Below are 102,577 nucleotides of genomic sequence, written 5' to 3'. Positions count from 1 at the left end.
ATGATTTATTCCATCCAAAGATGAAAAAACCTTCCTCTGATACTTCGTGTGAGACTCTTGATTACTTTTGCTATTGCCGATTCCGAAGAACCAGCCGCACTCGCCATCAAGCGCCCACACTTATCGGCTGTTAGTTTTTAAAGAGCACATCGCAAGAGCTTTACTACCCTTCCGTCTTGCGTCGCTGCATCAGCAGCAGAGAAACGAGATTATGAAGAACGTTTCTTTATCTGTCAACAAGAATTTGAAGCTTTCTTTTCTTGTCGACCGACTCACTTAAAGCAAACGGCTCGTGCGAATGTCGCACGAGCCGTCGGCGTAAGTCTTGGTGCCGGCTGCAGGACTCGAACCCGCCACCTGATGATTACAAATCAACTGCTCTACCAGATGAGCTAAGCCGGCGAAGGACGAGATTCTACTTCATTTAACGACTTTGAGGTGGGATCTCGCGGGCGATTTCGAAGCGTCGTCATCGGCACCTGTTTGCGGCTCGTGCTGCGACGATGCCGCCGTCGAATCCGCGCGCTCGCGCGCCGGCTCCTCGATCTGCCGCGTTTCACGCTCGGCGGGTCGCGACGCAATGGAAGCGCCGGCTGAATCCGCGCCGGAATGCGAAGGCTCGACCGGAAACGCCATGCCCTGCCCGTTCTCTCGCGCGTAGATAGCCAGCACGTTGGCAACCTGCACTTCGATCTTGTGCGATTTGCCCGAGAACCGCGCGCTGAACTCGATCCACTCGTTGCCCATCTGCAGCTGGCTCGTCGCCTCGAAACTGATGTTCAACACGATCTCGTCGTTGCGCACGAACTGACGCGGCACGCGCGTGGCGGCATCGACCCGCACGGCGATGTGAGGCGTAAAACCATTGTCCGTGCACCACTCATACAGCGCACGCAACAAATAAGGCTTGGTGGAAATCTCTTGCATCAACTTTCCTCTGCTGGAATGCGGCCGCGCGAAGTCCGCGCCGCCGCGTCCCAACGCACTCAAACTATCGACGCATCACCTTTTCGGAAGGCGTCAGCGCTTCAATATAGGCCGGACGGCTGAAAATCCGCTCGGCGTACTTCATCAACGGTGCGGCGTTCTTCGACAGTTCGATGCCGTAGTGATCCAGGCGCCACAGCAGCGGCGCGATCGCGACGTCGAGCATCGAGAACTCTTCGCCCAGCATGTACTTGTTCTTCAGGAAGATCGGTGCGAGCTGCGTGAGGCGATCGCGGATCGCGCTGCGCGCTCTTTCGTGATTCTTCTCGGCGGCCTTGCCCTTCTCGTTCTCGAGCGTGCCGACGTGAACGAACAGTTCCTTCTCGAAGTTCAGCAGGAAGAGGCGCGCGCGGGCGCGCTGCACAGGATCCGCCGGCATGAGTTGCGGGTGCGGGAAACGCTCGTCGATATATTCGTTAATGATATTCGACTCGTACAGAATCAGGTCGCGCTCGACGAGAATCGGAACCTGTCCGTAAGGGTTCATCACCGCGATGTCTTCCGGCTTGTTGAACAGATCGACGTCGCGGATCTCGAAATCCATGCCCTTTTCGAACAACACCAGCCGGCAGCGCTGGGAGAACGGGCAAGTAGTGCCGGAATACAGAACCATCATGTTTTTAAAGTTCCTTCAGTAAACTCGAAGGGCCGGCCGCGGCGTTCTCCTACCGGAAAACGCCGTCGCGCCGACCCACGCCCTCGAAGGCGCGCTATTTGATATCTTTCCAGTATGCCGCGTTCAGGCGCCACGCGAGGAAACTCAACAACGCCAGGAACAGCAGAACCCAGACGCCGAGCCGCTTGCGCGTCTGCTGCGCGGGTTCCGACATCCACGACATATACGAAACGAGATCGGCCACAGTTGAATCATAATCCACGGACGACATGGCACCAGGTGTAACCTGAGTGTAACCCACGAATCTTCTTACCTTTTCACCGGTCTTTTCGTCCGTATCGGTCTCGAACTTCGCATCCCGGATGCCCTGGAGCGTCCACAGCACGTGCGGCATACCCACATTCTCGTACACGCGATTATTCCACCCGGTGGGCCGCGTCGGATCTCGGTAGAAACTTCGCAAGTACGTATAGAGCCAGTCCTTGCCGCGCGCCCGCGCCTCCACCGACAAATCCGGCGGCGACGCGCCGAACCACGCTTTCGCGTCTTCCGGGCGCATCGCGATGGACATCGTATTGCCGACCTTGTCGGTCGAGAACAGCAGATTCTCCTGAATCTGCTTTTCACTGATGCCGAGATCGGTCAGCCGGTTGTAACGCATCAGGTTCGCGCTGTGGCAGTTCAGACAGTAGTTTACAAAAACTTGGGCGCCGTGCTGCAAGGACGCGAGATTGTCCGAGCTGTCCGGGGCGCGGTCGAGCACCGCTTCTTCCTCGGCATGCACGGGCGCCGCGGCAAACGCGAACAGCATCGCGCCGATCATCGATATTGCAGAGAGCCATTTTTTCATCGTATTCGTCTCCGGACGGGCGCTCAGTGAGGTTTGTAGTGCACTCGCTCAGGCGGCACTTTGAACCTGCCGCGCGGCGTCCAGAAAGGCATGCCCAGGAAGAAGGCGAAGTAGATCAGCGCGCAGATCTGCGCGATCAGCGTTGCTGCCGGCGATGGCGGTCGCGTGCCCAAGAAGCCCAGCATGAGGAACGCGAACACGAAGATCGCGTAGAAGACCTTGTGGAAGAGCGGCCGGTAGCGGATCGATTTCACCGGGCTGCGGTCCAGCCACGGCAGGAAAAAGAGCGACACCACCGCCGTGCCCATCACGACCACGCCCCAGAACTTCGATTCCGTCAGCGCCATGAAGATGAGCACGAGCACCGCCAGCACCGGCAGCCCGATACGCCACTTGCCGCGCGCGCGCAGCAGCGCGAGCAGGGCGAGCGCCGCGATCACGATCATCAGCACGATCTTGAACGGGTCGGTGGTGGCGCGAAGCATGGCGTAGAACGCGGTGAAGTACCACACCGGCGCGATTTCCGGCGGAGTCTGCAGCGGATTGGCGGGCACGAAGTTGTTCGCTTCGAGGAAGTAACCGCCCATTTCCGGCGCGAAGAAGATGATCGCCGCGAAAATCAGCAGGAACACGCACACGCCCATGAAGTCGTGCACCGAGTAGTACGGATGGAACGGAATGCCGTCGAGCGGGATGCCGTTCGCATCCTTCTTCGCCTTGATCTCGATGCCGTCCGGATTATTCGATCCGACTTCATGCAGCGCGACCAGGTGCGCGATCACGAGTCCGATCAGCACCAGCGGAATCGCGATCACGTGAAACGCGAAGAAGCGGTTCAGCGTGACGTCGGACACGACGTAATCGCCGCGAATCCACAGCGACAGATCCGGCCCGATGAACGGAATCGCCGAGAACAGGTTCACGATCACCTGCGCGCCCCAGAATGACATCTGTCCCCACGGCAGCAGGTAGCCGAAGAATGCCTCGGCCATGAGGCAAAGGAAGATGGCGCAGCCGAAAATCCACACGAGCTCGCGCGGCTTTCGATACGAGCCGTACATCAGTCCGCGGAACATATGCAGATACACGACGACGAAGAACATCGACGCGCCCGTGGAATGCATGTAGCGAATCAGCCAGCCCCACGGCACCTCGCGCATGATGTACTCGACCGATGCGAAAGCGAGCGTCGCGTCGGGCTTGTAGTTCATCGTGAGGAAAATGCCGGTGACGATCTGGTTGACCAGCACCAGCAAGGCGAGCGAGCCGAAGAAGTACCAGAAGTTGAAGTTCTTCGGCGCGTAGTACTCGGAAACGTGCTTCTTCCAGGTCGAGGTCATCGGGAACCGGCGGTCGATCCAGCCGGTCAGGCCCGTGGTCTCCACTTCCTTGTCTGCGGTCGCCATTTATGCCTCTCCCTTTTCGTCCTTGCCGATCACGAGTTGCGTCGCTGAAGTAAACATGAACGGTGGAATGTCCAGGTTCTGCGGCGCGGGCTTGTTCTTGAAGACGCGGCCGGCCATGTCGTAGGTCGAGCCGTGGCACGGGCAAAGAAAGCCGCCCGGCCAGTTATCGGGGAGATTGGGTTGCGGTCCTTCAGTGAAACGCGGCGTCGGCGTGCAGCCCAGATGCGTGCACACGGCAACCGCCACGAAGATGTTCTTGTGATCGGCGCGCGAACGATACTCGTTGTTGCAGTACTCCGGCAACGGCATCGAGAACTCCATCTTGGACGTCGGGTCGGCCACTTCGTTGTCGGCCTTCTTGACGTCCGCGAGCATTTCATCGGTGCGATTCACGATCCACACCGGCTTGCCGCGCCAGGCGACGGTCATCATCTCGCCTGGCTTGAGTCCGCTGATATCGACCTCGACGGGCGCGCCCGCCGCCTTGGCCTTCTCCGACGGAGCAAACGAACCTACGAAAGGAACTACGGTTGCCACAGCTCCGAAACCACCTGCTGCGGTCGTCGCAATCAGCCAGGTACGGCGGCCGCCGTCGACGCGTTTTTCATCCTTGTCTCGCATCACACGCCCCACTTCTGAGTTGGATTTATACCGTCACATCAGTTGTTCCGCCGCTAGTGTGCGCGAATGGAGTTAGCATTTACAAGGGCCGAATAGCAAAAATCACTCGAAGTGATTGATGCTTCAGGGTTTTCCCCACGTTTTTCGCGCAATCTCGTGAAGCGTTCATTTAAGGCGACTGCAAGTCCCAATAATCGGCTCAGCGGCTTAATGACGTATTAAACCGGATTATCGATATCGATAAAAAGATGTTCGATGTCGAATTGCTCGGACAAATACGCGCCCACTGCCTGCACACCGTAGCGCTCGGTCGCGTGATGGCCGGCGCCGATGTAAGCCACGCCCGACTCCGCCGCGATATGCATGGTCTGTTCGGAGACTTCGCCGCTCAGATACACGTCCGCGCCGGCCGCGATGGCCTCTTCGAAATAGCCTTGCGCGCCGCCCGTGCACCACGCCACGCGCCGCAGTTCCTTGTCCGTGTCGCCGAATACGAGCGGCTTCCTGCCGAGCGCGTTCTCGACCATCGCGCTGAAATGCTCGAGCGAGAGCGGCATGGCGAGCGTCGCGATCCAGCCGAGATCCTGGTCGGCGAAACGGCTGTCCGCGATCAACCCGAGCCGCGCGCCGATCTGCGCATTGTTGCCGAGCTCCGGATGCGAATCGAGCGGTAGATGGTAGGCGAAGAGATTGATGTCGTTGGCGATCAGCGTGTGCAGCCGGCGATGCTTCCGGCCCGTGATCTGCGGCGCCTCGTTGCGCCAGAAGTAGCCGTGATGCACGAGCACGGTGTCCGCACCCCACTCCAGCGCGGCGTCGAGAAAGGCCTGCGAGGCGGTCACGCCGGTCGCGATCTTCCGCACGCGGCGGCGGCCTTCAACCTGCAGACCGTTCGGGCAATAGTCCTTGAAGCGGCCGATTTCCAGCAGATTGTTCAGATACAATTCGAGTTCGATCCGATCCATGAAATCCTCTATCCCTTCAAATGCTTAGACGCTTCTGGCTATTTTTTGCCCAAGCGGTCACCGTGCTTTTGGCCCTGATGTTCATCATCGCGACCCTGAAACCGCAGTGGCTTCAACGTCAAGGCCAATTCGGCAAGCAGCTTGCCGAGCCGATCGTCGCGTTGCGAGAGGTCGCGCCGAGCATCGGCTCGCGCCCGATCCAGTCGTCCTTTTCGGACGGCGCGCAAAAGGCGATGCCGGCCGTCGTGAACGTGTTCTCCAGCAAGGACGGCAATCTGCCGCCCGACCCGCGTGCGAAAGACCCGCTGTTCCGCTATTTCTTCGGTGACAAGAACAAGCGCAAGAGCGACGAGCCGCCTGCATCGAATCTCGGCTCCGGCGTCATCGTCAGCTCGGAAGGTTACATTCTAACGAACCAGCATGTCGTCGACGGTGCGGATCAAATCGAAGTCGCGCTTGCCGATGGTCGCACGTCGAGCGCGAAAGTGATCGGCGTCGATCCGGAAACCGACCTCGCCGTACTGAAGATCAACATGACCAACCTGCCGACCATCACGCTCGGCCGGATGGATCAGACGCGTGTCGGCGATGTCGTGCTCGCGATCGGCAATCCGTTCGGCGTCGGACAGACGGTCACCATGGGCATCGTGAGCGCGCTCGGGCGCAATCACCTCGGCATCAACACGTTCGAGAACTTCATCCAGACCGATGCCGCGATCAACCCCGGCAATTCGGGCGGTGCACTCGTGGACGTGAACGGCAATCTGCTCGGCATCAACACGGCGATCTATTCGCGCAGCGGCGGCTCGCTGGGCATCGGCTTTGCCATTCCCGTGTCGACGGCGCGCAGCGTGCTGGAAAGCATCATCACGACCGGCAGCGTGACGCGCGGCTGGATCGGCGTCGAACCGCAAGACGTGACGCCGGAGATCGCCGAATCGTTCGGGCTGGATCAGAAATCCGGCGCGATCGTCGCGGGCGTGCTGCAGGGCGGGCCGGCGGACAAGGCCGGCATCAAACCGGGCGATATCCTCGTGTCGATCAACGACGACACGATCACCGACACCACGCGCCTGCTGAACGTCGTCGCGCAGATCAAGCCGGGCACGTCGGTCAAGGTTCACCTGATGCGCAAGAACAGGGAACTGGACGTCAACGTGATGATTGGCAAACGCCCCGCGCCGCCGCGCGTACCGCAGATGCCGGACGACGAAGGTGATCAGGGCGACCAGGGCGACGAATGAACCGGTCTGGCCGTGAAAGTAAAAAGGCAGCTTCGACGAATCGAAGCTGCCTTTTTTGTTGGTCCGACAACGCGACAATAAGCCGCACCTCTGCGACTACTCCGCCGCCGCTTCCTCGCTCTTGACCTGTTCCTTGCCGACCACCAGCCGCGCCGCGATGATGCCCGCCTCATAAAGAATGACGAGCGGAATCGCGAGAATCAGCTGCGAGAAAACATCGGGCGGCGTGACGACCGCCGAGATGACGAACGCTCCGACGATCACATAGGGACGGATCTGCTTGAGCTTCTGGATCGACACGACGCCCATGCGCGCGAGCAGCACGACGACGATCGGCACCTCGAACGTCACGCCGAACGCGAGGAACATCGTCAGCACGAAGCTCAGGTAATTGTCGATATCTGTCGTCATTTCCGCACCGAGCGGCGCGTTGTAGTGCGCCATCACGCGGAAGATGGTCGGGAACACGACAAAGTAGGCGAACGCCATGCCGCACAGAAAGAGCGAGTAGCTGCTGAACACGAGCGGCGCGACGAGTTTCTTCTCGTGCTGATACAAGCCCGGCGCGACGAACGCCCAGATCTGGTACAGCACGAACGGCAGCGCGATGACGAAGGCGACGAGCATCGTCACCTTCATCGGCACGAAGAACGAGCCGGTGACGTCGGTGACGATCATCTTGCCGTCGGCCGGCAGGTTCTGCATCAGCGGACGCGCGAGCAGCTTGAAGATGTCCGGCGCCCAGTACACCAGCGCGATGAATACGACGATGACCGAAGCACCCGCGCGGATGATGCGGTCGCGCAATTCGACCAGATGCGAAATGAACGTCTCTTCGACGGGCTCTTCTTTAGTGTGTTGCGGGTCGCTCACGCCGGCCCTCGGTAGGAATCATCGATGGAAGGGAATCGCGGCTCGCTCAGAAGAACTTCGTCTGCCGGCGCAGGGTGGCGGGCGTATGGCGAGCGACGCGCGCGGCGCCCGATTGGACTCGCGTGCGGCGCGCGGTCGTGCGCTTGTACCAGTTGGGGATCGCGCTCTGCTTGACGCGCCAGTTCTTGCGCTTGGCCGGCGTCGATGACGACGTGCTGGCCCACGGCTTGTCCGACGCGGCGCCGTCCGCCGATTCCGTCGCGCCGCCCGCGATGCTCGGCGCGACCGACGTACCCTCTTTCCATGCGTCGTTCAGATCGGATTCATGCCGCTTCAGCGTGTCGTGAATCGTCGATTCGACGTTCGACGCCGCGGTCTCGAACTCGGTGCGCATTTTCTTCAGCTCATCGAGTTCCATTTCGCGCGCGACTTCCGACTTGACGTCGTTGATGTAGCGCTGCGCGCGCCCGAACAGCGCGCCCGCGGTGCGCGCGACACCGGGCAAGCGCTCCGGCCCGAGGACCACCAGCGCCACGACGCCGATGACCGCCATTTTGGTCAGACCGAGATCGAGCATTGAACGAGAAGTGGATGGTTGCGGACTGCGGCGGGATTAGCGGTAGTCGCCCGAGCGGGACTTGTCCTTCGCTTCGACATCCACGGCGCCGTTGCGCGGCAGTTCACGCTGGTCGGCCGAATTCGCCGGCGCATCGCCTTCGCGCATGCCTTCCTTGAAGCCCTTGACCGCGCCACCCAGATCGCCGCCGATATTGCGCAGCTTCTTCGTGCCGAACACGAGCGCCACGATCAGCAGAACGATCAACCAATGCCAAATGCTTAACGAACCCATGAATGAAAACTCTCCTTGATTCCGACCGATTTGGATACCGGCACGGAAAAGCGGCCTTTCGGCCTGCGCCGAGGCAAGTCGCCTCGGCTTCAACTATTGATTTTGCTCGCCCAATATTTCCTTGGAAAGGAGAACGCCGACAAAGATTGCGGCTTTATCCCATTCGGCGCCACGGGCGCTCGCCGGCTAACAAATGCGCGTGGATGTGATACACCTCCTGCCCGCCGCCTGGCCCGGTATTTATTACCGTACGAAAGCCGGTGTTCCCTCCCGTGTATGAGACACCCAGATCTTTCGCCAACCTTCCGACGAGACTCACCATTCTACCAAGGAGCGGACTGTCACTTTCTGTGCAATGGGAAAGTGTTTCAATATGCTTGCGTGGGATAACCAGCACATGCACCGGCGCCGCCGGATTGATGTCGTTGAAGGCAACGAATTCATCGTCCTCGTAGACTTTCGTGCTCGGAAGCTGCCCAGAGGCGATCTTGCAAAAAATGCAGTTGTCTTGACTCATGGAGTTGCCGGATTTCGTTATCGGTTGTGATCAGAACCACGCGCGCGGTTCGAGCCTCTTGTTTTCGTACAGGAAAAGCCAGCCCTTGATGATGCGATAGAGCGTCCAGATCCAGGCCGCGCCGATGATCAGGAAGCCGAGCCCCAGGACCCAGATCAGGGCGAAGCCGACGATGTGCCCCAGCAGGGACCACCAGAATGTGCGGATCTGCCAGGTGAAATGGTCCTCGTATGGCGTTCCGGCAGCATCGCTGCGCTTGACGTAGTTGAGGATGATCGCGACCAACCCTGTCAAGCCGCCGGAAAGCCAATACAACGCGTAGAGCGCGTACAGGATATGCGTGAACGTGCGCATGTTGCGCAGGCGCTCGGGATCGGTTGAATCTTGAACGACAGGCGGATACGGTTCATACGGCCGGTTCATACATGCCCTCCTTCGCTCGAAAGCGACACGCTCGTCAGCCGCCGTTATCTTCGCGCTCGCGCGATTTGCGCAGCGCCTTCTCCTCGATCCCCGACAGGCCTTCGCGCCGCTCCAGTTCCGCGACCACGTCGGCGGGGCTCAAGTCGAAATGCGACAGCATCACGAGACAATGAAACCACAAATCGGCGACTTCGCTGACGAGCGCCTTCGGGGCGCCGCCGTGGCGCGCGTCCTTCGCGGCGAGCACGACTTCCGTCGCTTCCTCGCCGATCTTCTTCAGGACCGCGTCGTCACCTTTGTGAAAGAGTCGGGAAACGTAGGATTGTTCCGGATCGCCGCCCTTGCGGCTGTCGATGACGGAGGCGAGGCGCAACAGCGTGTCCAGCGTGGTGGCTTGCGTCATTTGTAGATACTTTCTGGGTCTTTCAGGACGGGCTCGACGGCGACCCACTCGCCGTTCTCCGCCGTGCCTTCGAATTTCTGGAAAAAACAGGAATGGCGGCCGGTGTGGCACGCGATGCCCGACACCTGCTCGACCTTGAGCAGCACGACGTCTTCGTCGCAGTCGAGGCGCACGTCATGAACGTGCTGCACGTGCCCCGATTCCTCGCCCTTGAACCAAAGGCGCTGTCGCGAGCGCGAGAAGTACACCGCGCGCATTAGCTCGATGGTCTTCGCGAGCGCCTCGCGGTTCATCCATGCGAACATCAGGACGTCGTTGGTCGAGGCTTCCTGTGCAATCACCGGCACGAGCCCGTTCGCGTCCCAGTTCACCTTGTCGAGCCAGGTCATTTGATCGGTCATGACTCAGGTCCTCACAGAAATGCCGTGGTCCGCCATAAAGCGCTTCGCTTCGCCGACCGTGTGCTCGCCGTAATGGAAGATGCTCGCGGCGAGCACCGCGTCCGCGTGACCTTCGACGATGCCATCGGCCAGATGCTGAAGCGAGCCGACGCCGCCCGACGCGATCACCGGCACCGGCACCGCGTCCGACACGGCGCGCGTCAATGCGAGATCGAAGCCGGCCTTGGTGCCGTCACGATCCATGCTTGTGAGCAGGATTTCGCCCGCGCCATACTCGGCCATCTTGCGCGCCCATTCGATCGCGTCGATGCCGGTCGCCTTGCGGCCGCCGTGCGTGAACACTTCCCAGCGCGGTGGTTCGCCTTCGGCCGACACGCGCTTCGCGTCGATCGCGACGACGATGCACTGCGAGCCGTGCTTGTCCGATGCGTCGCGCACGAGCTGCGGATTCGCCACCGCCGACGAGTTCATGCTGATCTTGTCCGCGCCCGCATTGAGCAGACGCCGCACGTCTTCGACCGCGCGCACGCCGCCGCCGACTGTCAGCGGGATGAACACCTGCGACGCCACCGACTCGATGATCGGCAGGATCAGATCGCGTTGGTCGGAGGTCGCGGTGATGTCGAGGAACGTGAGTTCGTCGGCGCCCTGATCGTCGTAACGCCGCGCGATTTCGACGGGGTCGCCCGCGTCGCGCAGCTCGACGAAGTTGACGCCCTTCACGACGCGGCCCGCGGTCACGTCGAGACAGGGAATGATGCGTTTTGCGAGAGCCATGTTCTTGCCACTTACGAAATAAGGGCGGCGTTGTGGCCGCCCGGAGTACTGCTCAGATGTGCTCGCGCGCTGGCGTTTTCAAGCGCCGTCGGCTTCGCGCAGCGCGTCGGCGCGCGTTTGGGCAGCCGTGAAATCGAGGTCGCCGGAGTAGATCGCGCGTCCGCAGATCACGCCTTCGATGCCTTCGTCCTCGACTTCGCAGAGCGATTCGATATCCGCGATGCTCGACAGCCCGCCGCTCGCGATCACCGGAATCTTCACCGCCCGCGCGAGGCGCACGGTCGCGTCGATGTTGACGCCCTGAAGCATGCCGTCGCGGCCGATGTCGGTGTAGATGATCGATTCGCAGCCGTAGTCCTCGAACTTGAGGGCGAGGTCCACGACTTCGTGGCCCGTGAGCTTGCTCCAGCCGTCCGTGGCGACCTTGCCGTCCTTCGCGTCCAGCCCGACGATGATGTGCCCGCCGAACGCGCTGCACGCGTCCTGCAGAAAGCCCGGATTCTTCACCGCTGCGGTGCCGATGATGATGTACGACAGGCCGTCGTCCAGATAGCGCTCGATGGTTTCCAGATCGCGGACGCCGCCGCCCAACTGCACGGGAATCTCGTTGCCCACTTCGTCGAGGATTGCGCGGATCGCGTCGCCGTTTCGCGGCTTGCCGGCGAACGCGCCGTTCAGATCGACCAGATGCAGCCGTCGCGCGCCGCGATCGACCCAATGTCGGGCCATTGCAGCTGGATCTTCTGAAAAAATGGTCGCTTGGTCCATATCGCCCTGCTTGAGGCGCACGCACTGACCGTCCTTAAGATCGATGGCCGGAATGAGCAGCATAGGTATCGCGTATTTTCTGGGTGGAGTTGATCAAAACGTCGCGCGTGCGGTCTTTTGTGCCTGCGCCGCGGGCCGTCTCGCTAGTGTAGTACAAGTCTTGCAACGGTCACGCGCCCGTAGTAATAGGCGAAAACGCTAGCGGGCGCGCCATCTCACGGGTTCCAGTGCACGAAATTGCGGTACAGGCGCAATCCGGCGTCCGCGCTTTTTTCGGGGTGAAATTGGGTCGCGAAGATATTCTCCCGCGCCACCGCCGATGTAAATGCGCTGCCGTACACCGTTTCGCCCGATGTGTGCGCCGGGTTCTCCGGCACCACGTAATAGCTGTGGACGAAGTAGAAGAACGCGCCGTCCGCGACGCCGTCCCAGATCGGATGCGCTTGCGTCTGACGCACGCGGTTCCAGCCCATCTGCGGGACCTTGAAGCGCGAGCCGTCGTCCTGCAGAAGACCGTCGAGCTGGAAGCGCACCACTTTGCCCGGCAACAGGCCGAGCCCTTTGGTGTCACCTTCCTCGCTCCAGTCGAAGAGCATCTGCTCGCCGACGCAGATGCCGAGCATCGGCTTTTGGCGCGCCGCCTGCATCACCGCGTCCTGAAGACCGGACTCGGCCAGATGCCCCATGCAGTCGCGCATTGCGCCTTGGCCCGGCAAGACCACGCGGTCCGCCGCGCGGATGCCTTCGGGCTGAGCGACGATCGCCACGTTCGCCTCGGGCGCAGCCTTTTTCAGCGCCTGATAGACAGAGCGCAGGTTGCCCATTCCGTAATCAACAATCGCAATCGAAGTATTCATTTCAAAGATGGCATCAAGGCCTTCAACCCGTCGACGATGAACTCCACCGCCAACGCGGACAACATCAAACCCATGAGACGCGTGCCGATATTGATTCCAGTGCGCCCGACGACGCGCGCGATCGGCTCCGCGAGATTCAGCGCGCCGAAGCACAGCCCCGCGATGATCGCGCCCAGCACGACCAGTCCGAAACGGTCATACCAGTGCTGCGCATTGGCAGCATAGACGATCACCGTGCTGATCGAGCCGGGGCCGGTGAGCAGCGGGATCGCGAGCGGCACGACCGCGATGCTGTTGCGCTCCTCGGCTTCCATGCGTTCTTCCGGCGTCGAGCGCGCGTTGCCGACTTGCGCGTTCAACATGCTGATCGCCATGAGCAGCATGATGATGCCGCCGCCCACTTCGAACGATCCGACCGAAATGCCGAAGAACGCGATGATCTGCTGGCCGAGCAGCGCCGTCACCGCGATCACGCAGAACACCGAAATCGACGCGACGCGAATCGTGTTGCGTCGTTCGGTATCGGATTGCTGCGAGGTCAGGCTCAGAAAAAACGGTATCGCGCCGATCGGATTGATCAGCGCGAGCAACGATATGAACGACTTGAACAGATCCATCGTGTTCTCGACGCACGCGCGCCGAAGCGGCGTGAGTCGATCAGAGACTGCCCTTGGTCGACGGAATCTGCCCCGCCGCGCGCTCATCCACCTCGACGGCCATGCGCAACGCGCGGCCGAACGCCTTGAATACGGTCTCGACCTGATGATGCGCGTTGATGCCGCGCAGGTTGTCGATATGCAGCGTGACGCCCGCGTGATTCACGAATCCGCGGAAGAATTCGATGGTGAGATCGACGTCGAACGTGCCGATGCGCGCGCGCGTGAACGGCACATGAAATTCGAGCCCCGGACGGCCGGAAAAATCGATCACGACGCGCGACAGCGCTTCGTCGAGCGGCACGTACGAATGCCCGTAGCGGCGAATGCCCTTGCGATCGCCGATGGCCTTCGCCACCGCCTGCCCGAGCGTAATGCCCGTATCTTCGACGGTATGATGATCGTCGATATGGAGGTCGCCATGCGCTTCGATGTCGAGATCGATGAGCCCATGACGGGCGATCTGGTCGAGCATGTGATCGAGAAACGGGACGCCGGTGGCGAGCTTCTGCTTGCCGGTGCCGTCCAGATCGAGCTTCACACGGATCTGCGTTTCGCTGGTGTTGCGAACGACTTCCGCAATGCGCATGGTAATTCCTTGAGACTTTCGAAAAGTGGGGTTCAGTTCGGCGCGAGCTTCCTGAGCGCCGCGACCATTTGCGCGTTTTCTTCGGCTGTTCCGACCGTCAAACGCACGCAATTGGCCAGCAATGGATGCATTTTACTCACGTTTTTTATCAAAACCCGCGAAGTCAAAAGGGTTTCGAAAGCAACGGCCGCATCCGGCACGCGCACGAGCAGAAAATTGCCCGCGCTGGGAAACACGATCACGCCCGGCAGCGCAGCGACTTCACGTGCGAGTTTCGCGCGCTGAGCGCGCAGATCGGAGGCCTGCGCGTCGAGCACGTCGAGGTGATCGAGCAGGAAGTCCGCGGTCGCTTGCGTCAGCACATTGATGTTGTACGGCGGGCGCACCTTGTCGAACTGCATGATCCACGAAGGCCGGCCCGCCATGTAGCCGAGGCGGATGCCCGCGAGCCCGAGCTTCGAGACGGTGCGCATCACGACGACATTGTCGAAGTCCGCGGCGCGCGGCATCCAGCTCTTCTCGGCGAACGGCTGATAGGCTTCGTCGATCACGACGAGGCTCTTTTTCGCCGCCGCGATCACGCGCTCCATGTCGGCGTCGTCGAAGAGCGTGCCGGTGGGGTTGTTCGGATACGCGAGATAGACGAGAGCGGGCGCATGTTCGTCGATGGCCGCAATCATCGCGTCGGCGTCGAGCGTGAAGTCCGCCTTCAGCGGCACGCCGATGAACTCGAGATGCGCGAATTTCGCCGACATTTCGTACATCACGAAGCCCGGCACCGGCGCCACGACCTTCGCGCCCGGCTTCGAGCACGCGACCGACATCATGCTGATCAATTCGTCCGAGCCGTTGCCGAGCAGCACGTCGCAGGCGGCGGGCACGTGCATCGCGCGCTTGAGCTTCGCGAGCAGTTCGGCGGGACGCGGCGCCGGATAGCGGTTCAGCGCCACACCCGCGAGATGCGCGCCGAGACGTTCGGCGAGATCGGCAGGCAGCGTGTGGGGATTTTCCATCGCGTCGAGCTTGATCAGGCCCGTTGCGTCGGGCACGGGATAGCTCGTCATCGCGAGGATGTCGGGACGAATGATGTCTTGTGCTGTGGTCATGATTTCCCGGCGTCTCTCTCGCCGGACAGGCGGCGGCTCTGAGGCCGCCTCGTTCACTCGGGCCGGCTCGATTCAGCCGACGTTTTTCATCCGGTACTCGGCGCTGCGCGCGTGCGCCTGCAAGCCTTCGCCATACGCCAGTTCCGCCGCGATCTCGCCGAGCGTCTGCGCGCCGTCCGCGCTCACTTCGATCACGCTCGAACGCTTCATGAAGTCGTACACGCCGAGCGGCGACGAAAAGCGCGCGGTGCGGGAAGTCGGCAGCACGTGATTCGGACCGGCGCAGTAGTCGCCGAGACTTTCGCTCGTGTAGCGGCCGAGGAACATCGCGCCCGCGTTGTGAATCTGCGCGGCCCACTGATGCGGATCGAGCGCGGAAATCTCGAGGTGCTCGGGCGCGATGTCGTTCGCGATCGCGCACGCTTCGGCCATGTCCTTCACCTTGATAAGCGCGCCTCGGTCTTCGAGCGAACGTTGAATGACGTCGCGGCGCGGCATCGCGGGCAGCAGTTCGACGATCGCATCTTCCACGCGCTGGATGAAGTCATCGTCCGGGCACAGCAGGATGGACTGCGCGAGTTCGTCGTGCTCGGCTTGCGAGAAGAGGTCCATCGCGACCCAGCGCGGATCCGTGGTGGCATCGCAAATAACGAGAATCTCAGACGGCCCCGCGATCATGTCGATGCCCACGGTGCCGAACACGCGACGCTTCGCCGACGCGACATACGCATTGCCCGGGCCGCAGATCTTGTCGACGGCCGGCACGCTTTGCGTGCCGTACGCGAGCGCGCCGACCGCCTGCGCGCCGCCGATCGTGAACACGCGGTCCACGCCGCCGAGCAGCGCCGCCGCGAGCACGAGCGGATTCTTCACGCCGTCGGGCGTCGGCACCACCATCACGATTTCCTTGACGCCCGCAACGCGCGCCGGGATCGCGTTCATCAGCACCGACGACGGATACGCCGCCTTGCCGCCCGGCACGTAGATGCCCGCGCGATCGAGCGGCGTCACTTTCTGGCCGAGCACGGTGCCGTCGGCTTCCGTGTACTGCCAGCTATGGCTGCCGCATTCTATGCGCTGCTTCTCGTGATAACCGCGCACGCGCGCGGCCGCCGCTTCGAGCGCCGCGCGACGCTTCGGCTCGAGTCCTTCGAGCGCGGCTTCCATTTCCGACAGCGGCAATTCGAGCGCCGCGACGCTCTCTGCCTTCAGCCGGTCGAACTTGTTGGTGTATTCGAGCACGGCTTCATCGCCGCGCGCCTTCACATCCGCGAGAATCTGAGCGACCGAGCGCTCGATCGCTTCATCCTCGCTCGCTTCGAATGCGAGGACCGCACGCAGAGCCTTTTGAAAACCATCGGTGCTGGAATCGAGTTTGCGAATCTTGATAGACATGCTGGTTTTCCGTTGTGCTTGTGGCGCGCCGCCGCGTGCGGCTCGCCTAATTTCCTGTACTTGCCGTGGCGCGCTCGAAGGCATCGAGGTACGGCTTGAGCGCCGCGCGCTTCAATTTGAGCGCCGCCTGATTGACCACGAGGCGCGATGAAATCTGCATGATCTCTTCGACTTCGACGAGGTTGTTCGCCCGCAGCGTGCCGCCCGAGCTGACCAGATCGACGATCGCGTCCGCGAGGCCGACGAGCGGCGCAAGCTCCATCGAGCCGTACAGCTTGATCAGATCGACGTGCACGCCCTTCGACGCAAAATGCTCGCGCGCCGTTTCCGTGTACTTCGTCGCGACGCGCAGGCGCGCGCCCTGGCGCACCGCGTTCGCGTAGTCGAAACCGGCCTTGACGGCCACCGACATCCGGCAACGCGCGATGTCGAGATCGACCGGCTGATACAGGCCGCTGCCGCCATGCTCGATCAGCACGTCCTTACCCGCGACGCCGAAGTCCGCCGCGCCGTATTCGACGTACGTCGGCACATCGGTCGCGCGCACGATGATCACGCGCAGGTTCGGGTTCGTGGTCGGCAGAATCAGCTTGCGCGAGCTTTCCGGATCTTCCGCCACCTGCACGCCGGCGGCCGCGAGCAGCGGAAGCGTTTCCTCGAAGATACGCCCTTTCGACAGCGCGAGCGTGAGGGGCGCGCTCGGCTCGACCGATGACGACGTCTGCGGCAGCGAACTCATTGCTCGCTCCCGCTGCCCTTGATGCGGCGAACGTTCGCGCCCACGGCCGTCAGCTTCGACTCCATGCGGTCGTAGCCGCGATCCAGATGGTAGATGCGGTCGACCAGCGTCTCGCCGTCCGCGCACATCGCCGCGATCACGAGGCTCGCCGATGCGCGCAGGTCGGTCGCCATGACCTTCGCACCGGAAAGCTTCTCGACGCCGGCGACGAGCGCCGTGTTGCCGTCGATGGTGATATGCGCGCCAAGACGGTTCAACTCCTGCACGTGCATGAAGCGGTTCTCGAAGATCGTCTCGACGACTTGCGACGTGCCGTTCGCGATCGTATTGAGCGCCATGAATTGCGCCTGCATGTCCGTCGGGAACGCAGGATATTCGGAGGTGCGGATGTTCACCGTGTCGGGGCGCTTCGCCATGCGCACGCGCATCCAGTCGTCGCCTTCCTCGATGCTCACGCCCGCTTCGCGCAGTTTGGCCGTCACGGCATCGAGCAGATGCGAACTGACTTTGCGCAGCGTGACATCGCCGCCCGCGGCCGCAACCGCGCACAGGAACGTGCCCGCCTCGATGCGATCCGGCACGACGTCGTGCTTCGCGCCATGCAGCTTGTCGACGCCCTGAATGACGAGCCTATCCGTGCCGATGCCGTCGATCTTCGCGCCCATCTTCACGAGCAGATGCGCGAGATCGCTCACTTCCGGCTCGCGCGCCGCGTTCTCGATGACGGTCTCGCCTTCGGCCAGCACCGCTGCCATCAACAGGTTTTCCGTGCCGGTGACGGTGATCATGTCGGTGATGACGCGCGCGCCCTTCAGACGCTTCGCGCGCGCCTCGATGAAGCCGTGCTCGATGTTGATCTCGGCGCCCATCGCCTGCAGGCCCTTGATGTGCTGATCGACCGGACGCGCGCCGATAGCGCAGCCGCCGGGCAACGACACCTTCGCCTCGCCGAAGCGCGCGACGAGCGGGCCGAGCACGAGAATCGACGCGCGCATCGTCTTCACCATTTCGTACGGCGCGACCAGCTTGTCGACCTTCGATGCATTGAGGTTCACGCGCCCGTCGCCTGACACTTCGGACTGCACGCCCATCTGGCGCAGCAGCTTGACCATCGTGCGCACGTCCTGAAGATTCGGCACGTTCGACAGATGGACGTCGTCGGCGGTGAGAAGGCTCGCGCACAGAATCGGCAAAGCCGCGTTCTTCGCGCCCGAGACGGTGATTTCGCCGGAGAGCTTCGCGCCCCCCGTGATGACCAGTTTATCCATGCTTGCTTGTCCTTCGACCGAGCTTCCTGCTGCAGAGCCGTTCTCGGCGCCGCGGTTGTCTTGAATGAATCGCACTCTCTACTGCCTTAGTCTTTCCGGTGATGCCGGTGATGCTTGGGTTAGTCTTGTGACCTGATTGGCTTCGCCGGGTGGACTCAGGCCGCTTTCCACTCGTCGGGGGTGAGGGTCTTCATGCTGAGCGCATGAATCTCCTCGCGCATGCGCTCGCCGAGCGCCGCATAAACCAGTTGATGACGCGCGATCAGCCGCTTGCCGACGAACGCATCGCTCACGATGGTCGCGAAAAAGTGCTGGCCGTCGCCTTCCACTTCGAGATGCTGGCAAGGCAGGCCGCCAGCGATGTAATCCTTCACCTGCTCCGGAGTCGGCAACATGGAAGTCTCCTTGAATTAGTGACGCAGCTTGTAGCCGCTCGCAAGCAGTCGCGCGGCGATCAACGCCAGCACGGCCAGGAACCCGCCGACGATGCCGAGGCTCATCAGCGGATCGACGTCGGACAGGCCGAAAAAGCCGTAACGAAAGCCGTCGATCATGTAGAAGAACGGATTCAGATGCGACACCGCGCGCCACACGGGCGGCAGCGTATGAGTCGAGTAGAACACGCCGGAAAGAAACGTGAGCGGCATGATCAGGAAGTTCTGGAACGCGGCCAACTGATCGAACTTGTCGGCCCAGATGCCCGCGATCAAACCGAGCGTGCCGAGAATGCCCGAACCGAGGATCGCGAAAGCAATGATGTAAAACGGCGCCGAAAAAGACATCGGGATGAACCAAATCGTCACGATGAACACCCCGAGCCCGACACACAAGCCGCGCACGACCGATGCCAGCACATACGCGAAGAACATCTCCCAATGCGCGATCGGCGGCAGCAGCACGAACACCAGATTACCGGTGATCTTCGACTGGATCAGCGACGACGAGCTATTCGCGAACGCGTTCTGCAGCACGCTCATCATCACGAGGCCGGGCACGAGAAAGCTCGTGTAGCCGACGCCCGAATACACCTGCACATGTCCCGACAGCGCGTGACCGAAGATGGTCAGATACAGCAGCGCCGTGACGACCGGCGCGAGCACGGTCTGAAACGAGACCTTCCAGAAGCGCAGGAGCTCCTTGTAGAACAACGTCTGGAAACCGCTCATGAAAGTCCCTCGACTACTTCCGGCTCGTTCATCACCTGCACGAACACGTCTTCCAGATCCGCCTTGCGCACTTCGATTTCATCAAACGTGCAGCCGGCCGCGCGGCATTTCGCGAGAATCGGCTCGACGTCGTCGTAGCTCGACAGGCGCAGCAGGTGCTGCGTGCCGGACACCGCGTGCGGATCGACTTCGAGCGCGCGCAGATCGGCGGGCAACGGGCCGTTCGCGAGCCGCAGAAACAGTTGCATGCCCGAGAAACGCTGCAGCAGCGCGCTCGTGCGCTCCAGCGCGACGACTTCCCCGCGACGAAGCATCGCGAGCCGGTCGCACAGCGATTCGGCTTCTTCGAGATAGTGCGTCGTCAGCACGATCGTGTGGCCCTCGCGATTCAGGCGCGAGATGAACTTCCACAGCGTCTGGCGCAGTTCGACATCGACGCCGGCGGTGGGCTCGTCGAGCACGATCACCGGAGGCCGGTGTACGAGCGCCTGCGCGACGAGCACGCGGCGCTTCATCCCGCCGGAGAGCGCACGCGTGTTGACGTCGGCTTTCTCGGTGAGATCGAGATTGGCCATCACTTCGTCGATCCAGTCGTCGTTGTTGCGCAAGCCGAAATAGCCCGACTGAATCCGGAGCGATTCGCGCACGGTGAAGAACGGATCGAACACCAGTTCCTGCGGCACGATGCCGAGCGCGCGGCGCGCCGCCCGGAAGTCGCTGACGACGTCGTGGCCGCGCACGGAGATCGTGCCGCTATCGGCGCGCGCCAGGCCGGCCAGAATGCTGATCAACGTGGTTTTACCCGCGCCGTTCGGGCCGAGCAAGCCGAAGAACTCGCCCTCTTCCACCGTAAGGCTGACGCCTTTGAGCGCCTGAAGCTCCTTGTAGCGCTTCCTGACGTTTCGGATTTCTATGGCTGACATGGACAGTGCGCGCGCCTCGCGCGGCCGCGCCTCGATTGTGCGGATTTCGCCTTGACGGACCCGTGCTCAGACAAAAAGGGCCGGGTGTAGGGCCGAAAAAAACGTTTGATTATAGGGCAAAGCGGCTGGAGCCGACTTCAGAGCGATCCTGATTGCGGCGGCGAAGCACGCCGCCGCCTTCTGCGCAGAGTCAGAACAGGATCAATGTCGGAACGAGAGGAGCGTATCGACGCCGTAGGCTCGCGCGAGACTCACGAGCCCGGAAGGAAGGTTGACGACGCCCAACGCGGCGCCGCGCGCGGACGCGGCGCGCTGCCACGCGAGCAGCACGGCGAGCGCGGAGGAATCGAACTGCGTGAGCGGCGCGCAATCGACTTCGGTCGCGCCTGCAGCGATGCGCGACAGACCCGCGTCGAGCGCGGCCTTCGCGCTCTCGTGGGTCAAGGTTGCGGCCGTCTGGAAACGGCCGCCCGTGGCTTGCGTGCTCACGATGCCTTGCCGCTCGCGAGCTGCTGATTACGCTGCGTCAGGAACTGCAGCAGACCGCTCACACCGTTCTGCGAAATCTGCTCGTTGAACTGCTGCTGGTACGCCTGGATCAGCCATGCGCCAAGTACGTTGATGTCGTACACGCGCCAGCCTTGCGCCGTCTTGTACAGGCGATAGTCGAGCTCGACCGGCTGGCCGTTGTTCATGACGACCGAGCGGACGACGACATCGGTGTCATCCGGATTCGCGCGGAACGGCTTGTACTGGACCGTCTGGTTGCGCACCTGCGCGAGCGCGCCCGAGTACGTGCGGATCAGGAGCATCTTGAACTGCTCGACGATCTGCTTCTGCTGCTCAGGCGTCGCCGAGTTCCAGTTGCGGCCCATCACGAGACGCGTCGTGCGCGTGAAGTCCGTGTACGGCAGGATCTTCTGGTTGACGAGCTCGGTGATCTTGCTGATGTCGCCCGACTGGATCTTCGAGTCCGACTTGATCTCGTCGAGGACTTGCTGCGTGACCGTCTTGATCATCACGTCAGGCGCGCTCGTATCGACGCTCTGCGCCGACGCGACGCCGCACATCGCCATGAACGCCGCAAAAAGGGGAAGAAGCAAAAGTTTTTTCATCACAGACCCTGCAAAAGTAGAGGCTTCGGTTTGAGCGCACCGCCTGAACCGAGTTCAGGCGGTGCTGCTATCAAAGCGTAATAAAAGTCGTTAGATATGTTACCGCGCGTTAGCGAAGGCTCGCTCAACGCAAGCGGAATGAAGGGAAGCCCGACGGCGGAACGTACTGGTTGCCCGGCACCGTGTTGCCGGTTCCGCTCGCCGGCGCTGGCGCGGCAGCGCCGGACGCAGGCTCGCCCGCGGCCGCCGATGCCCCCGTCGCGGGAACTGCCACAGCCGCGCCCTCGTCGCCATAGTTCGGCAGCGGGGCCTCGCCGTAATCCGGCATGCCGCCATCGCCGCCCGAGATCAGGTACTGACGGCGCTGCAGATACGCGTTGCGCACGAACGAATATTTGTCGAGCGCGGCGTCGGCGAGCACGTCCGTTGCGCCGAGCAGATTCGCACGCACGTTGACGAGATTCACGCCGTAGAGTGCCCAGCTCACCGAACCCGGGCTCACGTACGTGAGCGGGTTGCCGAAATAATCGACGACGAGGCCAGTCGAATCCCGCACGGTGCTCGGCCCGAGCAGCGGCAGCACGACATACGGGCCGGGCGGCATGCCATAGTGGCCGAGCGTCAGGCCGAAATCCCCGGCGTGCTTCGGCAGCTTGGCGATGGTCGCGACGTCGAACAGGCCGCCGACGCCGAACACCGTGTTGATCGCGACGCGCATGATGTCCGACACGCCATCCGCAACCTTCAACTGCAGCAGATTGTTCGCGGCGATATACACGTCGCCGATATTCGAGAAGAAGTTGGTCACGCTGTTGCGCACCGGCTCCGGCACGGCCCACACATAACCCTTCGCTATCGGCTTCAACGCGTACTGATCGACCTTGTCGTTGATCGTGAACATCGTCCGGTTGTAGCTCTCGAGCGGGTCCCCTTTGGTCGGCGTCGTCACCGTCGCGCAACCGGCGAGCGCCATGACGCCCGCCAGGATGATCGCGCGCCGCATCCCCATCGCCTGCATGCTTTTCTCCTTATTGAGACGCGCCCGACGCGGCGTTCGCGCCCGAAGCGCCCATCGCGCTTGCCGCGCCCGGGAAAGCGGGTGCGGGCGCGGCCGGCGCTGCCTGCGATTTCGAGGCGCCGGAATCCGCCGCCTTGTTATAGAGGAACTGGCCGATCAGGTTCTCGAGCACCACGGCGGACTGCGTCATCGTGATGGTGTCGCCGTTCTTCAGCATCTGATCGTCGCCGCCCGGCTCGAGGCCGATGTACTGCTCGCCGAGCAGACCCGAAGTGAGAATCTTCGCGGACGAATCCTTCGGAAACTGATATTGCTTGTCGATATCGATCGTCACGACGGCCTGATACGTGTTCGAATCGAAGCCGATGCCGCCGACGCGTCCGACCGTCACGCCCGCGCTCTTCACGGGCGCGCGCGCCTTCAGCCCGCCGATATTGTCGAACTTGAGTTTTACCGCGTAGGTTTGCTGGAACGACAGGGAACTCATGTTGCCCGCCTTCAGCGCGAGGAACAGCAGCGCCACGAAACCGAGCACCACGAAGAGGCCGACCCAAAAGTCGAGAGCAGTCTTTTTCATCGTTTTCCCAAAGAGAATCTTTTCGCAGATGGCGCGTGAGGGTCTGTGCCCTTCACAACGCCTGCACCCTTTTGCCGGGCGCCTGCGCTTGGTCCATTAGCTGAACATCAGTGCGGTCAGCAGGAAATCGAGCCCGAGCACGGCGAGCGATGCGTACACGACAGTTTTCGTCGTCGCGCGCGACACGCCTTCCGGCGTCGGTCTCGCCTCGTAGCCCTGGAACAGCGCGATGAACGTCACCGCGAAGCCGAACACGATGCTCTTGATGACGCCGTTGCCGACATCGCGCCATACGTCCACGCCGCCTTGCATCTGCGACCAGAACGCGCCCGGATCGACGCCGATCAGCATCACGCCGACGACATAGCCGCCGATGATGCCGACCGCGCTGAAGATAGCGGCCAGCACCGGCATCGCGACGATACCCGCCCACATGCGCGGCGCGACGACCACCTTGAGCGGATCGACGGCCATCATTTCCATCGCCGTGAGTTGCTCGCCGGCCTTCATCAGGCCGATTTCGGCGGTCAGCGACGTGCCCGCGCGCCCCGCGAAGAGCAGCGCCGTCACGACCGGGCCGAGTTCGCGCACGAGCGACAGCGCGACCAGCAGGCCGAGCGCCTGTTCCGAGCCGTAACGGCTCAGCGTGTAGTAGCCCTGCAAGCCGAGCACGAAGCCGACGAACAAGCCCGACACCGCGATGATCACGAGCGAATAGTTGCCGACGAAGTGGATCTGTTTCGTGACGAGGCGCGGGCGCCGCAACAGCGGAAAGAATTCGAACACGAGGCGCAGGAACATGCGCGTCGCGTAGCCCGCGGTGCCGAAACCGTCGAGCACCCAGCGTCCGAGTGCGCTGATCATGCCTGCCCTCCGATGCCGAAGTCCGCCGCGAGCGGCGTGCTCGCATAGTGGAACTTGAAGGGGCCGTCCGGCGTGCCGTCGATGAACTGGCGCACGGTCGGGTCCTGCGACGCGCGCAGTTGTGCCGGCGTGCCCTCGGCGTGAATGCCGCCGTTCGCGATGAAGTACACGTAGTCCGCGATCGCGAACGACTCGGGCACGTCATGCGTGACGAGGATGGAAGTCGCGCCGAGCGCGTCGTTGATCGTGCGGATGAGTTGCGCGGTGATGCCGAGCGAAATGGGATCGAGGCCGGCGAAGGGCTCGTCGTACATCATCAGCTGGGGATCGAGCGCGATGGCGCGGGCGAGCGCGACGCGGCGCGCCATGCCGCCCGAAATCTCGGACGGCGCGAGATCGCGCGCGCCGCGCAATCCGACCGCGTTCAGCTTCATCAGCACGAGGTCGCGGATCAGGTCTTCCGGCAGATCGGTGTGCTCGCGCAGCGGAAACGCCACGTTCTCGAACACGGTCTGGTCGGTGAACAGCGCGCCGAACTGGAACAGCATGCCCATCTTGCGGCGCAGCGCGTAAAGGCCCTCGCGCGTCTGCGCGCCGACGTCCTGTCCGTCGAACAGCACCTGGCCGCGGTTCGCCTTGACGAGTCCGCCGACGAGGCGCAGGGTCGTGGTCTTGCCGCAGCCGGAGCCACCCATGACCGCGACCACCTGCCCACGCGTGAAGCGCATGTTCAGGTTCGACAGAATGAGTCGGTCGCCGTAGCCGAAATCGAGGTCGCGTAGCTCCAGCAGAGTCTGGGAGGAAGCAGGCACTGGGTAAGAGGTCCCGTTGACGCAAAACGCCGAATTATAGGGCCTGCGCGCAATCGGTGCTTTGCCTAATCCCGCCCCCTTTTGTTTTTGGGACTCTTTACCGTTGCCTTGCAAACATCTGTTGCAACGATGACACCGCTGCCGCCGCGTCCACCGCCTCGGTCACCGCGCGCACGACCGCCGCGCTGCCGACGCCCGTCGCGAGGACATCGGGCATGACCTTGGCGTCGATCCCGCCGATCGCGACGAGCGGCACGCGCCCCGACAGCAATTGCACGTAGCGGCCGAGCCGCGCGAGCCCTTGCGGCTTGGTCGGCATGACTTTCGTCGTCGTCGGGAAGACGGCGCCGAGCGCGAGATAGCTCGGTCTGAAATGCAGCGCGCGCAGCATCTCGTAGTAGCCGTGCGTCGACAATCCGAGGCGCAGGCCCGCTTTCGCGATCGCGTTCAGATCGGCGGTCTGCACGTCCTCCTGACCGAGATGCACGCCATACGCGCCCGCCGCGATCGCCTCGCGCCAGTGATCGTTGATGAAAAGCTGCGCGTCATGGCGACGCCCCGCTTCGACCGAGCGCGCGATTTCGCGTTGCAGATCGGAGGCGTCCGTCGACTTGCGACGCAATTGCGCGGTGCGAACGCCGAGATCGAGCACGCGCTCGACCCATTCGGCGTCCGGCAGCACCGGATAAAGGCCGAGGCGGTCCGTGCACGGAGCAAAGCCGCCCTCGGGCGCGGCGGGCAAATCGGCGACGCGGGGAAAAGTCGCGAAATCGACGGGCCACGCGTCGTCCTTTTTCTCGTCGCCGGCGCGCCAGGCAAGCGCGAGCGTGAGCGCATCGTGCGGCTCGAAATTGCAGTCGAGGAAGGCGGCGAGCGCGGCCAGCCAGTCATCCGACCATTCGCCTTCCAGCGCGAAACGCTCCTCGCCGCGACGCAACGTGACGCGGCCGCCGTGCGCTTCGACGAGCGCCGCGCCGCTTTTCGCGAGCCGGTCGATGTCCGCGTCATGCGGCTCGGTGAATACGATCAGATCGTCCGCTTTAGGCGATTCGGGCGCGGTCAGGCAGATGCGCCAGCGCGTTTCGGCCGCGGGCCAGTCGCCCAGACGCGCGCGAATCCGCTCGGCGACTTCGATCAGCTCGTCCGCCGGGGGCCAGAAGACTTCGCGATTCAGCAAGCTCATGCCGCGCCTCCGTCCTGATGCCAGAACGGCATGCCGACGACCGGCGTGCTCGCCTGCGCGCTGTCGCGCTCGGCCATCGGACCGGCGAGGAACGCGGTGCGCCCCGCTTCGACGCCGAGCGCGAACGCGCGCGCCATCTGCGGCGGAAACGTCGCCTGCGAGACGGCGGTGTTGAGCAGCACGCCGTCGAAGCCCCACTCCATTACCTGACACGCGTGCGACGGCACGCCGAGACCCGCATCGACGATCAGCGGCGTGTCCGGCAGGCGCTCACGCAGCGTGCGCAGCCCGTACGGATTGGTCACGCCCTTGCCGGTGCCGATCGGCGCGCCCCACGGCATCAGCGCTTCGCAGCCGACATCGAGCAGGCGCCGCCCGATCACGAGATCCTCCGTGCAGTACGGCAGCACCTTGAAGCCCTCGCGGATCAGCTTGCCCGCCGCTTCGACGAGCCCGATCGGATCGGGCTGCAGCGTGTAGTCGTCGCCGATCAGCTCGAGCTTGATCCACGGCGTGTCGAACACTTCGCGCGCCATGTGCGCGGTCGTCAGCACTTCGTCGACGCTCTGGCACCCGGCCGTGTTCGGCAAAAGCGCGACGCCGTGGCGCTTCAATACGTCGAAGAAGCCGGCTTCGCCCGTCTCCGACTGGCGGCGCAGCGCGACCGTGACCATGCCCGGCCGCGCGGCGTCGATGGAGTCGGAAAGCGATTGCAGCGACGGATAACGCGACGTGCCGAGCAGCACGCGGCTCGGAAACGCCTCGCCGTAGAGCATGAGGACGTCGGCGGTCTGTGTGGTCATGGTTCGATCCTTCGGTTTCGGAATTCAGCCGCCCGCGACGGGCGACACGACATCGAGCTTGTCGCCGGCGGCGAGCGTCTTCGTCGCGTGCTCGCCGCGCGCGACGAACTGGCCGTTCAGCGCGACCGCGAACGGCGGCTTCGCGCCGAATGCGGTGAGCGCTTCGGTGACGGTCGCGGCATCGTGCAAGTCGAAGACGCGTTGATTGATGTGGATGTTCATGCTTTTTCCTGTTGACTAGAGCGCGGCGACCGCGGTTTCGTCGTGAAGCAGTTCGGGCCAGCGCGCGGCTTGGCGGAACTGCGCGAATGCATCGTGATCGGCGACATCGCCGGACATGAGCGCTTCGGCCATGCCGCACGCGGCATCGGCGACTTCCGGCGCGATCATGAAGCCGTGCCGGTAGAGGCCGTTCACGCGCAAGGTCCGCGCCCCGTCCCAGACGATCGCCGGGCGATGATCCGGCAAGGTCGGCCGGCAATGTGAATTGAGTTCGAGGATGCGCGCCTCGCCGAAGCCCGGATGCACGGCGAACGCGGCGCTCAGCAGTTCGAGCGCCGAGCGCACGCTCACGGGCGACATGTCCTCGCCCTCCACTTCCGTTGCGCCGATCACATACAGATCGTTTTCCTTCGGCGCGATGTAGAGCGGATAGCGCGGATGCAGCAGCCGCACCGGCCGCGAAAGCCCGATGCCCGGCGCATGCACGCGGGCGACTTCGCCGCGAATGCCGCGCAGCGCGGGCCACGCGGGCTTGCCGCCCAGGCCGCGGCAATCGACGATCCAGCGCGCATCCGGCATCGCATCGACGGGCGTGTTCCAGTGCGTACGCACGCCGCGCGCGGCGAGACCCGCCGCGAGCGCGCTCAACGCCTGACGGTTGTCCAGTTGCCCTTCGTTCGGCAGCAGCCAGCCCTGCGCGAAGCGCGTCCCGAGCGCGGGTTCAGCTTGGGCAACCTGCGCGCCCGCGAGCTTGACGAATCCGCCATCGAGCAGAACGGCGGGCGAGTTGGCGCGCAAGCGGCGCTCGAAGAGCGGCGCCTCGGCGCGATCGGCGCCATGCCAGACGACCAGCGTGCCGTGGCGCTGGAAGAACACCGGTTCGGGCAGTTGCGCGATGAGACGCGGCCAGCGCCCGAGCGACGCCGCCCCGAGCCCGACGACGAGCGGCTCGGCGCTCGCCGCCTCCGCGAGCGGCGCGAGCATCGCCGCGGCGACCCACGCCGCCGATTGCGTGCCCGCTGCATCGCCGCGTTCGTAGAGCGCGACATCATGGCCCGCGCCCGCGAGCTGCCACGCAACGAGCCGCCCCACGAGCCCGCCGCCGACGACGGCGAAATCCGGCCGGCGCGCGGCGCCCTGTTCGATCCTGTTCAATTCGATGTCTCCCATAGCCGTGGCGCGGCACTGCACGGGGGAGACGAAGTACGCGATCTCGACCATGCCGGCGCGGCGCCACATCACAAGGACGAAATCAGGGGAGAGACCGGCCCGGCTTCGGATGATACGCGCCGGGCGGAATGAAGATACGGAAGAGACTGGAGGGGCGCCAGGTGTCGCGCGATCTCCGGAAACTTCCCTCGCCGGTATTACCCGGATCGGGTGCAAAGGGTCTCTCTCAGCCTCGCCGCGCTGGTGACCGATCCGGCCGCGGATGCGCGCGAAGCACCCCTGTTTCGTCGAGGATCATTAAAACATGAAAGCCGAACCCGCTGCAAACGGGGATTGCCCGGCTTTTATCCCGTGCGGCGGCACTCTGGCACAATGCCGCGAGCATGGTTCACCGAACGATCGCGCGAAATTAAGTGAGCGTTAAGAGAACCCCGGAAGAATTTACGGACTCAAAAAGCCGCGCGCAGCCCGGCCGCGGGCGTCGCCTTCGGGCGCGTCGAGGCGCATCAGCAGGAAGCTCATGACCAACACTCGCATCGAAAATACGCAGCAGAAGGCCGACGAAGTTTCGGCGTGGAGCCTCATCAAGCCCTACTGGGTGTCGGAGGAACGCCGCGTCGCGTGGGGGCTGCTCGTCGCGATCATCGCGATCAACATGACGGTCGTGTGGATCAACGTCCGCCTCAACAGCTGGAACGCCGACTTCTACAACGCGCTGCAGAACAAGAACGTCAAGGACTTTCCGCATCTGCTGCTGATCTTCACGGGCCTCGCGTTCGCGTACATCCTGCTCGCGGTGTACGGGCGCTATCTGCGGCAGATGCTCGCGTTCCGCTGGCGGCAGTGGCTCACCAACCGGTTTCTGGAGCAGTGGCTCGGCGACAAGGCGTTCTACCGCATCGAGCGCGACCGCCTCGCCGACAACCCCGACCAGCGTATCTCGGACGACCTGCAGTCCTTCGCCACGACGACCCTATCGCTGTCCCTCGATCTGCTCTCGACGCTCGTCACGCTCGTCACCTTCATCACGATTCTGTGGACCATCGCGGGCGCGCTGACGCTCACGCTCGGCGGCACGCCGATCACCATTCCGGGCTATATGGTGTGGGCCGCCGCGCTGTATGCGATTCTCGGCTCGCTCATCATCCAGAAGGTCGGGCATCCGCTCGTGTCGATCAACTATCAGCAGCAGAAGGTGGAGGCGGATTTCCGCTTCGGCCTGATCCGCGTGCGCGAGAACGCCGAGCAGATCGCGTTCTACGACGGCATCGCCACCGAGACGGCGAATGCGAAGACCATCTTCCAGCGCATCCGCGACAACTGGTGGATGATCATGAAGTACACGAAGCGCATGACCTTCGTGCTGAGCTTCTACGGGCAGATCGCGATCATCTTCCCGATCATGGTCGCGGCGCCGCGCTACTTCGCCGGCGCGTTTTCATTCGGCGTGCTGATGCAGATTTCATCGGCGTTCGGCACGGTCAGCGATTCCTTTTCCTGGTTCATCAACAGTTATTCGACGCTGGTCGAATGGCGCGCCACCGTCAACCGTCTGCGCGAATTCAAGCGCGTGATGCGCTCGACGCATATCCGCGAGGAAACGTCGCCGGCGACGGAGCGCGGCGGCATCAACCTGCATTACACGAGCACGCCTTCGCTCACGACCAGAGGCCTCATGCTCGCGCTGCCGAACGGCACACCGCTTTCGCGCGTGACAGATGTTTCCATCGAGCCGGGATCGCGCTGGCTCGTCGTCGGGCCGTCGGGGTCGGGCAAGAGCACGCTGATGCGCGCGCTCGCAGGCTTGTGGCCGTTCGGCGACGGCACCATCGACGCGCCCGTCGACGCGAAGATGATGTTCATCCCGCAGATGAGCTATCTGCCGATCGGCACGTTGCGCGCGGCGCTATCGTATCCGTCGCCGGGCGGCACGTTCAGCGACGACGAATCGCGCGACGCGCTGCGTGTGTGCAATCTCGAGGCTTATGCGGACCGGCTGGATGAGAGCGCGCATTGGGCGCGCAGTCTGTCGCCTGGCGAGCAGCAACGGCTGGCCGCGGCGCGCGTGCTCCTGCACAAGCCCGACTTCCTCTTCCTCGATGAAGCCACCAGCGCGCTCGATGCCGAGAATGAACTGCATATCTACAACACGCTCACCGAGCGTCTGCCGAAGGCGGCTATCTTGAGCGTCGCGCATCGCGAGTCGGTGGCGATGTTCCATGACTACAAGATCGAGATCGAGCGGGCGATGGCCGAAGCCTGAACGCGCTCGCGCAGCGTAGAAAGCAAAAAGGCCACGCAATCGCGTGGCCTTTCTACATCGAGCGTCGAAGCCTGTTTAACGCGGCAACTCGCTGGAACCCATCAGATACGCATCGACGGAACGCGCGCACTGACGTCCTTCGCGAATCGCCCACACGACCAGCGACTGTCCGCGACGCATATCGCCCGCCGTGAACACCTTGTCCACCGACGTGTAATACGCCTTGTCGCCTTCGGTCGCGGCACGCACGTTGCCGCGCGCATCCTTCTCGACGCCGAACGCGTCCAGCACCGGCGACACCGGCTGCGTGAAGCCCATCGCGAGCAGCACGAGATCGGCCTTCAGTTCGAACTCGGAGTTCGGCACTTCGACCATCTTGCCGCCCTTCCATTCGACGCGAACCGCAATCAGCTTTTCAACCTTGCCGTTCTTGCCCTCGAAACGCTTCGTCGCGACCGACCAGTCGCGCTCGCAACCTTCTTCGTGCGAAGAAGACGTGCGCAGCTTGATCGGCCAGTACGGCCACACGAGCGGCTTGTTCTCTTCCTCGGGCGGCTGCGCGAGCAGTTCGAACTGCGTGACGCCCTTCGCGCCATGACGATTCGACGTGCCGACGCAATCCGAACCCGTATCGCCGCCGCCGATCACGACGACATGCTTGCCCTTCGCGAGCAGTTGATCCGTGAGCTTGTCGCCCGCGTTGACCTTGTTCTGCTGCGGCAGGAATTCCATCGCGTAATAGATGCCTTCCAGTTCGCGCCCCGGCACCGGCAGATCGCGCGGCATTTCCGAGCCGCCCGCGATCACGACCGCGTCGAACTGTTCCTTCAGTTCGTCCGGCGTGATGGTTTCCTTCGCCGTATTCGCGATGTACTCCGGCAGCGCATCCTTGCCGATGAACACGTTCGTGCGGAACGACACGCCTTCCGCTTCCATCTGGCGCATGCGGCGGTCGATCAGCCACTTCTCCAGCTTGAAGTCGGGGATGCCGTAACGCAGCAGACCGCCGATGCGATCGTTCTTCTCGAACACGACGACATCGTGCCCGGCGCGCCCCAGTTGTTGCGCGGCAGCCAGACCCGCGGGCCCGGAACCGACGACGGCCACTTTCTTGCCCGTCTTGTGCTTCGGCGGTTGCGGCACGACCCAGCCTTCGGCGAAAGCCTTGTCGATGATCGCGTGCTCGATCGACTTGATGCCGACCGGATCGTCGTTGATGCCGAGCGTGCAAGCCGCTTCGCACGGCGCCGGACAGATGCGGCCCGTGAACTCCGGGAAGTTGTTCGTCGAATGCAGCACATTGATCGCGCTCTTCCAGTCCTGCTGGAACACGAGATCGTTGAAGTCCGGAATGATGTTGTTGACCGGGCAGCCGTTGTTGCAGAACGGGATGCCGCAATCCATGCAGCGCGCGCCTTGAACCTTCGCGTCTTCATCGGTCAGCGCAGCGACGAATTCCTTGTAGTGCTTGACGCGGGTCAGCGGTGCTTCGTACGCCTCGTGGCGGCGTTCGAACTCGAGAAAACCGGTTGCCTTGCCCATTTCTTTCTCTATGTACAGTGAGGGACCTGCTTCCCGACGCACTCGCATCGGGAAGGCCTTCTATCGTTAAAAACCGCTTCAGGCCGCGATGGCGTCCTTCGACTTCTTCGCGCCCATCTCGGTGAGCGCGCGCTTGTACTCGGTCGGGAACACCTTCACGAACTGACGGCGCGCCGAATCCCAGTTTTCGAGCAGGGACTTCGCGCGCGGCGAGCCGGTGAACTGGAAGTGACGCTCGATCAGGCCCTTGAGCAGCGCTTCGTCGGTCTTGCCGGTGTGCCACAGCGCGCGATCGATCGTGCGCTCCTGTTCCGCCTGTTGCAGAACCGGATCGAGCGCGACCATCGACTTGTTGCACTTACCGGCGAACGTGCCGTCCGGGTCGTACACGAACGCGATGCCGCCCGACATGCCCGCCGCGAAGTTGCGGCCCGTCTCGCCGAGCACGACCACCGTGCCGCCCGTCATGTATTCGCAGCCGTGATCGCCCGTGCCTTCGACGACCGCCGTCGCGCCCGAGTTACGCACGCAGAAGCGCTCGCCCGCGACGCCGCGGAAATACGATTCGCCTTCGATCGCGCCGTACATCACCGTGTTGCCGCAGATGATGTTTTCCTCGGACTTGCCGCGGAAGTCGTTGGTCGGGCGAATGATGATGCGTCCGCCCGACAGACCCTTGCCGACGTAGTCGTTGCCGTCGCCGACGAGATCGAGCGTCACGCCCTTCGCGAGGAACGCGCCGAAGCTCTGGCCCGCCGTGCCCTTCAGCTGAATATGGATCGCGTCATCCGGCAAACCGTCGTGGCCGTGCTTCTTCGCGATCAGGCCGGACAGCATCGCGCCGACCGTGCGGTTCACGTTGCGCACCGGCTGGATGAACGACACATGCTCGCCCTTCTCGATCGCCGCCTTCGACTTCTCGATCAGCGTGTGATCGAGTGCCTTGTCGAGACCGTGATCCTGCACATCGACGTGCTTGCGCGCGACGTCTTCGGCAACCGGCACCTGATAGAAGATGCGCGAGAAGTCGAGACCCTTCGCCTTCCAGTGCTCGATGCCCTTCTTCATGTCGAGCAGATCGACGCGGCCGATCAGGTCATCGAACTTGCGGATGCCGAACTGCGCCATGATTTCGCGCACTTCTTCCGCGACGAAGAAGAAGTAATTGACGACGTGTTCCGGCTGGCCCGTGAACTTCGCGCGCAGCACCGGATCCTGCGTCGCGACGCCGACCGGGCACGTGTTCAGATGGCACTTGCGCATCATGATGCAGCCTTCGACGACGAGCGGCGCCGTCGCGAAGCCGAACTCGTCCGCGCCGAGCAGCGCGCCGATCACGACGTCGCGGCCGGTCTTCATCTGGCCGTCGGCCTGCACGCGGATGCGGCCGCGCAGGCGGTTCAGCACGAGCGTCTGCTGCGTTTCGGCGAGGCCGAGTTCCCACGGCGTGCCCGCGTGCTTGAGCGACGACAGCGGCGATGCGCCCGTGCCGCCGTCATGACCCGCGATCACAACGTGATCCGCCTTGGCCTTCGCGACGCCCGCGGCAACCGTGCCGACGCCCACTTCCGAGACCAGCTTCACCGAAATGCTCGACGACGAATTCACGTTCTTCAGATCGTGAATGAGCTGCGCCAGGTCTTCGATCGAATAGATGTCGTGGTGCGGCGGCGGCGAAATGAGGCCCACGCCCGGCACCGAGTAACGCAGCTTGCCGATGTAATCCGAGACCTTGTGGCCCGGCAGCTGACCGCCTTCGCCCGGCTTCGCGCCCTGCGCCATCTTGATCTGGATCTGATCCGCCGACGACAGATACTCCGCCGTCACGCCGAAGCGGCCCGACGCGACCTGCTTGATCTTCGAGCGCAGCGAATCGCCGTCCTTCAGCGGGATGTCGGTGATGACTTCCTTGCCGATGATCGATTGCAACGAATCGCCGTTCTTGATCGGAATGCCGCGCAGTTCGTTGCGATAACGCGTTTCGTCCTCGCCGCCTTCGCCGGTGTTCGACTTGCCGCCGATGCGGTTCATCGCCACAGCCAGCGTGGCGTGCGCTTCGGTCGAAATCGAGCCGAGCGACATCGCGCCGGTCGCGAAGCGCTTGACGATGTCCTTCGCCGATTCCACTTCGTCGAGCGGGATCGCCTTCGTCGGTTCGACCTTGAACTCGAACAGACCGCGGAACGTCATGTGACGCTTCGTCTGGTCGTTGATGATGTGCGCGTATTCCTTGTACGTCTGATACGAGTTGCTGCGCGCCGAGTGCTGCAGCTTGGCGATCGCGTCCGGCGTCCACATGTGCTCTTCGCCGCGCACGCGATACGCGTATTCACCGCCCGCGTCGAGCATGTTCGCGAGAACCGGGTTGTCGCCGAAGGCGTCGCGATGCAGGCGAATCGCTTCTTCCGCCACTTCGAAGATGCCGATGCCGCCGACCTTCGACGCCGTGCCCTTGAAGTACTTCTCGACGAGTTCCGCCGACAGGCCGACGCCTTCGAAAATCTGCGCGCCGGTGTAGGACATGTACGTCGAAATGCCCATCTTCGACATGACCTTCAGGAGGCCCTTGCCGACTGCCTTCGTGAAGTTGTAGATCACCTTCTCGGCCGACAGGTCGCCCTTCAGGCCTTCGGCCAGGTTGGCGAGCGTTTCCAGCGCGAGGTAAGGGTGAACGGCTTCCGCGCCGTAGCCCGCGAGCAGCGCGAAGTGATGCGTCTCACGCGCGGAGCCCGTTTCCACGACGAGACCCGTGCTCGTGCGCAGACCGTGCGCGACGAGATGCGAGTGAATCGCGGACGTGGCGAGCAGCGCGGGAATCGCGACGTTGTCGCGGTCCATCTTGCGATCGGACACGATCAGGATGTTGTAGCCGGAACGCACGGCATCGACGGCCTCCGCGCACAACGACGCGATGCGCGCCTCGATGCCTTCCTTGCCCCACGCCGACGGATAGCAGATGTTCAGTTCGTACGAGCCGAACTTGCCGCCGGTGTACTTGTCGATCGCGCGGATCTTCGCGATGTCCTTGAAGTCGAGCACGGGCTGCGACACTTCGAGGCGCATCGTCGGGTTGATGTTGGTCGTGTCGAGCAGATTCGGCTTCGGACCGATGAACGAGACGAGCGACATCACCAGGTTTTCGCGGATCGGGTCGATCGGCGGGTTCGTCACCTGGGCGAACAACTGCTTGAAGTAGTTGTAGAGCGTCTTGTTCTTGTTGGACATGACCGCGAGCGGCGAGTCGTTGCCCATCGAACCGACGGCTTCCTCGCCCGCTTGCGCCATCGGCGCCATCAGGAACTTGAGATCTTCCTGCGTATAGCCGAACGCCTGCTGACGATCGAGCAGCGCGGCGGCTTCGCGACGCTGCGTTTCGACGTCTTCCGCCTTCGGCTCGATTTCGTCGAGCTTGATGCGCACGGCTTCGATCCAGCTCTTGTACGGCTTGGCGTTGGACAGGTTGTCCTTCAGTTCCTTGTCCTGGATGATGCGGCCCTGCTCCATGTCGATCAGGAACATCTTGCCCGGCTGCAGACGCCACTTCTGAACGATCTTCGATTCGGGAATGGGCAGCACGCCGGATTCCGACGCGAGGATCACCAGGTCGTCATCGGTGACGAGGTAGCGCGCCGGACGCAGGCCGTTACGATCGAGCGTGGCGCCGATCTGGCGGCCGTCCGTGAACGCGATCGCGGCGGGGCCGTCCCACGGCTCCATCATCGCGGCGTGATACTCGTAGAACGCGCGGCGGTTGTCATCCATCAGCGTGTGCTGTTCCCACGCTTCGGGGATCATCATCATCATCGCGTGGACGAGCGGATAGCCGGCCATCACGAGCAGTTCGAGACAGTTGTCGAACGAAGCGGTATCCGACTGGCCCGGATAGATCAGCGGCCAGAGCTTCGGGAGATCGTCGCCGAGCACGTACGACGCGATCGCGCCGGTGCGCGCGTTCAGCCAGTTGACGTTGCCCTTCACGGTGTTGATTTCACCGTTGTGGGCGATCATGCGGTACGGGTGCGCGAGTTCCCACGCCGGGAACGTGTTCGTCGAGAACCGCTGGTGCACGAGCGCGAGCGCCGACACGACGCGCTCGTCCTGCAGGTCGCGGTAATACACGCCAACCTGCCCCGCGAGCAGCAGCCCCTTGTAGACGACCGTGCGCGACGACATCGACGGCACGAAGTATTCCTTGCCGTGCTTGAGCTTCAGCGCCTGAATGCGGTGGCTCGCCGTCTTGCGGATGATGTACAGCTTGCGCTCGAGCGCGTCCGTCACGACGATGTCCTTGCCGCGGCCGATGAAGATCTGACGGATCAGCGGCTCGCTCGCCTTCACGGTCGGCGAAATGGGCATGTTGGAATCCACCGGCACATCGCGCCAGCCGAGCACGACCTGACCTTCGGCCTTCACCGTGCGCTCCAGCTCCTGCTCGCACGCGAGACGCGATGCGTGCTCCTTCGGCAGGAAGATCATGCCGACGCCGTATTCGCCAGCCGGCGGCAACGTCACGCCCTGCTTGGCCATTTCCTCGCGATAGAAGCCGTCCGGCACCTGGATCAGGATGCCCGCGCCGTCGCCCATCAGCGGATCGGCGCCGACCGCGCCGCGGTGGTCGAGATTTTCGAGAATCTTGAGACCCTGCTGAATGATCTCGTGGCTCTTTTTCCCCTTGATATGGGCGACGAAGCCGACGCCGCAGGCGTCGTGTTCGTTCGCAGGGTCGTACATGCCCTGCGCGGCGGGAAGCGAACCGACTGCCGGTTGCTGATGATCGTTCATGGGGACACCGTCTCTACTGTGAGGGGCCGACTCGGCCGTTGAACCATTTTCTTGTCGCTTGCGACGGTCTTTTTTCAACTTGATGTGTCACGAAGCACGGTCGTGCGCGGCACGCTGCACCGCGGCAATCGCCGGAAAACGAAATATACGCGACGAATCAAAAAGATGGCAAATAAAACTTGATGATATGGCACCAATTATCAATATGGTGCAAAGCCATTCAAATATATTGGGGACACAACATCGAGCATCAAAAAGAAACGGCGAACCTCGAAAATTCGAGACGCCGTTTCATTTTCTGCTTCAGCTTTGGCGCTTCGGGCCGTTATTGGGGCTGTGGGGTTTCGCGGACCTTGCGCGGACGTCCGCGCGGCAGCGGCGAGACCCGGCGGTTGGCCGCATGCGACGCCCATTCGCGATAGGCATCGCTGCCAAGCACCCAGCCCTTGAGCGTCGCCTGCAGGAGACGGTTGGCCTCGCGCTCGTCGAGCGGCTGTTCACACAGCTCCTTGTAGGCGTGCTGGCGTTCGAACGGCGTGTTGCCGAGCGACCAGAAGAGCGGATGGTCGGTGATGAGGCCATCGAGCGTGAGACCGGTGTGATGACGGTAGCTGGACCACTTGTAGTCTTGCGGCGCCGCGACGAGCTGCGCGCGCACGGGCGCCATCTCGACGACGCGCGTGGCGAGCAAGAAGTAGCGCTCGCCCTCGATGACCGTGGCACGATAGCGGCCTTCCCAGAGCGTGCCGCGCCGCATGTAGCGGCGATTGAAGTGGGCCACGTAACGGCGTCCCACGGCCTGCATCGCTTTGGGCAGGCTGGATTCGTCGCGCGGCGTGACGAGCAGATGCACCGCTTGCGGCATCAGTGCATAGGCATGGATGGAGAGGTGATGATCACGTGAAGCAGTCCTCAAGCAGTCGATGAAGAGCTCGTAGTCCTGGTCGTCGACGAAGGCGGGTTGCTGGTCGAGACCACGCAGGATGACATGCTGCGGCTGTTCGGGAACGTAGAGTCGTGCAAGCCGTGCCATTCTGGATATTCCGTTGGTCGCGTTTGTGTTACCCCGTTCGGGGGCCTTTCGGAGCCGTTTCGGCAGCGTGAACGATCACATGCAAGTGCCGTGCAACGAGGCTCCGAAGCCGCTCTTTGCCCTAGGGAAAATGCTCTACGGCACCGCTATGGTTAATGTGAAATGTTGTGTTCATAATGAGCGTGCTTTTTCGGAGGAGCACAAATTGAAAATAAAACAAGTCATCACAGGGATCGCGGCATTAGCGTGTGTATCCACCGCGGCACATGCGCAATCTGCCGGATCCATCTATGTGACCGGAGGCTGGTTTCACTTTGCCCCGCAAGACAGCAGCGGTCCGCTCAAAGAAACAAGTGTAGGCGGATCTCCGGTCAATATCGATGTTCCTGGCACAGGCGCGGGTATCTCGAGCGCTGACACCGCCGGCTTCACAGTCGGCTACTTCGCCACCGACCATATCGCCGCCGAACTCGAGATGGGCATTCCGCCGACCTTCGATCTGAAAGGCACCGGCACCCTCTCACATTACGGCACGCTCGGCAGCGCGAAGCAATGGAGCCCCACCCTGCTGTTCAAATACTTCTTCAATGCTCCTGCGGCGAAGTTCCGCCCGTACATCGGCCTTGGCGTGACGCACACCTGGTACACCGACGCGCAGATCACCAATCAGCAATTCGAGGGCTCGGTTCTGCATGGTCCGACAACGGTCGACACGGATAGTTCGTGGGCGCCCGTCTTTAATGTCGGCGCAACTTACAATTTCACGGAACACTGGTTCGCCGGATTTTCCGTGTCGTTCATTCCTTTGAAGGCCACGGCGAAGCTGAATACGCAGGCGCAAACGCCTGTCGGCACCCTCAACGTTCAGTCCCAGGCGAAAATCACGATCAACCCGATCGTCACGTATTTGCGAGTAGGCTATCGCTTTTAAAGACAAGCTGCAGAGAAGCACGTAACGACGAAATAAGCGTCATCGAAAAAGAAAGAAAACGCCGGCATGATTCACCCATGCCGGCGTTTTCTTTTTCAACAGCGCTTGTAAATGTGACCTTGACGAGAAGGAATCGCTTGCAGTTCTTACGTGCATGCGCGCGTGTAAAAGGTGTCGCGGTCGCGCTTACCGAAGTTTGCGCATGATCGCGGCATCGGCACCGAATTTGCTGCATGATGAGTTTCCCGCCACCCCGGCGGACCATATCCACGACTCATCCATCGACGGAGCGATCTATGAACGCACTGCCTAACACGCGAGACGCCATCGGAGATTCATGGACCACGACGAGCCGCCGCGCGCGTCGCATGGCGCGGCATGGCCGCGAAGCAGCCGAGGATATCGGCGCCGAACTGCGCACGCTTCTGGGCGAACTCGAAAGCGCGCTGGCCGAAGGCACCTCGGCCGATGCCGCGGCGTTGCGCGCCCAGATCAGCGAGCGCCTCGACAGCGCCCGCGCACGTCTGAACGATACGCACGCGGCGTTGCGACAGCGCGCGGGCGCCGTGTTCGAGGACGCCGACGCCTACATTCACGAAAGGCCCTGGCAAACTATTGTTCTCGTCGGCGGCCTGGCGCTCATCGCGGGTGTGTTGCTCGCCCGCGTGCGCTGAGGTCTTCAGCCGGAAGCGCCTTCCAGAAAATCCGCGCCAATGAGGTCGATGCGATCCGTGCAGATCGCATCGACGCCCCATTGCGCGAGCAGACGCGCGCGCGCAGGATCGTTCACGGTATAGGCGAGAATGCGCAAACCGGCATCCTTGATCTGCGCGACGAGCGCTTCGTCGAGCGCGCGATGGTTCGCGTGCAACGATACGCACGATAGCGCCGCGGTCCGCGCGCGCCAGTTCTCTGGAATGCGCTCGTACAGCATGCCGCGCGGAAGATTCGGCGCGACATCGCGCGCGGCCGCAAGCGCCGCATATGAAAACGATGACAACAGCGGCGCGGGCTCGGCATCCGCCCACAAATGCGCCGCCTCGCGTGCGACGAGCACGCCCGTTTCCGCGTCGCGTCCCTGGCTCGGCTTGATCTCGATATTCGCCGCGAGCCCGTGCTTCATGCATCGCTCGTACACTTGCGCGAGCGTCGGCATGCGCGCGTGCGCAAATTCGGCGCTGAACCACGTGCCGGCGTCGAGCGCGCTCAACTGGGCGTAGGTCATCGCTTTCGCCGCGCCGCGCGCATTCGACGTGCGGTCTACCGCGTCGTCATGCAGCAGGAAAACGATGTCGTCGGCGGAGAGTTTCGCGTCGAACTCGATCATCTTGTGGCCGAAGCGCGCGCCCACGTCGATGGCCTCGAGCGTGTTCTCCGGCGCGAGCTTGCCGCCGCCCCGATGCGCGACGATCGCGGGATAAGGCCAGGTTCTCATCGCATGTGCTCCATTCAGTTCGCGCGCCGTCCCGTCGCCGGATCGAAGAAATGCAGATGCTTCGCGGGCAACGATACGGCGAGCCGCTCGCCGCGCTGCGGCCGATGCTCATGCGGCAAACGCGCTGCCACATCGTGCTTGCCCCACTTGCCATGCGCGAGATTGTCCGCGCCGAGCAGTTCGGCCGAATCGACATCGAGCGTCGCGCCCGGTGCGCTGCCATTGCCCGGCGTCATGTGTTCGGGCCGAATGCCGACGATCCACTCGCGCCCGTGCATCGCGCTCGTCACGCCGTTCGCACCCGCGACCGGCAGCCTCGGTCCGTCGCCCGCGACATCGAATGTCGATCCGTCTTCGGACAGACGGCCTTCGAGCAGATTCATCGCAGGCGAGCCGATGAAGCTCGCGACGAACACCGTCGCCGGACGTTCGTACACTTCGGTCGGTGCGCCGATCTGCTCCGCGTGGCCCTTGTTCATCACGATGACGCGTTGCGCCAGCGTCATCGCTTCGATCTGATCGTGCGTGACGTAAAGGCTCGTCGTGGCCAGACGCGCGTGCAGGCGCTGAATTTCGAGGCGCATCTGCACGCGCAGCTTCGCATCGAGATTCGACAGTGGCTCATCGAACAGGAACACCGCCGGCTCGCGCACGATCGCGCGGCCCATCGCGACGCGCTGCCGCTGCCCGCCCGACAGTTCGCGCGGCTTGCGCGCGAGCAGATGCTCGAGTTCAAGGATACGCGCGGCGTTCGCCACGCGCGCGTCGATCGTCGCGCGATCCGCGCCGCCGATCTTCAGCGCATACGCCATGTTCTGCGCGACGCTCATGTGCGGATAAAGCGCGTAGTTCTGAAACACCATCGCGATGTCGCGATCCTTCGGTTCCAGCTTGTTCACGACCTTTCCGCCGATCTCGATCGCGCCTTCCGACACGCTTTCGAGACCCGCAACCATGCGCAGCAACGTGGATTTGCCGCAGCCCGAAGGCCCGACCATCACGACGAACTCGCCGTCTTCGATCGCCACATCGATGCCGTGAAGCACGTACTGCGAGCCGTCATAGGTTTTCTTCACGCCTTTGAGATTCAGCGCAGCCATCTATCCAAGGTCTCCGTTATTTTTCAGCATCGACGAGTCCGCGCACGAACCAGCGCTGCATCGTCAGGACGACGGCCAGCGGCGGCAGCATCGCGAGCAGCGTCGCCGCCATCACGTAGTGCCATTCGGTCGCGGTATCGCCCGACGCGATCATGCTCTTGATGCCGACCACCGCCGTCTGCAGCGACACCTCGTTGGTGATGAGAATCGGCCAGAGATACTGATTCCAGCCGTAGATGAACGTGATGACGAAGAGCGCCGCGATGTTCGTCTTCGAGAGCGGCAGCACGACGTCCCAGAAGAAGCGCAACGGGCCCGCGCCGTCGATGCGCGCCGCTTCCATCAGCTCGTCGGGCAGCGTCATGAAGAACTGGCGAAAGAGGAACGTGGCCGTTGCCGATGCGATCAGCGGCAGCGTCAGGCCGGCATACGTGTTCGACAGATGCATCGACGAGACGACCTGCACCGTCGGAAAAATACGCACTTCGACGGGCAGCATCAGCGTGATGAAGATCAGCCAGAACGCGAGGTTCTTCAACGGAAAGCGGAAGAACACGATCGCGTACGCGGAGACGATCGACACGGCGATCTTGCCGATCGAAATCACGAGCGCCATCACGAGACTGTTGAGCAGCATCCGGCCGAAGGGCGCGGCCGCATTGCCGCTGCCGCGCGTCCAGATATGCGCGATGTTCTCGAAGAGATGCGAGCTCGGCACGAGCGAGAGCGGCACGCTGAACACTTCCTTCGAGTTCATCGAGGCCGCGCAGAACGCGACATACACCGGAAACACGATCAGCGCGACGCCGAGTATCAGCACCGCGTGACAGAAGATATCGAAGCCGCGACGGTTTTCGATCATGAGTATTGCACCCTGCGTTCGACGAAGCGGAACTGGATCACCGTCAACGCGACGACGATCACCATCAGCACGACCGACTGCGCGCCCGAACTGCCGATATCGAGCCCCTGAAAGCCTTCTGCGAAGATCTTGTAGATGAGCGTCTTGGTCGATTGCGCGGGACCGCCGCCGGTGGCGGCATCGATGACGGGGAAGGTATCGAAGAACGCGTAGACCAGGTTCACGACGAGCAGGAAGAAAGACGTCGGCGACAGGAGCGGCAGCGCGATGCCGAAGAAGCGCCGCACGGGACCGGCGCCATCGATGGCGGCTGCTTCGATCAGCGATTGCGGAATGGCTTGCAAGCCCGCGTAGAAGAACAGGAAGTTGTAGCTGACCTGCTTCCACACCGACGCGAGCACGACGAGGAACATCGCCTGCGTGCCGTTGAGCGCGTGATTCCAGACGACGCCCTGCTTCGCGAGCGCATACGTCACGAGCCCGATGCTCGGGTTGAACAGGAACGACCACAGCACGGCGGCGATCGCGGGCGCGACCGCATACGGCCAGATGAGCAGCGTCTGATACGCTTTCGCGCCGCGCGTGACGCGATCGGCGCATGCGGCGAGCAGCAGCGAGATCACGAGACCCGACACGGTGACGAGCGCGCAGAAGATCATCGTCGTGCTGAACGACGAGAGATAGAGCGGATCGGCGAACAACTGTTTGAAGTTCGCCAGCCCGACGAATTCGCTCGACGTGCCGAACGCGTCCTGGCTTTGCGTGGCTTGCCAGAGCGCTTCGCCCGCGGGCCAGAGAAAGAACAGCGCGGTGATCGCGAGCTGCGGCGCGACGAGCAGATACGGCAGGACGCTCGTATCGAAACGAGACCGTTTTTCCATTCGATATGTCCTGAACGGCGCCCGCGCGACGAACGAAAACGCGCGGGCGCGGGCCTTTAATTGCCGGTTTTCTCGAAGCGGCGCAGCAGTTCGTCGCCGCGTTGCACCGATGCGTCGAGTGCCTGTTGCGGCGTCTTCTTGTCGGCCCAGACCTGCTCGAGCTCTTCATCGACGATCGTGCGGATCTGCGGCATGTTGCCGAGACGCAGGCCCTTCGTGTACGGCAGCGGCGGCTTGTTCATCATCTGCTTGATCGCGATGTCCGCGCCGGGGTTCTTGTCGTAGAAGCCCTGCTTCTGCGTGAGCTCGTACGCGGCCTGCGTGACCGGCAGATAGCCCGTGTCCTGATGCCACTTCGCCGCGACTTCCGGCGTCGACAAATAGGCGAGGAACTTCGCGACGCCCTTGTACGCGGCCGCATCCTTGCCCGACAGCACCCACAGACTGGCGCCGCCGATGATCGCGTTCTGCGGCGCGCCCTTCACGCTCGCGTCGTAGGGCATCATGCCGACGCCGTAGTCGAACTTCGCATACTTCGCGATCGTCGCGCGCGAGCCCGACGAGTTGGTGATGATGCCGCAATCGCCGCTATAGAACTTCGACACCGGCTCGTCCTTGCGGCCGACGTACGTGAACGTGCCTTCCTTCGCCATCTTCTGCAGGAACTGGATGTGCGCGACCTGCAGCGGCTTGTTGAATTCGAGCTTGGCGTCGAGTCCGTCGAAGCCGTTGTTCTTCGTCGCGAACGGCGCGGCATGCCACGCGCTGTAGTTTTCGAGCTGAATCCAGCTCTGCCAGCCCGACGAATAACCGCACGTGTAACCCGCGGCCTTCAGCTTCTTCGCGTCGGCTTCGACATCGGCCCAGGTTTTCGGCGGCTGATTCGGATCGAGACCGGCCTTCTTGAACGCGTCCTTGTTGTAGTAGAGAACGGGCGTCGAACTGTTGAACGGCATCGAGATCAGATGACCGGTCTTCGCGTCGCTGTAGTAGCCGGAAATGGTCGGCACGAAGGCCTTTTCATCGAGCGGCACGCCGGCCTGCTTGAACACATCGTAGACCGGGACGACGGCCTTCTTCGCCTGCATCATCGTCGCGGTGCCGACTTCGTAAACCTGCAGGATCGCGGGCGCATTGCCGCTGCGATAGGCCGCGATGCCCGCTGCGAGCGTCTGGTCATAGGTGCCCTTGAACACCGGGACGATCTTGTAATCGCTCTGCGTCTTGTTGAAGTCGTTGGCGATGTCGTTCACGCGCTCGCCGAGCGCGGCTTCCATCGCGTGCCAGAACTGGATTTCCGTCGCGGCGTGCGCCGCGGTGCTGGCGCCGAAGGCCAGAACGGCCGCGGCCGAGATCGAACGGAACAAGGGCTTGCAGCTCATCGATGAGTCTCCTTTTTGATGATTCGCGCCTGAAACGCGCGATCTTAGTTGTTGTCGATGACAAACAGGCGTTGATACTCCTTCAATGCATAGCGATCGGTCATGCCCGCGATGTAATGCGCGATGAGCCGCGCCTGCGAGCTGCCGTGGCTCGACGCGGGCGCGTCGTTCGCGGATTCCTCCGCCACCGGCAAGCGCGCCTGATAGGCGGGCGGCAAGAGACGCGGATCGTCGGTGAAGGCTTCAAAGAGGCCCGTCACGACACGCTTCGCCTTGTTCGCCATGCGCATCACGCGATAGTGCCGGTAGAGGTTCTTGAACAGAAAGCGCTTGAGTTGCGCCGCCTGGGCCGCGACTTCATCGCTGTGCGCGACGAGCGGCGGCGCATTGCGCACATCGTCGAGCGATTGCGGCGCGGCGCGTTCGAGATTGCGGCTCGTCGCTTCGATCAGATCGACGATCAGCGTATTGATGATGCGACGGATCGTCTCGTGAATCAGCCTGCGCCCTTCGATATTCGGATACTCGCCGCGCGCCGCATCGAAGTGCGTGTGCCAGACGCTCACTTCGGACAGCTGTTCGAGCGTGATGAGACCGGAGCGCAGACCGTCATCGACATCGTGATTGTTGTACGCGATTTCATCGGCGACATTCGCGATCTGCGCTTCGAGCGATGGCTGCTTGCCCGTGAGAAAGCGCTCGCCGAGATCGCCGAGCTTGCGCGCATTCTCGCGCGAGCAATGTTTGAGAATGCCCTCGCGTGTCTCGAAGCACAGGTTCAGCCCGTTGAACGCGCCGTAGTGCTCTTCCAGTTGGTCGACCACCGCGAGACTTTGCAGATTGTGTTCGAAGCCGCCGTGATCGCGCATGCATTCGTGCAGCGCGTCCTGCCCGGCGTGGCCGAAGGGCGTGTGACCGAGATCGTGCGCGAGCGAGATGGCCTCGACGAGATCTTCGTTCAGCCGCAGATTGCGCGCGACCGAACGCGCGATCTGCGCGACTTCGAGACTGTGCGTGAGGCGCGTGCGAAAGAGATCGCCTTCGTGATTGACGAAGACCTGCGTCTTGTATTCGAGCCGGCGAAACGCAGTCGAATGAACGATGCGATCGCGGTCGCGCTGGAACTCGGTGCGCGCGGCGGGCGGTGCTTCGGCATAGCGGCGGCCGCGCGATTGCGACGAGCGCGCGGCGTACGGCGCGAGATGCGCTTCGAGCGCAAGCGTCGACGGCGCGCCCGGCGGAAGTTGCTGTTCTTTTTCGCTCACCGGCTGCTCCGAATCGTCGTGGTTCTCGCCGCCGCTCGCGCGGATCAGACGCTGGCTGCGAGGGTCGCGCGCACTGCGTGATCGGGCGCGCTCGTGATCTCGGTCGCGCCGAAGCGGGTCAGCAGAATGAACTTGATCTCGCCGGCCTCGGCCTTCTTGTCGACCTTCATCAGATCGACGTAGCGGTCGTCGCCGAGCTTGGGCGCCGTGACCGGCAGCCTGGCCGCTTCGATCACGCGCACGAGGCGTTGGCGCGCGGCTTCGTCGAGCCTGCCGAGGCGCACGGAAAGATCCGCCGCCATCACCATGCCGCAGCCGACCGCCTCGCCGTGCAGCCATTCGCCGTAGCCGAGCCCGGCTTCGATCGCATGGCCGAAGGTGTGGCCGAAATTGAGAATCGCGCGCTGCCCGCCTTCGCGCTCGTCCGATGCGACGACCGACGCCTTGATCTCGCACGAACGCTTCACCGCGTGGGCGAGGGCGGCGTCGTCACGGCTGTTGAGCTCGTCGATCCTGGCTTCGATCCAGTCGAAGAATTCGGCGTCCTTGATCGCCGCCGTCTTGATGACTTCCGCGATGCCCGCTGCCAGCTCGCGCTCCGGCAGCGTGTGCAGCGCGCCGATATCCGCGATGACCGCCTGCGGCTGATAAAACGCGCCGATCATGTTCTTGCCGAGCGGATGATTGATGCCCGTCTTTCCGCCCACCGATGAATCGACTTGCGAGAGCAGCGTCGTCGGAACCTGGATGAAGGGCACGCCGCGCATGTAGCACGCCGCCGCGAAACCGGTCATGTCGCCGACGACACCGCCGCCGAGCGCGATCAGCGTGGTCTTGCGATCCGCGCGCCCGGTGAGGAGCGCATCGAAGATCTCGTTGAGCGTTTCCCAGTTCTTGTGCGCTTCCCCGTCCGGCAGCACGACGGTGGTCACCTTCTTGCCGAGCGGCTCCAGTGCCGCGCGCAGTTGATCGCCGTAGAGCGGATCGACGGTGGAATTCGTGACGATCGCCACCGACGCGCCCTTGATATGCGGCGCGAAGAGTTCGGTGCGGCCGATCAGCCCAGCGCCGATATGGATGGGATAGGCGCGCTCGCCGAGTTCGACATCGACGGTGATCGTTGGGGTAGTCATGACGATTCAGGCCGAACGACGCCGGCCACCTCTAGTTGCATTAAGACCATGTTGACGAGCGCGTTCACCGTCGGCCGCCCGGTCTCGACGACGAAATGTGCGGTCTCGTGATAAAGCGGATCGCGCGCCTGAAACAGCGCTTCGAGCTTGCCGCGCGGATCCTCGGTCTGCAGCAGCGGGCGATTCTTGTCGCGCCGCGTGCGTTGCCAGAGATCGTGCGGGTTCGCGCGCAGATAGATGACGATGCCGCGATTCCTCAGATGTTCGCGATTCTCGGGCCGCAGCACCGCGCCGCCGCCCGTTGCGAGCACGATGCCGCTGCGCTGCGACAGCTCGTCGATGATGCTCGCCTCGCGCTGACGAAAACCCGCCTCGCCCTCAAGCTCCCAGATCACCGGGATGCGTGCGCCCGTGCGCGCCTCGATCTCGTGATCCGAATCGATGAACGAGCGCTGCAGACGGCGCGCAACCGCACGGCCCACGGTGGTTTTACCCGCCCCCATGAGTCCGACGAAAAATATGTTCGCGTTCGCGTGCCCTTCCTGCAACTCGGTTTCCTTCCAGTTCGATGCAATTTGTTCGTGCGGCAGCTTAAGGGCAAACCGCCCGCTTTGTCGAGTCGCGCCGCCCTTCCGGCGGCGCTCAGCCGCCCGACGCGATCACATGCGGCGTAATCAATATGACGAGCTCGCTCTTCGAGCTGCGCCGCGCGTCATGACGGAACAGCCAGCCGATCAGCGGCAGTTTCGACAGTGCCGGTACGCCCGTGGTGTCCTGCCGCTCGTCGTCCGAGTAGATTCCGCCGATCGCGACGGTCCCGCCGTTTTCCACTTCCACACGCGTCTGGACGTGCTTGGTATGGATGGCCGGCCCGTTCGCCGTCTGCTCGCCGAGACTGTCCTTCGTGATGTCGAGATCGAGAATGACGTGCCCGTGCGGCGTGATCTGCGGCTCAACCTCCAGTTTGAGCGTTGCGCGTCGAAACTGCACGCCCGACATGCCGTTGCCGACCTTCGCCTGATACGGCACCTCCATGCCCTGCTCGACGACGGACTTCACGCGGTCCGCCGTCACCACGCGCGGACGCGAGACGATCTGCCCGCGCCCTTCGGCCTCCAGCGCGCTCAGCTCGATGTTGAGCAGACGCGTCGCCTGCGCGACGAACAAGGTGAGCCCGGCCGTCGCGGCGTCGAAACCGTTGATCGGCCCCGCCGACAGATCGTATACCACACCGTCCTTGCCGCCCGAGAACCCGGTCGACGGATCGTTTTGCGGCGCGACGCCCAGCTTGACGCCGAGATTGCGCGACAGCCCCGCCTCGCCTTCGACGATCCTCGCCTCGATCATCACCTGCGGCGTCGGCTTGTCGATCAGTGCGACCAGCTCCGCGATCTGCTGGACGCGCGCATCGAGATCGGTGACGAAGAGCAGGTTCGTGCGCGCATCGGCGATGGCCGAGCCGCGCTTCGACAGCACGCGCTGGCTGCCCGTGCCCGTCAGCGTCTTGCGAAGGTCTTCGGCGCGCGAATAGCGCAGCACGAACGTACGGCTCGCGAGCGGCTCGAGATCCGCGGCGCGCGCATGCGCTTCGAAACGAAGCTTCTCGCGCGCGGCAAGCTCGGCGAGCGGCGCGACCCAGATCACGTTGCCGTGTTGCTCCATCGCGAGACCGTTCACTTCGAGCAGAGTGTCGAAGGCGCGCCGCCACGGCACGGCGACGAGATTCATCGACACCTGCCCGCGCACCTTGTCGCTCGCGACGATGTTCAGGCCGCTGAAGCGCGCTAACGCCTGCAGTGCGGTGCTCAGGTCGGCGTTCTTCAGGTCGAGCGTGATCGGCTTGCCGCTGTCCGTTTCGTGCGCTGCGCTGCTCAGCCGTTCGAGCTTCGGCAAGGGCACCGGCGGGCCTTCCAGCGCCTCGGGCGCATCAGGCGGATCGGCTGCGGGCTTTGCGGCAGGCGTGGCGTCCGCGTTTTGAGCGACGGGCGGCGGAGTCGTGTCGAGCGCGAGCCGACCCGCCGGTTGTCCGTCGAACGATGCCGGCAGCGGAGGCAGTGGCGCGATGATCGCATCGGCATTTTCGGCGGCGAGCGCCGCGTGCGCGCACAACAGAAGCGCCGCGCCCGGCCCCGCGAATCTGCGTGGAAGCTGCGCGATGAAGCTCATGGGCGATCCTCCGCGAACGTCAGCTTGCGCGAATAGCCGTCGTTGCGAGCGAACTCGACCACGCGCGGCATGACGCGTCCGAGCCGTTCGTCGCCGATCTTCTGTCCCGGCGTGAAGGCATCGACATCGCGGCCGCTCTGCAGGAGCGCCATCGCACGGTGGCGGCCCACGAAGGTGCCGACCAGCAGCATGTCGCCGCCCTGCGCAGCGGCGTCCGGACTGCCGAACGGATCGACGATGAACGCGTTCGCGCGCGGCGCCGCGGCGGGCGCGACCGCCGGCAGGGTTTCGAAGATGCGCAGCGTCGCCTCGATGGCAAGCCCGCCCGCCTGCCGTTTGATCTGCACGTTTTCGGGCACGACGAGCCGCGGCAGACCGGCGAGCGCCGCGAGGAAGCGTTGCATCTCCGCGAACGTGCCGTCCGCGCGCAGCTTGAGCGCGCGTTCCGGAATCGGCTCGCGCGTCTTCGGATCGCCGCCTTTGGCCGCGACGGGTTCGATGCCCGCGACGCGCAGCCCGTTCTGAGCGGCGAGATCCGCGACGGCGCGCAACGCGTCGGCGGCGCTCCAGCGCTCGGGGGACAGGCGGCCCGACGCCGCCCGCGCCCGCAGATCGGGCAACTCGGCAATCATGCGGCCGGCCTGTAGCGATTTCGCCTGCGTCGCCGCCATGCCGCGCGGCTGGCGTCGAGCTGGCTCGCATCCGACATCCGCCAGGCGCGCAGACCGGCCGTGAACACGAGCAGGCCCACTGCAAGCGCGACGCAAACGGTTCGACGCCGCGACCATTCGTCGAGCGGCCGAAAGACGAACGGCAAACCGCGCGCGTGCCGCTTCGCGGCGAAGTTCATCGGAAGCGTGCTCATGGGCGTTTCCCCTGCGCTGCCGGGCGATTGGCCGTCAATATCGGATGCGGCCGGCGCGACGCCGCATCATCGTGCGCATGATCCGGCGCATAACGCACGAGCGCGACGAACTCGAAACGCGCCGGACGCTCTCCTGCCAGCGCCGGTGCGCCGCGCTTGCCGGACGTGAAGGTATCCGCGCGCCGCTTCATTTCGATCACTTCCACCGCCTGCACGCCAGGCAGTCGCTCCAGCCGCTTGAGCCATTGCGCGGCAGCCTGCGAATCGGGCGCGAGCGCCGCGAGCTCGACCTCGCTCGTCCGCTGCGAAACGTGTTGAAGCGCGACACCGGGTTGCGGCGGCGCATCCGCGAGCGCCTCGAGAAGCGCGACGAAGCGCTCGCGCGGCAAGGCCAGCGGCTGCGCGACCTCACGCGCGCGCCGCCGGTCGGCTTCCGCGCGAACGAGCCGCGCATGTTCGTCGATCCCCGCACTGGACGCGCGCAGCGATACTTCCAGCGCCATGCGCCGCTCGTCCAGCCGGGCGCGCTCGAACGCATCCCAGCCGGCCACGGCGCCGACGGCCGCGCAGCCGGCAAGACTCACCGCGCCGATCAGCGCGAGCCGCTGCCGCCGCACTTCGCGGCGTCGTCGCGCGCGATACGGAAGCAGGTTGAATCCATCGAGCATGGCGGCGTTCATTGCATCACCTCGCGCAATGCCAGTCCGAACGCGGCGGCGAATCGCGGCGAATGCCTGTGCGCGGCATGGATATCGGAAGCGCCGTTGCAGTAAGGCGCGGCCTCGAACGGCAGCGCCGCGCAGCCGAAGGTCTGGCCGAGCAACGGAAGCGGGAGGCTCGCGTGCCCCAGCAGTTCGATCTGGCCGCCCACGTAGATGCAGTCGAGCGGCGCGTCCTGCCCCGCGAGATCGTGCAGCGCGTCCGCGATGCTCCGATGCTCCGGCGCGGGATATCGCACCTCGTTCTCGATGCCGCGCGAGCCGACGAGCCAGCCGTGCAGGCCGCTGTTTTCCAGCCAGCAGACCAGATAACGCGCGTCGGCATCCAGTTCGACCGAGCCGGCATGGCGCATCGCGCGCAACGCCGCAGCCGGCTCTCCGTCGATGGCCGATAGCGCGATGCCCGCTTCCGCCGCCGTCTCGACGCGCGCCTCGACATGCCGCCGCGCCGTGGCCGCGATCGCGACCCGCGCCTGACCGTCCTCGCGCGCTTGCACGGACCAGTCCACCGCCAGCGCGCCGCACTCGATGCCCGATGCGCGCTCGGCTTCGGCCAGCACAGCCGGTTCGAGCATGCCGCGCGGATCGCCGCCGATGTCGGCCGCAAAGCGTTCGTTCGATTCCATCAGACGCGAGAGCGGGATCTGCATCGTGAGCGTCGCCGATGCAGGCAAGCCCATCGCGCAGCGCAGCGCCCGCCATGCGCCGTTTTCGGGCAAGCGCCCAAAAGCTTCGCGCAATGCCGCGACGATGGCCGCGCGATCGACGAAATCGCCGTCGATCACGGTGCCCGACGGCAGTGCCACCGACTCCAGATGTTCGACGCACACCGCCGCATTCGCCCTCAATCGTCTGCTCACAACCGCGAGCCGCAGCGCGTCCTCACCTACGTCGATGCCCGCCGCGTAGCGCCGCGTGACGGTCAGCATCGTGCCGCGCAACGCGTTTTCCTTGCTCATGACCCACTCCTTCCATTCGATCGCGCACCGAACCATTCGGGCGCCTGATGTGGAAGGATTTTCGCGAGCGTCGACGGAGACGAACACTCGGCCGAACGGCCAACGCGCGCGTTGCAAGGATGCTTCCGCGCCCGATCGCGCGTATCTTGAAGACAGCGGCAAGTGAGCGTGACGGCCGCGCGCTGTAAGCGTCCAGAAAAGTCCTAAACCCCGGGCGGCTATAATCGCGAGACTGTTTTTGGTGGTGCTATGCAATCTTCTTCTCCGAACAACTCGCCGTCCACGCCGCCCGAAGGGCAAAAGAAAGCCAAGCGCCCGTGGTGGGCGCGGCTTCTGCTCGGATTTTTCGTCAGCATGTTTGCGCTCGTCGTGTGCGCGGGCCTCGTGTTCGGTTACGCGCTCGTCGTCGCGATGCCGAACCTGCCTTCGCTCGAAGCGTTGACCGACTACAAGCCGAAGGTGCCGCTGCGCATCTACACGGCCGATCACGTGCTGATCGGCGAGTTCGGCGAAGAGCGCCGCAGCGTCGTGCGCATTGGGGACGTGCCCGATCATCTGAAAAAAGCGGTGCTCGCGATCGAGGACGCGCGCTTCTACGACCACGGCGGCGTCGATCTCACCGGCATTTTGCGCGCGGGCTCGGTCGCGCTGACCAACGGGCATGCGTCGCAGGGCGCGAGCACGATCACGATGCAGGTCGCGCGCAATTTCTTCCTGTCGAGCGAGAAGACCTACACGCGCAAGATCTACGAGATGCTGCTCGCCTACAAGATCGAGCGCGCGCTCACCAAGGATCAGATTCTCGAGGTCTATATGAATCAGATCTATCTTGGCCAGCGCGCATATGGCTTCGCGAGCGCGGCGCGCGTCTATTTCGGCAAGGATCTGAAGGATGTCTCGCTCGCCGAGGCCGCCATGCTCGCGGGCCTGCCGAAGGCGCCGTCCGCGTATAACCCGGTCGTCAATCCCAAGCGCGCGAAGGTGCGGCAGGAGTACATCCTGCAACGCATGCGCGAGTTGAATTTCATCACGCAGGATCAGTACGAGCAGGCGGTGAAGCAGCCGATCGTCGTGAAGGGGCAAGGACGCGAATTCAGCGTGCACGCCGAATATGTCGCGGAAATGGTGCGCCAGATGATGTACGCGCAGTACCGCGAGGAAGCGTACACGCGCGGCCTGAATGTCGTGACGACGATCGATTCAGGCGACCAGGACGCCGCCTATCGCGCGGTGCGCAAGGGCCTGATGGACTACGAGCATCGGCATGGATATCGCGGGCCGGAGGGTTATATCGACCTGCCGTCGAACCCGGATGATCGCGAGCAGGCCATCGACGATGCGCTCGCCGAGCATCCGGACAACGGCGAGATCGTCGCGGCGGTCGTGACATCCGCGAGCCCGAAGGAAGTGAAGGCGAGCTTCCTCGACGGCAACACGGCGACGATCAGCGGCAACGATCTGCGCTTCGTGCAGTTCGCGCTGAGCGCAAAGGCCCAGCCGAACGCGCGCATTCGTCCGGGCGCGATCGTGCGTCTCATGAAAGATGACAACGGCGACTGGGTCATCACGCAACTGCCGCAAGTGGAAGGCGCGCTGATATCGATGGTGCCGCAGGATGGCGCGATCCGCGCGCTCGTCGGCGGCTTCGACTTCAACAAGAACAAGTTCAATCACGTGACGCAGGCGTGGCGTCAGCCAGGTTCGAGCTTCAAGCCGTTTATTTACTCGGCATCGCTGGAGAAGGGTCTTTCGCCTGCGACCATCATCAACGACGGCCCGCTCTTCTTCAGCGCGGCCGAGACCGGCGGCCAGGCGTGGGAGCCGAAGAACTACGGCGGCGGCTTCGACGGCCCGATGACCATGCGCTCGGCGCTGCAGCGCTCGAAGAACATGGTGTCGATCCGCATCCTGAGCCATATCGGCACGAAGTACGCACAGCAATACATCACGCGCTTCGGCTTCGACGCGGACCGTCATCCCGCCTACTTGCCGATGGCGCTCGGCGCGGGTCTCGTCACGCCGCTGCAGATGGCGGCGGGCTATGCGGTGTTCGCGAACGGCGGGTATCGCGTGAATCCGTATCTGATCGCCGACATCACCGATCCTTACGGCCGCGTCGTCTCGCATCCGCAGCCGCTCGTCGCGCAGCAAAGCGCGCCGCTCGCGATCACGCCGCGCAACGCGTTCGTGATGAACAGCCTGCTGCAGAGCGTCGCGCAGCACGGCACGGGCGCGAAGACGAATCAGCTGAAGCGCGGCGATCTCGCCGGCAAGACGGGTACGACGAACGATTCGCGCGATGCATGGTTCGCCGGCTATCAGCGCTCGCTCGTGGCGATTGCGTGGATCGGCTACGACAATCCGCGCAGCCTCGGCGACAAGGAAACGGGCGGCGGTCTCGCGCTGCCGGTCTGGATGGATTACATGGGCAAGGCGCTCAAGGGCGTGCCCGAGTACAAGCCGTTGATACCGCCCGACATCACATCGCTCGGCAACGAGCTGTACTTCGACGATATGACGCCGGGTCACGGCTTCGTCGCGACGATCGGCGTCAGTCAGGCGCCGCCGCAGGAAGGCGTGTCCGGTGTGACCGCGCCCACGCCTGAAGTCGGCGCCCAGGAAAGGCAGGACATCATGAATCTGTTCAAGGGCCAATAGCAGCCGAGCCCTTGCGATGCCCGAAGCGAGCGGATCACGCGGTCCGCTCGCTTTTTTTATGCCTTGAAGTTGATCGGCTCGCCGGCCTGCTCCGTCGAATATTTGCTCAACGTCGCGAAGAATTCGCTGTTGTCGCGCGTGTCCCGCCATGCGCCGTCGACGTACTTGTAGTGGAATCCGCCCGCCTTCGCCGCGAGCCAGATTTCGTGTTTCGGCGGCTGCAGGTTCACGATCACCTTCGTGCGATTCTCGAATTCCAAGGTCAGCACATTGCCGCTGCGCTCGAATTCGATATCGGCCTCGGCCTGGTCCACCGAGCGCTCGATGGCTGTCAGTGCGGCCTCCGCCAGCGTCAGGTATTCCTGGTCTGTCATGCTAAACTCCATCGATTAAACGTTTAGGGACGGTCATGCGAGTCGTTTTCAGGATGAGCGCGATTGTAGCGGCTTTGAGCATCGGCGCCGCGGCAACACTCTCGCTCAGTGGTTGTGGTCAACGCGGTCCGCTTTATCTGCCTACGGTGCCGCCGCTGCCGCAACGTCCCAACGATCTCCAGAATACGCCGCCTTCGAATGCCGCTCAGGGTAGCGTTCCGAACACATCGGGCCAGCCATTGACGCTTGCGCCTGAGACCACTCTGAACTCGGCGCCCAAGCCCGCTTCGTCCGCTGACTGATCTTCCGCCTCGCGCGCTCACCCGCGCATTTTCGATTCCACGCATGAGTGATTCCGCATTCCACTATGTCGACGGCGTTCTGCATGCCGAAGGCGTCTCAGCCGCGTCGCTCGCGGAGCAGTTCGGCACGCCGCTCTACGTCTATTCGCGCGATGCGCTGACGCGCGCCTATCATGCCTACGCCGATGCCTGCGCGGGCCGCCGCGCGACCGTGCACGTCGCGGTGAAGGCGAACAGCAATCTCGCGGTGCTCAACGTGTTCGCGCGCATGGGCGCGGGCTTCGACATCGTGTCGTCGGGTGAACTCGCGCGCGTGCTCGCGGGGGGCGGCAAGGCGGAAAACACCGTGTTCTCGGGCGTCGGCAAATCGGCGGCGGAAATGCGCGAGGCGCTCGAAGCCGGCGTGAAGTGCTTCAACGTCGAATCGATTCCCGAGCTGCACGCGCTGAACGAAGTCGCGAAGTCGCTCGGCAAGAAGGCGCCCGTTTCGCTGCGCGTGAATCCCGATGTCGATGCGAAGACGCATCCGTATATTTCCACCGGTCTCAAGTCGAACAAGTTCGGCGTCGCGTTCAGCGATGCGCGCGCGACTTACGCGCAAGCGCATGCAATGCCGAACCTCGATGTCGTCGGCATCGACTGCCATATCGGCTCGCAGATCACCGAAATCAGCCCGTATCTCGATGCGGTCGACAAGTTGCTCGAGCTCGTCGCGCAGATCGAATCGGACGGCATGAGCATTCGTCACGTCGATGTCGGCGGCGGTCTGGGCATCACCTATGACGACGAAACGCCGCCCGATATCGGCGTGTTCGTGAAGACGGTCCTCGATCACATCGAGACGAGTGGCCATGGTCAGCGCGAAGTGTATTTCGAGCCGGGACGCTCGCTCGTCGGCAATGCGGGCGTGTTGCTCACGCGCGTCGAGTTTCTGAAGCCGGGCGAGGAAAAGAACTTCGCAATCGTCGATGCCGCGATGAACGACCTCGCGCGCCCGGCGATGTACGAGGCGTTTCATCGCATCGTGCCGGTCGTGAAGCGTGATGCGAAAGCGCACAAGTACGATGTCGTCGGTCCGGTGTGCGAAAGCGGCGACTGGCTCGGTCGTGACCGCGAACTGGCCGTCGAGCCCGGCGATCTGCTCGCGATCTGCTCGGCGGGCGCGTATGGCTTCGTGATGAGCTCGAACTACAACACGCGTCCGCGCGCCGCCGAAATCATGGTCGATGGCGAACGCGCGCGTCTCGTGCGCGAGCGCGAAGAGGTGAAGCAGTTGTTCGCCGGGGAATCGATTCTGCCGGACTGAAGCGCAAGCGCTTCCATAGAAAAGCGATGCCGAGGCATCGCTTTTTTTATGCGCGTCGCCGTGCCGCGCGCGTTCGACACCACGCGATCACGCGCCAGCCGAGCAACGCGATCACGATCGCGCCGTAAATCTTTGGCTGCTCGAAGTCGTGCTTGCCCGCCTTCATCCACCAGAAATGCAGGATCGCGAGCGCGGCGATCAGGTAGATCGCGCGATGCAAGGTCTGCCAGCGGCGGCCGAGCTTGCGCACCATCGCTTTCGGCGACGTCACGGCGAGCGGAATCAGCAGCACGAACGCCGCGAAACCCACCGTGATGAACGGCCGCTTGCCGATGTCCTTCAGCATCTCCGCGACATCGAACCATTTGTCGAACCAGATGTAGGTAGTGAAGTGCAGCACGGCGAAGAAGAACGCGTACAGGCCGATCATCCGCCGAAAGCGCGCGAGCGCCGTGATGCCGGTCATGCGACGCACCGGCGTGATCGCCAGCGTGATGCACAGATAGACGAGCGTCCAGCGGCCGGTCGAGCGCGTGATGAACTCGATCGGATTCGCGCTCAGGCCACCGTTCACGCCGGTCATGCCGAGCACGATGAGGCGCGCGAGCGGATACAGCATCAGGACGAACACGGCCACCTTCGCCGGCACGACCCAGCGCGGCCCCGACTGAACGCTGACCGTCGCGCGCGTTCCTTTGATTTGGGAAGCAGACGGCATCGCTCAGAAATTCTTCTTCAGGTCCATGCCCTGATACAGCGACGCGACCTGATCGCCGTAGCCGTTGAACATGAGCGTCTTGCGCTTCGGCTGGAAGAAACCGTCCTCACCGATACGCCGCTCCGTCGCCTGACTCCAGCGCGGATGATCGACGTTCGGGTTCACGTTCGAATAGAAGCCGTATTCGTTCGGCGCGTAGAGGTTCCAGCTCGTCGGCGGCTGCTTTTCGACGAAGCGGATCTTCACGAGCGATTTCGCGCTCTTGAAGCCGTACTTCCACGGCACCACGACGCGCACCGGCGCGCCGTTCTGGTTCGGCAGCACTTCGCCGTACAGGCCGACGGTCAGTAGCGTGAGCGGATTCATCGCCTCGTCCATGCGCAGGCCTTCGGAGTATGGCCATTCGAGGATCGGCGTCGAGAGACCGGGCATTTGCGACGGATCGGCGAGCGTGATGAACTGCACGTACTTCGCGTTGCCTTGCGGTTCGGCGCGCTTGATCAGCTCGGAAAGCGACACGCCGATCCACGGAATCACCATCGACCAGCCTTCGACGCAGCGCAGCCGGTACACGCGTTCTTCGAGCGGCGCGAGCTTCAGGATATCGTCGATGTCATAGACCTTCGGGTTTTTGATCGCGCCTTCGACCGACACTTTCCACGGCCGAGGGCGCAGCGTGCCTGCGTGTTCGGCGGGATCGCCCTTGTCGGTGCCGAACTCGTAGAAGTTGTTGTAGGACGTGATGTCCTTGAGCGGCGTCGGCTTGTCGAGCGCGACGAATCTGGCGTTCGTCGTCGCGGCGAGCTTCTGGCCTTTCGCATCGGGCGAGGTCAGCGTTGCATGGGCGAGGCCGCTCGCGCCCGCGAGCCCGGTCGCAGCGAATGCGCCGATCGAGCGGAGCGCGCGGCGACGGTTCTCGAACACGTCGCGCGGCGTGATCTCGTGACTTGCGATATCGCCACCGTAAAGATGACGGTTTCTTCCGATCCACATTTCCGTTCCTTTCATTGCGACGCCGGACGCGTCGCGGCTCTATGCCGATACGGTCGAAAACAGCAGTATGGATGCCAGTATTCCACCGCAAAGCGAAAAAAAACCGCCAGCGGGGCGCATGGCGGTTTTTTTCTGAATCGATGCGGCCCGATCAGAGCTTGCCGTAACTATGCAAGCCCGACAGGAACATGTTGACGCCGAGGAACGCGAAAGTCGTCACGATCAGGCCCGTGAGCGCCCACCACGCCGCCGCCGCGCCGCGCAGACCTTTCATCAGGCGCATGTGCAGCCACGCCGCGTAGTTCAGCCACACGATCAGCGCCCACGTTTCCTTCGGGTCCCAGCTCCAGTAGCCGCCCCACGCTTCCGCGGCCCACAGCGCGCCGAGAATCGTCGCGATGGTGAAGAACGCGAAGCCGACGGCGATCGACTTGTACATCACGTCGTCGAGCACTTCGAGCGACGGCAGACGGTCCGCCATGAAACCGCGCTGTTTCGCGAGATACGCGACAGAGACCATCGCGGAGAGCGCGAAGCTGCCGTAACCGATGAAGTTCGCCGGCACGTGGATCTTCATCCACCAGCTTTGCAGCGCGGGCACGAGCGGTTGAATCTGCTGTGCATCGCGGGCGATCGAATACCACATCAGGAACCCGACCGCCGCGCTGATCACGAGCAGCACGAACGCGCCCATTTGCCGCGTCGAGTAATGCTGCTCGTAGTAGAGATAGAACAGTGCCGTGATCAGGCAGAACAGCACGAACACTTCATACAGATTCGAGATCGGAATATGGCCGACGTCCGAGCCGATCATGTACGACTCGTACCAGCGCACCATCAGGCCGGTGAAGCCCATCAGCACCGCGACCCACGTCATGCGCGAGCCGATCGCGCCGCCTGTCTGCGAGCGCGTCACGAGACCGATCCAGTAGAAGAGCGTCGCGAGGATGAAAAGCGCGCTCATCCACAAAATCGCGGACTGGCTCGACAGGAAATACTTGAGGAAGAAATTGGTCTCGGCGCGTGCGAGATCGTGCTGATACAACTGGATCGACGACAGCGCCAGCACCGCGATCAGCGCGATCAAAAGGCGCACGGGCTTCCAGCGCCAGCCGAGCACGACGAACGTGGGCACCGCGCCGACCAGCACGGCCGTGTCGTACACGTCCATGTACGCGTGATAGCGGTTCAGCGCGAAGCCGGCGCCGGCGACCATCGCGAGCGCGAACAGCCAGTCGATGACGCCGAGCCGGCGCAAGAAAGGACGATCGTCGAACACGGCGACATCGGGAAGATCCGATGCCGGACGCTCCGTCTGAACGGTTGCGCGGGGGGAGGATTGTGTGAGGTCCATGATCTTACCGTGTTGAAACTTCCGAGCTCGGGGTCTCGGATTGCGAGTGCCGGGGCGCACCGGATGCCGGGGACGGATCGGCCGGGCCCGCCGGCTTCACGCCGAGCGCCGCCGCGATCTGCGCGCGCGTGCGCACGAATTCCTTCTCGAAATCGAACGTGCGGCGCGCCGTGGACATCGCCATCAGCACGCTCGCGCCGCCCTGCCCTGTATCTTTGAGCCAGAACCAGAGCCGGCGTTCGCGCACGTAGAACATCGCGAAAATGCCGACCACCAGCAGAAGGCTGCCAAGATACACCAGATTTTTACCCGGCGCGCGCGTCAACTGGAATACCGAAGCTTGCACCTGCTTGAAGTTGTCCAGTTGCAGGAAGACGGGCGAACCGTACAGAAAGCTGTCGGAAAGCGCGTTGATGGACGACTGCACGAACGCGGAGTTCTTTTCATCCACTTTAGCGTCGGGCAGGCCATTTTGCTCTCGGGAAATCTGCCATACGTCCCACATCGCGCCTTCGAGCATGCGCATCAGCAGGCCGGCGGCTTTTTCCTGCTCGCCCTTCGGCACCGATTTGTCGATGAACATCGCGATGCTCTGGAAACCGCCAATCATCTGAGGATTCGTGCTCGTCTTGCCCGTTTCGTCCGCGCCCGCGAAGAGGTTCAACACGCGGATCGCACTTTCCTCCAGATGCTTCTGCAGCTCGCCGTTTTCCTGCGGCACCGAGCGCAGCGCGAAACGGTGCGCCGCTTCGGCGCGCGTCGCGGGCGTGGCGAGCGCCGCGCGCAAGTCCATCCATTGCTTGACGGTGCTCTGCTCGTCGGCGGGAATGCGCAGATAGCGGAACGGATCGTTCGGGCTCACGCGCATGCCCGCGAGAAACATGCGCTGGCCGCTCACATCCACCGGCAGCATGTAGTTGCTGTACTCGCGCGCCTGGCCATCCGTGCCGCGCACCTTGTATTGCACCGACGGCCCGACGTTGCGCAGATCGGTCGGCTTCGATGTTTTCGCGCCGGAGCCGAGGCGCTCGTCGAACGCATCGCGCAGCGTTTCCTTCTTGCCGACACCGCGCGCGTCCGGCGCGCCGCTGCCATCGGTCATGTTCTCGACGTTGATCGCGCGGAAATCGGTGAACTCGACGGTTTCGCCCTGCGCGCCCGTGAACTGCGTGCCGATGGGCGCCGTGCCGCCGATCGTGCCGTTGAAGGGCGCGGTTTTGGCGCTGCCGCCGGTCATCGGCCAGGCGGTCATTTCGAGCTTCGAGCCGCCGTCCTGGAAACTCGATTGATAGATCGAGACGCCGTCGTAGGTGAACGGCTTGTTCACCTCGACGCGCGCCGGAATGCGCTTGCCCGTCTTGTGATCGATCACCACGATATCGCTCGCGAAGAGCTTCGGCATGCCGGTCGAGTAGTAGTCGACGATGAACTTGTTCAGCTGAATCGAGAACGGCAGATCCTGGATGATCGAGCCGTCCTGCTGGTTCAGGATCGCCGTGCCGACGAACTGGCCCTCGGGCACCCACGCGTAGCCGCGAAATGTGGGATTCGACGTCGACAGACGATGCTCGGCGGGAATGTCGTTGATGACGGCGTTACTGTTGATCGGCGTCTTGTTGAACATCCACATCTGCAATTTGATGGGCAGATTGCTGTCCAGCAGCCCGCCGATGCAGATCACCACGATCGCCACGTGCGCCGAGATATAGCCGATCTTGGTCATCGCGCCGCGCTTGCCCGCGATGAGCGTCGCGCCGTTGTCCGTCTGACGCGTGACGGTGCGATAACCCATCTTCGCGGCCACGCGCTCGAGGGTCGTCGCGGTTTGCACGCGGTTCGCCGCAACCGTGAATTCGCCCTTGTGATGAAACGCGCGCAGACCGCCTTCATGCACGCGATCCTTCCAGCTCTTGATGTCCGCGATCATCTTCGGGCTGTTGCGGATGACGCACAGCGACACCGAGATCACGAGGAAGATCAGGATCAGCATGAACCACCATGCGCTGTACACGGTGTAGATGCTGAGGCCACGGAAGATGTCTGCCCAGAACGGGCCGAACTGATTGACGTAGTTGGGATACGGATCGTCCTGCGTGAGCACCGTGCCGATGATGCTCGCGATCGCCAGAACGACCAGCAACGCAATGGCGAAGCGCATCGAACTGACCAGCTCGACGAAATGCCTGAAGGCCCGGCGGCCCGACTTCGACTGCATACCCGATGTGGTGACGCTCATTCAAACTCCGACTGGACAGCAAAAAAGGGTGGAGACGCTGGCGGTCTCATCGACCGACGTCCCACCCTTTTCTTGTTTTCGCGCCGGTCTTCTCGGATCTTCCCGGGACCGGCTTCGTAGTATGGGCGATTCCCTTTTTGATGTTGGGAACCGCTGGACGCTGACTGCTGCGTTTAATGCAAACCGGCGATGTAGTCGGCAACCGCCTTCATCTCCGCTTCATTCAGGCGCGAGGAAATCTGATGCATAGGCTCGCTGTTGCCGCGTTGCCCCGATGCGAAGGCGTTCAACTGCGCAACGGTGTAATCGCCCCACTGCCACGACAGCCGCGGATACTGCACCGGGATGCCCATGCCCGTCGCACCGTGGCAGGCCGCGCACGCCGGCACGCCCTTGTCCGCGATCCCGCCGCGGTAGATCTTCTGACCCAGCGCGACGTCGTTCTTGTCGCGCGCGTAGTTGGGCTTGGCCTTCTGCGACGCGAAATACGCCGCGACGTTCACCATGTCCTGCTCCGACAGCGCGCCCGCGATGCCCGCCATGATCGGGTTGTTGCGCGCCGGCGCCTTTGCGCCCGGCTGCGTCTTGTAATCCTTCAACTGCTTGACGATGTATTCCGCGTGCTGGCCGGCGAGCTTCGGAAACGCCGCGCCGGCGCTGTTGCCGTCGGCCGCGTGACACGCCGCGCACACCTGGGTCGCGATGGCCTGGCCTCTCGCCGCATCCGGCTTCGCCGGTTGCGCGGGCTCCGCCGCATTCACTGACGCCGATACCGCTAATCCACTCAAACCTGCACCGAAAGCCGCCGCTGCCCGAATCACCACCAGAGACCTGTACAGTCGGTTCATTCGCGTACCCTGTTTTTCGTCTTGTGAGAATGTGAGGTTCTGCAAAAAACGACGGCGACCGATCATCGCCGCAAGATACCCGAACTCGCTGAACGAAGAGGCTCAAAAAGTGCCCCAAAAACTGTCTCGCTCCTCTATGGGTGCCGCCTGCGGCTTGGGTCTTGCGTGCCCGCGCTGATCTTTAAAAATCCGTCGTATTGTACAATAACCCGCTACACGCAAAGACGCCAGTCGGGGCATGCCCAGTATTCGCCGGGTTCTCAAGGCTTCTGGTATTCACCGCTCATTCGATTGGGTCCGCCAATGTCATTTCTGCTTCACCAATCCCGTTTCTTCACCACCGTCAATCATCTGCGCGATCTGCCGCCTACGCCGCAGCCGGAAATCGCATTCGCGGGGCGCTCGAACGCGGGTAAGTCGACGGCGATCAACATCCTGTGCAATCAGAAGCGGCTCGCGTTCGCGAGCAAGACGCCTGGACGCACGCAGCACATCAACTACTTCTCGGTCGGGCCGAAAGACGCGCCGGTCGGTTATCTCGTCGATCTTCCGGGCTACGGTTACGCCGAAGTCCCGGGTGCCGCGAAGGAGCATTGGCAGCGGCTGCTTTCCACCTATCTGCAAAGCCGCGCGCAACTGTGCGGCATGATCCTGATGATGGATTCGCGCCGCCCGCTCACGGACCTGGATCGCATCATGATCGACTGGTTCGCGCCGACCGGAAAACCGATTCACGCGCTGCTCACCAAGTGCGACAAACTGACGCGACAGGAGATGACCAACGCCCTGCGCGCGACGAAGAAATCCTTCGCGGAATACAAGGACGCCGGTTATCGCGGCGAACTGACCGTGCAGCTCTTCTCCGCGCTCAAGCGCACGGGTCTCGATGAAGCACACGAACAGTGCGAAAGCTGGCTGATGCCCGAAGAAGCCGGCGAGAACGCGTCGGAAGGCACAGCCGAGTGAGCCGTCTCACGCACGCTCGGGCATAAAAAAACCCGCCGAATGACGGCGGGTTAATAGCCTAATCGAAGTTCGACAGGCACCCGCTCAGGGAGGAGAAGCGGGGAGTCCGGCGGCAAGCGCCTCGCTCGATCGGTATGATATACCATTGTCTCAAAACGGTTTCAGACGCGGCCAAGTCCTTGTTCGGCAAGGATTTACGCGCGTTCTGCGACACGTTTTCGACCTCCCCTGAAGATCACCCATTCGAGTCGAAATATGAGCTTCTATCCACACCATCGTCCGCGCCGCATGCGCCGCGATGACTTCTCGCGCCGTCTGATGCGCGAAAACCTCCTCACCACGAACGACCTCATTTATCCGGTGTTCATCGTCGAAGGGACGAATGCGCGGCAAGCCGTGCCGTCGATGCCCGGCGTCGAGCGCACCTCCGTCGACCTGCTGATGAACGTCGCCGAGCAGTGCGTCGAACTGGGCGTGCCGGTCATTTCGCTGTTTCCGGCGATCGAGCCATCGCTCAAGACGCCCGATGGGCGCGAGGCCACGAATCCCGAAGGTCTGATTCCGCGCGCCGTGCGCGAGTTGAAGAAGAACTTCCCGATGCTCGGCGTGCTGACCGACGTCGCGCTGGATCCGTACACGAGCCACGGCCAGGACGGCGTGCTCGACGAAGAAGGCTACGTGAAGAACGACGAAACCAGCGAGATCCTCGTCGAGCAGGCGCGCACGCAGGCTGAAGCCGGCGTCGATATCGTCGCGCCTTCGGACATGATGGACGGCCGCATCGGCGCGATCCGCGAGATGCTCGAAAGCGAAAGCTACATTCATACGCGCATCATGGCGTACGCGGCGAAATACGCGTCGGCGTTCTATGGTCCGTTCCGCGATGCCGTCGGCTCGGCCGCGAATCTCGGCAAGAGCAACAAGATGACGTATCAAATGGACCCGGCCAACTCCGATGAAGCGATGCGCGAAGTGCGCATGGACATCGAGGAAGGCGCGGACATGGTGATGGTCAAACCGGGCATGCCGTATCTCGATATCGTGCGCCGCGTGAAGGACGAGTTTCGCTTCCCGACTTACGCGTATCAGGTGAGCGGCGAGTACGCGATGATCAAGGCGGCCGCGCAGAACGGCTGGATCGATCACGACAAGGTGATGATGGAAGCGCTGCTCGCGTTCAAGCGCGCGGGCGCGGATGGCGTGCTGACGTATTTCGCGCTGGATGCCGCGCGGATTCTGCGGGCGTCGAAGTAAGTTTTCCTGCTTCAGATGTGAGAAGGGCGATGCTTCACGGCATCGCCCTTCTTTTTTACCCGTTCGAAGGACCGACCTTGTCGAGACTCTTCAGGAACGTATCGGCCGATTCGTAGCCGACCACGCGCGCGACTTCGTTACCCTGCGCATCGAAGAAAATGATGCCCGGCGGACCGAACAGCCTGAAGCGCTTCAGAAGCGCCTGGTCGTCGGCGTTGTTGGCGGTCACGTCCGCGCGCAGCAGATTGAGTTGCGCGAGGCGCGCCTGCACGCGGACGTCGGAGAAGGTCAGCTTCTCCATTTCCTTGCAGGACACGCACCAGTCGGCGTAGAAATCGAGCATCGCGGGGCGTGCAGCCGATTTGACCGCCGAGTCCAGTTCCGCCGACGAGCGCACCGGTGCGAACATTGGCCCTGGCGTTGTCGCGGACGCGGACGAGTCGCCCCTCGAAGCCAGTACGGCGAGCGGACGCAGCGGATCCGTCGAACCCGCCGCCAGCCCGACGAGCAGCGTCGCGGCCCAGATCGCGAATGCGGCGCCGAGGCCGCGCCCGAGCCGCTTCCATATGCCGACAGGCGCCGTCGCGCCCGACGAGAACAGCCCGAGCGATGCCGCCGCGATCAACAGCCACAGCGCCGCGAGCAACATCTGCGCGACACTGCCGATGACGGGCCACACGATCCACAACGCCGCCCCGAGCAGCACGACGCCGAAGAACACCTTCACGCCATCCATCCACACGCCGGCGCGGGGCAGGATCGAGCCCGCGCCCAATCCGATGATGAGCAACGGCACGCCCAGCCCGATGCCCATTGCGAAGAGCGCCGCGCCGCCGAGCACGGCGTTGCCGGTATGCGCGATGAATGCGAGCACCGCGAAAAGCGGCGCGGTCATGCACGCGCCGACGACGAGTGCGGAAAGCGCGCCCATCACCGCGACGGCCGCAAACTTGTCGCCGCTGCGTTGCCGCGATGCCTCGTTCACGCCGCTCTGCCAGCGCTCGGGCAACGCGATGTCGACGCCCGAAATCAGCGCGATGGCGAACGCGGCGAGCAGCACGCCGAACGCGCCGAGCACCCACGGGTTCTGCAGCCACGCGCCGAGACTCTGGCCGATCAGCGCCGCCGCGATGCCGAGCACGGTGTACACGAGCGCCATGCCGATCACGTACGACACGGACAATGCAAATCCGCGGGTGCGCGTCACACGCGCGCCTTCACCGACGATGATCGCGGAGAGAATCGGGATCATCGGATACGAGCATGGCAACAGGCTCAGCACGATGCCTGCGAGAAAATACAGTCCGACAACAGCGAAAAATCCGCCACCTTCGAGCATCGATTGCGCGTAATCGGCGTTCGTCGCGCGCTCGAACCATGAACGGCTATTGTCCCCGACTGTGACAGGCACAGACGGGGACGCGCCCGGCGGTTGCAGCGCGTCGCCCTTGACGCGATACGTCTTCTCCATCGGCGGATAACAGATGCCCTGATCCGCGCATCCTTGCGAAGTCACGGCGAGTTCGAACGGGCCCTTTGCCTGCGTCACCGGAATACGGATGATCAACTCGCCGCGATACGTCTCGACGTCCTTGTTGAATGTCTGATCGAAATGGACTTTGCCGGCCGGCAGTTGCGCCGCACCGATCGTTGCATCGCCGCTCTTCACCGCGAACGCAAAACGCTCGCGGTACATGTAATAGCCGTCCGCGATCTTGTAACGCACGTCCACTTCGCCGGGCTTCTCGGATGCGCTGAATTTGAACGCGACATCGGGATCGAGAAAATCGTCGGCCGCGCGCACGGCGCCCGACAGCAGCGCAAGCGCCGCGAGGAACAGGAAGGCGCCGAAGAATCGCCGCGCAATGAGACGAGAAAGCTCAAACATGAAGAGGACGCTGCGTTTCTGCGTTGACCCACTGTCCATAGGCCGGTGAAGCGTCCACCTGCCAGACGAGGATTTCGGGCGTTTCATATGGATGCCGAGCGTCGACAAAGCGCTGCAACTCCTCGCTGCGCGCGATGCTCGTCTTGAACAACAACTGCACTTCCTGCGACGACTCCAGCGCGCCCTTCCAGTGATATTGCGATGACACCCCGCCAAGATTCGTCACGCAGGCAGCGAGCCGCGCTTCCAGCACCGCTTGCGCGAGCGCATCGGCCGCGGCGGCATCGGGCAACGTGGAAAGCATCAAAACGACGGGGACGTTCACTCAGGTGCTCCGTGGAAAAGCGTGACAGGCCAATTGCATATCGTAGCATCGCCGGCAGCGGCGCATCTTTACGGCCCGTCGCGCTGAAATGTCGCAGCCAGAATGCAAAAAGGCCAAGCTGAGCTTGGCCTTTTCACTAACAACCCGAACCGGAATTTATTCCGCTTCTTGCACTTCTTCCGTCTCTTCGACTTCCGGGCGATCCATCAACTGGACCAGCGCCATCGGCGCGTTGTCGCCGACGCGGAAACCGAACTTCAGGATGCTCAGATAGCCACCCGGACGGTTCGCGTAGCGCGGGCCGAGAACGTCGAACAGCTTCGCGACGGAATCACGATCGCGCAGACGGTTGAACGCCAGACGGCGGTTTGCGAGCGACGGCTTCTTGCCCAGGGTGATGAGGGGCTCGACGACCTTGCGCAGTTCCTTGGCCTTCGGCAGCGTCGTCTTGATGACTTCGTGCTCGATGAGCGAATTCGACATATTGCGGAGCATTGCCAGACGATGGCTGCTCGTGCGGTTCAGTTTCCGCAGACCATGCTTATGACGCATTTTCAGTTCCTTTAACGAGTTTTGATCCAGCTCTTCTATTGCGCCCTATTTCGGGTGCACGGGCCGGTCAGAGAAAAGCAAAGACGCGGATTTTAAAGCAGAATCCGCGTCTTTGCCAGTAACGCTTTCGACCTTCGGAGTTACTTGTCGAGACCAGCCGGCGGCCAGTTTTCGAGCTTCATACCGAGCGTCAGACCGCGCGAAGCCAGCACTTCCTTGATTTCGTTCAGCGACTTGCGACCGAGGTTCGGCGTCTTCAGCAGTTCGTTTTCCGTGCGCTGGATCAGATCGCCGATGTAGTAGATGTTCTCGGCCTTCAGGCAGTTCGCGGAACGAACCGTGAGTTCGAGATCGTCCACCGGACGCAGCAGGATCGGATCGATCTGCGGCGCACGCGACGGCGCTTCCGCTGCCGCTTCGGTGCCTTCCAGCGCTGCGAACACCGACAACTGATCGACCAGAATGCGAGCCGACTGGCGGATCGCTTCTTCCGGCGAAATCACGCCGTTGGTCTCGATATTCATCACGAGCTTGTCGAGGTCGGTACGCTGTTCGACACGCGCGCTTTCGACGGCGTAGCTCACACGGCGAACCGGCGAGAACGAAGCGTCCAACACGATGCGACCGATGATCTTCGCCGACTCTTCGCCGTAACGGCGCACGTTGCCCGGCACATAGCCGCGGCCCTTTTCGATCTTGATCTGAACGTCGAGCTTGCCGCCCTTCGACAGATGCGCGATCACGTGTTCCGGGTTGATGACTTCGCAGTCGTGCGCGAGTTCGATATCGCCGGCCGTGACAACGCCTTCGCCTTCCTTGCGCAGCGTCACCGTGACTTCGTCGCGGTTGTGCAGCTTGAAGACGACGCCCTTCAGGTTCAACAGCAGGTTGACCACATCCTCTTGCACACCATCGAGCGTCGAGTATTCGTGCACGACGCCTGCGATCGTCACTTCGGTCGGCGCGTAGCCGATCATCGACGACAGCAGCACGCGCCGGAGCGCGTTACCCAAGGTGTGGCCATAGCCGCGTTCGAACGGCTCCATAACCACCTTCGCATGGTTTTCACCAAGCGATTCAACTGCAATGATCTTGGGCTTCAACAAACTGGTTTGCATAGGTTTTCCTTTTCAATACCCTCGGCTCGTTACACCGATAAGGCTGACCGGTAACAACCTGAAAATAAACAGCCGAGGCCACCCCTTGCCACGAGCAATCAGGCTCCCCGGCTGTCAATCCATTACCGCCGCGATTAACGCGAATACAATTCGACGATCAGGCTTTCGTTGATGTCTCCGGCGATGTCGCTACGCTCGGGCATCGACTTGAACGTGCCTTCGAACTTCTTCGCATCGACCGACACCCAGCTCGGCATACCGCCTTGCTCGGCCAGCGACAGCGCTTCGACGATACGAGCCTGCTTGCGCGACTGTTCGCGCACGGACACGACGTCGCCCGACTTCACTTGCAGCGACGGGATGTTCGCGACTTGGCCGTTCACCATGATCGACTTGTGGCTCACGAGCTGACGCGCTTCGGCGCGCGTCGAGCCGAAGCCCATGCGATAGACGACGTTGTCGAGACGCGACTCGAGCAACTGCAGCAGGTTTTCGCCCGTCGGGCCCTTGCGGCGGTCGGCTTCAGCGAAGTAGCGGCGGAACTGACGCTCCAGCACGCCGTAGATACGCTTCACTTTCTGCTTCTCGCGCAACTGGGTGCCATAGTCGGACGTACGCGCGCCCGAGGTACGGCCATGTTGGCCGGGCTTGCTGTCGAGCTTGCACTTGTCGGCGAGCGAACGGCGTGCGCTCTTCAGGAACAGATCGGTGCCTTCACGGCGGGACAGCTTGGCTTTGGGACCGGTATAGCGTGCCACTTTGCATCCTTAAATATTGATTACGCGAAGTTTCCTCCGCGCTAGTCCGGACCCTTTGGGCCGAACGGTGGGCTTAGTTAAAGCTTACTAACGCACGAAACCCGTCGATACTTGCGCATCGACAGGAAACATGCGGTCGCGTCGTCGTATTAGATACGACGGCGCTTCGGCGGACGGCAGCCGTTGTGCGGGACCGGCGTCACGTCGGAGATCGCGGTGATCTTGATGCCAAGACCATGCAGCGCGCGCACCGCCGATTCGCGGCCAGGACCGGGGCCCTTGATCCGTACTTCGAGGTTCTTCACGCCGTATTCCAGTGCCACGCGGCCAGCCGACTCGGCTGCGACCTGAGCTGCAAAGGGGGTCGACTTACGCGAGCCCTTGAAGCCCTGACCACCCGAGGTCGCCCATGCGAGCGCGTTACCTTGACGGTCGGTGATCGTGATAATGGTGTTGTTGAACGACGCGTGAACGTGAACCACGCCCTCGGCGACGTTCTTCTTGACCTTCTTGCGAACGCGTTGCGCCGCGGAGTTGTTCGAAGCCTTAGCCATTACGTTTTCCTGTAACTGTCAGTTCCGCTTACTTCTTCAGCGATTGCGCTGCACGACGCGGACCCTTGCGCGTACGGGCGTTCGTGCGCGTACGCTGGCCACGCAGGGGCAGGCCCTTGCGATGGCGCATGCCGCGGTAGCAACCCAAGTCCATCAGGCGCTTGATGTTCATCGTCACTTCACGGCGCAGGTCGCCTTCGACGATGAACTTGCCCACTTCGTCACGCAGCTTTTCGAGGTCTGCGTCGGTAAGGTCCTTGACCTTCTTCGAAAATTCCACACCAGCAGCGGTGCAAATGCCACGCGAGCGCGTGCGGCCGATGCCGAAGATTGCCGTCAGGCCGATCTCGGTATGCTGGTGATTCGGGATGTTAACCCCTGCGATACGAGCCATTGTTTTTCCTCAAACAAAAAGCGCAAGCAAAAGCGCGGCGTTCAGCCTTGACGCTGTTTGTGGCGCGGATCAGAGCTGCAAATCACGCGCACAACGCCCTTGCGCTTGATGATCTTGCAATTGCGGCAAATGCGCTTAACCGATGCCATCACTTTCATGATATTACCCTTTTTTCAAATCACTTCGCCCGGAACACGATCCGTGCACGAGACAGATCGTAAGGCGTCAATTCAACCGTAACCTTGTCGCCCGGCAGAATACGGATGTAGTGCATCCGCATCTTCCCGGAAATATGTCCCAGGACGACATGGCCATTTTCCAATTTCACCCGGAAAGTAGCGTTGGGCAGGTTTTCGATGACCTCGCCCTGCATCTGGATTACATCGTCTTTGGCCATGGTCCTAATTAACGCATCGGGACGTTGCCGCCCTTGAAGTTTGCCTTCTTGAGCAGCGACTCATACTGTTGCGACATAACGTACGACTGCACCTGAGCCATGAAGTCCATCGTGACGACGACAATGATCAGCAGCGACGTTCCACCAAAATAAAACGGCACGTTCCAGCGCAACACCAGAAACTCAGGCAGCAGGCACACGAATACGATGTAGATCGCACCAGCCAGCGTAAGACGCGTGAGGATGCGGTCGATATATCGTGCAGTCTGATCGCCCGGACGGATACCCGGAACGAAAGCACCGCTCTTCTTCAAGTTGTCGGCGGTTTCCCGGCTGTTGAACACCAGTGCGGTGTAAAAGAAGCAGAAGAAAACGATCGCCAACGCATACAGCAGCACGTACACGGGTTGGCCAGGCTTCAGCGCCTCGGCCACGTTGTGCAGCGTGTTCGCGAACCAGTTGGTGCGCGTACCCGAACTGAACCAGTTCAGGATGGTTGCCGGGAAGAGGATGATCGACGACGCGAAGATCGGCGGAATCACACCCGACATGTTCAGCTTCAGCGGCAGATGAGACGACTGTCCGCCGTAAATCTTGTTACCGACCTGCCGCTTCGCGTAGTTCACGAGGATCTTGCGCTGACCGCGTTCGATGAACACGACCAGATACGTGACCGCCGCGATCAGCACGACGATGATAATCGCCGAGATGATGCTCATCGATCCGGTGCGAACCAGCTCGAACAGACCACCGATCGCATTCGGGAAACCCGCCGCGATACCACCGAAGATGATGATCGAGATGCCGTTGCCGAGACCGCGCTCCGTGATCTGCTCACCCAGCCACATCAGGAACATCGTGCCCGTCACCAGCGTGACGACCGTCGTCAGCCGGAACACCATGCCGGGGTCCAGCACCAGAGCCGGCTGGTTTTCCAGCGCGACCGCAATACCGAACGCCTGGAAGGTCGCCAGGACCACGGTAAAGATACGCGTGTACTGCGTGATCTTCCGTTGTCCCGCCTGCCCTTCCTTCTTCAACGCCTCCATTTGCGGCGACACGATCGACAGCAACTGCATGATGATCGAGGCCGAAATGTAGGGCATGATGCCCAGCGCAAAGATCGTGAATCGCGACAGCGCGCCGCCCGAGAACATGTTGAACATGCCCAGGATGCCGCCAGACTGGCTTTGGAACAGCTTCGCCAGCTGATCCGGATCGATGCCGGGTACCGGAATGTGCGCACCAATGCGGTAGACGATCAACGCCAGCAGCAGGAATACTGCACGCCGACGCAGATCGCCGAATTTCGCCGCGCTCCGACCGGTTTTTGCGAGACTCGGGCTGTTAGCCAAGTACCTTCTCCGATGCTAGTGCTAGTAACGGCGAAAGCGCGTTACTCGGCGAACGAGCCGCCAGCGGCTTCGATTGCCTCGCGGGCGCCCTTCGTTGCCGTCAGGCCCTTCACCGTCACCTTGCGCGTGATCTCACCGGTCTTGATGATCTTTGCGCTCTTGATGAGCTCGCCGACCAGACCTGCTTGCTTCAACGCCAGAAGATCGATTTCGTCGACCGGCAGCTTCTCGAGATCGGCCAGGCGCACTTCACCGACGAATTCCTTCGTCAGCGACGTGAAGCCACGCTTCGGCAGACGACGCTGCAGAGGCATCTGACCGCCTTCGAAGCCGACCTTGTGAAAGCCGCCCGAACGCGATTTCTGACCCTTGTGGCCGCGGCCAGCGGTCTTGCCGAGGCCCGAACCGATACCGCGACCGACGCGACGCTTTGCGTGCTTCGAGCCTTCTGCCGGCTTCAGGTTATTCAATTCCATGTTCAACTCCTTGGATCCTAGGGTCAGCCGCTCAGCCGATGACCTTAACGAGGTACGAGACCTTGTTGATCATCCCGCGCACTGCCGGCGTGTCCTGCAACTCGGAAACCGAGTTGAGGCGACGCAGGCCGAGGCCACGCACCGTCGCACGGTGCGTTTCGCGGGTCCCGATCAGGCTCTTGACGAGCTGAACCTTGACAGTTTTTTCAGACATGGTGACCACCTTAGCCCAGAATGTCTTCGACGGACTTACCACGCTTCGCCGCGATGTCGGCCGGGGTCGACTGCTTGCGCAGACCGTCCAGCGTCGCACGAACGAGGTTGTACGGGTTCGTCGAACCGTGGCTCTTGGCCACAACGTTTTGCACGCCCATCACGTCGAACACTGCACGCATCGGACCGCCAGCGATCACGCCGGTACCGTCCTTCGCCGGAGCGAGGAGGACCGCCGAGGCGCCATGCTTGCCATGCACTTCGTGTTGCAGCGTACCGTTCTTCAGGGGCACCTTGAACATGTTGCGGCGGGCTTGTTCCATTGCCTTTTGAACGGCGACCGGAACTTCCTTCGCCTTGCCCTTGCCCATGCCCACGCGGCCATCACCGTCGCCAACCACGGTCAGTGCGGCGAAGCCGAGAATTCGGCCACCCTTCACGACCTTGGTCACGCGGTTGACTGCGATCATCTTTTCGCGCAGGCCGTCGTCGCGCTCGTCAGCCTGAACTTTCGCTTGCATCTTTGCCATGACGAATTCTTCCCTTAGAACTTGAGCCCGGCTTCACGCGCCGCATCAGCCAGCGCCTTCACGCGGCCGTGGTAGCGGAAACCCGAGCGGTCAAAGGCGACGGATTCGATGCCGGCAGCCTTGGCCTTTTCGGCGATACGCTTGCCGATCAAGGTCGCAGCGTTGACGTTGCCGCCCTTGCCCGATTTGTCGGCAAGTTGAGCGCGCACTTCAGCTTCCAGCGTCGAGGCGCTTGCCACGACCTTCGTGCCGCATGCCGAGAACACTTGCGCGTAGATATGCGTATTCGTGCGATGCACGGCCAGACGCGGAACCTGCAGCTCAGCGATCTTGATACGCGTCTGACGAGCGCGGCGCAGGCGAGATTGAGTCTTATCCATGATTGCGCACCCTTACTTCTTCTTCGTTTCTTTGAGGATCACGACCTCGTCGGAATAACGCACGCCCTTGCCCTTGTACGGCTCAGGCGGGCGATAGCCGCGCACTTCTGCTGCGGTCTGTCCGACTTTCTGCTTGTCGATCCCCTTGATCACGATTTCGGTCTGCGACGGGGTTTCAGCCTTGACGCCTTCCGGCATCTGGTGCACCACGGGGTGCGAGAAACCCAGCGACAGGTTCAGCTTGTCGCCTTGCGCTTGCGCACGATAACCAACGCCAACCAGCGTCAGCTTGCGCTCGAAACCCTTGGTAACGCCTTGCACCATGTTCGCCACCAAGGCGCGCATCGTGCCGGACATCGCGTTTGCTTCACGGCTCTGGTCCGTCGGAGCGAGCTTCAGCGTGCCATTCTCGTTCGTCACGCTCACCAGCTTGTTAGCCGGTTGCGAGATCGCGCCGAGCGGACCCTTGACGGTGATGACGTCGCCCTGGATGGCCACTTCCGCGCCTTGCGGCAACGTAATCGGGCTCTTACCTACTCGAGACATGTTTCTTCTCCTTAGGCGTTAAGCGACGTAGCAGATGACTTCGCCGCCGACGCCATTCTGGCGCGCCTTGCGGTCGGTCATCACACCCTTCGGCGTCGACACGATTGCAACGCCCAACCCATTCATGACCTGCGGGATGTCGTTGCGACCGCGGTACACGCGCAGACCAGGCTTCGAGACGCGCTCGAGGCGCTCAATAACCGGACGGCCAGCGTAGTACTTCAACGCGATGTTCAGTTCGATCTTCGCGCCTTCAGCCTTCACTGCGAAGTCGTCGATGTAACCTTCGTCTTTCAAAACCTGCGCAATCGCAACCTTGACTTTCGACGAGGGCATAGTCACCGAAACTTTCTCGACCATCTGCGCGTTGCGGATGCGAGTCAGCATATCGGCGATAGGATCACTCATGCTCATTTATGTTTCTCCTATTACCAGCTCGCCTTGGTCAGGCCAGGGATTTCGCCGCGGAAAGCGATTTCACGAATCTTGCCGCGTGCGAGTCCGAACTTGCGGAACGTGCCACGCGGACGACCCGTGATCGCGCAGCGGTTACGCTTGCGAGTCGGGTTCGAGTTACGCGGCAGTTGTTGCAGGGCCAGACGAGCGAGGTAACGCTCTTCGTCCGACTTGCTTGCGTCGTCGATCACAGCCTTCAGTTCAGCACGCTTCGGAGCGTACTTAGCAGCCAGGCGCGCACGCTTCTTTTCACGTTCGATCAGTGCCAGTTTAGCCACGGTAACCTCAGTTTCTGAACGGGAACTTGAAGCCGGCGAGCAGTGCCTTTGCTTCTTCGTCGGTCTTCGCAGTCGTCGTGATGCTGATGTTCAGCCCACGCAGCGCGTCGATCTTGTCGTAGTCGATTTCGGGGAAAATGATCTGCTCTTTCACACCGATGTTGTAGTTACCACGGCCGTCGAACGCCTTGCCCGACACGCCACGGAAGTCGCGCACGCGAGGCAGCGCAACCGTCACGAAACGGTCCAGGAATTCGTACATGGCATTGCCACGCAGGGTAACCATCGTGCCAATCGGGTAGCCTTCGCGGATCTTGAACCCAGCGATTGCTTTACGCGACTTGGTGATGACGGGCTTCTGGCCGGCGATCTTCGTGAGGTCGCCAACGGCGTGCTCGAGGACCTTCTTGTCAGCGACGGCTTCGCCAAGGCCCATGTTCAGGGTGATCTTGGTGAGGCGCGGCACTTCCATAACCGACTTGTAGCCGAACTTTTCAACCAGTTGCGGCACAACCTTTTCTTTGTAAATCTCTTGCAGACGAGCCATTTTTTAACTCCGCGTCAGGCGTTCAACGTGGCGCCGGTCGACTTCAAGAAGCGAACCTTCTTGCCGTCTTCGACCTTGATGCCAACGCGCGATGCCTTGCCGTTCGCGTCGACCAATGCGACGTTCGAAATATGCAGCGGCATCGTTTTGGCTTCCACACCGCCCGTCGTACCCTTCATCGGGTTCGGCTTCACGTGCTTCTTGACGAGGTTGATGCCCTCGACCGTGACACGGTCTTCCGCAACGGCCAGCACGGTGCCGCGCTTGCCCTTGTCCTTGCCGGTGATGACGATGACTTCGTCACCCTTGCGAATCTTATTCATCGCGACTCCTTACAGCACTTCCGGCGCGAGCGAAACGATCTTCATGAATCGTTCGCTACGCAGCTCACGTGTGACCGGCCCGAAAATACGCGTGCCGATCGGCTCGAGCTTCGTATTCAGAAGAACGGCGGCATTGCCGTCGAACTTGATGAGCGAGCCATCCTGGCGACGCACGCCCTTGGCCGTACGAACGACCACGGCGTTGTAGATTTCGCCCTTTTTCACGCGTCCGCGCGGCGTCGCTTCTTTGACGGTCACCTTGATGATGTCGCCAATGCTTGCGTAACGACGCTTCGAGCCGCCGAGCACCTTGATGCACATGACTTCACGTGCACCCGTGTTGTCGGCCACTTCAAGCCGAGTTTCGGTCTGGATCATGGTTTATCTTTCCCAACTTAATCCGATTGCACCACCATGGCACAGCCGGTCAGTCTTGGTCCCGTCAGCCATTCGGCTGCTTGGGTTAGAACAGGCAGCGAGGGCAGACGAAACCCGCCATCGCAATCCGGTGAATCTGTCGACTCAGGCTGGCGCCCAAGCCGGCTTCCCCCACCAATTTCGCCCGCGACGGGGCTCCCACAAAGAGGGAAGACCGAGATTATAACAAATAATCTCGGTCTTGCAAGCGAAACTTACTGCGACACTACTTACTACTGCATCGCTGTACTACTGCTTCAGCTTTAGATCACGCGAGCCGCTTCAACCAGCTTCGACACAACCCAAGCCTTCGTCTTCGAAATCGGACGGGTTTCCTGGATTTCGACGAGATCGCCTTCGTTGTACGTGTTCGCGTCATCATGCGCATGGTACTTCTTCGAGCGCACGACATACTTGCCGTAGATCGGATGCTTCACGCGGTGCTCGACCAGAACGGTGACCGTCTTGTCCATCTTGTTGCTGACGACCTTGCCGACCAGCGTCCGCTTGAGCGAGGTTTTTACGCTATCGTTCATTTCTGGTTCGCCTTCTCGGTCATGACGGTGCGCACGCGTGCGATGTCGCGACGGACCTTCTTCAGCTGGCTCGTGTTCGTGAGCTGCTGGGTCGCGAGTTGCATACGCAAGCCAAATTGCGCCTTGAGCAGATCCGACAGCTCCTTGTTGAGCGCGGCCTGGTCTTTCTGGCGAAGTTCAGTTGCCTTCATCATTTACTCCTTAGGCGCCGAGCTGACGGACCACGAAGTTCGTCTTGAGCGGCAGCTTGGCTGCGGCCAGACGGAACGCTTCGCGCGCCAGTTCTTCGGAGACACCGTCCATTTCGTACAGCATCTTGCCCGGTTGAATTTCAGCGACGTAGTACTCCGGGTTACCCTTACCGTTACCCATACGCACTTCGGCCGGCTTTTGCGAAATCGGCTTGTCCGGGAAGATACGGATCCAGATCCGGCCGCCACGCTTGATGTGACGCGTCATTGCACGACGCGCCGCTTCGATTTGACGCGCGGTCAAACGGCCGCGACCGATAGCCTTCAGACCGTATTCACCGAACGACACCGCGTTGCCGCGCGTCGCCTTGCCGGTGTTACGACCCTTCTGCTCTTTGCGATACTTTCTGCGTTTCGGTTGCAGCATCGTTATTCTCCAGTCTTCGCGTCACCGCCAGCGCGACGGGGACCGCCACGACGTGCGCCAGCCGGAGCACCTTCACCGTCACGGCGCGGACGGCGATCGCCACCCGGACGTGCGTTGCGGCGCGGACGCTTTTCTTCCGCCACTTCTTCCACGACCGGCGCTTCGTTGCGGCCGAGGGTGTCGCCCTTGTAGACCCACACCTTCACGCCGATGATGCCGTACGTGGTCTTCGCTTCCGACGTCGCGTAGTCGATATCCGCACGCAGCGTATGGAGGGGCACGCGACCTTCGCGATACCACTCGGTACGAGCGATTTCGATACCGTTCAGACGGCCCGCGCTCATGATCTTGATGCCCTGGGCACCAAGACGCATCGCGTTCTGCATCGCACGCTTCATCGCGCGGCGGAACATGATCCGGCGCTCGAGCTGCTGCGTGATCGAGTCAGCGATGAGCTGAGCATCCGTTTCCGGCTTGCGAATCTCTTCGATGTTGACGTGAACCGGAACGCCCATGCGCTTCTGCAGTTCAGCCTTCAGCGATTCGATGTCCTCGCCCTTCTTGCCGATGACAACGCCCGGACGCGAGCTGTAAATCGTGATGCGCGCGTTCTTGGCCGGACGCTCGATGACGACACGACCAACCGAAGCGTTCTTCAGCTTTTTCTTCAGATATTCACGAACACCGATGTCTTCCTGCAACATCGCCGCGAAATTGTTGTTGTTCGCGTACCAGCGCGAAGCCCAATTGCGGCTGACGGCCAAACGGAAGCCAGTCGGATGAATTTTCTGTCCCATCGTATGGCTCCTTAATTCCCGACCGTCACAGTGATGTGACAGGATTGCTTCTCGATGCGATTACCGCGGCCTTTAGCGCGCGCGGTGAAACGCTTCAGCGAAGCAGCCTTATCGATGTAGATGCTCTTGATCTTGAGCTCGTCGATATCGGCGCCTTCGTTGTGCTCCGCATTCGCGATCGCAGACAGCACGACCTTCTTGACGATACCCGCCGCCTTCTTCGGCGAGAACGTCAGAACGTTCAGCGCCTTGTCGACCGGCAAACCACGAATCTGGTCAGCCACAAGGCGCGTCTTCTGCGCCGAGATGCGGGCACCGCGATGAATTGCTTTCACTTCCATCTTGATAGCCCCTTATTTCTTGGCCTTCTTGTCGGCCGCGTGACCCTTGAACGTACGGGTCAGTGCGAACTCGCCAAGCTTGTGGCCGACCATGTTTTCCGTTACGTACACCGGAACGTGTTGACGGCCGTTGTGAACAGCGATCGTCAGACCGATGAAGTCCGGCAGAATCGTCGAACGACGCGACCAGGTTTTGATCGGCTTCTTGTCACGCGTCGATGCAGCCGCCTCAACCTTCTTCAGCAAATGAGCGTCGCAGAACGGACCTTTTTTAGCAGAACGTGTCATTGCCTACTCCTTAACGCTTGTGACGGCGCTGGACGATCATCGTCGTCGTGCGCTTGTTGCTACGGGTGCGATAACCCTTCGTCGGCGTGCCCCACGGGCTCACCGGATCGCGACCTGCAGCCGTCTTACCTTCACCACCACCGTGCGGGTGATCGACCGGGTTCATTGCAACGCCACGCACCGTCGGGCGGATACCGCGCCAGCGGTTCGCGCCAGCCTTACCGATTTGACGGAGGCTATGCTCTTCGTTGCCTACTTCGCCGATCGTCGCACGGCATTCGACGTGCACGCGGCGGATTTCGCCCGAACGCAGACGCACCTGAGCGTAGACGCCTTCGCGCGCCAGCAGCATGGCGGACGTGCCAGCCGAACGCGCCATTTGCGCGCCCTTGCCCGGCAGCATCTCGATGCAGTGGATCGTCGTACCGACCGGAATATTGCGGATCGGCAGGGCGTTACCTGCGCGGATCGGCGCTTCCGAACCGGACATCAGCTGCGTGCCGACCGTCAGGCCCTTCGGCGCGATAATGTAGCGACGCTCGCCGTCTGCGTACAGAACCAGCGCGATGTTCGCGCTACGGTTCGGGTCGTACTCGAGACGCTCGACCTTTGCCGGAATGCCGTCCTTGTTACGACGGAAATCGACGATACGATAGTGTTGCTTGTGACCACCACCCTGGTGACGCGTGGTGATACGGCCGTTGTTGTTACGGCCCGCCGACTTGGATTGCGTGTCGAGCAGCGCTGCGTGCGGCTTGCCCTTGTGCAGATCCTTGTTGACGATCTTGACCATCGCGCGGCGACCCGGCGAGGTCGGCTTAACTTTCACGATTGCCATGATTACTTGGCCTCCGCTTCAAAGTTGATTTCCTGGCCGGGCTTCAGGCAGACGTACGCCTTCTTCACGTCCTTGCGCTTGCCGTTGAAGCGGCCAAAGCGCTTTGCCTTGCCCTTCGTGACGAGCACGTTGACGGAATTGACTTCGACCTTGAACAGCAGCTCGACAGCAGCCTTCACTTCCTGCTTCGTGGCGTCCGGCGCGACTTCGAACACGACTTGTTCGTTCTTGTCGGCAACCAGCGTCGCCTTTTCGGAGATCACCGGCGCGAGCAGAACTTGCATCAAACGATGATCGTTTTTGCGAACTTCGCTCATGACAGCAACTCCTCGATCTGAGCGACCGCAGCCTTCGTGATCAGCACTTTCTTGAAGTAGATCAGCGAGAGCGGGTCGGCGTAACGCGGCTCGACAACTGCCACATGGGCCAGGTTGCGCGACGCGAGGTACAGGTTTTCGTCGACCGTATCGGTGATGACCAGCACGGACTCGAGACCCATCGCCTTGAATTTATCGGCCAGCAGCTTGGTCTTCGGGGCTTCGAGCGCCAGGTCTTCGACCACGGCGATACGGCCTTCGCGAGCCAGCTGCGAGAAGATCGAGCAGAGGCCTGCACGATGCATCTTCTTGTTGACCTTGTGCGAGAAGTTTTCTTCCGGCGAGTTCGGGAAGATGCGACCACCGCCACGCCACAACGGGCTCGACGACATACCGGCACGAGCACGGCCCGTACCCTTCTGACGCCACGGCTTCTTGGTGGTGTGCTTGACCTGCTCGCGGTCTTTCTGCGCGCGGTTGCCGCTACGTGCGTTCGCCTGATAAGCGACGACGATCTGGTGAATCAGGGCTTCGTTGTAATCGCGACCGAACACGACGTCCGATGCGTTCACGCCAGCGCCTTCCTGACCATTGGCATTCAGGAGCTTAAGTTCCATTATTTCGCTCCTTTCACAGCACCCGTCTTGACGGCCGGGGTCACGAAGACCTTGCCGCCCTTCGCACCCGGAACAGCACCGCGCACGAGCAGCAGATTGCGCTCTGCGTCGATGCGGGCGATTTCGAGGTTTTGAACCGTAACGGTTTCGTCGCCGAGGTGACCCGTCATGCGCTTACCCGGGAACACACGACCCGGATCTTGCGCCATACCGATCGAACCCGGAACGTTGTGCGAACGCGAGTTACCGTGCGATGCGCGGCCCGAACCGAAGTTGTAGCGCTTGATCGTACCGGCGTAGCCCTTACCGATCGACGTGCCTTGCACGTCAACTTTCTGGCCGACTTCGAAAATGTCCGTAGCGATGACAGCGCCGTTCGACAGTTCGCCTGCCTTGGCTGCATCGATATGGAATTCCTTGAGGATTTCACCGGCTTGAACGCCGGCTTTGGCGAGGTGGCCCGCCAACGGCTTCGTCACGCGCGATGCGCGGCGAGTACCGAATGCAACCTGAACGGCGGTATAACCATCCGTTTCAACGGTCTTGATCTGCGTCACGCGGTTGTCCGACACGTCCAGCACGGTGACGGGGATCGAATCCCCCTCAGGCGTGAAGATACGGGTCATGCCAACCTTGCGACCTACGAGTCCAAGGCTCATCGTTTTCTCCATTCCCAACTGCGATTGGTCGGGGCTGATTTACAAATGCCGCTTTCGTCACGGAAGACTGGAGCAGCTTACTTGCGTCTTTTTCGTGCGCGTAGGCGCGAAAAGCCTTGGAGTATAACAAGGCTTTTCGAATCCTGCAAGCAATCAAAGACTTAGCTCCATCTGGCCTTTCAGGGCCGGCCAGCGGGGCTTTGTGGACTTACTGCAGCTTGATTTCGACGTCGACGCCTGCCGGCAGGTCGAGCTTCATCAACGCGTCGACGGTCTTGTCCGTCGGGTCGACGATGTCCATCAGGCGCTGGTGGGTACGGATTTCGAGTTGGTCGCGCGACGTCTTGTTGACGTGCGGCGAACGCAGGATGTCAAAACGCTGAATACGCGTCGGGAGCGGCACCGGGCCACGAACGATCGCGCCAGTCCGCTTCGCCGTGTCGACGATCTCGGCTGCCGATTGATCGATCAGGCGATAGTCGAAGGCCTTCAGACGAATGCGGATTTTCTGGTTCTGCATGATGATTCCTTGAAAAGAGCGAGGCGGTATTGCACCGCACCTAGGCAAAAGAGCGTAGGACCGGATACCCGTTGAGGACAGGCATCCGGTCCCGGTTTTTACTGCGCTACTGCAACTTCAAATCGAGCAAGCCTGATATCTTACTCGATAATCTTCGCCACGACACCGGCGCCGACGGTACGGCCGCCTTCGCGGATTGCGAAGCGCAGGCCTTCTTCCATGGCGATCGGAGCGATCAGCTTGACCGTGATCGACACGTTGTCGCCCGGCATCACCATTTCCTTGTCCTTCGGCAGCTCGATCGAGCCCGTCACGTCCGTCGTACGGAAGTAGAACTGCGGACGATAGTTGTTGAAGAACGGCGTGTGACGGCCGCCTTCGTCCTTGCTCAGCACGTACACTTCAGCCGTGAAGTGCGTGTGCGGCGTGATCGAACCCGGCTTGGCCAGAACCTGGCCGCGCTCCACGTCTTCTCGCTTCGTGCCGCGCAGCAGGATACCGACGTTGTCGCCCGCTTGACCCTGGTCGAGCAGCTTGCGGAACATTTCCACGCCCGTGCAGGTCGTCTTCACCGTCGGCTTGATGCCAATGATTTCGATTTCCTCGCCGACCTTCACAACGCCACGCTCGATACGGCCGGTCACCACCGTGCCACGACCCGAGATCGAGAACACGTCTTCCACCGGCATCAGGAACGAACCATCCACTGCGCGCTCCGGCGTCGGGATGTACGTGTCCAGCGCGTCGGCCAGGCTCATGATCGCCACTTCGCCCAGCTCGCCTGTGTCGCCCTCGAGCGCCAGCTTGGCCGAGCCCTTGATGATCGGCGTGTCGTCGCCCGGGAAGTCGTACTTCGAAAGAAGCTCGCGCACTTCCATTTCGACCAGTTCGAGCAGCTCGGCGTCGTCCACCATGTCGCACTTGTTCAGGAACACGATGATGTAAGGCACGCCAACCTGACGCGCCAGCAGGATGTGCTCACGCGTTTGCGGCATCGGGCCGTCAGCGGCCGAGCACACCAGGATTGCGCCGTCCATCTGCGCGGCGCCCGTGATCATGTTCTTCACATAGTCAGCGTGGCCCGGGCAGTCGACGTGTGCGTAGTGGCGGTTAGCCGTCTCGTACTCGACGTGCGCCGTGTTGATGGTAATACCACGCGCCTTTTCTTCCGGCGCGGCGTCGATCTGGTCGTACGCCTTGGCTTCGCCGCCGAACTTCTTGGTCAGCACCGTCGTGATTGCTGCCGTCAGCGTGGTTTTGCCGTGGTCAACGTGACCGATCGTGCCCACGTTCACGTGCGGCTTGGTCCGCTCGAATTTACCTTTTGCCATGATTACCTTCTTTCAAAGTTTGGTTATCGGTTAAAGCTTGTGGCTTGCGCCGAATGACTTGCGGGTATTACTTACCCTTGGCGTTGATGATCGCCTCGGCGACGTTACGCGGAGCTTCAGCGTAGTGCTTGAACTCCATCGTGTACGTTGCACGGCCTTGCGTGGCCGAACGCAGCGACGTCGAGTAGCCGAACATTTCCGACAGCGGAACTTCCGCACGGACGATCTTGCCACCGCCGATCATGTCTTCCATGCCCTGGACGATACCGCGACGGCTGGACAGATCGCCCATCACGTTGCCCATATAGTCTTCAGGCGTTTCGACTTCCACAGCCATCATCGGTTCGAGGATGACCGGGCTTGCCTTGCGCATTGCTTCCTTGAAGGCCATCGAGCCGGCCATACGGAACGCATTTTCGTTCGAGTCCACGTCGTGGTACGAACCGAACGTCAGGTGAACCTTCACGTCGACCACCGGAAAGCCAGCCAGCACGCCCGACTTCAGCGTTTCCTGGATACCCTTGTCCACTGCCGGGATGTACTCGCGCGGGATCACGCCGCCCTTGATTTCGTCCAGGAACTCGTAGCCCTTGCCCTGCTCGTTCGGCTCGAGCGTGATGACCGCGTGACCGTACTGGCCGCGACCACCCGATTGCTTGACGAACTTGCCGTCAACGTCCGCAGCCGTACCGCGGATCGTTTCGCGGTAAGCAACCTGCGGCTTGCCGACAGTTGCTTCCACGCCGAATTCGCGCTTCATACGGTCCACCAAGATTTCCAAGTGGAGCTCGCCCATGCCCGAAATAATGGTCTGGCCCGATTCTTCGTCGGTTTGAACGCGGAACGACGGATCTTCCTGTGCCAGACGGTTCAGCGCCAGACCCATCTTTTCCTGGTCGGGCTTCGTCTTCGGCTCAACGGCCTGCGAAATAACCGGCTCCGGAAAAATCATGCGTTCGAGCACGATCGGGCTTTGCGGATCGCACAGCGTGTCGCCCGTGGTTGCTTCCTTCAGGCCAACGGCTGCAGCGATGTCACCCGCACGCACTTCCTTGATTTCTTCGCGCTGGTTCGCGTGCATCTGCAGAATACGGCCCAGACGCTCCTTCTTGTCCTTGGTCGCATTCAGGATGGTGTCGCCCGAATTGACGATGCCCGAGTACACGCGGAAGAAGATCAGCTGGCCGACGAATGGGTCGGTCATGATCTTGAACGCGAGCGCCGCGAACTTTTCGTCGTCGGCTGCACGACGCTCACCCTTCTCGCCGCTTTCGAGTTCACCCGTAACCGGGGGAATGTCGACCGGCGACGGCAGGAAGTCGATCACGGCGTCGAGCATGCGCTGCACGCCCTTGTTCTTGAACGCGGTGCCGCACAACATCGGCTGGATTTCGCACGCGATGGTCCGGTCGCGGATCGCCTTGACGATTTCCGCTTCCGACAGCTCTTCGCCGCCGAGATACTTTTCCATCAGCTCTTCGCTGGCTTCGGCAGCCGACTCGATCATCTTTTCGCGCCACTCGTTGCACGTATCGACGAGTTCAGCCGGGATGTCGACGTAGTCGAACTTCGTGCCTTGCGACGCTTCGTCCCAAATGATCGCCTTCATCTTCAGGAGATCGACGACGCCCTTGAAGTTTTCTTCCGCGCCGATCGGCACCACGACCGGAACCGGGTTCGCCTTCAGGCGGTTCTTCAGCTGGTCGTAGACCTTGAAGAAGTTCGCGCCGGTACGGTCCATCTTGTTGACGAACGCGAGACGGGGAACCTTGTACTTGTTCGCCTGACGCCACACCGTTTCCGACTGCGGCTGCACGCCGCCCACTGCGCAATAAACCATGCATGCGCCGTCGAGAACGCGCATCGAGCGTTCCACTTCGATCGTGAAGTCGACGTGTCCCGGGGTATCGATGATGTTGATGCGGTGCTCGGGATAGTTGCCGCCCATGCCCTTCCAGAAGGCCGTGGTAGCAGCCGACGTGATGGTGATGCCGCGCTCTTGCTCCTGCTCCATCCAGTCCATCGTTGCTGCGCCGTCGTGAACTTCACCAATTTTATGGTTCACGCCCGTGTAGAACAGGATGCGCTCGGTCGTCGTCGTTTTGCCGGCGTCGATGTGAGCGCTGATACCGATATTGCGGTAGCGCTCGATAGGTGTCTTGCGAGCCACTTTGGATCCTTTTTCGGGTCGGCGCGCCAGCGGATTGCCGGCAGCGCCCTAACACAAACGGGCGAGGCGCCTGGAGTAGCGCACCCGCCCTGAGTTTTCCGTTATGCCCTTTGAGCGGGAGCTTAGAAACGGAAGTGCGAGAATGCCTTGTTGGCCTCTGCCATACGGTGAACTTCGTCGCGCTTCTTCATTGCGCCGCCGCGGCCTTCAGCCGCTTCGGAAAGTTCACCTGCGAGACGCAGGGCCATCGACTTTTCGCTGCGCTTCTTCGCGGCTTCACGCAACCAACGCATCGCCAATGCCATACGACGCGAGGGACGCACTTCGACCGGAACCTGATAGTTGGCACCACCAACGCGACGGCTCTTCACTTCGACCACCGGCTTCACGTTGTTGAGCGCAACCGTGAACACTTCCAGCGGGTCCTTGCCACCCTTGGTCTGGATCTGCTCAAAAGCGCCGTACACGATGCGCTCGGCAACCGACTTCTTGCCGGAGAGCATCAGCACGTTCATGAACTTGGCTACATCTACGTTGCCGAATTTCGGATCCGGCAACACTTCCCGCTTGGGGACTTCGCGACGACGCGGCATGATTCTTCCTTTACTTTTTCAGTTGGAGCGACTTTCAGCTCCGCGGCCACCAACAAACCCGATCCATCTCTTCGACTAAACCAGCTTGGCCGGGTGACCACTTACTCGATAGCACCGGCACTTCCGGCACCACCGCCTTAACCGCCTTGCGGCGACCTGATTCGTTTACTGCAGACGGGCAGCTTACTTGCCAGCCTTCGCGCGCTTCGCACCGTACTTCGAGCGAGCTTGCTTACGGTCCTTGACGCCCTGGGTATCCAGCGAGCCGCGAACCATGTGGTAACGCACACCCGGCAAGTCCTTCACACGACCGCCGCGGATCAGCACGACCGAGTGCTCTTGCAGGTTGTGGCCTTCACCGCCGATGTACGAAATGACTTCGAAGCCGTTCGTCAGACGAACCTTGGCGACCTTACGGAGTGCCGAGTTCGGCTTCTTCGGCGTCGTGGTGTACACGCGGGTGCACACGCCACGACGCTGCGGGCAGTCCTGCAGGGCCGGCGACTTGCTCTTCGTCGTTTCCGACGTGCGGCCTTTGCGAACCAGTTGATTGATGGTTGGCATTGTTTAATCCTAAAAATTAACGAAATCCACGCAAATTTCTCGGGCAAAGCGAAAACAATTGCGTGTTTAGCGATCTCGATGATGAATTCCGCGCGCCGCGCCCAGCGTTAAGCCGGCTCCGAAGGCGGACCAAGAACGAGAACCAAGCATGATATTCCGAAAATCGTAATTGGGTCAATAGGTTGCGAGCATTTTGGAGGTGTTTTGAGCCCCGTTTGTCAATCGGAGCCGACGACGTCGAGCAATTCGTCACCGAAACGCTCGAGTTTTCGCACGCCGATGCCCGGAATATGTCGCAAATCGTCGACGGTATCGGGATCGCTGCGGGCGATTTCGGCGAGCGTGGCGTCGTGGAAGATGACGTAGGCCGGCACGCCGTCGCTCTTCGCGGTTTCCGCGCGCCAGGCGCGCAGCCGCTCCCAACGGGCCTTCTCCCGCGGCGACATGCCGGCAGTTGGATCCGCGCGCTCGCCCGTGCGGCTGGAAGACTGCCGGGCCCGCGCGGGCTTCACATATTTGCGCAGAGTGACGCGCTCCTCGCCTCTCAGGACGGGCTTGCTGGCGTCGGTCAGGACCAGCGCACCGAAGCCGTCGTGATCGACCGCGAGATAACCGAACGCGACGAGTTGCCGGAATACGGCGCGCCATTCGGGTTCGGACATCGCGGCGCCGACGCCGAAGGTCGAGATTTTCTCGTGTCCGCGCTGCAGCACTTTCTCGCTGCGCGTACCGCGCAGGATATCGATCAGATGCCCGGCGCCGAAACGGAACCCACTCGCCTTCTCCGCGCGATACACGCACGACAGCGCCATCTGCGCCTCGCGCGTGGCATCGAACGATGCTGGCGGTTCTAGACACGTATCGCAATTGCCGCACGGCGTGCTCGCTTCTCCGAAGTACGCGAGCAGACGCACGCGGCGGCAGGACGCCACTTCGCACAGGCCGAGCAGCGCATCGAGCTTGCCGGTCTGCACCCGTTTGTGAGCGTCGTCGGCCTCTGATTCGTCGATCATCTTGCGTTGCTGCACGACGTCGCCGAGGCCGTACGCCATCCACGCGTTCGCGGGCATCCCGTCGCGGCCCGCGCGCCCGGTCTCCTGATAGTAGCCCTCGACGCTCTTCGGCAGATCCAGATGCGCGACGAAACGCACGTCCGGCTTGTCGATGCCCATGCCGAACGCGATCGTCGCGCACATGACGATGCCCTCTTCGCGCTGGAACATCTCCTGATGCCGCTGGCGTATCTCGAACTCCATGCCCGCGTGATACGGCAACGCGCGGATGCCCTGCCCTTTCAGCCAGTCCGCGGTTTCTTCGACCTTGCGTCGCGACAGGCAATAGACGACGCCGGCGTCCGTTGTGCCGTCCTTGTTCGTGTGCTCCGCGCGGATGAAGTCGAGCAGTTGCGAGCGCGCGTTGTCCTTTTCGACGATCCGGTAGCGAATGTTCGGCCGATCGAAGCTGGAAACGAAGATGCGCGCATCGTCGAGCGCGAGACGATGCACGATTTCGTCGCGGGTGATGGCGTCCGCGGTTGCGGTGAGCGCGATGCGCGGCACATCCGGAAACCGCTCGTGCAGCACGGAGAGTTGAATGTACTCCGGGCGGAAATCGTGGCCCCATTGCGACACGCAATGCGCTTCGTCGATCGCGAAAAGTCCGACGCGCGTGCGTTCGAGCAATTCGAGAAAGCGCGGGGTCATCAGACGTTCGGGCGCGACATAGAGCAGGTCGATGTCGCCCTCGCGGAGTGCGCGCTCGGTGGCCGCGGCCTCGGCGCCCGACAGCGTCGAATTCAGGTAAGCGGCGCGTACGCCGACCTCTGTCAGCGCGGCGACCTGATCGTGCATGAGCGCGATGAGCGGCGAGACCACGATGCCCGCGCCGAGCCCCGCCTCGCTGCGCACGAGCGACGGAATCTGGTAGCAGAGCGACTTCCCTCCGCCCGTCGGCATGAGCACGAGCGAATCGCCGCCGTTCGCGACATGCTCGACGATTTCCGCCTGTTGTCCGCGAAATGCGGGATAGCCGAAGATTTCGTTGAGTATTTCGAGCGGACGGGACATGGACGAGAAGCGCGCACTGCGACGTGAGAGATAACGAATTCTACCAACGCGTGGTCACGCGCCGACGCGGCGGAACGCATCGTTAGCCGAACGGCAGAGGCGAGGAAGTGAAAATCGGCAGATGAAAAAAAACCGCCCAGCCGAAGCTGGGCGGTTCGATGCTGCTACGAACAAAGACGCTTACTCGTTGGTATGCGGCTGCTGCTGCTCCGCTGCCGGGGTTTCCGGCGTACCGAAGTCGAATGCCTCTTCTGCAGCGATCTGATCGAAACGCTCGCGATCCGACGATTCCTTCGCCTTGCGCGCCTTGTGGAACGCGAGACCCGTACCGGCCGGAATCAGACGGCCGACGATCACGTTTTCCTTCAGGCCACGCAGATCGTCGCGCTTGCCCATGATCGCCGCTTCGGTCAGCACGCGGGTCGTTTCCTGGAACGACGCCGCGGAGATGAACGAATCGGTCGACAGCGATGCCTTCGTGATACCGAGCAGCACGTTGTCGTACGTCGCCGGACGCTTGTCCTCCGCGATCATCTTGTCGTTCTCGTCCAGCATGTCCGAACGCTCGACCTGCTCGCCCGGGATGAAGCGCGTATCGCCGTTGTCGACGATCTGCACACGACGCAACATCTGACGCACGATCACTTCGATGTGCTTGTCGTTGATCTTCACGCCCTGCAGACGGTACACGTCCTGCACTTCGTCCACGATGTAGCGCGACAACGCCTCGATACCCTGCAGACGCAGAATGTCGTGCGGATCGGCAGGACCGTCCACGATCATTTCGCCCTTGTTGACGACCTGACCATCGTGCACCAGCACCTGCTTTTCCTTCGCGATCAGGAACTCGTGCTGATTGCCCTCGAGGTCCGTGATGACGAGACGCTGCTTGCCCTTCGTGTCCTTACCGAACGACGTCGTGCCCGTGACTTCCGCGAGAATACCCGCGTCCTTCGGCGAGCGCGCTTCGAACAGTTCGGCCACGCGCGGCAGACCACCGGTAATGTCACGCGTCTTCTGCGCTTCAACCGGGATACGCGCCAGCACTTCACCGACCTGCACTTGCTGACCATCCTTCACGGTGATCAGTGCGCCGACCTGGAAGCCGATCTGCACCGAATGCTCGGTGTTCGGGATCTTCACTTCCTCGCCGTTCGCGTCGAGCAGCTTCACCTGCGGACGCACGCTCTTCGTCTGCGAGCCGCGGCGCTTCGCGTCGATCGCGACGAGGGTCGAAAGGCCGGTCACGTCGTCGATCTGCTTCGCGACCGTCACGCCCTCTTCGACGTTTTCGAACTTCACCGTACCGCCCCACTCGGTGATGATCGGACGCGTCAGCGGATCCCATTGGGCCAGTTGCGCACCGGCCTTGATGGTCGCCCCGTCGAGTTGCAGCAGCGTCGCGCCGTACGGCACCTTGTGACGCTCACGCTCGCGACCGAAGTCGTCCGCGATGATCGCTTCGCCCGAACGCGAGATGACGACCTGCTCGCCCTTCGCGTTGGTGACGTAGCGCATCGTGGCCGTGAAGCGCACCGTACCGTTCGACTTCGCTTCGACCGTCGAAGCAACCGCCGCACGCGATGCCGCACCACCGATGTGGAACGTACGCATCGTCAGCTGCGTGCCCGGCTCGCCGATCGACTGAGCAGCGATCACACCGACTGCCTCACCGACGTTCACGCGCGAACCGCGACCGAGGTCGCGGCCGTAGCACGCGGCGCACAGGCCATAACGCGTTTCGCAGGTGAGCGGCGTGCGCACGCGCACTTCGTCGATGCCGAGGCTCTCGATCTTTTCCACCGCGTCTTCGTCGAGCAGATCGCCCGAAGCGTAGATCGTCTCCTGCGTTTCCGGATTGACGACGTCCGCCACCGCGACGCGACCCAGAATACGGTCACGCAGCGCTTCGACGACTTCACCGCCTTCGACCAACGCCTTCATCGCGACGCCGTTCGACGTGCCGCAATCATCTTCCACGACGACCAGATCCTGCGTCACGTCGACGAGACGACGCGTCAGGTAGCCCGAGTTCGCGGTCTTCAACGCCGTATCCGCCAGACCCTTACGAGCACCGTGCGTCGAGATGAAGTACTGCAACACGTTCAGGCCTTCGCGGAAGTTCGCGGTAATCGGCGTTTCGATAATCGAGCCGTCCGGCTTCGCCATCAGGCCGCGCATACCGGCGAGCTGACGAATCTGCACCGCGGAACCACGAGCGCCCGAGTCGGCCATCATGTAGATGGAGTTGAACGACTCCTGCTTCGTTTCGTTGCCGTCACGGTCCGTGACGGGTTCCGTCGCGAGCTGCTCCATCATCGCCTTGCCGACCGCTTCCGACGTCGCCGACCAGATGTCGACCACGTTGTTGTAGCGCTCTTGCGCGGTGACGAGACCCGACATGTACTGACGGTCGTACTCCTTCACCTTCTTCGCGGCGTCGCCGACGATCGTCTCTTTCTGCGGCGGCACGAGCATGTCGTCCACGCAAATCGAGATGCCGGCGCGCGTTGCGAGGCGGAAGCCCATCTGCATCAGCTGGTCGGCGAAGATCACCGTTTCGCGCAGACCGCACTTGCGGAACGCCGTATTGATCAGCTGCGAAATCTGCTTCTTCTTCAGCGGCTTGTTCAGCACCGTGAACGGCAGACCCGGCGGCAGAATCTCCGACAGGATCGAGCGGCCGACGGTCGTCGCGTACAACGAGATCTTCGGCACGAACTTCGGCGCGCCTTCGCTCGTGTCCTCGTTCGCCACCATTTCGGTGATACGCACGTTGACGCGCGAAGCCAGCTCGACTTCCTTGTTCTCGTACGCGCGGATCACTTCCGACACGCCCGTGAACGTCATGCCTTCGCCCTTGCCATTGATCGCTTCACGCGACGCGTAGTAAAGGCCCAGCACGATATCCTGCGACGGCACGATCGACGGATCGCCGTTCGCCGGGAACAGGACGTTGTTCGACGCCAGCATCAGCGTGCGCGCTTCCATCTGCGCTTCGAGCGACAGCGGCACGTGAACGGCCATCTGGTCACCGTCGAAGTCGGCGTTGAACGCCGCGCAGACGAGCGGGTGCAGCTGAATCGCCTTACCTTCGATCAGCACCGGCTCGAAAGCCTGAATGCCGAGACGGTGAAGCGTAGGCGCACGGTTCAGCATGACCGGATGCTCGCGGATCACCTCTTCCAGGATGTCCCACACCACCGGCGTCTGGTTCTCGACTTCCTTCTTCGCAGCCTTGATGGTCGTAGCCACGCCCATCACTTCCAGCTTGTTGAAGATGAAAGGCTTGAACAGTTCGAGCGCCATCAGCTTCGGCAGACCGCACTGATGCAGCTTGAGCGTCGGGCCGACCACGATCACCGAACGGCCCGAGTAGTCCACACGCTTACCGAGCAGGTTCTGACGGAAGCGACCGCCCTTACCCTTGATCATGTCGGCGAGCGACTTCAGCGGCCGCTTGTTCGCGCCGGTCATCGCCTTGCCGCGACGGCCGTTGTCGAGCAGCGAGTCGACGGCTTCCTGCAGCATCCGCTTTTCGTTGCGGACGATGATCTCAGGCGCCTTCAGCTCGAGCAGACGCTTCAACCGGTTGTTACGGTTGATCACGCGGCGATACAGGTCGTTCAGGTCCGAGGTCGCGAAACGGCCGCCGTCCAGCGGCACGAGCGGACGCAGTTCCGGCGGCAGCACCGGCAGCACGTCGAGCACCATCCAGTCCGGCTTGATGCCCGAACGCTGGAAAGCCTCGAGCACCTTCAGGCGCTTCGCGTACTTCTTGATCTTCGCTTCGGAACCGGTGTTTTTCAGTTCCGTGCGCAGCGTTTCGACCTGTTCGTCGATGTTGATCGCGCGCAGCAGTTCGCGCACGCCTTCCGCGCCCATTTCGGCACGGAATTCGTCGCCGTACTCTTCGACCTTGTTGTAGTAATCCTCTTCCGTCATGATCTGCCGCGCTTTCAGCGGCGTCATGCCTGGATCGATGACCACATAAGCTTCGAAGTACAGCACGCGCTCGATGTCGCGCAGCGTCATGTCGAGCACCATGCCCAGACGCGACGGCAGCGACTTCAGGAACCAGATGTGCGCGACCGGCGAGGCCAGCTCGATGTGGCCCATCCGCTCACGACGCACCTTCGCCAGCGTCACTTCGACGCCGCACTTCTCGCAGATCACGCCACGATGCTTCAGGCGCTTGTACTTGCCGCAAAGGCATTCGTAGTCCTTGATCGGACCAAAAATCTTCGCGCAGAACAGACCATCCCGCTCCGGCTTGAACGTGCGGTAGTTGATGGTCTCCGGCTTCTTCACTTCGCCGAACGACCAAGAACGAATCTTGTCGGGCGACGCGAGGCCGATCTTGATCGCATCAAAAACTTCTTCTTGTTGGACTTGCTTGAATAGATCGAGCAGAGCTTTCATTGCTTTCTCTCCGTAGTCCGATTAGTTGCGGTCCAGATCGATATCAATACCGAGCGAGCGGATTTCCTTCACCAACACGTTGAAGGATTCCGGCATGCCCGCGTCGATCACGTGGTCGCCCTTGACCAGATTCTCATAAACCTTGGTCCGGCCCGTCACGTCATCCGACTTGACCGTCAGCATTTCCTGCAGCACATACGACGCGCCATACGCCTCGAGCGCCCACACTTCCATCTCACCGAAGCGCTGGCCACCGAACTGCGCCTTACCACCCAGCGGCTGCTGCGTGACGAGCGAGTATGGACCGGTCGAACGCGCGTGCATCTTGTCGTCGACCAGGTGGTGCAACTTCAGGTAGTGCATGTAACCGACCGTGACCTTGCGCTCGAACGGTTCGCCCGTGCGGCCGTCGTGCAACTGGACCTGATTCTTCGAGGGGTTCATGCCGAGGTTCGTGGCGATCTCGTCCGGGTAAGCCAGATCGAGCGCGCGCCCCATTTCCTCTTCCGTTGCGCCGTCGAACACCGGCGTCGCGAACGGCACGCCTTCGCGCAGGTTCTTCGCGAGTTCGAGGATTTCGTCGTCGGAGAAGTTTTCCAGCTCTTCCTTGCGACCCGACTCGTTGTAGATCTTCGTCAGGAACACGCGCATTTCTTCGATCTTCGTCTGACGCTGCAGCATTTCGCCGATACGCCAGCCGAGACCCTTCGCGGCCCAACCCAGATGCACTTCGAGAATCTGACCCACGTTCATCCGCGAAGGCACGCCGAGCGGGTTCAGCACGACGTCGGCCGGACGGCCATCGGCCATGTACGGCATGTCTTCGATCGGCACGATCTTCGACACGACACCCTTGTTACCGTGACGGCCCGCCATCTTGTCGCCAGGCTGCAGACGACGCTTGACCGCGAGATACACCTTGACCATCTTCAGCACGCCCGGCGGCAGTTCGTCGCCTTGCGTGAGCTTCTTGCGCTTCTCTTCGAACGCGAGATCGAACTGGTGACGCTTCTGCTCGATCGAGTCCTTGATCGCTTCCAGCTGCGCCGCTGCTTCTTCGTCCGCGAGGCGGATGTCGAACCAGTGGTAGTGGTCGAGATCTTCGAGGTACGCCAGGTCGATCGCCGTGCCCTTCGCGAGCTTCTTCGGACCGCCGTTCGCGACCTTGCCGTTCAGCATGCGCGCGAGACGCTGGAACGCGTCGCCTTCCACGATGCGCAGCTGGTCGTTCAAATCGAGGCGATAGCGCTTCAGTTCGTCGTCGATGATCTGTTGCGCGCGCTTGTCACGCGTGATGCCTTCGCGCGTGAACACCTGCACGTCGATCACCGTGCCGCTCATGCCCGAGGGCACGCGCAGCGACGTGTCCTTCACGTCCGACGCCTTCTCACCGAAGATCGCGCGCAGCAGCTTTTCTTCCGGCGTCAGCTGGGTTTCGCCCTTCGGCGTGACCTTGCCGACCAGCACGTCGCCTGCTTCGACTTCCGCGCCGATGTACACGATGCCCGACTCGTCGAGACGGCCAAGCTGCACTTCAGCGAGGTTCGAAATATCGCGCGTGATTTCTTCCGGTCCGAGCTTCGTGTCGCGAGCAACGACATTCAACTCTTCGATGTGGATCGACGTATAGCGATCGTCCGCAACGACCTTCTCCGAGATCAGGATCGAGTCTTCGAAGTTGTAGCCGTTCCACGGCATGAACGCGACCAGCATGTTCTGGCCGAGCGCGAGCTCGCCCAGATCCGTCGAGGCGCCGTCGGCCAGCACGTCGCCGCGCGAGACCTTGTCGCCGACCTTCGCGATCGGCCGCTGGTTGATGTTCGTGTTCTGGTTCGAACGCGTGTACTTGATCAGGTTGTAGATGTCCACGCCGACGTCGCCTGCAACGGCTTCATCGTCGTTCACGCGAATCACGATACGGCCAGCGTCCACGTAATCCACCACACCGCCACGCAGCGCCTGCACGGTCGTACCCGAGTCGACAGCCACCGTACGCTCGATACCCGTACCGACGACCGGCTTCTCCGGACGCAGGCAAGGCACGGCCTGACGCTGCATGTTCGAGCCCATCAACGCGCGGTTCGCGTCGTCGTGCTCGAGGAACGGAATCAGCGATGCAGCCACCGACACGATCTGCGACGGCGCCACGTCCATGTACTGGATGCGGTCCGGCGTGACCATCATCGTTTCGCCCGCTTCACGCGAGGACACGAGCTCGTCGGTCAGCGTACCGTCTTCGCCGACGGCCGCGTTCGCCTGCGCGATGACGTAACGGCCTTCTTCGATCGCCGACAGATAGTCGATCTGATCTGTCACCTTGCTATCCACGACCTTGCGATACGGCGTTTCGAGGAAGCCGTACTCGTTCAGGTGCGCGTACAGCGCGAGCGAGTTGATCAGACCGATGTTCGGACCTTCCGGCGTTTCGATCGGGCACACGCGACCGTAGTGCGTCGGATGCACGTCGCGGACTTCGAAGCCCGCGCGCTCGCGCGTCAGACCGCCCGGTCCCAGTGCGGAAACGCGACGCTTGTGCGTGATCTCCGACAGCGGGTTGGTCTGGTCCATGAACTGCGAGAGTTGCGACGAACCGAAGAACTCGCGAATTGCCGAGGAAATCGGCTTCGAGTTGATCAGGTCGTGCGGCATCAGGTTCTCGCTTTCGGCCTGGCCGAGGCGTTCCTTCACCGCGCGCTCGACGCGCACGAGACCCGCGCGGAACTGGTTCTCCGCGAGTTCGCCGACGCAACGCACACGGCGATTGCCGAGGTGGTCGATGTCGTCCACTTCGCCCTTGCCGTTACGCAGCTCGACGAGGATCTTGATGGTCGCGAGGATGTCGTCGTCCTGCAGCGTCATCGGGCCAATGATTTCGTCGCGGCCGACGCGGCGATTGAACTTCATACGGCCGACCTTCGACAGGTCGTACGCGTCTTCGCTGTAAAACAGACGGTTGAACAGCGCCTCGACCGCTTCCTCGGTCGGCGGCTCGCCCGGACGCATCATGCGATAGATCGCGATGCGCGCGGCCATCTTGTCGGCGGTTTCGTCGATACGCAGCGTCGACGAGATGTACGGACCCTGATCCAGATCGTTCGTGTAGAGCGTCTGGATGTCCTTGACCTTCGCTTCGCGCAGTTTTTCGAGGACCGATTCCGTGATTTCTTCGTTGGCGTTCGCGATCACTTCGCCCGTTTCGGGGTCGATCACGTTCTTCGCCAGCACGCGGCCGAGCAGATACTCCTCGGGCACCGAGATGAACTTCGTCTTGGCGTTTTCGAGGTCGCGGATGTGCTTCGCGTTGATCCGCTTGTCCTTCGTGACGATGACGTTGCCGTCGCGATCCTGGATGTCGAAGCGTGCGACTTCACCGCGCAGACGCTCCGGAACGAATTCCATCTGCGCGCCTTCGCTCATCAGGCCGAAGTTATCGAACACGAAGAAGTTCGCCAGAATCTGCTCCGGCGACATGCCGATAGCTTTCAGCAGAATCGTGACCGGCATCTTGCGGCGACGGTCGACGCGGAAGTACAGCACGTCCTTCGGATCGAATTCGAAGTCGAGCCACGAACCGCGGTACGGAATGATCCGCGCCGAGAACAGCAGCTTGCCGGAGCTGTGCGTCTTGCCCTTGTCGTGCTCGAAGAACACGCCAGGCGAACGGTGGAGCTGCGACACGATCACGCGCTCGGTGCCGTTGATGACGAACGAACCCGTCGGCGTCATGAGCGGAATTTCGCCCATGTACACTTCCTGTTCCTTCACTTCCTTGACCACCGGCTTGCTCGGCGACTCTTTGTCGAGCAGAACCAGGCGCACTTTCGCGCGCAGTGCCGAGCAGTACGTCAGGCCGCGCTGCTGACATTCCTTGATGTTGAATGCGGGCGGCGACAGCATGTAGCTGACGAACTCGAGCCGCGCGAAGCCGTTGTGCGAGACAATCGGGAAAACAGAGGTGAACGCAGCCTGCAAGCCTTCTGACTTGCGCTGCGAAGACGACGTGTCTGCTTGCAGAAACGTCTGGAATGATTCAAGCTGGGTCGCCAGCAAAAAGGGAACTTGGTGAACGATGGGGCGCTTCGCGAAACTCTTGCGAATACGCTTCTTCTCGGTGAAGGAATATTGCATACGATCTCCGAATCACGGCGGGCGTTACCGAGGCGGGATACCTCGATGTCACAGCCCGGTGTTCACCGACTGAGACCCGCGCACGTGTCCGGGGAGGACGCGCGAGTCTAGAAGCTTGGTGGTTGGCCGCTACCAACCGCTGGCTGACGGCAGCGGATGCCTGTGTTTCCCGCTACCCGACCAAACTTGCCTTCTGCAGTCGCTTCAGAAGACAAAGAGAACGATCGGAAATTTATGCCGGCACGAACGTTCTCTTTGGCTTCTGCGAGGACATTTATGCTTGCTGACAAGCATAAAAACTGCGTCCCCACAAAGCACAAAAAGGCCGGCGGTGAAAAACCGCCAGCCTTCGCATAGCGCAACGAAACTTACTTGATTTCAGCCTTCGCGCCTGCGTCTTCCAGCTTCTTCTTCGCTTCTTCAGCAGCAGCCTTGGGCACCGCTTCCTTGATGGGCTTCGGTGCGCCGTCGACCAGGTCCTTCGCTTCCTTCAGGCCGAGACCCGTCAGTTCGCGAACTGCCTTGATGACGGAAACCTTGTTCGCGCCTGCTTCGAGCAGGTTCACGGTGAACTCGGTCTGCTCTTCAGCAGCAGCAGCAGCGCCACCAGCGCCTGCCGGGCCAGCAACTGCGACAGCAGCAGCCGACACGCCAAACTTCTCTTCGAACGCCTTGACCAGCTCGTTCAGTTCCAGCACCGACATCGCGCCAACGGCTTCCAGGATGTCTTCTTTTGCGATTGCCATTTGAAATACTCCTAAATTGAATTCGGATCGAGCTAGCGATCTAGCTTTGCCTTAAGCGACTAGCGCCCAAGCGTGATCGTTAAGCGGCTTCGCCCTGCTTCTTCTCAGCCAGCGCGGCCATAGCGCGCGCAAAGCCGGAAACAGGTGCCTGCATGACGAACAGCAGCTTGGAGAGCAGTTCTTCGCGACTCGGGATGTTGGCCAGCGCTTGCACGCCTGCCTTGTCCATCACCTTGCCTTCGTAGGAACCAGCCTTGATGATCAACTTGTCATTGCTCTTGCCGAAGTCATTCACGACCTTGGCAGCGGCAATGGCATCTTCCGAGATGCCGTAGATCAGAGGACCGGTCATCTGCTCAGCCAGCGGAGCGAACGGCGTACCTTCGACGGCGCGACGCGCCAGCGTGTTCTTCAACACGCGCAGATACACCTGTTGCTCACGCGCTTTCGCGCGCAGCTTGGTCAGATCGCCAACCGTGATCCCACGATACTCAGCGAGCACCATCGTCTGAGCCTTCGCGACTTGCGCGGCGACTTCAGCGACGACTGCCTGCTTATCTTCTTTGTTCAGTGGCACGGTTAAACCTCCAGATTCGATGCACTCGGGCTACCAACCCTCATGCACCACGTTCGACAACGGCGTCCGACTGTTAGGAGTATTTCGGTCGATTGGTGAAACGTCTCACGACGCTCGACAACCGACTTCAACCACTGCAAAACTGTTTCGGGTTCGCCATCTGCGTTGGCTTGAATTAAGGCGATACCTACTTGCTGCATCACCACCAACGGTCTTTGACAACCGGCTGCTCGATTCAGAACCTCGATCCAGCAGCCGCCCAAAGCCCTTTTAGAAGCGCGGCCAGTCGGCCGCGCCCGAAATTCTTACTGCTGCGCCAGCGTGCCTTGATCCACGCGAACGCCGACACCCATCGTGCTCGACACGGCGATCTTGCGCAGGTACACGCCCTTGCTCGTTGCCGGCTTGGCCTTTTGCAGCGCGTCGATCAGCGCAGCCAGGTTCTGGCGGAGCGATGCCGACTCGAACGATGCGCGACCGATCGTGCCGTGAATGATACCGGCCTTGTCGACGCGGAATTGCACCTGACCTGCCTTCGCATTCTTGACTGCTTGGGCGACGTCCGGGGTAACCGTGCCGACCTTCGGGTTCGGCATCAGACCGCGCGGGCCGAGAATCTGACCGAGCGTACCGACCACGCGCATCGTGTCCGGCGAAGCGATTACGACGTCGAAATTCAGATTGCCAGCCTTGACTTGCTCGGCCAGGTCTTCCATGCCGACCACGTCGGCACCCGCTGCGCGAGCTTGTTCAGCTTTGTCGCCTTGGGCGAACACTGCCACGCGAACCGACTTGCCGGTACCGGCAGGCAGAACCACCGAACCGCGAACAACCTGGTCCGACTTCTTCGCATCGATGCCGAGCTGCACTGCCACGTCGATCGACTCGTCGAACTTGGCACTCGCGCACTCCTTCACGAGGGCCAGCGCATCGTCGATCGCGTACAGCTTCTGACGATCCACCTTGCTGGCGAATGCCTGAAGGCGCTTAGAAAGCTTAGCCATTTACACGCCCTCCACAGTGATACCCATCGAACGCGCGCTACCGGCGATCGTGCGCACGGCTGCGTCCAGATCAGCTGCCGTAAGATCCGGCATCTTGGTCTTCGCGATTTCTTCCGCTTGAGCGCGGGTGATGTTGCCGACCTTGTCGGTATGCGGCTTGCTCGAACCCTTCTGCACGCTGGCTGCCTTCTTGATCAGAACGGTAGCCGGCGGCGTCTTCATGATGAAGGTGAAGCTCTTGTCCGCGAATGCCGTAATGACGACCGGCACCGGCAGACCCGGCTCCATGCCCTGCGTCTGCGCGTTAAACGCCTTGCAGAACTCCATAATGTTCAGGCCGCGCTGGCCCAGTGCCGGACCGACCGGCGGCGACGGGTTGGCTTTACCTGCAGGAATCTGCAGCTTGATAAAGCCGACGATTTTCTTTGCCATGTTGAAAACCTCTGCTGAACGCGTGAACGTTCGGTGAGTGGTAGCGCGCGTTCGACGTTGCCGGCTACTGACGCTCCTCAACGGTCATGACGCGGACCGTAAGCGCGAATCGCGCGATGACTCGAGAGCCACGCGCGATATAGTCGATTAAAGCTTTTCGACCTGGCCGAACTCGAGTTCGACCGGCGTCGAGCGCCCGAAGATCGTGACGGAGACACGGACTCGGGACTTTTCGTAATTCACTTCTTCGACATTGCCGTTGAAGTCGGTGAACGGACCTTCCTTCACGCGGACCATCTCGCCCACTTCGAAAAGGGTCTTCGGCCGCGGCTTTTCGACACCTTCCTGCATCTGCGACATGATTTTTTCGACTTCACGCGCAGAGATGGGACTGGGACGATTGCGTGCGCCACCCACGAAACCGGTGACTTTCGCCGTATTCTTGACCAAGTGCCACGTTTCGTCGGTCATTTCCATTTCGACCAGAACGTAGCCCGGAAAGAAGCGACGCTCTGTGACCGACTTGTGTCCGCCTTTTACTTCAACGACTTCTTCGGTCGGGACAAGAATCTGACCGAATTGATCTTGCATGCCCGCACGTTCGATGCGCTCCTGAAGCGCACGTTGCACGCTCTTCTCCATGCCGGAGTAGGCGTGCACGACGTACCAACGCTTTCCACTCGGGGATGTCGGAGTATCGCTCATATCATTTCCAACCCAGAATCGCCGAGAAAATCACCCACTCGATCGACTTATCGCTAAGCCAAAGGAAAATGGCCATGATCAGAACAAACGCGAAGACCACCAGGGTCGTTTGCGTGGCCTCTTTGCGGGTCGGCCAGACGACTTTGCGGACTTCCTTGTACGAGTCCTTGGCGAAGGCGATGAAGCCCTTGCCTGGCGCAGAGAGAAGACCGACTGCAACACCCGCGATGACACCGACAGCAAGCGCTGCGCCGCGGATGTACCATTCTTGGCCCGAGAGCCAGAAGAATCCCACGAACCCGGCCAAGACCAACAATACACCCGCCACCAACATCAACTTGTCGCCGGAAGTATTTACAGTTTCGACGGAAGGATTCGCCATAACACCTTAAACAGCGCCACTTGGCGCGAGAATTTGGCAGGGGCAGAGGGAATCGAACCCCCAACCTTCGGTTTTGGAGACCGACGCTCTGCCAGTTGAGCTATACCCCTAAACCATTGGGGCCGACGGATTTCGCCGACCCCGAAACCACTAACTACCGAGCAGATCTCTGGCTCTTACTCGATAATCTTCGCCACGACACCGGCGCCGACGGTACGGCCGCCTTCGCGGATTGCGAAGCGCAGGCCTTCTTCCATGGCGATCGGAGCGATCAGCTTGACCGTGATCGACACGTTGTCGCCCGGCATCACCATTTCCTTGTCCTTCGGCAGCTCGATCGAGCCCGTCACGTCCGTCGTACGGAAGTAGAACTGCGGACGATAGTTGTTGAAGAACGGCGTGTGACGGCCGCCTTCGTCCTTGCTCAGCACGTACACTTCAGCCGTGAAGTGCGTGTGCGGCGTGATCGAACCCGGCTTGGCCAGAACCTGGCCGCGCTCCACGTCTTCTCGCTTCGTGCCGCGCAGCAGGATACCGACGTTGTCGCCCGCTTGACCCTGGTCGAGCAGCTTGCGGAACATTTCCACGCCCGTGCAGGTCGTCTTCACCGTCGGCTTGATGCCAATGATTTCGATTTCCTCGCCGACCTTCACAACGCCACGCTCGATACGGCCGGTCACCACCGTGCCACGACCCGAGATCGAGAACACGTCTTCCACCGGCATCAGGAACGAACCATCCACTGCGCGCTCCGGCGTCGGGATGTACGTGTCCAGCGCGTCGGCCAGGCTCATGATCGCCACTTCGCCCAGCTCGCCTGTGTCGCCCTCGAGCGCCAGCTTGGCCGAGCCCTTGATGATCGGCGTGTCGTCGCCCGGGAAGTCGTACTTCGAAAGAAGCTCGCGCACTTCCATTTCGACCAGTTCGAGCAGCTCGGCGTCGTCCACCATGTCGCACTTGTTCAGGAACACGATGATGTAAGGCACGCCAACCTGACGCGCCAGCAGGATGTGCTCACGCGTTTGCGGCATCGGGCCGTCAGCGGCCGAGCACACCAGGATTGCGCCGTCCATCTGCGCGGCGCCCGTGATCATGTTCTTCACATAGTCAGCGTGGCCCGGGCAGTCGACGTGTGCGTAGTGGCGGTTAGCCGTCTCGTACTCGACGTGCGCCGTGTTGATGGTAATACCACGCGCCTTTTCTTCCGGCGCGGCGTCGATCTGGTCGTACGCCTTGGCTTCGCCGCCGAACTTCTTGGTCAGCACCGTCGTGATTGCTGCCGTCAGCGTGGTTTTGCCGTGGTCAACGTGACCGATCGTGCCCACGTTCACGTGCGGCTTGGTCCGCTCGAATTTACCTTTGGCCATTTTCGACTCCTAACAGGATTTTCGCACCTTGCGCCGCGCGCAACTTACTAGACTGATACAGCTGGTGCCCATGGGCAGGATCGAACTGCCGACCTCTCCCTTACCAAGGGAGTGCTCTACCACTGAGCCACATGGGCACTACAAAACCGTCACTGGAGCGGGTGAAGGGAATCGAACCCTCGTCATAAGCTTGGAAGGCTTCTGCTCTACCATTGAGCTACACCCGCGAGGGTTGGATTCCCTTACCGCTTGAATTCTGGTGGAGGAGGTTGGATTCGAACCAACGTAGGCGTAAGCCAACAGATTTACAGTCTGCCCCCTTTAGCCACTCGGGCACCCCTCCGCAGAGAACTATCGATTATGGGGCAACAACACGCCGTTGTCAAGCGCTTCTTACGACCCAAGACAATCGATGCTCTCACTTATAGGTGAGACGAAACGCAAAAAGCCCCAACTCATGGAGTTGGGGCTTTGCTTGCTTTCAGCATGAGGAGCCTGACGATTACCTACTTTCACACGGGTGATCCGCACTATCATCGGCGTGGAGTCGTTTCACGGTCC

The 102,577-nt window shown here is 62.0% G+C and carries 111 protein-coding genes, 5 tRNA genes and 1 riboswitch; of the genes, 9 read left to right on the top strand and 107 right to left on the bottom strand.

All coding sequences use genetic code 11. The features are described 5' to 3' along the window. Window positions 1-326 precede the first annotated feature (326 nt). The 7 genes from AWB78_RS25745 to AWB78_RS25715 form a co-directional block, all read right to left on the bottom strand. Window positions 327-402, bottom strand: a tRNA-Thr gene (locus AWB78_RS25745). 18 nt (window positions 403-420) lie between these two features. Beyond that, on the bottom strand, window positions 421-927 hold the full coding sequence (locus AWB78_RS25740) for a ClpXP protease specificity-enhancing factor (RefSeq protein WP_062608790.1): 507 nt from the start codon (window positions 925-927) through the stop codon (window positions 421-423). Window positions 928-991: 64 nt separating this feature from the next. Continuing rightward, window positions 992-1,603 (bottom strand): glutathione S-transferase N-terminal domain-containing protein, encoded by a 612-nt coding sequence (locus tag AWB78_RS25735; RefSeq protein ID WP_062608789.1) that lies wholly within the window; start codon window positions 1,601-1,603, stop codon window positions 992-994. Window positions 1,604-1,697: 94 nt separating this feature from the next. Further along, entirely contained in the window at window positions 1,698-2,453 is a 756-nt protein-coding gene (locus AWB78_RS25730; protein WP_062608788.1) for a cytochrome c1, read from the bottom strand. Between the two features lie 23 nt (window positions 2,454-2,476). Then, on the bottom strand, window positions 2,477-3,859 hold the full coding sequence (locus AWB78_RS25725; RefSeq protein WP_062608787.1) for a cytochrome b: 1,383 nt from the start codon (window positions 3,857-3,859) through the stop codon (window positions 2,477-2,479). Continuing rightward, a complete protein-coding gene (petA, locus tag AWB78_RS25720) occupies window positions 3,860-4,480 on the bottom strand; it encodes a ubiquinol-cytochrome c reductase iron-sulfur subunit (protein ID WP_062608786.1) in 621 nt (206 codons plus the stop codon). A 218-nt stretch (window positions 4,481-4,698) separates the two neighbouring features. Beyond that, entirely contained in the window at window positions 4,699-5,445 is a 747-nt protein-coding gene (locus AWB78_RS25715) for a Nif3-like dinuclear metal center hexameric protein (RefSeq protein WP_062608785.1), read from the bottom strand. A 20-nt stretch (window positions 5,446-5,465) separates the two neighbouring features. On the opposite strand from AWB78_RS25715, the gene AWB78_RS25710 reads away from it, so the two are divergent. Continuing rightward, the gene (locus AWB78_RS25710; protein WP_062608784.1) at window positions 5,466-6,689 is read left to right on the top strand and encodes a S1C family serine protease; all 1,224 of its coding nucleotides are present in this window, start codon (window positions 5,466-5,468) and stop codon (window positions 6,687-6,689) included. Window positions 6,690-6,785: 96 nt separating this feature from the next. On the opposite strand, the gene tatC is transcribed toward AWB78_RS25710, so the two are convergent. From tatC to AWB78_RS25565, 29 genes are all read right to left on the bottom strand, one after another. Then, window positions 6,786-7,562 (bottom strand): twin-arginine translocase subunit TatC, encoded by a 777-nt coding sequence (tatC, locus tag AWB78_RS25705; RefSeq protein ID WP_062608783.1) that lies wholly within the window; start codon window positions 7,560-7,562, stop codon window positions 6,786-6,788. 46 nt (window positions 7,563-7,608) lie between these two features. Continuing rightward, complete coding sequence (gene tatB / locus AWB78_RS25700; RefSeq protein ID WP_062608782.1) at window positions 7,609-8,139, bottom strand: Sec-independent protein translocase protein TatB; 531 nt, start codon at window positions 8,137-8,139, stop codon at window positions 7,609-7,611. Between the two features lie 36 nt (window positions 8,140-8,175). Continuing rightward, window positions 8,176-8,412 (bottom strand): Sec-independent protein translocase subunit TatA, encoded by a 237-nt coding sequence (gene tatA / locus AWB78_RS25695; protein WP_006999763.1) that lies wholly within the window; start codon window positions 8,410-8,412, stop codon window positions 8,176-8,178. 154 nt (window positions 8,413-8,566) lie between these two features. Further along, window positions 8,567-8,929, bottom strand: coding sequence for a histidine triad nucleotide-binding protein (locus AWB78_RS25690; protein ID WP_061180201.1), 363 nt, complete (start codon window positions 8,927-8,929; stop codon window positions 8,567-8,569). Between the two features lie 30 nt (window positions 8,930-8,959). Continuing rightward, window positions 8,960-9,352: a DUF4870 family protein gene (locus tag AWB78_RS25685; protein ID WP_062608781.1), complete on the bottom strand. Its 393-nt coding sequence runs from the start codon at window positions 9,350-9,352 to the stop codon at window positions 8,960-8,962. A 34-nt stretch (window positions 9,353-9,386) separates the two neighbouring features. Further along, complete coding sequence (locus AWB78_RS25680; protein ID WP_062608780.1) at window positions 9,387-9,755, bottom strand: phosphoribosyl-ATP diphosphatase; 369 nt, start codon at window positions 9,753-9,755, stop codon at window positions 9,387-9,389. Beyond that, window positions 9,752-10,156 (bottom strand): phosphoribosyl-AMP cyclohydrolase, encoded by a 405-nt coding sequence (gene hisI, locus AWB78_RS25675; RefSeq protein ID WP_062608779.1) that lies wholly within the window; start codon window positions 10,154-10,156, stop codon window positions 9,752-9,754. The genes AWB78_RS25680 and hisI overlap by 4 nt, the downstream gene beginning before the upstream one ends. Before the next feature lie 3 nt (window positions 10,157-10,159). Beyond that, window positions 10,160-10,933: an imidazole glycerol phosphate synthase subunit HisF gene (gene hisF, locus AWB78_RS25670; RefSeq protein ID WP_062608778.1), complete on the bottom strand. Its 774-nt coding sequence runs from the start codon at window positions 10,931-10,933 to the stop codon at window positions 10,160-10,162. Between the two features lie 78 nt (window positions 10,934-11,011). After that, window positions 11,012-11,764: a 1-(5-phosphoribosyl)-5-[(5-phosphoribosylamino)methylideneamino]imidazole-4-carboxamide isomerase gene (hisA, locus tag AWB78_RS25665; RefSeq protein WP_062608777.1), complete on the bottom strand. Its 753-nt coding sequence runs from the start codon at window positions 11,762-11,764 to the stop codon at window positions 11,012-11,014. A gap of 152 nt (window positions 11,765-11,916) precedes the next feature. Further along, the gene (gene hisH, locus AWB78_RS25660) at window positions 11,917-12,558 is read right to left on the bottom strand and encodes an imidazole glycerol phosphate synthase subunit HisH (protein WP_062608776.1); all 642 of its coding nucleotides are present in this window, start codon (window positions 12,556-12,558) and stop codon (window positions 11,917-11,919) included. Next, complete coding sequence (locus AWB78_RS25655; protein ID WP_062608775.1) at window positions 12,555-13,175, bottom strand: YchE family NAAT transporter; 621 nt, start codon at window positions 13,173-13,175, stop codon at window positions 12,555-12,557. The genes hisH and AWB78_RS25655 overlap by 4 nt, the downstream gene beginning before the upstream one ends. A gap of 40 nt (window positions 13,176-13,215) precedes the next feature. Then, the gene (gene hisB, locus AWB78_RS25650) at window positions 13,216-13,803 is read right to left on the bottom strand and encodes an imidazoleglycerol-phosphate dehydratase HisB (RefSeq protein WP_062608774.1); all 588 of its coding nucleotides are present in this window, start codon (window positions 13,801-13,803) and stop codon (window positions 13,216-13,218) included. A 32-nt stretch (window positions 13,804-13,835) separates the two neighbouring features. Continuing rightward, a complete protein-coding gene (hisC, locus tag AWB78_RS25645) occupies window positions 13,836-14,909 on the bottom strand; it encodes a histidinol-phosphate transaminase (RefSeq protein WP_062608773.1) in 1,074 nt (357 codons plus the stop codon). Window positions 14,910-14,981: 72 nt separating this feature from the next. Then, window positions 14,982-16,304: a histidinol dehydrogenase gene (gene hisD, locus AWB78_RS25640; RefSeq protein WP_062608772.1), complete on the bottom strand. Its 1,323-nt coding sequence runs from the start codon at window positions 16,302-16,304 to the stop codon at window positions 14,982-14,984. A 46-nt stretch (window positions 16,305-16,350) separates the two neighbouring features. Next, window positions 16,351-17,043 (bottom strand): ATP phosphoribosyltransferase, encoded by a 693-nt coding sequence (gene hisG, locus AWB78_RS25635; RefSeq protein ID WP_062608771.1) that lies wholly within the window; start codon window positions 17,041-17,043, stop codon window positions 16,351-16,353. After that, window positions 17,040-18,311 (bottom strand): UDP-N-acetylglucosamine 1-carboxyvinyltransferase, encoded by a 1,272-nt coding sequence (gene murA / locus AWB78_RS25630; RefSeq protein WP_062608770.1) that lies wholly within the window; start codon window positions 18,309-18,311, stop codon window positions 17,040-17,042. The genes hisG and murA overlap by 4 nt, the downstream gene beginning before the upstream one ends. A gap of 155 nt (window positions 18,312-18,466) precedes the next feature. Then, window positions 18,467-18,706 carry a BolA family protein gene (locus tag AWB78_RS25625; RefSeq protein ID WP_062608769.1) on the bottom strand — a complete coding sequence of 80 codons (240 nt, stop codon included), beginning with the start codon at window positions 18,704-18,706 and terminating at the stop codon, window positions 18,467-18,469. Between the two features lie 15 nt (window positions 18,707-18,721). Then, complete coding sequence (locus AWB78_RS25620) at window positions 18,722-19,477, bottom strand: ABC transporter permease (protein WP_062608768.1); 756 nt, start codon at window positions 19,475-19,477, stop codon at window positions 18,722-18,724. After that, window positions 19,474-20,400 carry an ABC transporter ATP-binding protein gene (locus tag AWB78_RS25615; protein WP_062608767.1) on the bottom strand — a complete coding sequence of 309 codons (927 nt, stop codon included), beginning with the start codon at window positions 20,398-20,400 and terminating at the stop codon, window positions 19,474-19,476. The genes AWB78_RS25620 and AWB78_RS25615 overlap by 4 nt, the downstream gene beginning before the upstream one ends. A 201-nt stretch (window positions 20,401-20,601) precedes the next feature. Continuing rightward, complete coding sequence (locus AWB78_RS25610; protein ID WP_062608766.1) at window positions 20,602-20,889, bottom strand: STAS domain-containing protein; 288 nt, start codon at window positions 20,887-20,889, stop codon at window positions 20,602-20,604. Further along, window positions 20,886-21,515 (bottom strand): MlaC/ttg2D family ABC transporter substrate-binding protein, encoded by a 630-nt coding sequence (locus AWB78_RS25605; RefSeq protein WP_062608765.1) that lies wholly within the window; start codon window positions 21,513-21,515, stop codon window positions 20,886-20,888. Before AWB78_RS25605 ends, AWB78_RS25610 begins: the two co-directional genes overlap by 4 nt. A gap of 124 nt (window positions 21,516-21,639) precedes the next feature. Further along, window positions 21,640-22,533, bottom strand: a complete 894-nt coding sequence (locus AWB78_RS25600) for an MlaA family lipoprotein (protein WP_062608764.1) — start codon at window positions 22,531-22,533, stop codon at window positions 21,640-21,642. 10 nt (window positions 22,534-22,543) lie between these two features. Next, window positions 22,544-23,110 carry an outer membrane lipid asymmetry maintenance protein MlaD gene (gene mlaD, locus AWB78_RS25595; RefSeq protein ID WP_062608763.1) on the bottom strand — a complete coding sequence of 189 codons (567 nt, stop codon included), beginning with the start codon at window positions 23,108-23,110 and terminating at the stop codon, window positions 22,544-22,546. 96 nt (window positions 23,111-23,206) lie between these two features. Next, complete coding sequence (gene mlaE, locus AWB78_RS25590) at window positions 23,207-23,974, bottom strand: lipid asymmetry maintenance ABC transporter permease subunit MlaE (RefSeq protein WP_062608762.1); 768 nt, start codon at window positions 23,972-23,974, stop codon at window positions 23,207-23,209. After that, window positions 23,971-24,786, bottom strand: a complete 816-nt coding sequence (locus tag AWB78_RS25585) for an ABC transporter ATP-binding protein (protein WP_062608761.1) — start codon at window positions 24,784-24,786, stop codon at window positions 23,971-23,973. Before AWB78_RS25585 ends, mlaE begins: the two co-directional genes overlap by 4 nt. A gap of 97 nt (window positions 24,787-24,883) precedes the next feature. Then, the gene (gene thiE, locus AWB78_RS43845; RefSeq protein ID WP_074173536.1) at window positions 24,884-25,969 is read right to left on the bottom strand and encodes a thiamine phosphate synthase; all 1,086 of its coding nucleotides are present in this window, start codon (window positions 25,967-25,969) and stop codon (window positions 24,884-24,886) included. Next, on the bottom strand, window positions 25,966-26,772 hold the full coding sequence (locus tag AWB78_RS25575) for a thiazole synthase (protein ID WP_062608760.1): 807 nt from the start codon (window positions 26,770-26,772) through the stop codon (window positions 25,966-25,968). Before AWB78_RS25575 ends, thiE begins: the two co-directional genes overlap by 4 nt. Window positions 26,773-26,796: 24 nt before the next feature. Further along, window positions 26,797-26,994, bottom strand: a complete 198-nt coding sequence (gene thiS / locus AWB78_RS25570) for a sulfur carrier protein ThiS (protein WP_062608759.1) — start codon at window positions 26,992-26,994, stop codon at window positions 26,797-26,799. Window positions 26,995-27,009: 15 nt separating this feature from the next. Beyond that, complete coding sequence (locus tag AWB78_RS25565; RefSeq protein WP_374729490.1) at window positions 27,010-28,149, bottom strand: FAD-dependent oxidoreductase; 1,140 nt, start codon at window positions 28,147-28,149, stop codon at window positions 27,010-27,012. Between the two features lie 181 nt (window positions 28,150-28,330). Next, a riboswitch (TPP riboswitch) is annotated at window positions 28,331-28,455 on the bottom strand. A gap of 229 nt (window positions 28,456-28,684) precedes the next feature. On the opposite strand from AWB78_RS25565, the gene AWB78_RS25560 reads away from it, so the two are divergent. Then, window positions 28,685-30,427, top strand: coding sequence for an ABC transporter ATP-binding protein/permease (locus tag AWB78_RS25560; RefSeq protein WP_062608758.1), 1,743 nt, complete (start codon window positions 28,685-28,687; stop codon window positions 30,425-30,427). 75 nt (window positions 30,428-30,502) lie between these two features. Here AWB78_RS25560 and AWB78_RS25555 read toward each other — a convergent pair whose 3' ends face one another. The 3 genes from AWB78_RS25555 to AWB78_RS25545 form a co-directional block, all read right to left on the bottom strand. After that, entirely contained in the window at window positions 30,503-31,969 is a 1,467-nt protein-coding gene (locus AWB78_RS25555; RefSeq protein ID WP_062608757.1) for a glutamate synthase subunit beta, read from the bottom strand. A 78-nt stretch (window positions 31,970-32,047) separates the two neighbouring features. Further along, the gene (locus tag AWB78_RS25550) at window positions 32,048-36,751 is read right to left on the bottom strand and encodes a glutamate synthase-related protein (RefSeq protein WP_062608756.1); all 4,704 of its coding nucleotides are present in this window, start codon (window positions 36,749-36,751) and stop codon (window positions 32,048-32,050) included. A 325-nt stretch (window positions 36,752-37,076) separates the two neighbouring features. After that, window positions 37,077-37,784, bottom strand: coding sequence for a transposase (locus tag AWB78_RS25545; protein ID WP_062608755.1), 708 nt, complete (start codon window positions 37,782-37,784; stop codon window positions 37,077-37,079). Between the two features lie 205 nt (window positions 37,785-37,989). Between AWB78_RS25545 and AWB78_RS25540 the strand changes: the two genes are divergently transcribed. Beyond that, window positions 37,990-38,715 (top strand): OmpW/AlkL family protein, encoded by a 726-nt coding sequence (locus tag AWB78_RS25540; protein WP_062608754.1) that lies wholly within the window; start codon window positions 37,990-37,992, stop codon window positions 38,713-38,715. A 296-nt stretch (window positions 38,716-39,011) separates the two neighbouring features. Next, a complete protein-coding gene (locus AWB78_RS25535) occupies window positions 39,012-39,389 on the top strand; it encodes an ElaB/YgaM/YqjD family protein (protein WP_062608753.1) in 378 nt (125 codons plus the stop codon). Between the two features lie 5 nt (window positions 39,390-39,394). On the opposite strand, the gene ugpQ is transcribed toward AWB78_RS25535, so the two are convergent. The 13 genes from ugpQ to pilM form a co-directional block, all read right to left on the bottom strand. Next, window positions 39,395-40,150, bottom strand: coding sequence for a glycerophosphodiester phosphodiesterase (gene ugpQ / locus AWB78_RS25530; RefSeq protein ID WP_062608752.1), 756 nt, complete (start codon window positions 40,148-40,150; stop codon window positions 39,395-39,397). Between the two features lie 14 nt (window positions 40,151-40,164). Continuing rightward, entirely contained in the window at window positions 40,165-41,250 is a 1,086-nt protein-coding gene (locus AWB78_RS25525) for a sn-glycerol-3-phosphate import ATP-binding protein UgpC (protein ID WP_062608751.1), read from the bottom strand. A 16-nt stretch (window positions 41,251-41,266) separates the two neighbouring features. Further along, window positions 41,267-42,112, bottom strand: a complete 846-nt coding sequence (gene ugpE / locus AWB78_RS25520) for a sn-glycerol-3-phosphate ABC transporter permease UgpE (protein ID WP_062608750.1) — start codon at window positions 42,110-42,112, stop codon at window positions 41,267-41,269. Next, window positions 42,109-42,993, bottom strand: coding sequence for a sn-glycerol-3-phosphate ABC transporter permease UgpA (gene ugpA / locus AWB78_RS25515; protein WP_062608749.1), 885 nt, complete (start codon window positions 42,991-42,993; stop codon window positions 42,109-42,111). Before ugpA ends, ugpE begins: the two co-directional genes overlap by 4 nt. A gap of 56 nt (window positions 42,994-43,049) precedes the next feature. Next, window positions 43,050-44,375, bottom strand: a complete 1,326-nt coding sequence (gene ugpB / locus AWB78_RS25510) for a sn-glycerol-3-phosphate ABC transporter substrate-binding protein UgpB (RefSeq protein WP_062608748.1) — start codon at window positions 44,373-44,375, stop codon at window positions 43,050-43,052. Between the two features lie 44 nt (window positions 44,376-44,419). Further along, entirely contained in the window at window positions 44,420-45,640 is a 1,221-nt protein-coding gene (locus AWB78_RS25505; protein ID WP_062608747.1) for a deoxyguanosinetriphosphate triphosphohydrolase, read from the bottom strand. Window positions 45,641-45,684: 44 nt separating this feature from the next. Continuing rightward, the gene (gene aroB, locus AWB78_RS25500; protein WP_062608746.1) at window positions 45,685-46,773 is read right to left on the bottom strand and encodes a 3-dehydroquinate synthase; all 1,089 of its coding nucleotides are present in this window, start codon (window positions 46,771-46,773) and stop codon (window positions 45,685-45,687) included. Continuing rightward, on the bottom strand, window positions 46,770-47,321 hold the full coding sequence (locus AWB78_RS25495; RefSeq protein WP_062608745.1) for a shikimate kinase: 552 nt from the start codon (window positions 47,319-47,321) through the stop codon (window positions 46,770-46,772). The genes aroB and AWB78_RS25495 overlap by 4 nt, the downstream gene beginning before the upstream one ends. 94 nt (window positions 47,322-47,415) lie before the next feature. Beyond that, window positions 47,416-48,939: a type IV pilus secretin PilQ gene (locus AWB78_RS25490; RefSeq protein WP_062608744.1), complete on the bottom strand. Its 1,524-nt coding sequence runs from the start codon at window positions 48,937-48,939 to the stop codon at window positions 47,416-47,418. Then, window positions 48,936-49,571: a type 4a pilus biogenesis protein PilO gene (gene pilO, locus AWB78_RS25485; RefSeq protein WP_232477878.1), complete on the bottom strand. Its 636-nt coding sequence runs from the start codon at window positions 49,569-49,571 to the stop codon at window positions 48,936-48,938. The genes AWB78_RS25490 and pilO overlap by 4 nt, the downstream gene beginning before the upstream one ends. Then, the gene (locus AWB78_RS48495; RefSeq protein ID WP_232477876.1) at window positions 49,568-49,804 is read right to left on the bottom strand and encodes a hypothetical protein; all 237 of its coding nucleotides are present in this window, start codon (window positions 49,802-49,804) and stop codon (window positions 49,568-49,570) included. Before AWB78_RS48495 ends, pilO begins: the two co-directional genes overlap by 4 nt. Then, window positions 49,801-50,484, bottom strand: coding sequence for a PilN domain-containing protein (locus AWB78_RS25480; protein ID WP_062608743.1), 684 nt, complete (start codon window positions 50,482-50,484; stop codon window positions 49,801-49,803). Before AWB78_RS25480 ends, AWB78_RS48495 begins: the two co-directional genes overlap by 4 nt. Beyond that, window positions 50,481-51,482, bottom strand: a complete 1,002-nt coding sequence (gene pilM, locus AWB78_RS25475; RefSeq protein ID WP_062608792.1) for a type IV pilus biogenesis protein PilM — start codon at window positions 51,480-51,482, stop codon at window positions 50,481-50,483. The genes AWB78_RS25480 and pilM overlap by 4 nt, the downstream gene beginning before the upstream one ends. 249 nt (window positions 51,483-51,731) lie before the next feature. Between pilM and AWB78_RS25470 the strand changes: the two genes are divergently transcribed. Beyond that, window positions 51,732-54,140: a penicillin-binding protein 1A gene (locus AWB78_RS25470; protein WP_062608742.1), complete on the top strand. Its 2,409-nt coding sequence runs from the start codon at window positions 51,732-51,734 to the stop codon at window positions 54,138-54,140. Between the two features lie 56 nt (window positions 54,141-54,196). Here AWB78_RS25470 and cyaY read toward each other — a convergent pair whose 3' ends face one another. Then, on the bottom strand, window positions 54,197-54,514 hold the full coding sequence (gene cyaY, locus AWB78_RS25465; protein WP_062608741.1) for an iron donor protein CyaY: 318 nt from the start codon (window positions 54,512-54,514) through the stop codon (window positions 54,197-54,199). A gap of 35 nt (window positions 54,515-54,549) precedes the next feature. Here cyaY and lptM point away from each other — a divergent pair, with 35 nt between their 5' ends. Both lptM and lysA read left to right on the top strand, forming a co-directional pair. Continuing rightward, window positions 54,550-54,816, top strand: a complete 267-nt coding sequence (gene lptM, locus AWB78_RS43840; protein WP_074173535.1) for an LPS translocon maturation chaperone LptM — start codon at window positions 54,550-54,552, stop codon at window positions 54,814-54,816. A 43-nt stretch (window positions 54,817-54,859) separates the two neighbouring features. Beyond that, the gene (gene lysA / locus AWB78_RS25460; RefSeq protein ID WP_062608740.1) at window positions 54,860-56,122 is read left to right on the top strand and encodes a diaminopimelate decarboxylase; all 1,263 of its coding nucleotides are present in this window, start codon (window positions 54,860-54,862) and stop codon (window positions 56,120-56,122) included. 46 nt (window positions 56,123-56,168) lie between these two features. Here the strand turns inward: lysA and msrQ are convergent, their stop codons facing one another. From msrQ to AWB78_RS25435, 5 genes are all read right to left on the bottom strand, one after another. Beyond that, on the bottom strand, window positions 56,169-56,840 hold the full coding sequence (msrQ, locus tag AWB78_RS25455; protein WP_062608739.1) for a protein-methionine-sulfoxide reductase heme-binding subunit MsrQ: 672 nt from the start codon (window positions 56,838-56,840) through the stop codon (window positions 56,169-56,171). Window positions 56,841-56,843: 3 nt separating this feature from the next. Further along, on the bottom strand, window positions 56,844-57,833 hold the full coding sequence (gene msrP, locus AWB78_RS25450; protein WP_062608738.1) for a protein-methionine-sulfoxide reductase catalytic subunit MsrP: 990 nt from the start codon (window positions 57,831-57,833) through the stop codon (window positions 56,844-56,846). 151 nt (window positions 57,834-57,984) lie between these two features. Continuing rightward, complete coding sequence (gene ccsB / locus AWB78_RS25445) at window positions 57,985-59,187, bottom strand: c-type cytochrome biogenesis protein CcsB (RefSeq protein WP_062608737.1); 1,203 nt, start codon at window positions 59,185-59,187, stop codon at window positions 57,985-57,987. 4 nt (window positions 59,188-59,191) lie between these two features. Continuing rightward, window positions 59,192-61,423 (bottom strand): cytochrome c biogenesis protein ResB, encoded by a 2,232-nt coding sequence (locus tag AWB78_RS25440; protein WP_062608736.1) that lies wholly within the window; start codon window positions 61,421-61,423, stop codon window positions 59,192-59,194. Between the two features lie 173 nt (window positions 61,424-61,596). Beyond that, complete coding sequence (locus AWB78_RS25435; protein ID WP_062608735.1) at window positions 61,597-62,271, bottom strand: c-type cytochrome; 675 nt, start codon at window positions 62,269-62,271, stop codon at window positions 61,597-61,599. A gap of 303 nt (window positions 62,272-62,574) precedes the next feature. Between AWB78_RS25435 and yihA the strand changes: the two genes are divergently transcribed. Together yihA and hemB are read left to right on the top strand one after the other, a co-directional pair. Next, the gene (yihA, locus tag AWB78_RS25430) at window positions 62,575-63,237 is read left to right on the top strand and encodes a ribosome biogenesis GTP-binding protein YihA/YsxC (RefSeq protein ID WP_062608734.1); all 663 of its coding nucleotides are present in this window, start codon (window positions 62,575-62,577) and stop codon (window positions 63,235-63,237) included. 255 nt (window positions 63,238-63,492) lie between these two features. After that, window positions 63,493-64,491 (top strand): porphobilinogen synthase, encoded by a 999-nt coding sequence (hemB, locus tag AWB78_RS25425; RefSeq protein ID WP_062608733.1) that lies wholly within the window; start codon window positions 63,493-63,495, stop codon window positions 64,489-64,491. A 55-nt stretch (window positions 64,492-64,546) separates the two neighbouring features. On the opposite strand, the gene dsbD is transcribed toward hemB, so the two are convergent. From dsbD to AWB78_RS25185, 49 genes are all read right to left on the bottom strand, one after another. Further along, window positions 64,547-66,379 (bottom strand): protein-disulfide reductase DsbD, encoded by a 1,833-nt coding sequence (gene dsbD / locus AWB78_RS25420; RefSeq protein ID WP_062608732.1) that lies wholly within the window; start codon window positions 66,377-66,379, stop codon window positions 64,547-64,549. Next, window positions 66,372-66,704, bottom strand: coding sequence for a divalent-cation tolerance protein CutA (cutA, locus tag AWB78_RS25415; protein ID WP_062608731.1), 333 nt, complete (start codon window positions 66,702-66,704; stop codon window positions 66,372-66,374). The genes dsbD and cutA overlap by 8 nt, the downstream gene beginning before the upstream one ends. Before the next feature lie 156 nt (window positions 66,705-66,860). Beyond that, window positions 66,861-67,256 carry a 50S ribosomal protein L17 gene (rplQ, locus tag AWB78_RS25410; RefSeq protein WP_008344047.1) on the bottom strand — a complete coding sequence of 132 codons (396 nt, stop codon included), beginning with the start codon at window positions 67,254-67,256 and terminating at the stop codon, window positions 66,861-66,863. A gap of 140 nt (window positions 67,257-67,396) precedes the next feature. Next, a complete protein-coding gene (locus tag AWB78_RS25405) occupies window positions 67,397-68,374 on the bottom strand; it encodes a DNA-directed RNA polymerase subunit alpha (protein WP_008344045.1) in 978 nt (325 codons plus the stop codon). 134 nt (window positions 68,375-68,508) lie between these two features. Then, entirely contained in the window at window positions 68,509-69,132 is a 624-nt protein-coding gene (gene rpsD / locus AWB78_RS25400) for a 30S ribosomal protein S4 (RefSeq protein ID WP_062608730.1), read from the bottom strand. Window positions 69,133-69,281: 149 nt separating this feature from the next. Continuing rightward, window positions 69,282-69,686, bottom strand: coding sequence for a 30S ribosomal protein S11 (rpsK, locus tag AWB78_RS25395; protein ID WP_035506748.1), 405 nt, complete (start codon window positions 69,684-69,686; stop codon window positions 69,282-69,284). Between the two features lie 28 nt (window positions 69,687-69,714). Beyond that, a complete protein-coding gene (gene rpsM, locus AWB78_RS25390; protein ID WP_008344037.1) occupies window positions 69,715-70,080 on the bottom strand; it encodes a 30S ribosomal protein S13 in 366 nt (121 codons plus the stop codon). Window positions 70,081-70,121: 41 nt separating this feature from the next. Next, window positions 70,122-70,238: a 50S ribosomal protein L36 gene (rpmJ, locus tag AWB78_RS43835; protein WP_004199844.1), complete on the bottom strand. Its 117-nt coding sequence runs from the start codon at window positions 70,236-70,238 to the stop codon at window positions 70,122-70,124. A 20-nt stretch (window positions 70,239-70,258) separates the two neighbouring features. Further along, window positions 70,259-70,477: a translation initiation factor IF-1 gene (gene infA / locus AWB78_RS25385; RefSeq protein ID WP_004521905.1), complete on the bottom strand. Its 219-nt coding sequence runs from the start codon at window positions 70,475-70,477 to the stop codon at window positions 70,259-70,261. An 8-nt stretch (window positions 70,478-70,485) separates the two neighbouring features. Then, window positions 70,486-71,832: a preprotein translocase subunit SecY gene (gene secY / locus AWB78_RS25380; RefSeq protein WP_008343935.1), complete on the bottom strand. Its 1,347-nt coding sequence runs from the start codon at window positions 71,830-71,832 to the stop codon at window positions 70,486-70,488. Window positions 71,833-71,873: 41 nt separating this feature from the next. Next, window positions 71,874-72,308: a 50S ribosomal protein L15 gene (gene rplO, locus AWB78_RS25375; protein WP_062608729.1), complete on the bottom strand. Its 435-nt coding sequence runs from the start codon at window positions 72,306-72,308 to the stop codon at window positions 71,874-71,876. Window positions 72,309-72,339: 31 nt separating this feature from the next. Continuing rightward, entirely contained in the window at window positions 72,340-72,522 is a 183-nt protein-coding gene (gene rpmD, locus AWB78_RS25370; RefSeq protein ID WP_010106952.1) for a 50S ribosomal protein L30, read from the bottom strand. A gap of 10 nt (window positions 72,523-72,532) precedes the next feature. Further along, window positions 72,533-73,051 (bottom strand): 30S ribosomal protein S5, encoded by a 519-nt coding sequence (gene rpsE / locus AWB78_RS25365; RefSeq protein WP_062608728.1) that lies wholly within the window; start codon window positions 73,049-73,051, stop codon window positions 72,533-72,535. 14 nt (window positions 73,052-73,065) lie between these two features. Continuing rightward, window positions 73,066-73,431, bottom strand: a complete 366-nt coding sequence (gene rplR, locus AWB78_RS25360) for a 50S ribosomal protein L18 (protein WP_062608727.1) — start codon at window positions 73,429-73,431, stop codon at window positions 73,066-73,068. A 12-nt stretch (window positions 73,432-73,443) separates the two neighbouring features. After that, window positions 73,444-73,977: a 50S ribosomal protein L6 gene (gene rplF / locus AWB78_RS25355; RefSeq protein ID WP_062608726.1), complete on the bottom strand. Its 534-nt coding sequence runs from the start codon at window positions 73,975-73,977 to the stop codon at window positions 73,444-73,446. Between the two features lie 18 nt (window positions 73,978-73,995). Further along, on the bottom strand, window positions 73,996-74,391 hold the full coding sequence (rpsH, locus tag AWB78_RS25350) for a 30S ribosomal protein S8 (protein ID WP_035506756.1): 396 nt from the start codon (window positions 74,389-74,391) through the stop codon (window positions 73,996-73,998). A 14-nt stretch (window positions 74,392-74,405) separates the two neighbouring features. Next, the gene (rpsN, locus tag AWB78_RS25345; protein ID WP_008343864.1) at window positions 74,406-74,711 is read right to left on the bottom strand and encodes a 30S ribosomal protein S14; all 306 of its coding nucleotides are present in this window, start codon (window positions 74,709-74,711) and stop codon (window positions 74,406-74,408) included. A gap of 7 nt (window positions 74,712-74,718) precedes the next feature. After that, complete coding sequence (gene rplE, locus AWB78_RS25340; RefSeq protein WP_014192474.1) at window positions 74,719-75,258, bottom strand: 50S ribosomal protein L5; 540 nt, start codon at window positions 75,256-75,258, stop codon at window positions 74,719-74,721. A 14-nt stretch (window positions 75,259-75,272) separates the two neighbouring features. Beyond that, window positions 75,273-75,581 (bottom strand): 50S ribosomal protein L24, encoded by a 309-nt coding sequence (rplX, locus tag AWB78_RS25335; RefSeq protein ID WP_061120222.1) that lies wholly within the window; start codon window positions 75,579-75,581, stop codon window positions 75,273-75,275. Between the two features lie 9 nt (window positions 75,582-75,590). Then, the gene (gene rplN, locus AWB78_RS25330; RefSeq protein WP_006998478.1) at window positions 75,591-75,959 is read right to left on the bottom strand and encodes a 50S ribosomal protein L14; all 369 of its coding nucleotides are present in this window, start codon (window positions 75,957-75,959) and stop codon (window positions 75,591-75,593) included. Window positions 75,960-76,261: 302 nt separating this feature from the next. Next, the gene (gene rpsQ / locus AWB78_RS25325) at window positions 76,262-76,534 is read right to left on the bottom strand and encodes a 30S ribosomal protein S17 (RefSeq protein ID WP_008343854.1); all 273 of its coding nucleotides are present in this window, start codon (window positions 76,532-76,534) and stop codon (window positions 76,262-76,264) included. After that, complete coding sequence (gene rpmC, locus AWB78_RS25320; RefSeq protein WP_008343853.1) at window positions 76,531-76,725, bottom strand: 50S ribosomal protein L29; 195 nt, start codon at window positions 76,723-76,725, stop codon at window positions 76,531-76,533. The genes rpsQ and rpmC overlap by 4 nt, the downstream gene beginning before the upstream one ends. 10 nt (window positions 76,726-76,735) lie before the next feature. Next, a complete protein-coding gene (gene rplP / locus AWB78_RS25315; RefSeq protein ID WP_008343852.1) occupies window positions 76,736-77,152 on the bottom strand; it encodes a 50S ribosomal protein L16 in 417 nt (138 codons plus the stop codon). A 2-nt stretch (window positions 77,153-77,154) separates the two neighbouring features. After that, entirely contained in the window at window positions 77,155-77,949 is a 795-nt protein-coding gene (gene rpsC / locus AWB78_RS25310; RefSeq protein ID WP_062608725.1) for a 30S ribosomal protein S3, read from the bottom strand. A gap of 11 nt (window positions 77,950-77,960) precedes the next feature. Beyond that, entirely contained in the window at window positions 77,961-78,290 is a 330-nt protein-coding gene (gene rplV, locus AWB78_RS25305) for a 50S ribosomal protein L22 (RefSeq protein ID WP_018420150.1), read from the bottom strand. Between the two features lie 12 nt (window positions 78,291-78,302). Then, the gene (gene rpsS / locus AWB78_RS25300) at window positions 78,303-78,578 is read right to left on the bottom strand and encodes a 30S ribosomal protein S19 (protein ID WP_008343850.1); all 276 of its coding nucleotides are present in this window, start codon (window positions 78,576-78,578) and stop codon (window positions 78,303-78,305) included. Window positions 78,579-78,588: 10 nt separating this feature from the next. Further along, window positions 78,589-79,416, bottom strand: a complete 828-nt coding sequence (gene rplB, locus AWB78_RS25295) for a 50S ribosomal protein L2 (protein WP_062608724.1) — start codon at window positions 79,414-79,416, stop codon at window positions 78,589-78,591. A gap of 2 nt (window positions 79,417-79,418) precedes the next feature. Next, a complete protein-coding gene (gene rplW / locus AWB78_RS25290; RefSeq protein WP_035967599.1) occupies window positions 79,419-79,733 on the bottom strand; it encodes a 50S ribosomal protein L23 in 315 nt (104 codons plus the stop codon). Further along, window positions 79,730-80,350: a 50S ribosomal protein L4 gene (rplD, locus tag AWB78_RS25285; protein WP_062608723.1), complete on the bottom strand. Its 621-nt coding sequence runs from the start codon at window positions 80,348-80,350 to the stop codon at window positions 79,730-79,732. The genes rplW and rplD overlap by 4 nt, the downstream gene beginning before the upstream one ends. Beyond that, window positions 80,350-81,009: a 50S ribosomal protein L3 gene (gene rplC / locus AWB78_RS25280; RefSeq protein WP_062608791.1), complete on the bottom strand. Its 660-nt coding sequence runs from the start codon at window positions 81,007-81,009 to the stop codon at window positions 80,350-80,352. The genes rplD and rplC overlap by 1 nt, the downstream gene beginning before the upstream one ends. A 208-nt stretch (window positions 81,010-81,217) precedes the next feature. Continuing rightward, window positions 81,218-81,529 (bottom strand): 30S ribosomal protein S10, encoded by a 312-nt coding sequence (gene rpsJ, locus AWB78_RS25275; protein WP_006998489.1) that lies wholly within the window; start codon window positions 81,527-81,529, stop codon window positions 81,218-81,220. Between the two features lie 140 nt (window positions 81,530-81,669). After that, a complete protein-coding gene (tuf, locus tag AWB78_RS25270; protein WP_062608713.1) occupies window positions 81,670-82,860 on the bottom strand; it encodes an elongation factor Tu in 1,191 nt (396 codons plus the stop codon). A gap of 67 nt (window positions 82,861-82,927) precedes the next feature. Beyond that, window positions 82,928-85,030, bottom strand: coding sequence for an elongation factor G (gene fusA / locus AWB78_RS25265; RefSeq protein ID WP_045452234.1), 2,103 nt, complete (start codon window positions 85,028-85,030; stop codon window positions 82,928-82,930). A gap of 122 nt (window positions 85,031-85,152) precedes the next feature. Then, window positions 85,153-85,623 carry a 30S ribosomal protein S7 gene (rpsG, locus tag AWB78_RS25260; RefSeq protein ID WP_006053291.1) on the bottom strand — a complete coding sequence of 157 codons (471 nt, stop codon included), beginning with the start codon at window positions 85,621-85,623 and terminating at the stop codon, window positions 85,153-85,155. Between the two features lie 183 nt (window positions 85,624-85,806). Beyond that, window positions 85,807-86,187 carry a 30S ribosomal protein S12 gene (gene rpsL / locus AWB78_RS25255; protein ID WP_006053290.1) on the bottom strand — a complete coding sequence of 127 codons (381 nt, stop codon included), beginning with the start codon at window positions 86,185-86,187 and terminating at the stop codon, window positions 85,807-85,809. 218 nt (window positions 86,188-86,405) lie between these two features. Continuing rightward, window positions 86,406-88,253 (bottom strand): DNA helicase RecQ, encoded by a 1,848-nt coding sequence (recQ, locus tag AWB78_RS25250; RefSeq protein WP_062608722.1) that lies wholly within the window; start codon window positions 88,251-88,253, stop codon window positions 86,406-86,408. A gap of 180 nt (window positions 88,254-88,433) precedes the next feature. Then, window positions 88,434-92,675 carry a DNA-directed RNA polymerase subunit beta' gene (rpoC, locus tag AWB78_RS25245; RefSeq protein ID WP_062608721.1) on the bottom strand — a complete coding sequence of 1,414 codons (4,242 nt, stop codon included), beginning with the start codon at window positions 92,673-92,675 and terminating at the stop codon, window positions 88,434-88,436. Window positions 92,676-92,696: 21 nt separating this feature from the next. Then, entirely contained in the window at window positions 92,697-96,803 is a 4,107-nt protein-coding gene (gene rpoB / locus AWB78_RS25240; RefSeq protein WP_062608720.1) for a DNA-directed RNA polymerase subunit beta, read from the bottom strand. Window positions 96,804-97,171: 368 nt separating this feature from the next. Then, on the bottom strand, window positions 97,172-97,549 hold the full coding sequence (rplL, locus tag AWB78_RS25235; protein WP_062608719.1) for a 50S ribosomal protein L7/L12: 378 nt from the start codon (window positions 97,547-97,549) through the stop codon (window positions 97,172-97,174). Between the two features lie 79 nt (window positions 97,550-97,628). Next, window positions 97,629-98,126, bottom strand: a complete 498-nt coding sequence (gene rplJ, locus AWB78_RS25230; RefSeq protein WP_062608718.1) for a 50S ribosomal protein L10 — start codon at window positions 98,124-98,126, stop codon at window positions 97,629-97,631. 305 nt (window positions 98,127-98,431) lie between these two features. Beyond that, complete coding sequence (gene rplA / locus AWB78_RS25225; protein WP_062608717.1) at window positions 98,432-99,130, bottom strand: 50S ribosomal protein L1; 699 nt, start codon at window positions 99,128-99,130, stop codon at window positions 98,432-98,434. Continuing rightward, the gene (rplK, locus tag AWB78_RS25220; RefSeq protein WP_062608716.1) at window positions 99,131-99,562 is read right to left on the bottom strand and encodes a 50S ribosomal protein L11; all 432 of its coding nucleotides are present in this window, start codon (window positions 99,560-99,562) and stop codon (window positions 99,131-99,133) included. A 147-nt stretch (window positions 99,563-99,709) separates the two neighbouring features. Then, window positions 99,710-100,267 (bottom strand): transcription termination/antitermination protein NusG, encoded by a 558-nt coding sequence (gene nusG, locus AWB78_RS25215; RefSeq protein ID WP_062608715.1) that lies wholly within the window; start codon window positions 100,265-100,267, stop codon window positions 99,710-99,712. A gap of 1 nt (window position 100,268) precedes the next feature. Beyond that, window positions 100,269-100,649 (bottom strand): preprotein translocase subunit SecE, encoded by a 381-nt coding sequence (secE, locus tag AWB78_RS25210; protein WP_062608714.1) that lies wholly within the window; start codon window positions 100,647-100,649, stop codon window positions 100,269-100,271. Window positions 100,650-100,683: 34 nt separating this feature from the next. Next, window positions 100,684-100,759, bottom strand: a tRNA-Trp gene (locus AWB78_RS25205). A gap of 66 nt (window positions 100,760-100,825) precedes the next feature. Then, window positions 100,826-102,016 carry an elongation factor Tu gene (gene tuf, locus AWB78_RS25200; RefSeq protein WP_062608713.1) on the bottom strand — a complete coding sequence of 397 codons (1,191 nt, stop codon included), beginning with the start codon at window positions 102,014-102,016 and terminating at the stop codon, window positions 100,826-100,828. 62 nt (window positions 102,017-102,078) lie between these two features. Then, window positions 102,079-102,153, bottom strand: a tRNA-Thr gene (locus tag AWB78_RS25195). A gap of 16 nt (window positions 102,154-102,169) precedes the next feature. Further along, window positions 102,170-102,243: transfer RNA gene (locus AWB78_RS25190), tRNA-Gly, on the bottom strand. Window positions 102,244-102,273: 30 nt separating this feature from the next. Then, a tRNA-Tyr gene (locus AWB78_RS25185) sits at window positions 102,274-102,359 on the bottom strand. Between the last annotated feature and the right edge of the window lie 218 nt (window positions 102,360-102,577).

It is taken from the genome of Caballeronia calidae, assembly GCF_900044055.2.
In the GTDB taxonomy this organism is placed as follows: Bacteria; Pseudomonadota; Gammaproteobacteria; order Burkholderiales; family Burkholderiaceae; genus Caballeronia; species Caballeronia calidae.
This window is presented reverse-complemented; position numbering and strand designations above follow the sequence as displayed.

Bases quoted from the DNA above. Each gene is read 5' to 3' on its own strand.
- AWB78_RS25740 (WP_062608790.1), bottom strand. From the start codon at position 927: ATGCAAGAGATTTCCACCAAGCCTTATTTGTTGCGTGCGCTGTATGAG.
- AWB78_RS25735 (WP_062608789.1), bottom strand. From the start codon at position 1,603: ATGATGGTTCTGTATTCCGGCACTACTTGCCCGTTCTCCCAGCGCTGC.
- AWB78_RS25730 (WP_062608788.1), bottom strand. From the start codon at position 2,453: ATGAAAAAATGGCTCTCTGCAATATCGATGATCGGCGCGATGCTGTTC.
- AWB78_RS25725 (WP_062608787.1), bottom strand. From the start codon at position 3,859: ATGGCGACCGCAGACAAGGAAGTGGAGACCACGGGCCTGACCGGCTGG.
- petA (WP_062608786.1), bottom strand. From the start codon at position 4,480: ATGCGAGACAAGGATGAAAAACGCGTCGACGGCGGCCGCCGTACCTGG.
- AWB78_RS25715 (WP_062608785.1), bottom strand. From the start codon at position 5,445: ATGGATCGGATCGAACTCGAATTGTATCTGAACAATCTGCTGGAAATC.
- AWB78_RS25710 (WP_062608784.1), top strand. From the start codon at position 5,466: ATGCTTAGACGCTTCTGGCTATTTTTTGCCCAAGCGGTCACCGTGCTT.
- tatB (WP_062608782.1), bottom strand. From the start codon at position 8,139: ATGCTCGATCTCGGTCTGACCAAAATGGCGGTCATCGGCGTCGTGGCG.
- tatA (WP_006999763.1), bottom strand. From the start codon at position 8,412: ATGGGTTCGTTAAGCATTTGGCATTGGTTGATCGTTCTGCTGATCGTG.
- AWB78_RS25690 (WP_061180201.1), bottom strand. From the start codon at position 8,929: ATGAGTCAAGACAACTGCATTTTTTGCAAGATCGCCTCTGGGCAGCTT.
- AWB78_RS25685 (WP_062608781.1), bottom strand. From the start codon at position 9,352: ATGAACCGGCCGTATGAACCGTATCCGCCTGTCGTTCAAGATTCAACC.
- AWB78_RS25680 (WP_062608780.1), bottom strand. From the start codon at position 9,755: ATGACGCAAGCCACCACGCTGGACACGCTGTTGCGCCTCGCCTCCGTC.
- hisI (WP_062608779.1), bottom strand. From the start codon at position 10,156: ATGACCGATCAAATGACCTGGCTCGACAAGGTGAACTGGGACGCGAAC.
- hisF (WP_062608778.1), bottom strand. From the start codon at position 10,933: ATGGCTCTCGCAAAACGCATCATTCCCTGTCTCGACGTGACCGCGGGC.
- hisA (WP_062608777.1), bottom strand. From the start codon at position 11,764: ATGCTGCTCATTCCGGCCATCGATCTTAAGGACGGTCAGTGCGTGCGC.
- hisH (WP_062608776.1), bottom strand. From the start codon at position 12,558: ATGAATACTTCGATTGCGATTGTTGATTACGGAATGGGCAACCTGCGC.
- AWB78_RS25655 (WP_062608775.1), bottom strand. From the start codon at position 13,175: ATGGATCTGTTCAAGTCGTTCATATCGTTGCTCGCGCTGATCAATCCG.
- hisB (WP_062608774.1), bottom strand. From the start codon at position 13,803: ATGCGCATTGCGGAAGTCGTTCGCAACACCAGCGAAACGCAGATCCGT.
- hisC (WP_062608773.1), bottom strand. From the start codon at position 14,909: ATGACCACAGCACAAGACATCATTCGTCCCGACATCCTCGCGATGACG.
- hisD (WP_062608772.1), bottom strand. From the start codon at position 16,304: ATGTCTATCAAGATTCGCAAACTCGATTCCAGCACCGATGGTTTTCAA.
- hisG (WP_062608771.1), bottom strand. From the start codon at position 17,043: ATGAGTTCGCTGCCGCAGACGTCGTCATCGGTCGAGCCGAGCGCGCCC.
- murA (WP_062608770.1), bottom strand. From the start codon at position 18,311: ATGGATAAACTGGTCATCACGGGGGGCGCGAAGCTCTCCGGCGAAATC.
- AWB78_RS25625 (WP_062608769.1), bottom strand. From the start codon at position 18,706: ATGTTGCCGACTCCGGAGCAGGTGAAGGATTACATCGCTGGCGGCCTG.
- AWB78_RS25620 (WP_062608768.1), bottom strand. From the start codon at position 19,477: ATGAGCGGTTTCCAGACGTTGTTCTACAAGGAGCTCCTGCGCTTCTGG.
- AWB78_RS25615 (WP_062608767.1), bottom strand. From the start codon at position 20,400: ATGTCAGCCATAGAAATCCGAAACGTCAGGAAGCGCTACAAGGAGCTT.
- AWB78_RS25605 (WP_062608765.1), bottom strand. From the start codon at position 21,515: ATGAAAAAACTTTTGCTTCTTCCCCTTTTTGCGGCGTTCATGGCGATG.
- AWB78_RS25600 (WP_062608764.1), bottom strand. From the start codon at position 22,533: ATGCAGGCGATGGGGATGCGGCGCGCGATCATCCTGGCGGGCGTCATG.
- mlaD (WP_062608763.1), bottom strand. From the start codon at position 23,110: ATGAAAAAGACTGCTCTCGACTTTTGGGTCGGCCTCTTCGTGGTGCTC.
- mlaE (WP_062608762.1), bottom strand. From the start codon at position 23,974: ATGATCAGCGCACTCGGACGCTGGGTGCTCGACGGTTTCGGCACCGCG.
- thiE (WP_074173536.1), bottom strand. From the start codon at position 25,969: ATGAGCTTGCTGAATCGCGAAGTCTTCTGGCCCCCGGCGGACGAGCTG.
- AWB78_RS25575 (WP_062608760.1), bottom strand. From the start codon at position 26,772: ATGACCACACAGACCGCCGACGTCCTCATGCTCTACGGCGAGGCGTTT.
- thiS (WP_062608759.1), bottom strand. From the start codon at position 26,994: ATGAACATCCACATCAATCAACGCGTCTTCGACTTGCACGATGCCGCG.
- AWB78_RS25560 (WP_062608758.1), top strand. From the start codon at position 28,685: ATGACCAACACTCGCATCGAAAATACGCAGCAGAAGGCCGACGAAGTT.
- AWB78_RS25555 (WP_062608757.1), bottom strand. From the start codon at position 31,969: ATGGGCAAGGCAACCGGTTTTCTCGAGTTCGAACGCCGCCACGAGGCG.
- AWB78_RS25550 (WP_062608756.1), bottom strand. From the start codon at position 36,751: ATGAACGATCATCAGCAACCGGCAGTCGGTTCGCTTCCCGCCGCGCAG.
- AWB78_RS25545 (WP_062608755.1), bottom strand. From the start codon at position 37,784: ATGGCACGGCTTGCACGACTCTACGTTCCCGAACAGCCGCAGCATGTC.
- AWB78_RS25535 (WP_062608753.1), top strand. From the start codon at position 39,012: ATGAACGCACTGCCTAACACGCGAGACGCCATCGGAGATTCATGGACC.
- ugpQ (WP_062608752.1), bottom strand. From the start codon at position 40,150: ATGAGAACCTGGCCTTATCCCGCGATCGTCGCGCATCGGGGCGGCGGC.
- AWB78_RS25525 (WP_062608751.1), bottom strand. From the start codon at position 41,250: ATGGCTGCGCTGAATCTCAAAGGCGTGAAGAAAACCTATGACGGCTCG.
- ugpE (WP_062608750.1), bottom strand. From the start codon at position 42,112: ATGATCGAAAACCGTCGCGGCTTCGATATCTTCTGTCACGCGGTGCTG.
- ugpA (WP_062608749.1), bottom strand. From the start codon at position 42,993: ATGGAAAAACGGTCTCGTTTCGATACGAGCGTCCTGCCGTATCTGCTC.
- ugpB (WP_062608748.1), bottom strand. From the start codon at position 44,375: ATGAGCTGCAAGCCCTTGTTCCGTTCGATCTCGGCCGCGGCCGTTCTG.
- aroB (WP_062608746.1), bottom strand. From the start codon at position 46,773: ATGACTACCCCAACGATCACCGTCGATGTCGAACTCGGCGAGCGCGCC.
- AWB78_RS25490 (WP_062608744.1), bottom strand. From the start codon at position 48,939: ATGAGCTTCATCGCGCAGCTTCCACGCAGATTCGCGGGGCCGGGCGCG.
- pilO (WP_232477878.1), bottom strand. From the start codon at position 49,571: ATGATTGCCGAGTTGCCCGATCTGCGGGCGCGGGCGGCGTCGGGCCGC.
- AWB78_RS48495 (WP_232477876.1), bottom strand. From the start codon at position 49,804: ATGAGCACGCTTCCGATGAACTTCGCCGCGAAGCGGCACGCGCGCGGT.
- AWB78_RS25480 (WP_062608743.1), bottom strand. From the start codon at position 50,484: ATGAACGCCGCCATGCTCGATGGATTCAACCTGCTTCCGTATCGCGCG.
- pilM (WP_062608792.1), bottom strand. From the start codon at position 51,482: ATGAGCAAGGAAAACGCGTTGCGCGGCACGATGCTGACCGTCACGCGG.
- AWB78_RS25470 (WP_062608742.1), top strand. From the start codon at position 51,732: ATGCAATCTTCTTCTCCGAACAACTCGCCGTCCACGCCGCCCGAAGGG.
- cyaY (WP_062608741.1), bottom strand. From the start codon at position 54,514: ATGACAGACCAGGAATACCTGACGCTGGCGGAGGCCGCACTGACAGCC.
- lptM (WP_074173535.1), top strand. From the start codon at position 54,550: ATGCGAGTCGTTTTCAGGATGAGCGCGATTGTAGCGGCTTTGAGCATC.
- lysA (WP_062608740.1), top strand. From the start codon at position 54,860: ATGAGTGATTCCGCATTCCACTATGTCGACGGCGTTCTGCATGCCGAA.
- msrQ (WP_062608739.1), bottom strand. From the start codon at position 56,840: ATGCCGTCTGCTTCCCAAATCAAAGGAACGCGCGCGACGGTCAGCGTT.
- msrP (WP_062608738.1), bottom strand. From the start codon at position 57,833: ATGTGGATCGGAAGAAACCGTCATCTTTACGGTGGCGATATCGCAAGT.
- ccsB (WP_062608737.1), bottom strand. From the start codon at position 59,187: ATGGACCTCACACAATCCTCCCCCCGCGCAACCGTTCAGACGGAGCGT.
- AWB78_RS25440 (WP_062608736.1), bottom strand. From the start codon at position 61,423: ATGAGCGTCACCACATCGGGTATGCAGTCGAAGTCGGGCCGCCGGGCC.
- AWB78_RS25435 (WP_062608735.1), bottom strand. From the start codon at position 62,271: ATGAACCGACTGTACAGGTCTCTGGTGGTGATTCGGGCAGCGGCGGCT.
- yihA (WP_062608734.1), top strand. From the start codon at position 62,575: ATGTCATTTCTGCTTCACCAATCCCGTTTCTTCACCACCGTCAATCAT.
- hemB (WP_062608733.1), top strand. From the start codon at position 63,493: ATGAGCTTCTATCCACACCATCGTCCGCGCCGCATGCGCCGCGATGAC.
- dsbD (WP_062608732.1), bottom strand. From the start codon at position 66,379: ATGTTTGAGCTTTCTCGTCTCATTGCGCGGCGATTCTTCGGCGCCTTC.
- rplQ (WP_008344047.1), bottom strand. From the start codon at position 67,256: ATGCGTCATAAGCATGGTCTGCGGAAACTGAACCGCACGAGCAGCCAT.
- AWB78_RS25405 (WP_008344045.1), bottom strand. From the start codon at position 68,374: ATGCAAACCAGTTTGTTGAAGCCCAAGATCATTGCAGTTGAATCGCTT.
- rpsK (WP_035506748.1), bottom strand. From the start codon at position 69,686: ATGGCTAAGGCTTCGAACAACTCCGCGGCGCAACGCGTTCGCAAGAAG.
- rpsM (WP_008344037.1), bottom strand. From the start codon at position 70,080: ATGGCTCGTATCGCAGGGGTTAACATCCCGAATCACCAGCATACCGAG.
- rpmJ (WP_004199844.1), bottom strand. From the start codon at position 70,238: ATGAAAGTGATGGCATCGGTTAAGCGCATTTGCCGCAATTGCAAGATC.
- infA (WP_004521905.1), bottom strand. From the start codon at position 70,477: ATGGCCAAAGACGATGTAATCCAGATGCAGGGCGAGGTCATCGAAAAC.
- rplO (WP_062608729.1), bottom strand. From the start codon at position 72,308: ATGGAATTGAATAACCTGAAGCCGGCAGAAGGCTCGAAGCACGCAAAG.
- rpmD (WP_010106952.1), bottom strand. From the start codon at position 72,522: ATGTCTGAAAAAACTGTCAAGGTTCAGCTCGTCAAGAGCCTGATCGGG.
- rpsE (WP_062608728.1), bottom strand. From the start codon at position 73,051: ATGGCAAAGATGCAAGCGAAAGTTCAGGCTGACGAGCGCGACGACGGC.
- rplR (WP_062608727.1), bottom strand. From the start codon at position 73,431: ATGGATAAGACTCAATCTCGCCTGCGCCGCGCTCGTCAGACGCGTATC.
- rplF (WP_062608726.1), bottom strand. From the start codon at position 73,977: ATGTCTCGAGTAGGTAAGAGCCCGATTACGTTGCCGCAAGGCGCGGAA.
- rpsH (WP_035506756.1), bottom strand. From the start codon at position 74,391: ATGAGCATGAGTGATCCTATCGCCGATATGCTGACTCGCATCCGCAAC.
- rplE (WP_014192474.1), bottom strand. From the start codon at position 75,258: ATGGCTCGTCTGCAAGAGATTTACAAAGAAAAGGTTGTGCCGCAACTG.
- rplX (WP_061120222.1), bottom strand. From the start codon at position 75,581: ATGAATAAGATTCGCAAGGGTGACGAAGTCATCGTCATCACCGGCAAG.
- rplN (WP_006998478.1), bottom strand. From the start codon at position 75,959: ATGATCCAGACCGAAACTCGGCTTGAAGTGGCCGACAACACGGGTGCA.
- rpsQ (WP_008343854.1), bottom strand. From the start codon at position 76,534: ATGAACGATAGCGTAAAAACCTCGCTCAAGCGGACGCTGGTCGGCAAG.
- rpmC (WP_008343853.1), bottom strand. From the start codon at position 76,725: ATGAAGGCAACTGAACTTCGCCAGAAAGACCAGGCCGCGCTCAACAAG.
- rplP (WP_008343852.1), bottom strand. From the start codon at position 77,152: ATGCTGCAACCGAAACGCAGAAAGTATCGCAAAGAGCAGAAGGGTCGT.
- rpsC (WP_062608725.1), bottom strand. From the start codon at position 77,949: ATGGGACAGAAAATTCATCCGACTGGCTTCCGTTTGGCCGTCAGCCGC.
- rplV (WP_018420150.1), bottom strand. From the start codon at position 78,290: ATGGAAGTGAAAGCAATTCATCGCGGTGCCCGCATCTCGGCGCAGAAG.
- rpsS (WP_008343850.1), bottom strand. From the start codon at position 78,578: ATGACACGTTCTGCTAAAAAAGGTCCGTTCTGCGACGCTCATTTGCTG.
- rplB (WP_062608724.1), bottom strand. From the start codon at position 79,416: ATGGCAATCGTGAAAGTTAAGCCGACCTCGCCGGGTCGCCGCGCGATG.
- rplW (WP_035967599.1), bottom strand. From the start codon at position 79,733: ATGAGCGAAGTTCGCAAAAACGATCATCGTTTGATGCAAGTTCTGCTC.
- rplD (WP_062608723.1), bottom strand. From the start codon at position 80,350: ATGGAACTTAAGCTCCTGAATGCCAATGGTCAGGAAGGCGCTGGCGTG.
- rplC (WP_062608791.1), bottom strand. From the start codon at position 81,009: ATGAGCCTTGGACTCGTAGGTCGCAAGGTTGGCATGACCCGTATCTTC.
- rpsJ (WP_006998489.1), bottom strand. From the start codon at position 81,529: ATGCAGAACCAGAAAATCCGCATTCGTCTGAAGGCCTTCGACTATCGC.
- tuf (WP_062608713.1), bottom strand. From the start codon at position 82,860: ATGGCAAAAGGTAAATTCGAGCGGACCAAGCCGCACGTGAACGTGGGC.
- rpsG (WP_006053291.1), bottom strand. From the start codon at position 85,623: ATGCCGCGTCGTCGCGAAGTCCCCAAGCGGGAAGTGTTGCCGGATCCG.
- rpsL (WP_006053290.1), bottom strand. From the start codon at position 86,187: ATGCCAACCATCAATCAACTGGTTCGCAAAGGCCGCACGTCGGAAACG.
- recQ (WP_062608722.1), bottom strand. From the start codon at position 88,253: ATGTCCCGTCCGCTCGAAATACTCAACGAAATCTTCGGCTATCCCGCA.
- rpoC (WP_062608721.1), bottom strand. From the start codon at position 92,675: ATGAAAGCTCTGCTCGATCTATTCAAGCAAGTCCAACAAGAAGAAGTT.
- rpoB (WP_062608720.1), bottom strand. From the start codon at position 96,803: ATGCAATATTCCTTCACCGAGAAGAAGCGTATTCGCAAGAGTTTCGCG.
- rplL (WP_062608719.1), bottom strand. From the start codon at position 97,549: ATGGCAATCGCAAAAGAAGACATCCTGGAAGCCGTTGGCGCGATGTCG.
- rplA (WP_062608717.1), bottom strand. From the start codon at position 99,130: ATGGCTAAGCTTTCTAAGCGCCTTCAGGCATTCGCCAGCAAGGTGGAT.
- rplK (WP_062608716.1), bottom strand. From the start codon at position 99,562: ATGGCAAAGAAAATCGTCGGCTTTATCAAGCTGCAGATTCCTGCAGGT.
- nusG (WP_062608715.1), bottom strand. From the start codon at position 100,267: ATGAGCGATACTCCGACATCCCCGAGTGGAAAGCGTTGGTACGTCGTG.
- secE (WP_062608714.1), bottom strand. From the start codon at position 100,649: ATGGCGAATCCTTCCGTCGAAACTGTAAATACTTCCGGCGACAAGTTG.
- tuf (WP_062608713.1), bottom strand. From the start codon at position 102,016: ATGGCCAAAGGTAAATTCGAGCGGACCAAGCCGCACGTGAACGTGGGC.